The sequence below is a fragment of the Mesorhizobium sp. CO1-1-11 genome (assembly GCF_020164995.1).
GTDB lineage: Bacteria > Pseudomonadota > Alphaproteobacteria > Rhizobiales > Rhizobiaceae > Mesorhizobium > Mesorhizobium australicum.
On record NZ_JAIUHE010000001.1, the window covers coordinates 1 to 110804 of the forward strand.

118 protein-coding genes and 1 pseudogene (1 of these 119 running past the window's edge) are annotated in these 110804 nt (G+C 61.9%); 49 read left to right on the forward strand and 70 right to left on the reverse strand.

The genetic code is table 11. The features are described from left to right. The 3 genes from LB554_RS00005 to LB554_RS00015 all read left to right on the forward strand — a co-directional run. The coding region (locus LB554_RS00005; protein WP_224582562.1) for a beta strand repeat-containing protein at positions 1–2373 on the forward strand (2373 nt) is incomplete at its 5' end. A gap of 63 nt (positions 2374–2436) precedes the next feature. Further along, positions 2437–4131: a type I secretion system permease/ATPase gene (locus LB554_RS00010; RefSeq protein WP_140617591.1), complete on the forward strand. Its 1695-nt coding sequence runs from the start codon at positions 2437–2439 to the stop codon at positions 4129–4131. A 19-nt stretch (positions 4132–4150) separates the two neighbouring features. Next, a complete protein-coding gene (locus LB554_RS00015; protein WP_224582564.1) occupies positions 4151–5488 on the forward strand; it encodes an HlyD family type I secretion periplasmic adaptor subunit in 1338 nt (445 codons plus the stop codon). A 147-nt stretch (positions 5489–5635) separates the two neighbouring features. Here LB554_RS00015 and LB554_RS00020 read toward each other — a convergent pair whose 3' ends face one another. The 7 genes and pseudogenes from LB554_RS00020 to LB554_RS00050 all read right to left on the reverse strand — a co-directional run bounded on the left by LB554_RS00020 (position 5636) and on the right by LB554_RS00050 (position 10547). Further along, complete coding sequence (locus LB554_RS00020; protein ID WP_224582565.1) at positions 5636–6103, reverse strand: metallophosphoesterase family protein; 468 nt, start codon at positions 6101–6103, stop codon at positions 5636–5638. A 10-nt stretch (positions 6104–6113) separates the two neighbouring features. After that, positions 6114–7022: an MBL fold metallo-hydrolase gene (locus tag LB554_RS00025; protein WP_224582566.1), complete on the reverse strand. Its 909-nt coding sequence runs from the start codon at positions 7020–7022 to the stop codon at positions 6114–6116. A gap of 306 nt (positions 7023–7328) precedes the next feature. Then, the gene (locus LB554_RS00030; protein WP_224582567.1) at positions 7329–7961 is read right to left on the reverse strand and encodes a class I SAM-dependent methyltransferase; all 633 of its coding nucleotides are present in this window, start codon (positions 7959–7961) and stop codon (positions 7329–7331) included. Positions 7962–8065: 104 nt separating this feature from the next. Further along, positions 8066–8254: pseudogene (locus tag LB554_RS00035) on the reverse strand (nuclear transport factor 2 family protein); the annotation flags it as partial. A 125-nt stretch (positions 8255–8379) separates the two neighbouring features. Next, entirely contained in the window at positions 8380–8979 is a 600-nt protein-coding gene (locus LB554_RS00040) for an NADPH-dependent F420 reductase (RefSeq protein WP_224523976.1), read from the reverse strand. Positions 8980–9010: 31 nt separating this feature from the next. Then, the gene (locus tag LB554_RS00045; RefSeq protein WP_224582568.1) at positions 9011–9763 is read right to left on the reverse strand and encodes an SDR family NAD(P)-dependent oxidoreductase; all 753 of its coding nucleotides are present in this window, start codon (positions 9761–9763) and stop codon (positions 9011–9013) included. 49 nt (positions 9764–9812) lie between these two features. Beyond that, positions 9813–10547, reverse strand: coding sequence for an SDR family NAD(P)-dependent oxidoreductase (locus tag LB554_RS00050; RefSeq protein ID WP_140823524.1), 735 nt, complete (start codon positions 10545–10547; stop codon positions 9813–9815). A gap of 228 nt (positions 10548–10775) precedes the next feature. Between LB554_RS00050 and LB554_RS00055 the strand changes: the two genes are divergently transcribed. Continuing rightward, positions 10776–11672 carry a LysR family transcriptional regulator gene (locus LB554_RS00055; protein WP_140790620.1) on the forward strand — a complete coding sequence of 299 codons (897 nt, stop codon included), beginning with the start codon at positions 10776–10778 and terminating at the stop codon, positions 11670–11672. Between the two features lie 63 nt (positions 11673–11735). On the opposite strand, the gene LB554_RS00060 is transcribed toward LB554_RS00055, so the two are convergent. The 6 genes from LB554_RS00060 to LB554_RS00085 all read right to left on the reverse strand — a co-directional run bounded on the left by LB554_RS00060 (position 11736) and on the right by LB554_RS00085 (position 18203). Then, positions 11736–12476, reverse strand: coding sequence for a ribonuclease activity regulator RraA (locus tag LB554_RS00060; protein WP_224582569.1), 741 nt, complete (start codon positions 12474–12476; stop codon positions 11736–11738). A 23-nt stretch (positions 12477–12499) separates the two neighbouring features. Beyond that, positions 12500–13663 carry a mandelate racemase/muconate lactonizing enzyme family protein gene (locus LB554_RS00065; RefSeq protein ID WP_224582570.1) on the reverse strand — a complete coding sequence of 388 codons (1164 nt, stop codon included), beginning with the start codon at positions 13661–13663 and terminating at the stop codon, positions 12500–12502. A 33-nt stretch (positions 13664–13696) separates the two neighbouring features. Further along, entirely contained in the window at positions 13697–14794 is a 1098-nt protein-coding gene (locus LB554_RS00070; RefSeq protein WP_224582572.1) for an ABC transporter ATP-binding protein, read from the reverse strand. 10 nt (positions 14795–14804) lie between these two features. Continuing rightward, entirely contained in the window at positions 14805–15695 is an 891-nt protein-coding gene (locus LB554_RS00075) for a carbohydrate ABC transporter permease (RefSeq protein WP_015319199.1), read from the reverse strand. After that, positions 15692–16651, reverse strand: coding sequence for a carbohydrate ABC transporter permease (locus LB554_RS00080; protein ID WP_015319198.1), 960 nt, complete (start codon positions 16649–16651; stop codon positions 15692–15694). Before LB554_RS00080 ends, LB554_RS00075 begins: the two co-directional genes overlap by 4 nt. A gap of 73 nt (positions 16652–16724) precedes the next feature. Next, positions 16725–18203 (reverse strand): ABC transporter substrate-binding protein, encoded by a 1479-nt coding sequence (locus LB554_RS00085; RefSeq protein ID WP_224582574.1) that lies wholly within the window; start codon positions 18201–18203, stop codon positions 16725–16727. A 184-nt stretch (positions 18204–18387) separates the two neighbouring features. Here LB554_RS00085 and LB554_RS00090 point away from each other — a divergent pair, with 184 nt between their 5' ends. The 5 genes from LB554_RS00090 (at position 18388) to LB554_RS00110 (ending at position 23373) form a co-directional block, all read left to right on the forward strand. Beyond that, positions 18388–19098 carry a GntR family transcriptional regulator gene (locus tag LB554_RS00090; protein ID WP_224582576.1) on the forward strand — a complete coding sequence of 237 codons (711 nt, stop codon included), beginning with the start codon at positions 18388–18390 and terminating at the stop codon, positions 19096–19098. A 56-nt stretch (positions 19099–19154) separates the two neighbouring features. Beyond that, positions 19155–20321: a mandelate racemase/muconate lactonizing enzyme family protein gene (locus LB554_RS00095; RefSeq protein WP_015319195.1), complete on the forward strand. Its 1167-nt coding sequence runs from the start codon at positions 19155–19157 to the stop codon at positions 20319–20321. A 55-nt stretch (positions 20322–20376) separates the two neighbouring features. After that, positions 20377–21735, forward strand: a complete 1359-nt coding sequence (locus LB554_RS00100) for a mandelate racemase/muconate lactonizing enzyme family protein (RefSeq protein WP_140665613.1) — start codon at positions 20377–20379, stop codon at positions 21733–21735. A gap of 102 nt (positions 21736–21837) precedes the next feature. Then, complete coding sequence (locus tag LB554_RS00105; RefSeq protein ID WP_015319193.1) at positions 21838–22164, forward strand: NIPSNAP family protein; 327 nt, start codon at positions 21838–21840, stop codon at positions 22162–22164. 9 nt (positions 22165–22173) lie between these two features. Further along, entirely contained in the window at positions 22174–23373 is a 1200-nt protein-coding gene (locus tag LB554_RS00110) for a mandelate racemase/muconate lactonizing enzyme family protein (protein ID WP_224582578.1), read from the forward strand. 111 nt (positions 23374–23484) lie between these two features. Here the strand turns inward: LB554_RS00110 and LB554_RS00115 are convergent, their stop codons facing one another. The 5 genes from LB554_RS00115 to LB554_RS00135 form a co-directional block, all read right to left on the reverse strand. Continuing rightward, positions 23485–24078, reverse strand: a complete 594-nt coding sequence (locus LB554_RS00115; RefSeq protein WP_140665619.1) for a DJ-1/PfpI family protein — start codon at positions 24076–24078, stop codon at positions 23485–23487. A gap of 67 nt (positions 24079–24145) precedes the next feature. Further along, complete coding sequence (locus LB554_RS00120) at positions 24146–25096, reverse strand: substrate-binding domain-containing protein (protein ID WP_224582580.1); 951 nt, start codon at positions 25094–25096, stop codon at positions 24146–24148. 55 nt (positions 25097–25151) lie between these two features. Then, positions 25152–26150 carry an ABC transporter permease gene (locus LB554_RS00125; RefSeq protein WP_411962607.1) on the reverse strand — a complete coding sequence of 333 codons (999 nt, stop codon included), beginning with the start codon at positions 26148–26150 and terminating at the stop codon, positions 25152–25154. Further along, positions 26138–27730: a sugar ABC transporter ATP-binding protein gene (locus LB554_RS00130; RefSeq protein ID WP_224582582.1), complete on the reverse strand. Its 1593-nt coding sequence runs from the start codon at positions 27728–27730 to the stop codon at positions 26138–26140. Before LB554_RS00130 ends, LB554_RS00125 begins: the two co-directional genes overlap by 13 nt. Positions 27731–27741: 11 nt before the next feature. Continuing rightward, positions 27742–28443, reverse strand: coding sequence for a GntR family transcriptional regulator (locus LB554_RS00135; protein ID WP_141906507.1), 702 nt, complete (start codon positions 28441–28443; stop codon positions 27742–27744). Between the two features lie 154 nt (positions 28444–28597). Between LB554_RS00135 and LB554_RS00140 the strand changes: the two genes are divergently transcribed. From LB554_RS00140 to LB554_RS00155, 4 genes are read left to right on the forward strand one after another with little or no spacing between them, the layout of a single operon-like run. Next, positions 28598–29824: an iron-containing alcohol dehydrogenase gene (locus LB554_RS00140; RefSeq protein WP_224582584.1), complete on the forward strand. Its 1227-nt coding sequence runs from the start codon at positions 28598–28600 to the stop codon at positions 29822–29824. Positions 29825–29841: 17 nt separating this feature from the next. Continuing rightward, a complete protein-coding gene (locus LB554_RS00145) occupies positions 29842–31329 on the forward strand; it encodes an NAD-dependent succinate-semialdehyde dehydrogenase (protein ID WP_140877778.1) in 1488 nt (495 codons plus the stop codon). A 9-nt stretch (positions 31330–31338) separates the two neighbouring features. After that, a complete protein-coding gene (locus LB554_RS00150) occupies positions 31339–32154 on the forward strand; it encodes an alpha/beta hydrolase (RefSeq protein ID WP_224582586.1) in 816 nt (271 codons plus the stop codon). 48 nt (positions 32155–32202) lie between these two features. Beyond that, entirely contained in the window at positions 32203–32775 is a 573-nt protein-coding gene (locus LB554_RS00155; RefSeq protein WP_224582588.1) for a hypothetical protein, read from the forward strand. 38 nt (positions 32776–32813) lie between these two features. Here the strand turns inward: LB554_RS00155 and LB554_RS00160 are convergent, their stop codons facing one another. The 11 genes from LB554_RS00160 to LB554_RS00210 all read right to left on the reverse strand — a co-directional run bounded on the left by LB554_RS00160 (position 32814) and on the right by LB554_RS00210 (position 41434). Further along, on the reverse strand, positions 32814–33377 hold the full coding sequence (locus LB554_RS00160; protein WP_224582589.1) for a hypothetical protein: 564 nt from the start codon (positions 33375–33377) through the stop codon (positions 32814–32816). Further along, the gene (locus tag LB554_RS00165; RefSeq protein WP_224582591.1) at positions 33374–33946 is read right to left on the reverse strand and encodes a L,D-transpeptidase; all 573 of its coding nucleotides are present in this window, start codon (positions 33944–33946) and stop codon (positions 33374–33376) included. The genes LB554_RS00160 and LB554_RS00165 overlap by 4 nt, the downstream gene beginning before the upstream one ends. After that, positions 33933–35096, reverse strand: a complete 1164-nt coding sequence (locus LB554_RS00170) for a CpaE family protein (protein WP_015319180.1) — start codon at positions 35094–35096, stop codon at positions 33933–33935. The genes LB554_RS00165 and LB554_RS00170 overlap by 14 nt, the downstream gene beginning before the upstream one ends. Beyond that, entirely contained in the window at positions 35093–35728 is a 636-nt protein-coding gene (locus LB554_RS00175; protein WP_140823510.1) for a TadE/TadG family type IV pilus assembly protein, read from the reverse strand. The genes LB554_RS00170 and LB554_RS00175 overlap by 4 nt, the downstream gene beginning before the upstream one ends. Positions 35729–35730: 2 nt before the next feature. Then, positions 35731–36252 (reverse strand): TadE/TadG family type IV pilus assembly protein, encoded by a 522-nt coding sequence (locus LB554_RS00180; protein ID WP_224582593.1) that lies wholly within the window; start codon positions 36250–36252, stop codon positions 35731–35733. Positions 36253–36257: 5 nt separating this feature from the next. Beyond that, positions 36258–37784 carry a TadE/TadG family type IV pilus assembly protein gene (locus tag LB554_RS00185; protein WP_140665654.1) on the reverse strand — a complete coding sequence of 509 codons (1527 nt, stop codon included), beginning with the start codon at positions 37782–37784 and terminating at the stop codon, positions 36258–36260. Positions 37785–37861: 77 nt separating this feature from the next. Further along, a complete protein-coding gene (locus LB554_RS00190; protein WP_140665656.1) occupies positions 37862–38161 on the reverse strand; it encodes a hypothetical protein in 300 nt (99 codons plus the stop codon). Continuing rightward, the gene (locus tag LB554_RS00195; protein WP_140823509.1) at positions 38148–39587 is read right to left on the reverse strand and encodes a type II and III secretion system protein family protein; all 1440 of its coding nucleotides are present in this window, start codon (positions 39585–39587) and stop codon (positions 38148–38150) included. The genes LB554_RS00190 and LB554_RS00195 overlap by 14 nt, the downstream gene beginning before the upstream one ends. A gap of 52 nt (positions 39588–39639) precedes the next feature. Then, positions 39640–40731, reverse strand: a complete 1092-nt coding sequence (gene cpaB / locus LB554_RS00200) for a Flp pilus assembly protein CpaB (RefSeq protein WP_224582597.1) — start codon at positions 40729–40731, stop codon at positions 39640–39642. 101 nt (positions 40732–40832) lie between these two features. Then, complete coding sequence (locus LB554_RS00205; RefSeq protein ID WP_224582599.1) at positions 40833–41015, reverse strand: Flp family type IVb pilin; 183 nt, start codon at positions 41013–41015, stop codon at positions 40833–40835. 239 nt (positions 41016–41254) lie between these two features. After that, positions 41255–41434, reverse strand: coding sequence for a Flp family type IVb pilin (locus tag LB554_RS00210; RefSeq protein ID WP_140665668.1), 180 nt, complete (start codon positions 41432–41434; stop codon positions 41255–41257). 531 nt (positions 41435–41965) lie between these two features. On the opposite strand from LB554_RS00210, the gene LB554_RS00215 reads away from it, so the two are divergent. Genes LB554_RS00215 through LB554_RS00235 form a run of 5 tightly spaced genes read left to right on the forward strand, consistent with a single transcriptional unit; the run spans position 41966 to position 46428 of the window. Continuing rightward, positions 41966–43354: a CpaF family protein gene (locus tag LB554_RS00215; RefSeq protein ID WP_224582601.1), complete on the forward strand. Its 1389-nt coding sequence runs from the start codon at positions 41966–41968 to the stop codon at positions 43352–43354. After that, entirely contained in the window at positions 43354–44325 is a 972-nt protein-coding gene (locus LB554_RS00220; RefSeq protein ID WP_224582602.1) for a type II secretion system F family protein, read from the forward strand. Before LB554_RS00215 ends, LB554_RS00220 begins: the two co-directional genes overlap by 1 nt. A gap of 7 nt (positions 44326–44332) precedes the next feature. Then, positions 44333–45289, forward strand: a complete 957-nt coding sequence (locus tag LB554_RS00225) for a type II secretion system F family protein (RefSeq protein WP_181177949.1) — start codon at positions 44333–44335, stop codon at positions 45287–45289. 55 nt (positions 45290–45344) lie between these two features. Continuing rightward, positions 45345–45902, forward strand: a complete 558-nt coding sequence (locus LB554_RS00230) for a tetratricopeptide repeat protein (RefSeq protein WP_224582603.1) — start codon at positions 45345–45347, stop codon at positions 45900–45902. A gap of 1 nt (position 45903) precedes the next feature. After that, on the forward strand, positions 45904–46428 hold the full coding sequence (locus LB554_RS00235) for a prepilin peptidase (protein ID WP_140665678.1): 525 nt from the start codon (positions 45904–45906) through the stop codon (positions 46426–46428). 42 nt (positions 46429–46470) lie between these two features. Here LB554_RS00235 and LB554_RS00240 read toward each other — a convergent pair whose 3' ends face one another. Further along, entirely contained in the window at positions 46471–47295 is an 825-nt protein-coding gene (locus LB554_RS00240) for a sterol desaturase family protein (RefSeq protein ID WP_140665680.1), read from the reverse strand. A gap of 233 nt (positions 47296–47528) precedes the next feature. Here LB554_RS00240 and LB554_RS00245 point away from each other — a divergent pair, with 233 nt between their 5' ends. From LB554_RS00245 to LB554_RS00255, 3 genes are all read left to right on the forward strand, one after another. Continuing rightward, the gene (locus LB554_RS00245; protein WP_140665683.1) at positions 47529–48191 is read left to right on the forward strand and encodes a methyltransferase family protein; all 663 of its coding nucleotides are present in this window, start codon (positions 47529–47531) and stop codon (positions 48189–48191) included. 236 nt (positions 48192–48427) lie between these two features. Continuing rightward, positions 48428–48742: a hypothetical protein gene (locus LB554_RS00250; protein WP_224582604.1), complete on the forward strand. Its 315-nt coding sequence runs from the start codon at positions 48428–48430 to the stop codon at positions 48740–48742. A gap of 367 nt (positions 48743–49109) precedes the next feature. Then, the gene (locus tag LB554_RS00255; protein ID WP_224582605.1) at positions 49110–49604 is read left to right on the forward strand and encodes a hypothetical protein; all 495 of its coding nucleotides are present in this window, start codon (positions 49110–49112) and stop codon (positions 49602–49604) included. A gap of 66 nt (positions 49605–49670) precedes the next feature. Here the strand turns inward: LB554_RS00255 and LB554_RS00260 are convergent, their stop codons facing one another. Next, positions 49671–51782, reverse strand: a complete 2112-nt coding sequence (locus LB554_RS00260) for a catalase (RefSeq protein ID WP_224582606.1) — start codon at positions 51780–51782, stop codon at positions 49671–49673. Between the two features lie 290 nt (positions 51783–52072). Here LB554_RS00260 and LB554_RS00265 point away from each other — a divergent pair, with 290 nt between their 5' ends. Beyond that, positions 52073–52636 (forward strand): sigma-70 family RNA polymerase sigma factor, encoded by a 564-nt coding sequence (locus LB554_RS00265; RefSeq protein ID WP_015319164.1) that lies wholly within the window; start codon positions 52073–52075, stop codon positions 52634–52636. On the opposite strand, the gene LB554_RS00270 is transcribed toward LB554_RS00265, so the two are convergent. The 10 genes from LB554_RS00270 to LB554_RS00315 all read right to left on the reverse strand — a co-directional run bounded on the left by LB554_RS00270 (position 52637) and on the right by LB554_RS00315 (position 61580). After that, on the reverse strand, positions 52637–52813 hold the full coding sequence (locus LB554_RS00270) for a hypothetical protein (RefSeq protein ID WP_224582607.1): 177 nt from the start codon (positions 52811–52813) through the stop codon (positions 52637–52639). A 124-nt stretch (positions 52814–52937) separates the two neighbouring features. Continuing rightward, entirely contained in the window at positions 52938–54023 is a 1086-nt protein-coding gene (locus tag LB554_RS00275) for a class I SAM-dependent methyltransferase (RefSeq protein ID WP_224582608.1), read from the reverse strand. A gap of 70 nt (positions 54024–54093) precedes the next feature. Beyond that, positions 54094–55086: a GNAT family N-acetyltransferase gene (locus LB554_RS00280; RefSeq protein WP_224582609.1), complete on the reverse strand. Its 993-nt coding sequence runs from the start codon at positions 55084–55086 to the stop codon at positions 54094–54096. Then, a complete protein-coding gene (locus LB554_RS00285) occupies positions 55083–56147 on the reverse strand; it encodes a glycosyltransferase (protein ID WP_224582610.1) in 1065 nt (354 codons plus the stop codon). Before LB554_RS00285 ends, LB554_RS00280 begins: the two co-directional genes overlap by 4 nt. A 129-nt stretch (positions 56148–56276) precedes the next feature. Continuing rightward, a complete protein-coding gene (locus LB554_RS00290) occupies positions 56277–57209 on the reverse strand; it encodes a beta-xylosidase (protein ID WP_224582613.1) in 933 nt (310 codons plus the stop codon). Beyond that, positions 57202–57963: a TIGR04290 family methyltransferase gene (locus LB554_RS00295; RefSeq protein WP_224582614.1), complete on the reverse strand. Its 762-nt coding sequence runs from the start codon at positions 57961–57963 to the stop codon at positions 57202–57204. The genes LB554_RS00290 and LB554_RS00295 overlap by 8 nt, the downstream gene beginning before the upstream one ends. Positions 57964–57965: 2 nt before the next feature. Then, positions 57966–58769: a sugar phosphate nucleotidyltransferase gene (locus tag LB554_RS00300; protein ID WP_224582617.1), complete on the reverse strand. Its 804-nt coding sequence runs from the start codon at positions 58767–58769 to the stop codon at positions 57966–57968. Next, positions 58769–59869: a glycosyltransferase gene (locus LB554_RS00305; protein WP_224582619.1), complete on the reverse strand. Its 1101-nt coding sequence runs from the start codon at positions 59867–59869 to the stop codon at positions 58769–58771. Before LB554_RS00305 ends, LB554_RS00300 begins: the two co-directional genes overlap by 1 nt. Before the next feature lie 14 nt (positions 59870–59883). Beyond that, positions 59884–60480, reverse strand: a complete 597-nt coding sequence (locus LB554_RS00310; RefSeq protein WP_224582621.1) for a histidine phosphatase family protein — start codon at positions 60478–60480, stop codon at positions 59884–59886. Then, the gene (locus LB554_RS00315) at positions 60477–61580 is read right to left on the reverse strand and encodes an inositol-3-phosphate synthase (protein WP_224582905.1); all 1104 of its coding nucleotides are present in this window, start codon (positions 61578–61580) and stop codon (positions 60477–60479) included. Before LB554_RS00315 ends, LB554_RS00310 begins: the two co-directional genes overlap by 4 nt. Positions 61581–61735: 155 nt before the next feature. On the opposite strand from LB554_RS00315, the gene LB554_RS00320 reads away from it, so the two are divergent. Then, positions 61736–63481: a hypothetical protein gene (locus LB554_RS00320; RefSeq protein ID WP_224582622.1), complete on the forward strand. Its 1746-nt coding sequence runs from the start codon at positions 61736–61738 to the stop codon at positions 63479–63481. A gap of 6 nt (positions 63482–63487) precedes the next feature. Here LB554_RS00320 and LB554_RS00325 read toward each other — a convergent pair whose 3' ends face one another. The 9 genes from LB554_RS00325 to LB554_RS00365 all read right to left on the reverse strand — a co-directional run bounded on the left by LB554_RS00325 (position 63488) and on the right by LB554_RS00365 (position 72719). After that, on the reverse strand, positions 63488–63688 hold the full coding sequence (locus LB554_RS00325) for a hypothetical protein (protein WP_224582624.1): 201 nt from the start codon (positions 63686–63688) through the stop codon (positions 63488–63490). Positions 63689–63768: 80 nt separating this feature from the next. Further along, positions 63769–64815 (reverse strand): UDP-glucuronic acid decarboxylase family protein, encoded by a 1047-nt coding sequence (locus LB554_RS00330; protein WP_140617540.1) that lies wholly within the window; start codon positions 64813–64815, stop codon positions 63769–63771. Positions 64816–64838: 23 nt separating this feature from the next. Continuing rightward, positions 64839–65942 (reverse strand): glycosyltransferase, encoded by a 1104-nt coding sequence (locus LB554_RS00335; RefSeq protein ID WP_224582626.1) that lies wholly within the window; start codon positions 65940–65942, stop codon positions 64839–64841. Further along, on the reverse strand, positions 65939–67033 hold the full coding sequence (locus LB554_RS00340) for a glycosyltransferase (RefSeq protein WP_015319149.1): 1095 nt from the start codon (positions 67031–67033) through the stop codon (positions 65939–65941). The genes LB554_RS00335 and LB554_RS00340 overlap by 4 nt, the downstream gene beginning before the upstream one ends. Next, positions 67030–68160 carry a glycosyltransferase gene (locus LB554_RS00345; protein ID WP_140724272.1) on the reverse strand — a complete coding sequence of 377 codons (1131 nt, stop codon included), beginning with the start codon at positions 68158–68160 and terminating at the stop codon, positions 67030–67032. The genes LB554_RS00340 and LB554_RS00345 overlap by 4 nt, the downstream gene beginning before the upstream one ends. 2 nt (positions 68161–68162) lie before the next feature. Beyond that, complete coding sequence (locus LB554_RS00350) at positions 68163–69263, reverse strand: glycosyltransferase family 4 protein (protein WP_140617537.1); 1101 nt, start codon at positions 69261–69263, stop codon at positions 68163–68165. Continuing rightward, a complete protein-coding gene (locus LB554_RS00355; protein WP_140617536.1) occupies positions 69248–70540 on the reverse strand; it encodes a TIGR04295 family B12-binding domain-containing radical SAM protein in 1293 nt (430 codons plus the stop codon). Before LB554_RS00355 ends, LB554_RS00350 begins: the two co-directional genes overlap by 16 nt. Beyond that, entirely contained in the window at positions 70537–71616 is a 1080-nt protein-coding gene (locus LB554_RS00360; RefSeq protein ID WP_140617535.1) for an NAD-dependent epimerase/dehydratase family protein, read from the reverse strand. The genes LB554_RS00355 and LB554_RS00360 overlap by 4 nt, the downstream gene beginning before the upstream one ends. Next, positions 71613–72719 carry an NAD-dependent epimerase/dehydratase family protein gene (locus LB554_RS00365; protein WP_015319144.1) on the reverse strand — a complete coding sequence of 369 codons (1107 nt, stop codon included), beginning with the start codon at positions 72717–72719 and terminating at the stop codon, positions 71613–71615. Before LB554_RS00365 ends, LB554_RS00360 begins: the two co-directional genes overlap by 4 nt. A 215-nt stretch (positions 72720–72934) precedes the next feature. On the opposite strand from LB554_RS00365, the gene LB554_RS00370 reads away from it, so the two are divergent. Then, positions 72935–73207 (forward strand): hypothetical protein, encoded by a 273-nt coding sequence (locus tag LB554_RS00370; protein ID WP_015319143.1) that lies wholly within the window; start codon positions 72935–72937, stop codon positions 73205–73207. A gap of 144 nt (positions 73208–73351) precedes the next feature. On the opposite strand, the gene LB554_RS00375 is transcribed toward LB554_RS00370, so the two are convergent. Together LB554_RS00375 and LB554_RS00380 are read right to left on the reverse strand one after the other, a co-directional pair. Further along, positions 73352–73948, reverse strand: a complete 597-nt coding sequence (locus tag LB554_RS00375; protein ID WP_224582628.1) for a response regulator — start codon at positions 73946–73948, stop codon at positions 73352–73354. A gap of 4 nt (positions 73949–73952) precedes the next feature. Continuing rightward, complete coding sequence (locus tag LB554_RS00380) at positions 73953–74195, reverse strand: hypothetical protein (RefSeq protein ID WP_140617534.1); 243 nt, start codon at positions 74193–74195, stop codon at positions 73953–73955. 83 nt (positions 74196–74278) lie between these two features. Here LB554_RS00380 and LB554_RS00385 point away from each other — a divergent pair, with 83 nt between their 5' ends. Then, positions 74279–77389 (forward strand): CheR family methyltransferase, encoded by a 3111-nt coding sequence (locus LB554_RS00385; protein ID WP_140617533.1) that lies wholly within the window; start codon positions 74279–74281, stop codon positions 77387–77389. Then, the gene (locus tag LB554_RS00390; protein WP_015319140.1) at positions 77386–77757 is read left to right on the forward strand and encodes a response regulator; all 372 of its coding nucleotides are present in this window, start codon (positions 77386–77388) and stop codon (positions 77755–77757) included. Before LB554_RS00385 ends, LB554_RS00390 begins: the two co-directional genes overlap by 4 nt. 23 nt (positions 77758–77780) lie before the next feature. Here LB554_RS00390 and LB554_RS00395 read toward each other — a convergent pair whose 3' ends face one another. From LB554_RS00395 to LB554_RS00405, 3 genes are all read right to left on the reverse strand, one after another. Next, positions 77781–78020 carry a hypothetical protein gene (locus LB554_RS00395; RefSeq protein WP_015319139.1) on the reverse strand — a complete coding sequence of 80 codons (240 nt, stop codon included), beginning with the start codon at positions 78018–78020 and terminating at the stop codon, positions 77781–77783. A gap of 126 nt (positions 78021–78146) precedes the next feature. Beyond that, on the reverse strand, positions 78147–79325 hold the full coding sequence (locus LB554_RS00400; RefSeq protein ID WP_015319138.1) for a zinc-dependent alcohol dehydrogenase: 1179 nt from the start codon (positions 79323–79325) through the stop codon (positions 78147–78149). A 126-nt stretch (positions 79326–79451) separates the two neighbouring features. Beyond that, complete coding sequence (locus LB554_RS00405; protein WP_140715363.1) at positions 79452–80237, reverse strand: SDR family NAD(P)-dependent oxidoreductase; 786 nt, start codon at positions 80235–80237, stop codon at positions 79452–79454. A 355-nt stretch (positions 80238–80592) separates the two neighbouring features. On the opposite strand from LB554_RS00405, the gene LB554_RS00410 reads away from it, so the two are divergent. The 8 genes from LB554_RS00410 to LB554_RS00445 all read left to right on the forward strand — a co-directional run bounded on the left by LB554_RS00410 (position 80593) and on the right by LB554_RS00445 (position 84787). Beyond that, on the forward strand, positions 80593–80859 hold the full coding sequence (locus tag LB554_RS00410; RefSeq protein WP_015319136.1) for a hypothetical protein: 267 nt from the start codon (positions 80593–80595) through the stop codon (positions 80857–80859). Beyond that, positions 80856–81080 (forward strand): hypothetical protein, encoded by a 225-nt coding sequence (locus LB554_RS00415; RefSeq protein WP_015319135.1) that lies wholly within the window; start codon positions 80856–80858, stop codon positions 81078–81080. Before LB554_RS00410 ends, LB554_RS00415 begins: the two co-directional genes overlap by 4 nt. Before the next feature lie 253 nt (positions 81081–81333). Further along, a complete protein-coding gene (locus LB554_RS00420; protein ID WP_015319134.1) occupies positions 81334–81552 on the forward strand; it encodes a hypothetical protein in 219 nt (72 codons plus the stop codon). A 246-nt stretch (positions 81553–81798) separates the two neighbouring features. After that, positions 81799–82026, forward strand: coding sequence for a hypothetical protein (locus tag LB554_RS00425; protein ID WP_015319133.1), 228 nt, complete (start codon positions 81799–81801; stop codon positions 82024–82026). A 445-nt stretch (positions 82027–82471) separates the two neighbouring features. After that, entirely contained in the window at positions 82472–82876 is a 405-nt protein-coding gene (locus tag LB554_RS00430; protein ID WP_140617528.1) for a hypothetical protein, read from the forward strand. Beyond that, positions 82873–84093, forward strand: a complete 1221-nt coding sequence (locus LB554_RS00435; protein ID WP_140823491.1) for an NRAMP family divalent metal transporter — start codon at positions 82873–82875, stop codon at positions 84091–84093. The genes LB554_RS00430 and LB554_RS00435 overlap by 4 nt, the downstream gene beginning before the upstream one ends. Then, complete coding sequence (locus tag LB554_RS00440; protein WP_015319130.1) at positions 84093–84452, forward strand: hypothetical protein; 360 nt, start codon at positions 84093–84095, stop codon at positions 84450–84452. The genes LB554_RS00435 and LB554_RS00440 overlap by 1 nt, the downstream gene beginning before the upstream one ends. Before the next feature lie 2 nt (positions 84453–84454). Then, a complete protein-coding gene (locus LB554_RS00445) occupies positions 84455–84787 on the forward strand; it encodes a hypothetical protein (protein WP_015319129.1) in 333 nt (110 codons plus the stop codon). Between the two features lie 28 nt (positions 84788–84815). Here the strand turns inward: LB554_RS00445 and LB554_RS00450 are convergent, their stop codons facing one another. Next, positions 84816–85133 carry a hypothetical protein gene (locus LB554_RS00450; protein WP_224582907.1) on the reverse strand — a complete coding sequence of 106 codons (318 nt, stop codon included), beginning with the start codon at positions 85131–85133 and terminating at the stop codon, positions 84816–84818. A gap of 72 nt (positions 85134–85205) precedes the next feature. Continuing rightward, positions 85206–85493 carry a DUF982 domain-containing protein gene (locus LB554_RS00455; RefSeq protein WP_224582629.1) on the reverse strand — a complete coding sequence of 96 codons (288 nt, stop codon included), beginning with the start codon at positions 85491–85493 and terminating at the stop codon, positions 85206–85208. Positions 85494–85711: 218 nt separating this feature from the next. On the opposite strand from LB554_RS00455, the gene LB554_RS00460 reads away from it, so the two are divergent. The 5 genes from LB554_RS00460 (at position 85712) to LB554_RS00480 (ending at position 89561) form a co-directional block, all read left to right on the forward strand. Further along, on the forward strand, positions 85712–86455 hold the full coding sequence (locus LB554_RS00460; RefSeq protein WP_224582631.1) for a DUF4142 domain-containing protein: 744 nt from the start codon (positions 85712–85714) through the stop codon (positions 86453–86455). A 21-nt stretch (positions 86456–86476) separates the two neighbouring features. Then, complete coding sequence (locus LB554_RS00465; RefSeq protein WP_015319125.1) at positions 86477–87079, forward strand: general stress protein; 603 nt, start codon at positions 86477–86479, stop codon at positions 87077–87079. 286 nt (positions 87080–87365) lie between these two features. Further along, positions 87366–88175, forward strand: coding sequence for a hypothetical protein (locus LB554_RS00470; RefSeq protein WP_015319124.1), 810 nt, complete (start codon positions 87366–87368; stop codon positions 88173–88175). Continuing rightward, positions 88168–88917, forward strand: coding sequence for a metallophosphoesterase (locus LB554_RS00475; RefSeq protein ID WP_140724293.1), 750 nt, complete (start codon positions 88168–88170; stop codon positions 88915–88917). Before LB554_RS00470 ends, LB554_RS00475 begins: the two co-directional genes overlap by 8 nt. Before the next feature lie 212 nt (positions 88918–89129). Then, on the forward strand, positions 89130–89561 hold the full coding sequence (locus LB554_RS00480) for a hypothetical protein (RefSeq protein WP_023771244.1): 432 nt from the start codon (positions 89130–89132) through the stop codon (positions 89559–89561). Between the two features lie 57 nt (positions 89562–89618). On the opposite strand, the gene LB554_RS00485 is transcribed toward LB554_RS00480, so the two are convergent. The 4 genes from LB554_RS00485 to LB554_RS00500 form a co-directional block, all read right to left on the reverse strand. Next, positions 89619–89783 carry a hypothetical protein gene (locus LB554_RS00485; protein WP_015319121.1) on the reverse strand — a complete coding sequence of 55 codons (165 nt, stop codon included), beginning with the start codon at positions 89781–89783 and terminating at the stop codon, positions 89619–89621. Between the two features lie 91 nt (positions 89784–89874). Beyond that, the gene (locus LB554_RS00490; protein WP_224582633.1) at positions 89875–91500 is read right to left on the reverse strand and encodes a DHA2 family efflux MFS transporter permease subunit; all 1626 of its coding nucleotides are present in this window, start codon (positions 91498–91500) and stop codon (positions 89875–89877) included. After that, complete coding sequence (locus LB554_RS00495) at positions 91497–92549, reverse strand: HlyD family secretion protein (protein ID WP_140617523.1); 1053 nt, start codon at positions 92547–92549, stop codon at positions 91497–91499. Before LB554_RS00495 ends, LB554_RS00490 begins: the two co-directional genes overlap by 4 nt. Before the next feature lie 424 nt (positions 92550–92973). After that, positions 92974–94044 carry a YihY/virulence factor BrkB family protein gene (locus tag LB554_RS00500; protein WP_140617522.1) on the reverse strand — a complete coding sequence of 357 codons (1071 nt, stop codon included), beginning with the start codon at positions 94042–94044 and terminating at the stop codon, positions 92974–92976. Positions 94045–94193: 149 nt separating this feature from the next. On the opposite strand from LB554_RS00500, the gene LB554_RS00505 reads away from it, so the two are divergent. The 7 genes from LB554_RS00505 (at position 94194) to LB554_RS00535 (ending at position 99884) form a co-directional block, all read left to right on the forward strand. Next, a complete protein-coding gene (locus LB554_RS00505; protein ID WP_224582636.1) occupies positions 94194–94553 on the forward strand; it encodes a hypothetical protein in 360 nt (119 codons plus the stop codon). After that, a complete protein-coding gene (locus tag LB554_RS00510; protein WP_015319116.1) occupies positions 94550–94732 on the forward strand; it encodes a hypothetical protein in 183 nt (60 codons plus the stop codon). The genes LB554_RS00505 and LB554_RS00510 overlap by 4 nt, the downstream gene beginning before the upstream one ends. Before the next feature lie 213 nt (positions 94733–94945). Next, on the forward strand, positions 94946–95356 hold the full coding sequence (locus LB554_RS00515) for a DUF427 domain-containing protein (RefSeq protein ID WP_023771238.1): 411 nt from the start codon (positions 94946–94948) through the stop codon (positions 95354–95356). 278 nt (positions 95357–95634) lie between these two features. Further along, entirely contained in the window at positions 95635–96255 is a 621-nt protein-coding gene (locus LB554_RS00520) for a (2Fe-2S)-binding protein (RefSeq protein ID WP_224582637.1), read from the forward strand. Position 96256: 1 nt separating this feature from the next. Next, the gene (locus LB554_RS00525; protein ID WP_224582639.1) at positions 96257–97279 is read left to right on the forward strand and encodes an FAD binding domain-containing protein; all 1023 of its coding nucleotides are present in this window, start codon (positions 96257–96259) and stop codon (positions 97277–97279) included. Positions 97280–97281: 2 nt separating this feature from the next. Continuing rightward, positions 97282–99561, forward strand: coding sequence for a xanthine dehydrogenase family protein molybdopterin-binding subunit (locus LB554_RS00530; RefSeq protein ID WP_224582641.1), 2280 nt, complete (start codon positions 97282–97284; stop codon positions 99559–99561). A 119-nt stretch (positions 99562–99680) separates the two neighbouring features. Next, the gene (locus LB554_RS00535) at positions 99681–99884 is read left to right on the forward strand and encodes a hypothetical protein (protein ID WP_140661611.1); all 204 of its coding nucleotides are present in this window, start codon (positions 99681–99683) and stop codon (positions 99882–99884) included. 291 nt (positions 99885–100175) lie between these two features. Here the strand turns inward: LB554_RS00535 and LB554_RS00540 are convergent, their stop codons facing one another. From LB554_RS00540 to LB554_RS00575, 8 genes are all read right to left on the reverse strand, one after another. After that, the gene (locus LB554_RS00540) at positions 100176–100451 is read right to left on the reverse strand and encodes a hypothetical protein (protein ID WP_015319109.1); all 276 of its coding nucleotides are present in this window, start codon (positions 100449–100451) and stop codon (positions 100176–100178) included. A 68-nt stretch (positions 100452–100519) separates the two neighbouring features. After that, positions 100520–101038, reverse strand: a complete 519-nt coding sequence (locus tag LB554_RS00545) for a ferritin-like domain-containing protein (RefSeq protein WP_015319108.1) — start codon at positions 101036–101038, stop codon at positions 100520–100522. Positions 101039–101195: 157 nt separating this feature from the next. After that, entirely contained in the window at positions 101196–102197 is a 1002-nt protein-coding gene (locus LB554_RS00550; RefSeq protein ID WP_224582643.1) for an ATP-dependent DNA ligase, read from the reverse strand. Between the two features lie 66 nt (positions 102198–102263). Beyond that, the gene (locus LB554_RS00555) at positions 102264–102707 is read right to left on the reverse strand and encodes a PPC domain-containing DNA-binding protein (RefSeq protein ID WP_224582645.1); all 444 of its coding nucleotides are present in this window, start codon (positions 102705–102707) and stop codon (positions 102264–102266) included. A gap of 26 nt (positions 102708–102733) precedes the next feature. After that, on the reverse strand, positions 102734–103051 hold the full coding sequence (locus tag LB554_RS00560; protein ID WP_015319105.1) for a hypothetical protein: 318 nt from the start codon (positions 103049–103051) through the stop codon (positions 102734–102736). Between the two features lie 111 nt (positions 103052–103162). Beyond that, on the reverse strand, positions 103163–103348 hold the full coding sequence (locus LB554_RS00565) for a hypothetical protein (protein WP_224582647.1): 186 nt from the start codon (positions 103346–103348) through the stop codon (positions 103163–103165). 20 nt (positions 103349–103368) lie between these two features. Beyond that, positions 103369–105081: an HAD-IIB family hydrolase gene (locus LB554_RS00570; RefSeq protein ID WP_140661608.1), complete on the reverse strand. Its 1713-nt coding sequence runs from the start codon at positions 105079–105081 to the stop codon at positions 103369–103371. A 10-nt stretch (positions 105082–105091) separates the two neighbouring features. Continuing rightward, positions 105092–106063, reverse strand: coding sequence for an SDR family oxidoreductase (locus LB554_RS00575; RefSeq protein ID WP_140661607.1), 972 nt, complete (start codon positions 106061–106063; stop codon positions 105092–105094). A gap of 707 nt (positions 106064–106770) precedes the next feature. On the opposite strand from LB554_RS00575, the gene msuE reads away from it, so the two are divergent. Beyond that, positions 106771–107331, forward strand: coding sequence for an FMN reductase (gene msuE, locus LB554_RS00580; protein ID WP_140617612.1), 561 nt, complete (start codon positions 106771–106773; stop codon positions 107329–107331). Between the two features lie 201 nt (positions 107332–107532). On the opposite strand, the gene LB554_RS00585 is transcribed toward msuE, so the two are convergent. Continuing rightward, on the reverse strand, positions 107533–108816 hold the full coding sequence (locus tag LB554_RS00585; protein ID WP_224582650.1) for an NAD(P)/FAD-dependent oxidoreductase: 1284 nt from the start codon (positions 108814–108816) through the stop codon (positions 107533–107535). A 304-nt stretch (positions 108817–109120) separates the two neighbouring features. On the opposite strand from LB554_RS00585, the gene LB554_RS00590 reads away from it, so the two are divergent. Then, the gene (locus tag LB554_RS00590; RefSeq protein WP_224582652.1) at positions 109121–109894 is read left to right on the forward strand and encodes an SDR family NAD(P)-dependent oxidoreductase; all 774 of its coding nucleotides are present in this window, start codon (positions 109121–109123) and stop codon (positions 109892–109894) included. Between the two features lie 79 nt (positions 109895–109973). Beyond that, a protein-coding gene (gene hisD, locus LB554_RS00595) for a histidinol dehydrogenase (RefSeq protein ID WP_224582655.1) crosses the window boundary here: on the forward strand, positions 109974–110804 show its 5' portion. 492 nt of this gene lie beyond the right edge of the window; only the first 831 of its 1323 coding nucleotides appear in the window; the start codon lies at positions 109974–109976; its stop codon lies off the right edge, out of view.

Consider the following 110804-nt stretch of genomic DNA (forward strand, 5'->3'; position numbering starts at 1 on the left):
GACACCCACAACCTCGGCTGGACCTTCAATTCCGGCACGCAGGCCTTCGACTACCTTGCCGTCGGCCAGTCGCTGACGCTTACCTACACGGTCCAGAGCACCGACAACAATGCAGCCTCGGACACCCAGACCGTGACGGTGACCGTGAATGGCACCAACGATGCGCCGGATATTCATCTTGTGGGAACGGGGACGCCGGACACTGCATCGGCGACCCTGACGGAAACCAACGCCGGCCTCTCGACCACGGGCACGCTGACGGTGACCGATGCCGATCTCTCCGACACGGTGAGTTCTTCGGTCACGACTGTCGTGGCATCTGGAACGACGGCCGGCCTTACGTCGAACGCTGCCCAGTTGCTTGCCATGCTGGCTGTTTCGCCAACATCGGGCCTTGCCGCCAATCCGACAGACACCCACAACCTCGGCTGGACCTTCAATTCCGGCACGCAGGCCTTCGACTACCTTGCCGTCGGCCAGTCGCTGACGCTCACCTACACGGTCCAGAGCACCGACAACAATGCAGCCTCGGACACCCAGACCGTGACGGTGACCGTGAACGGCACCAACGACGTCAGCCCGACTCTGATTTCCTCGGTGGTGGATGGCAAACAGGGGAGCAACGCCGAGCCAAGCACCGTAACCATTACGTTCAGCACGGCAGTGAACACAAATTTCGCCAATCTGACGGACGTGATGCATGTCTCCGGCCTGCCGAATGTAAGTGTGATCAGCGGGTCGGGAAGCTTCAATGCAACCCACACCCAATACACCTTCCAGGTCGACAAAGGCGCGGGAAGCAGCAACGGATCCTCCTACACTCTTACGATCGACAGTGGAGCATTCTTGGATGCAGGTGGGCAAACCAATGCCGCGAAAATTACAACCGGTCTCAAGCCCGCCGGCACCTCCGGCGAGCCAATCAACCTTGCCCTCACCGACCCATCACATGAGGGCGCGCTCATCACCGTCACGGTGAAGGATGTGCCTTCGGGCTGGACCATCGACGGCGCGATCCACAACGCCGACGGAAGCTGGACGATCCAGACCAACGACCTGCACGGGCTGACCGTTACCACGCCGGCCAGTTTCACCGGGGCAGCCGTGCTCGATGTCGAGATGACCTGGATCAATGCCGACGGCACCACGGGCACCGCATCGATCGCCGATAATGTCGAGGCCTACGCACCGGGTTCGCCGATCTTTGCCTGGTCCGGCGACGACGTGCTGACCGGCTCGCACGGCAACGATCTCTTCGTCTTCTCGCAACCGATTGGCGCCGACACGGTGCACAATTTCGATGCGGCCGCCGACCAGATCGATCTCATCGGCTATAACGGATTGGCGGACTTCGCGGACCTCCAGACGCATATCGCCGATGATGCCAACGGCAATGCGGTGATCGCGCTCGGCGACGGACAGTCGATCACGCTGGACGGCGTGCATTCGGGCGCACTCACAGCCAGCAATTTCGTGTTCGACCAGACGCCGGTGGTCAACAATTCAGGCACCATGACGATCGGCGACGGCGCGTTGCTGCCGCTCAGCGGCATTATCAACAACAGCGGCCTCATCTCGCTCGACTCGACCGGCGGCGATACGCTGCTGCAGGTCATCCAGCACGGCGTGACCTTGCAGGGGGGCGGGCAGATCCTGCTGTCCGACAGCGCCGCCAACATGATTTCCGGCACAGGGCCGGACGTCACTCTGGTCAACGTCGACAACACGATCTCGGGCGCCGGCCAGCTGGGCGGCGGCATGCTCAGCCTCGATAACCAGGGCACCATTATCGCCACCGGCTCGCACGCGCTGGTCATCGATACCGGTGGCAGCGTCGTCACCAACTCCGGAACGCTCGAGGCAACGGGTTCGGGCGGCTTGACGGTCGCCGGCGGCCTGGCGAATTCAGGCATGCTCTGGGCCAATGGCGGCGACATCGTGATCCACGGCCAGGTTACCGGCGACGGCGATGCCACCATCGGCAATTTGTCGAAGCTGGAATTCGGCGGCGCCTCGTCGACGGACGTCACCTTCGGACACGACGCTGCCGGCACGCTGCAACTCGACGATTCCTTCGACTACAGCGGACGGATCGGGGGCATCACCAATGATGACAGGCTGGACCTCGGCGATATCCTGTTCGGTGCGGGAACGACGGCCGTCTATCAGGCAAACCAGGATGGCAGCGGCGGAACGCTGACCGTTTCGGACGGCACCCACGGCGCCGCGCTGCATCTGGTCGGCAATTATGATGCGAACGCCTTCAAGCTTGCCGATGACGGCCAGGGTCATACCGTCGTTTCGTACAATCCGGCGGAATTCACGCTGACCGGCATCGGCAATGGAGCGATTTCAAGCGACTTCGTGGTGTGAGCGAAAAGGGCCGCCGGCTACGGCGGCTCCCTGACCTGACGAGTATCGAGTGGGGTTCTGGAAGTGGATAGCAAGTCTCGAATTGTGAAGGATGCGCTTCGGGCATGCCGCCGCTATTTCCTGCTTGCGGCGGCGTTCAGCCTGGCGATCAACCTGCTCTACCTCGCTTCCCCCCTCTACATGCTGCAGATCTACGACCGGGTTGTCACCAGCGGCAGCGAAACCACGCTGGTGATGCTGACCCTGGTGTTGCTGGCAGCCTTCCTTTCGCTGGCGGGTCTCGACCTGGTCCGCGCCTGGATCCTGACGCGTGCCAGCGCCCGGCTCGACCGTCTGCTTTCGGCAAAGATCCTCGCCGCGTCCGTCGAGGCCCCATCGCCCGGTTCCTCGCCGAGCCAGCCGATCCGCGACTTCGATACGTTCAGGCAGGTCATCACCGGCAGCGGCATCCACGCTTTGTTCGATCTGCCATGGTCGCCCATCTACATCGGCATCATCTTCCTGCTGCATCCGTGGCTCGGCTTCTTCGCACTGGGCTGCTCGCTGCTCCTGATCGGCATGGCCGTGCTCAACGAGTATCTCGTGCGCTCGCCGCTGAAGCAGGCCAACGAGCTGGCGACGAACAACTATAACTTCACCGAGATGAGCCTCAGGAACTCCGAAGTCGTTCGCGCCATGGGGATGATCGACGGTCTCATCCGCCGCTGGGGGCGCGACCGCAACCTCGCGCTGCGGCGCCAGGCGGAGGCAAGCGACCGTGCCGCCTTGATGTCGGGCCTCATCCGGTTCCTGCGGCTCACCATGCAATCGCTGATCCTCGGCCTCGGCGCCTATCTGGTCATCGAACGGCAGATTACCGGCGGCACCATGTTCGCGGCGAGCCTCCTGCTGGGCAGGGGGTTGCAGCCTGTCGAGCAGATCGTCGGCCTCTGGCGCAGCCTGATCCTGGCGCGGGCAGCGTTGGCAAGGGTCGAGAGGCTGGTCGACGGGGGCGCGCGCAACGAAAGAGCGTTCAACCTGCCGAAGCCCAGCGGCATGATTTCCGTCGAGCAGGTAAGCTTTGCAATTCAAAGCCAGCAGAAAGTGCTTCTGCGCGACGTGTCGTTTCGGTTGGAAGCAGGCGAGGCGCTCGGAATCGTTGGCCCCTCCGGTGCCGGCAAGTCGACCCTGGCGCGCCACCTTGCCGGCGTCATGCAACCCAGTCGCGGCACAGTCAGGCTGGACGGCGCCGACCTGTCGCAATGGGGGCACGACGCATTAGGTGATCACATCGGCTACCTGCCGCAAGATATCGAACTCTTCTCCGATACCGTCGCCGCCAACATTGGGCGCTTCAAGACCAATGTCGACCAGGAGGTGATCGAGGCCGCGCGGCTCGCCGGCGTACACGAGATGATCATCCGCCTGCCGCAAGGCTATGAGACGCAGATCGGAGAGGGCGGCGCCGTGCTGTCGGGAGGATATCGGCAACGGATTGCTCTTGCCCGGGCGGTGTTTGGAACGCCGAAACTGATCATTCTCGACGAGCCGAGTTCCAATCTCGACGCCGATGGCGATCGCGCGCTGAGCGACTGCGCGATCGAGCTCAAGCGCCGCGGCAGCACTGTTATCATCGTCTCGCACCGGCCCTCGACCTTGGCGAATGTCGACAAGATCCTGCTGTTGCGCGATGGCGCCGTCGAGGCGTTCGGCATGAGAAACGAGATCGTGGCGCTGCTCAACCAGCGCGCGGCTCCAATGGCGGTGGCGACCCAATGAGCTGTGGTCGGAGAGATCGATGAGCGACAGTGCCCTCACTTACCATAGCCTGCCTCGCGAGTCGGGCATCCTGGCTCCGGATTCTATCCGGGTGCCGGCATATATCGGCCTGCTGATCATAATGGCCTTTTTCGGCATTTTCGGCGGCTGGGCAGCCTTTGCCCCTCTGAACGGTGCCGTGCTCGCCGATGCCATCGTCAAGGTGGAAGGCAATCGCAAGAGCGTCCAGCACTTCGACGGCGGTACGGTGAAGGAGATCCGCGTTAAGGATGGCGACGTCGTCAGGAAGGGCGACATAATGCTGAAGCTGGACGACACCAGGATTCGGTCCGAGTTCAATCTCTATGCCCAGCAATATGCACTGTTGCGCGCCACCGATGCCAGGATCCGCGCCGAATTGGACGGCAGCCAGGCGGTTGCCTTTCCCAAGGACATACTCAAGGAGCACCAGGACTACCTCAAGGACGCAATGGCAAACCAGATCGCCGACCTGGAAAGCCAACGCGCCTCGATGGCCGGCGCAAGGCAGATCCTCGAACGGCGCATTGCCGAGCTCGAGGAGCAGATACGGGGCAAGCAGTCTCGGGTCGAATCCTACCGGGCCCAGCTCAAATCGACGATCGGCGAGAAGGCCAGCCTGTCGAAGCTGCTCAAGGCCGGTTTGACGACCCGCCCACGCGTCCTGGAACTGGAAAGGTCGGCCTCGGATTTGCAGGGCTTGATCGACGATAATCTCGGCGCCATCGGCGGCACCCTACAGAGCAAAGCCGAACTCGAGAGCCAGATCGCACAATTGACGAATGAGCGCCGGACCAAGTTGTCGGCCATGCTGATCGATACCCAATCGAACCTGTCCGATCTAATACCCAAGATGTTCGCCGCCCAAGCCGCCATGGACCGGGCCGAAGTGCGTGCGCCCTATGATGGCCAAGTGATGGATCTCAGCGTTTTCTCGATCGGTGCGATCGTGGCGCCGGGCCAGACCATCCTTGACATCGTGCCGACCGAGAATTCACTGATCGTCCAGGCACAGGTTCGCGTCGAGGATATATCGAACCTGCGTCCCGACATGGCCGCCGAAGTTCGTTTCACATCATACAAGCAGCGTTCGATACCCATAATTCATGGACGCGTCGCCCGCATTTCGGCGGATCGCATTACCGACACCAAGACCGGCTTTCCCTATTATCTCGCGGACGTAGCGGTCGATCCGGTGGAATTGGCCGCAGCCCCACAGATCGCGCTTTATCCGGGCATGCCGGCGTCAGTCATGATCGTTACCGAGCAACGCACGGCGCTCGACTACATTCTAGGCCCGCTGGTTGTGTCGTTCCACTCAGCGTTTCGCCAGAAATGACGGATCAGTCCATCACCGCACGCGGCAAGAACTCCCGTTAACAAATCGCGAAGAATACGTGTCTCCGCGTTGCGGCGCGCCTGCCATCTTGTGAAAAATCGAGGAGACAGTCGGATATAAGTGCGGCGTAGTGCGCGCTGAATTGGCTCAGCCGCTTGCCAAGCTCAATATCGAAGGCCCTATGCTGTCTCGAGTGATGTCGACCGTCGCAAGGGTGACAGGCAGCTTAAACCGTCGCGGGCCAGCACTGCCCGGATTCAAATAAAGCACGCCATCCACTGTCTCCATCCCCGGCACATGCGAGTGACCGGACACGATCAAGTCGATGCCCTGGGCAACCGGGTCGATCTGCAGCGTCTTGAGATCATGAAGCACGTAGATTGCTCGCCCGGCAAGGCGTACGAGCTCGGTTTCCGCGTATGGCAGCGCCCAGCCACCGGTGTCTACGTTTCCTCTGATCGCGGTAACCGGCGCGATACAGCGAAGCGCCGTAATGATATCAGGGCGACCGATGTCTCCTCCATGAATGATGTGGTCGACCCCGGCCAGGCAACGCGCCGCCTCTGGCCTCAGCAAGCCGTGCGTGTCTGAGATGACGCCAATTCTGAATGTCATGGCCCTGCCACTAAACGGTGAGGGTGGTGAAATCCGTTGCGATAAGGCTGTTCGCAAACGCCTGAACGGCTTCCGCGAGAATTTCTTCGTCGCAATAGCGGCCGGAGATGTGCGTAAGAACGAGCTGCTTTACATCGCTGGTCGCTGCCAGCGATGCTGCCTCCGCGGCTGTCAGATGTCCGTAGTCGCGCGCCATCGCTGCATCTCGTTGCAGGAATGTGGCTTCGATGACAAGCAGGTCCGCGCCGCTCACCTTGTCGGCCAATCCATCAGTGGTTTCGGTGTCGCCTACAATGACCAGCTTCTTGCCAGCCTCGGGTGGTCCGAGGACTGCTTCGGGAGCAATCGCTCGGCCGTCGGGAAGAGAAATTGAGCGGCCTTCGGCCAAATCTTTCCGGATCGGACCGTCTGGCACACCGAGAGCTACCAAGCGGTCCGAACGGAGGTGACGACGCGCCGGCGTCTCGAAGACGAAGCCATAGCTGTCGGTGTCGCGATGGCGAACTTGAAAGCAATCGACGGTGAACTCATCCACCTCGAACACGCGTCCGGGGGCAAGCGGCACGAGTTGCAGCGGGATCGGCGCGCGTCCCTTACCCCAAAGGCCAGCGAGCATGCGGGCGACGACGTCAAGAGTGTCTGCGCTGCCATGAATGGTCACATGGTTGTTGCTCTGCCGGAGCCGAAGCGTCGAGAACAAGCCTGGAATCCCGAGCACGTGGTCGAAGTGCGCGTGCGTGAGGAGCAGGCGATCAAGTCGCCTGAATCCGGCGCCGCTGCGCAGAAGCTGACGCTGGGTGCCTTCCCCGCAATCGACCAGCACCCGTTGACTGCCGGCTTCAACGAGCAGCGCCGGGTGATTGCGCCCGGCCGAGGGCACGCTGGCCGAGGTCCCGAGGAAGATAAGCCTGAAGGTCATGCGAGCAGTCTACCTCGCGGGCAACGAGACCTCAAAGCGGGCGAAGGAGCGGTCCTAGATAGACTTCGCGTAACCGGCTTGGAGCGACAAAAGAGTGAGCGTGAGCGCATTCGGCATCGCGTGTCGCGTATCGCGCCAGATTATAGGCAGTGAGATAGCTCACAATCTTCTCCGATCCCTCTTCAAGAGGGCTGCGTTACACCAGCACCTTTGCTCAAGAGAACGGACAGCCAAGGCCCTCGTGTGGAAAGGGCAACGCTTTCACGCTTGCGGGAGCTGAGCCACTGTGGGGCGGATGACTCACTGTCAGGGCCTCAGGAACCGAAAGGCGAAGCGATCGGTCTTGCCCTTGATCGAAGGATCGAACACCTTGCTCGAGTGCGGATCGTCCTTGTTCGCCAGCATGGTGCTTTCCGCGTCCAGGACGAAACCGGCCGCCTCCACCTCCTCGCGAACGGATGCAGGCTCGATCCGATGTAGCGACTGTGCCTCGCTCGTGCCGGCCCCAACGGCGGCGGCGTGGTCCACGATAACGTAGGAGCCACCGGGCTTCAGCCGCTCGTAGACGGCTTGATTGAAGTCGGCCGCCGTCGCGCCCCCGGCTTGAATCAGAGCGGTGTGGAGATCGTGATAGAACAGATGCAGCCATATAACATCCGCTGGCTGCGTGACCTCCGGCATCGCCACAAGGTCCGCCGAGACGGCTTCGACGTTCTCTCGGCCCGGCTCCTTCGCGAGCGTCCGCATGCGGCCGACCGGATCGTCCTTGAAGTGGGCCACTTCGGCCGGCACGAAGCTGTAGACACGTCCTTGGGGTCCCACGATGTCTGAGAAGACGCGGGTCCAGTCGCCGTTGCCCGGGTAGACGTCGATGACGGTGAAGCCCGCATCTGCGCGTGCGAACCGGATCAACTCGGATAGCTTGGATTGGTTGTACATCGAGATCTCCTTTCGATTGAGCATTCGACGAGCGCCAGCGTGCGAGGGGGCGATCCACGGCTGATCCGCCGTCTACCCCATTCGATGGCCGCAGACGGCAAGCGCTACGCCGATCCGGACGCGTCCATCTGCGAGGCGCGTGCCAGTGCTTGTGTGTCGACGTATTCCCGGATGTTGGTCAATCTGCCGTCCCGGACCGTGATGGCGAAGATCCAGTCGTCCTCGAACGTCTTGTTCGTGGCTTTGATTCTTCCCCTCCCGGAGCCGACGACCAAAACCCGGCCGATCGCGGCGAAGAAGTCCCTCACGGTCTGGATGGTCTTCTCGACAGTCATGGGAATTTCCTATTTCGCACGGACCGGATCACGCTCGGTCCGATCCGTGCATCGTGACCCTGCCGGTGGGCACGTCGTGTTCATCAGTCGAACTTGACCAGGTCCTTAAAGATCAGATGACCCCAGCTATTTCCGCGCGCCTGGACCAGCCGCCCACCTTCCGAAAGCCCGCCAAGTTTGATCGGCGAGAAGCCGAGATTTTCCGCGAGCGTACCAATCTCCGCTGCGGCAGCGTCATCGTCGCTCGCCAGGAACACGACTCTCTTGCCACCATGCACTGCTGGATCTTGGTCAAGGGTGGCAGCGCCCAAATGGTTGAAACCCTTGACCAGTCGTCCACCGGGAAAAGCCTGCGCGATGAACTTGGAAGAAGGTTGTCCTCCCAGATCCTCAGGAGGCACGCCGTAGGCATTGGTCACATCGACGATGGTCTTCCCCTTCCAGGTGGACAGCGCCTTCGCGACATCGGGATGCGACTCGAAGCGGACTGCCAAAAAGATGATGTCCGCCCTGAGCGCGTCCGCCAGCTTTTTGGGGATGATCGTAGGCCCGATCGCGGCCGCGTCCGCGGCAAAGCTTTCCGGGTCGCGCGTGGTTGCGACGGATACCTCGATGCCCTTGCGAGCAAATGCCTTGGCGAGGGCTCGGCCGATATTGCCGAAGCCGATAATTGCGTAGCTCATGATGTTTCTCCGATCTTGTGTGATGCCGAGGTCAGACCTGGGCCATGCCTCCATCGACGGCGAAATCTACGCCGGTGATGTAAGAGCTTTCGTCAGAAGCAAGGAACGTGACGGCAGCCGCGATTTCCTCTGGCTTGCCCCTGCGACCCATTGGGATCTGTGAAGCAAACTGGGCGGCCGCTTGCTCGGCTTGCTCGGGGGTAAGACCCGTCGTTGTCGCCAATGCCGGGGTCTCGATTGGTCCGGGACTCATTGAATTCACGCGAATTTTGCGATCTTTCAGCTCCAGTGTCCAAGCGCGCGCGAAGTTTCGCACCGCCGCTTTACTCGCTGCGTAGGCGCTGAACCCTGGCAGCCCCAACACGTTGGAGACCGAAGAGGTCAGGATGATCGAACCGCCGTCACTGAATAGTGGAAGCGCCTTCTGTACCGTGAAAAACAACCCCTTCACATTCACATCGAAGGTTTGGTCAAAATGGGCCTCAGTCGCTGCCGCGAGCGGTGCGATTGTCCCCGCGCCTGCGTTCGCGAAGAGAATGTCGATGTGGCCGTGTTTCTCTTTCACGACGGCATAGACCCGGTCCAGATCCTCCAAGCGCGACACGTCGCCTGCGACCGTCGTAACGTTTCTCTCGATGAAGGCCGCGGCCTCCTTCAGCTCTTCCTCTCGTCGCCCGGTGATCACGACGTGCGCGCCTTCTTCAACGAAGCGCTTGGCTGTCGCCAACCCGATCCCGCTGCTTCCGCCGGTGATGACAGCGATCTTACCTTGTAGCTTTTCCATGATCTTCTATCCTTCGTTGTGCGGGGCCAGGTGCGGGAACGCGCCGGCGTCAGAGTTGCGCCAGGCCGCCATCGACGGCGACCTCGCTGGCAGTCATGAAGCTGCTGTCCGACGACGCGAGAAAGGCAGCCACCGCCCCAATTTCCGCCGGATCGGCCATGCGCTGGAGCGGAGTCATCGAGGCGAAGACCTTCTGTCCTTCCTCGCCCAGCGCTTCCTTCGCGAGTTCGGTCGCCGTCGCCCCGGGCGACAGCACGTTTACGCGGATGCCGGTCCCCTTCAGGTCCTCCGCCCAGGTCCGCGCGAGGTTGCGCACTGCCGCCTTGCTCGCGCTGTAGGCAGTGAACCCCGGGGCGCCCGTGGTGCCGGCGCTCGATCCGGTCACGATGATCGAACCGCCCGGGCCCATCAGCGGCAGCGCCTTTTGGACCGTGAAGATCGTACCCTTCACATTGGTGTCGAAGGCTTCGTCAATGTGCTCGGCGGTGATCTGGCCGAGCGGAAGCGGGCCTCCAGCCCCGGCATTGGCGAAGACGATGTCGAGGCTTCCGCGTTCGGCCTTCACCGCTGCGTAGAGCCGGTCGAGGTCGGCCTCATCCGAGACCGAGCCTTTCACCGCGCGGGCATTGGGCCCGAGGTCCGCCACAGCGGCGTCGAGCGCTTGCTGCCGGCGGCCGAAGATGAAGACGAAGGCGCCTTCCTCGATGAAGCGCTTTGCAGCGGCGCGGCCGATGCCGGTAGCGCCGCCGGTGATCACGGCGGTCTTTCCATTCAGTCTGTTCATGTCGTGCGTCCTTCGTTTCGCCATCTCGGGTCTTTGGCTGTACGGTGGGTCAACCCGAGAGCCTGAACATGGGATCGCCGAAGTCGGGCGGTGAGTGCGGAATCGTGCACATCGGTGGTGCGAAAACGATCCAGTCAGACGATTGAACGCCGCAACAGTCGCGCACATTACAGCTCGGCTTGCTAGAATGGGCTTCGGAAGGCGCAGCTGGCGGCGCGGGAATGCACCATGATTGACTGGGATGACGTTCGCTACTTTCTTGCCGCCGCGCGCGGCGGCTCGGTGCGGGCTGCCGCCGAGCGCCTCGGCGTGTATCACTCGACCGTGCTGCGACGCATCGCTCAACTCGAGGAACGCCTCGGGACGCGGATGTTCGAAAAGCTGCCTTCGGGCTACCGCCTGACGGCTGCGGGCGAGGAGGTCCTCGAGCTCGCGAACCAGATGGAAGCGTCGTCGCACCAGCTGGAGACGCGCGTCTTCGGTCGCGACCAGAGCGCGCGCGGGCTTTTGCGGGTGACAGTTCCACCGTTCCTCGCCACACACCTGCTCATGCCGGATCTCGCCGACTTCGCGCGTATGCATCCGGACATCGAGATGGAAATCTTGACCACTGGCGAGGTGGCGAATCTGACTAACCGAGAGGCCGACGTCGCGATCCGCATTGTCGCCGACCGCAAGACCCTGCCGCTCAATCTTCACGGCCTGAAGGGACCGGAGGTGTTCAGCGGCGTCTACATGTCTCGCGATCGACTACCCGCGTTGCGTGCGGGCACGCCTGATCCCCTCCGGTGGATCGCAATAGACAATCATGGAATTCCGGACTGGGCGCGCGAGGGAGAAGTTCACATCACGGGAGCTCCGTTCAGGACTCCGGATGCCGAGACGCAGATCATCGCGGCGCAGCAAGGGATCGGGATGACGAAACTGCCGTGCTTTGTCGGAGATGCCGACCCCCTGCTCGTGAGGGTGCCGGGCACCAACCCGCCCATGCATGGGACACTCTGGATTCTCACGCAGGGGGAGACACGCAAGACGAAGCGCGTTCGGCTTTTCACGGAGTTCGTATCCCGCAGGCTCGCCGCGTACGCTCCGCTTATCGCGGGACTGTCCGTAACGCGTGACTAACGCCCGTCTGGGACTTGGCGGTCGCCTGCCCTTCATGAGACATTTCGGGATCTCGATCGTCCATCAAAATTTTGGGTTGGTTGCCCGCCAAGCCTCGTACTCTTCGGTCGCACTTGGGTGCAGCGGATAATAGCGTTGCAACGACCCGCCCTCCATGAGCTTCATGCGTGAGAACTCCTCCCAGTCGTGATGTTTCTGGGATTCTTCGATCACCTTCGCGGCCATCGCAACGGGTAGCACCACCACCCCGTCATCGTCGGCGACGATGATGTCGCCGGGGATCACGGTGACACCGCCGCAGGCAATCGGAACGTTGACGGCATTGGGATAAATGCTGGTTTGCACATGGTAGTTGGGCGTCCAGCCGCGCAGCCATAGGGCCAGATCGAGCTTTTCGACATTGGGCCGGTCGCGCATGCAGCCGTCGATGACGATGCCCGCGCCGCCTCTGCCCTTGAAATACGTCGACATCATATCGCCGAAGACGCCCGAACTCATGTCGCCGCGCGCATCGACCACGACCACATCCCCTTCCTGTGCGTGGTACAGCACATGCCGGTGCAGCTGTGTTTCCGGATCGGCATATTCTCCCTCGTTGAAAAGATCGGGCCGCTGCGGCAGGAACTGCAGCGTCAGCGCCGGCCCGACGATCGATCTCCCGTGGTTCTGCGCCGCCGGGCCGACCATATGCGGATTGCGGAAGCCCATATGGCCAAGCGTGCCGGCAACCGTCGCGGCGCCGATCTCCTTTAGCGCGTCGATCAGATCCTTCGGCGGCCGCGTGATGTCGGAAGTATGCGTCATTGTGGACTCCGATTGAAAGGGAACTACCAGTTCGTGACAGAACCATCGCGGCGCTTGAGGTGGGGCGCTTCCCAGAAACGGAAGCTCTGCGCCTGGACGGCCTCTTCGTTGACCTCGACGCCGAGCCCCGGCAGATCGCCCACCGGGTAGCCGGGGCCGTCGAGCCGTGGTTGCACCGGGAAAAATTCGGAATTGTCGAAGCCGAGCCTTGCTTCGGGGGCCCTGGTTTCGAGCCACGCGAAGTTGGGGACCGCGGCGGCCAGATGCACGGTCGCGGCCGTGCACACTGGACCAAGCGGATTGTGCGGCATCAGGTCCACATAGTGTGCCTCGCTCCAGCCGGCGATTTTCATTGCCTCGGTGAACCCGCCGGCATTGCAGATATCGAGCCGGTTGAACTGGTGGATGCCGCGCTCGATATAGGGCAGGAACTGCCACTTGCTGGCAAATTCCTCGCCAATGGCGAAGGGGATGTCGGTCATCGTGCGCAGGGATTCGTACGCTTCTGGCGTCTCGTCGCGTATCGGCTCCTCGAGAAAATCGAGCACGCCGCGGTCGAGCTTGTTGCAGAAGCTCGCCGCCTCCGCCACCGACAGCCGATGATGATAGTCGATGCCGAGGACGACATCGTTACCCAGCGCCCGGCGCGCCTTGTTCAGCATGGTCGCGGTAGCGCCGATCGACTCGCGTGGCTCGAAAACATCCCTGCTGTTTTGCCCGACGGGAAAGAAGCGGATCGCCTGCCAGCCTTGTGCGCGCAGTTCGCGGGCCCGCTCGATGGCAACATCGCCCTCGGCTTCGTCTCCGGTCGAGGCGAAGGTGGGGATCCGGTCGCGCTGCTTGCCGCCCAGCAGCTCGTAGACCGGCACCCCCAGCGCCTTGCCCTTGATATCGTGGAGGGCGATATCGATGGCCGAAATAGCCGCCTGCAGAACCCGCCCGCCTTCGAAATACTGGCTGCGATAAACCTCCTGCCAGACCCGCCCGATCTGCATGGGATCGCGGCCGATGAGAAACTCGCGATAGTGCTCGATCGCGCCGGCCACGGCCTTCTCGCGGCCGCTCAGGCCGCTCTCGCCCCAGCCGAAGATGCCCTGGTCGGTCTCGACCTTGACCAGCATCTGATTGCGCGTTCCCACCCATGCCGGATAGGGTTTGATCGCCGTGATCTTAAGTTTCGTAGTCATTCACGCCCATGTCCCACACGCATCCGCCCTGTCTCAGTTGGCCTCGAGAGCCATCTCGGTCTCACCGTCGAACAGATGCATCCGCTCCTGGTCGAACTCGAGCCAGATCCGCTCGTCGGGCGCGACGGCAATGTTGGGCGGCACGCTGACGTTGACGATGGCACCGGACAGGAACGCCTGCACGAAGGTGACGTCTCCGGTTGGTTCCACCGTGTAGACCTTGGCCGGGATGCCGCCTTGCACGGCGCTCTTGTGCAGCTTGATCGTCGAGTGGCGTGCGCCGAGCACGATTTTCCTGGTCGTTGCCCCCGTGACCTTCTGGACGTTGCGCGGCGAGAGCCCGAGGCTCCAGCCCTCCGCGCTGGTCAGCACGGTGTTGCCGTTCGCCGTCGATGTCTCCAGCGGAATGAGGCTCATTGCCGGGCTGCCGATGAAGCTGGCGACGAACATGTTCACCGGATGGGCAAAGACCTGCGCCGGTGAATCGTATTGCTGCAGGAAGCCGCCGTTCATCACCGCCATCTTGTCGGCCATGGTGACGGCTTCGAGCTGGTCGTGCGTCACATAGATGATCGTCGCCTTGAGGTCCTGGTGGAAGCGCTTGATCTCCGACCGCATCTGTACGCGCAGTTTCGCGTCGAGGTTGGAGAGCGGCTCGTCCATGAGAAACACCGCGGGATCGCGCACGAGAGCACGGCCCAGCGCCACACGCTGCTGCTGCCCGCCCGAAAGTTCGCGCGGCTTGCGCTCGAGCAGGTGCGTCATGTCGAGCACGCGCGCCGCTTCCTTGACCTTCTTGTCGATCTCGTCACTGGGCAGTTTGCGCATCTGTAGCGGGAACGCGAGGTTCATGTAGACCGACTTTTGCGGATAGAGCGCGTAGTTCTGGAACACCATTGCGATGTCCCGGTCCTTGGGGTCGAGACCGTTGACCACCTGGTCGCCAATGAGGATGTCGCCCGATGTGATCGGGGTCAGCCCGGCAACGAGATTGAGCGTGGTCGTCTTTCCGCAGCCTGAAGGGCCGACAAGCGCAACGAACTCGCCGTCGTTGACCGTCAGTGAAACGTCGTTGACGGCCTTGAAGCCGCCATAGGTCTTGACGAGATCTTTGAGGACCACGTGGGCCATCGGCAACTCCCTAATGCTTGACCGCGCCTTCTGTCAGGGCGCGTACGAAGTATCGCTGCAGGACGAGGAACAGCACCACGACAGGCACGCTCATCATGAAGCTCGCCGCCATCAGTCCCGGAAAGTCCGTCGTGTTTTCCGAGAAGAAGCGCTGGATGCCGACCGGCAGGGTCAACTGTTCATTTTTGGAGAGGAACGTGTAGGCGTAGATGTACTCGTTCCACGCGCCGATGAAGGAATAGATCGCGGTGGCGATGATCCCCGGCGTCGAGAGCGGCATCACGATCATGATGAAGGCCTGGAACCGTGTTGCCCCATCGATACGCGCCGCCTGCTCGAGCTGCACCGGGATGTTGTCGTAAAAACCCTTGAGCAGCCAGATCGCCAGGGGCAGGCCGAAGGTGAGATAGGTCAGGATCAGCGAGCCATGCGTGTTCACCAGCCCGATCGCACGCATCAGGATAAAGAGCGGCACGAGAAAGATCACCGCTGGGAACATGTTGCGCAGCAGCACGGCGAAGAACAGGAAGTTCCGGCCGGGGAAGGTGAAGCGCGAAAACGCGTAGGCCGCGGGGACGGCAACGATCACCGAAAGGATTGTCGTGACGGTCGACACGAACAGGCTGTTCCAGAAGAAGCGCAGGAAGTCCTGGCCGACGCTGTTCTGCGGATCGAGCAGCTTCTTGTAGCTGGCAAGCGTAGGCTCGTTTGGCCACCATTGCGGCGGGAATTGCGTCGCCGCGAAGCCGGACTTGATCGAGGTGATCAGCATCCAGATCATCGGCACCGCGGTGTAAATCAGCATGAACAAGAGGAAGATGCGCCCGGCCCAGCGCCATCCGTCGACGCGCATGCGGCGATGGGGCCGGCCTCGGGAGGCTGTCTCTGCAAGCGTGCTCATGTGCTCCCCTCTTTCCGCTCATTGCCGCTCAGCGCCCGGACGTAGAAATAGCCCAGCGTCATCAGGATGAGGAACAGGAGCACCGAATAAGCCGATGCCACGCCCCAGCGCTGGCGGCCGAAGGCGAGCTCATAGATGTGGGTTATCCAGATATGCGATGCGTTCGACGGCCCGCCTGCGGTCATGATCCAGGGGATGATGAAGGAATTGAAGTTGGCCACCGCGAGCAGCAGGATCGTCACCACCGAGACGTTGCGCAAGTGCGGGAAAGTGACGTGCCAGAAGCGCTGCCATGCATTGGCCCCGTCGACCTTGGCGGCCCGCAACAATTGCTCGGGGACTGTCTGCAGGCCGGCCATCATCATGATCATGGCAAACGGAAACTCGCGCCAGATATTGACGACGATCAGGGAGGGCAGCACCGTGCTGACGTTGTCGATGAAATTGGGTGGCCGGTCAGTCAATCCGAGGCCGACCAGCACCGCGCCGATGATGCCGAAATCCGAATGGTAGATCCACTTCCAGATATAGGAGGCGGCAACGGCGCTGATCACCCAGGGAATGATCAGGATGGCGCGCAGGACGCCGCGGCCGACAAAGTCTCGGTGCAGCGCCAGCGCCGTGGCAAATCCCAGGACAAAGGAGATGAAAGTGGATCCGAATGTCCAGATCAGGGTGTTCCAGGTTACTTTCCAGAACACATCGCTGGTGAGGATGGTGGTGTAATTGTCGAAGCCGATGAAGGTCTTGTCGCGGAGCTGCAGACCGGGCGGCGTCTTATAGAACGACAGCTCGATCGTGTAGTAGATCGGATAGGCGATGACGACGAGCATCACGGCGATCGCCGGGAGCACGTATGCGTAGTCGGCGCGATGGGCCCAGATGTTCCGCAATGCGCCTGACCCGCCGGGTTGCGATTTTCGGCGAGCCTCGGCCTTGCCGGTCACGATCGTCACTGTGGCGTGCCCTTGTTTTTCGGAAAGAACCGGCTGCGCTCTTGGCGCAGCCGGTTCGCAGGTCAGGTTGGGACTAGAGCCCGCCCATCAGGTCTTTCACCTTCTTGGCCGCATCGTCCGCTGCCTGATCGACGGTCATCGCGCCGGTCAGCGCATTCTGCAGCATGTCCGGGACGATGATGTTCATGATCTCGGGGGATTCCGGCAGCGCCGGGAAGGGGATGCCATAGGGCAGCATCGAAGTCGTGACATCGAGGAACTTGATATGGTCCAGACGTTCCTTCATCCATTTGGTCTTGAAGCCGTTAAGATTGCCCGGGTTCGAGCCGGCATAGGCCATCTTCAGCGACCATTCGGGGCTCGCCCACATGCAGATCATCGCCTTCGCGGCCGGCTCGTCCACCTTGCCACCCTCTACATATTCGGGCTTCAGGATGTGAATGTTCGAGCCGCCGAACACGACGGCGCGCTTGCCGTCAGGACCGGTCGGGATCAGGCCGTAGCGCATATTGTCGATGACGGTCTGCGCCTTGTCCTTGTCGGTCCCGGTCGCCTTGGCCTGCAGGTCGAGCATGACGTTGTAGTCGGACGGGTGGGAAACCATCATGCCCAACTGGCCGGCGACGAACAGAGGCTGGTTGTCGGCCTGCTGGTTGGTGAGCGCCGAGACCGGAACCGACTTGTCGCGGACATACATGTCGTATGAGGCTTGCAGCGCCGCCTTGCTCTGCGGGCTGTCGAGTTCCACCTCCTTGTAAGTCGGGTTCGCGGTGGCTTCGTCGAAGACGCCGCCGCCATAGGCCCACAGCTGTGGCATGAAGCGATAGGGCGTATTGCCGGCATTCTTGCGAGCCACGAGGCCGTAACCGGCAATGCCGAGCTTGTCGTGGATCTGCTTGGAATATTTGACGACGTCGTCCCAGGTTGCGGGAGCCTTGTCCGGATCGAGACCCGCACGCTTGAAGATGTCGGCATTCCAGATGAACGCCATCGTCTCGTTGTTCGTTGGAACGCCGTATGTGACCCCATCCCAGGTCACGGCCTTCATGGCGCCGGGCCAGAAATCCTCGGTCGAATAGCCCACATCCTCCGGCTTGAGCGGCTGTAGATAGCCTTTCGAGGCGAATTCGGTACCGCCCAGGATTTGCAGGCGCACCGCCATCGGCGCGGCATTGCCCAGGAGCGCGGTGCGGAACTTGTCGAGAAGGTCGTTATAGGTGAGGGCCTGTTCCTCGAGCTTGATGTTCGGATAGGTCTTGCGGAAAGTCTCGAAGAAATCCTTGTAGTACTGGCGCAGCAGGTCGGGATCGCCCTCGAACACGCCCTGATACCAGAAAGCCAGTCGCCCCTTGTAATCCAGCGGCGTGACCTTGGCGCAATCGCCGGCCGTGTCGAAATCCTGTGTTCCCGCGATGGAGCGCACATATTCGGGCGACCATTTGCTGAGGTCGACCGGTGGCGCACCCAACGCCGATGTGGACATAAGTGATGCCGTCAAAATACCGACGACAGTGCCGCGCAGGACCGCACTGCCGAGCATGATCCTCGTCATAGGTATCCTCCCTGGTTCTCCGCCCTGCGATCGCGAGGATGGTTATTGCAGTACGGTGTATCCTCTCGACCACTTGGTACGTTTTCAGAACATGGATTGCCTGTCAACGCACCGGATCGTACATTGTTTATGGGAACCGTGCGTGATATCGGACAGACTGTGTATTAATTTGGGGAGCCGGCCCTTGGCCGAAACAGACGATTTCAAAGCAAAGCCACCCCCGGGGATCGACGACACCGGAGCCTCCAGCGAGGGTGCCTCGCTTTACGAACTGATCAGGGAAGACATCATCGAGGGACGGCTCTCCGCCAACGAACGGCTTGTTGTGACCGATCTCGCCCGCCGCCACGGCACGTCGACCAATCCCGTGCGCGAGGCCCTGCAACTGTTGCGGGGCGAGGGGTTCGTCATCTTTTCTCCCAACCGCGGGGCGCGTGTAAGGCCCATCGATCAGGATTTCGTCCGCGATATCTACGAGATCGGAGTTCTGATCGAGCCAGCCCTGACGCGATGGTTTGTAGGTATGGCCACCGGCGAGGACATCGCCGAACTCGAACGCATCCAAGGCCTGATCGAAGAGAACAATTTCGCCGACACGTTCAGGCACAGTGAACTGGATACCGCATTTCACACGGTGATGTACCAGCGACACTATAACCGCCATGCCGCCGAGCTCTGGTGGAAGCATCGCGAAGTGCTGCGAGCGGTGAGCCGGCGTTTCAATTTCACGCTCGCGCGGCGTGCCGCGATCATTCGTGAGCATCGCGAACTCATTGCGCTCATCAAGACCGGGGAGGCCGACAAGGCAGCCGAACTCATCTCCCGCCACGTCGAGGGTTCCGGCCGGCATGTTCTCGAACAGATGCGTGCACGCAACGCCGCTCGGGCCGGATAGGACGAGGGGTCAGGTCTGGAACAGCGTGGTTGACCACTAGTGAAAAGGCAGTTGAAATGAAAATCACGAGCGTTCGGCCGTGGCTGATCAAGTCTGGTGCTTCCTATTGGGGGGAATTCCTGTTCGTCGAGGTAACGACAGACGAGGGAGTGAGCGGCTGGGGAGAGATCACCACCACCACGAAGCTCGCCAACCGCGCCCTCTGCACGATCCTTCGACAGATCGGAGCCGCCGTGACAGGCGAAGATCCGGCGCGTATCGAATGCCTCTGGCACAAGATCTTCCGCGGCTTCACCTATATGGGTAGCCGTGGCGCCGCGGTCGAATGCGTGAGCGCGATCGACATAGCCCTCTGGGACATCAGGGGCAAAGTCCTCGGCAAGCCGATCTACGAGCTGTTGGGCGGGCCGGTCCGCGATGAGATCGCGCTCTACACCCACCCCAACCAGGCCAAATTCACCAGCAAGGACGCTGTGGTGCGCGAAATCCTGGACATCGTCGAGTCCGGACATACTGCTCTCAAGTTCGACCCCTTCCCCCACCAGGGTCGCGATGCCGACGGTGTGTCGCGCGAACAGCGGGACGGCTATCTCGACGGCGGCATGACCCGCAAGGACGAGCGCGAGGCTGCCGAACTCACGGCTCTGATCCGAGAAACGGCAGGCCCCGACATCGACATCCTCATCGATGCGCACGGCCGCTTCGATGTTCCGACCGCCATTCGCCTCTGTCGCAGCCTCGAGGAAGCCGGCCAGATCGACTGGTTCGAGGAGCCATGCCCGCCCGAGAGCCTTAACGCCCTCAAGCAGGTTCGCGAGAAGGTCAGTGCCGCTATCTCTTGGGGCGAGCGTGGCCACACAAAGTGGGATTTCGTGCCGGTTCTTGAGAACAAGCTCGCCGACTACATCATGCCTGACGTCACCTGGACCGGCGGAATTACCGAACTCAAGAAGATTTCCGCCCTGTGCGAAGCCTACTACATCCCAGTCTCGCCGCATGACGCCGCGGGACCGATCAACGTGGTTGCGGGAGCGCAGGTGATGATGACCGTTCCGAACTTCTACAAGCTCGAAACGTCGGAGTGGAATTTGGGCAAGTACGATCATCTTATCGACAAGCCGCTCGATGTTTCGAACGGTAGCCTCAAGCTCTCGTTGAGGCCGGGTCTCGGCATCGAGATGAACCGCGATTACCTGCAAGCCCATGAGATCGAACTGGGCTAGCAACGCAATCGGCAGCATGCGGGCGACAACCCGCAAATCAGAACGAGGATAAGTCATGCCAAGGACCGATGGAGCCGACGAGGCCCTCAACCGGGTCAACACCGACTCGAAGCCGTCCGAGCTTCGCATCACCGACATGCGGGTGGCCGAGATCGTCGGTGCGCCGTTCACCTCGGCGCTGCTCAAGATCTATACCAACCAAGGCATCGTCGGGCTTGGCGAGGTGCGCGACGGCGCCAGCGCCACCTACGCGCTGATGCTGAAGAGCCGGCTGCTTGGCGAGAACCCCTGCGACATCGATCGCCTGTTTCGCCGCATCAAGCAATTCGGCGGGCACGGTCGGCAGGGCGGCGGCGTCTCGGCGGTCGAGATCGCGCTCTGGGATCTCGCCGGCAAGGCCTATGGCGTTCCCATCTACCAGATGCTCGGCGGCAAGTTCCGCGATCAGGTGCGCGTCTATTGCGATACCGATGCCGAGAAACCGAGCGGCACCGAAACCGGAAAGCGCCTCAAGCAGCGCATGGACCGTGGTTTCACCTTCCTCAAGATGGACCTGGGCTTGATGCAGATCGCCCATGTCCCGGGCGCCGTATCCGCGCCCGCCGGCGCGCTCGAAGGGTTTCATGCCAATCCGCGCGGCCGTGGCGGCACGCTTGAGGAGCGCAAGGCCCGCAATCTCGCCTACGACGCGCAGAACGTGCAGCACCCGTTCACCGGCCTGCATTTCACCGAGAAGGGGATCGACCTGCTCGAGCAGTACATCCACGAGGTTCGCGAGGTGATCGGATACGAGATCCCGCTCGCCATCGACCATGTCGGCCATATCTCGCTGCAGGACGGCATTCGCCTGTCGCGTCGCATCGAGAAATACGCCCCGGCCTGGCTGGAGGATGTGATCCCCTGGCAACACACCGAGCAGTACCGGCAATTGCAGGGGGCCACCACGGTGCCGATGTGCACCGGCGAAGACATCTACCTCAAGGAAGGCTTCGAGCCGCTGCTCAAGAGCGGCGGCCTCTCCGTCATCCACCCGGACCTGCTCACCAGTGGGGGTATTCTCGAGACCAAGAAGATCGGCGACATGGCGCAGGATCACGGTGTCGCCATGGCCATCCATATGGCCGAAAGCCCGATCGCCGCGATGGCCGCCGCGCATGTCGCGACCGCTACCGAAAATTTCATGGCGCTCGAATACCACTCCGCCGATGTCGACTGGTGGGACGATATCGTCACAGGCCTTCCCAAGCCGCTCGTCAAGGACGGCTTCATCACCGTGCCCGACAAGCCGGGGCTGGGCATAGATGATGTGGTCGACGAGGTGATCAGCCAGCACCTGCAGCCCGGTGTCGCCGGGATATGGCAATCCACCGAGCATTGGGACAATGAATATAGCTGGGACCGGACCTGGAGTTAGCCCAGACTCCTGCCCTCACTCTCCTTGGCTCACAGGGCCGACGACTGACCATTCGTGTCGACCTCTCCCAAGGGAGAGGCGAAGAAAGAAACGGACGAAACCATGATCTACGAACTGCGCATCTATGACTGCCTGCCGGGCAGGCTGCCGGCGTTGCTCAAGCGCTTTTCCGAGCAGACGCTGGCCATCTGGGAGAGGCATGGCATCCGCCAGGCCGGGTTTTTCACCACGGTGATCGGCGAAAACAGCAATCGCCTCACCTATTTCCTAGCCTGGGAATCACTGGCCGAGCGTGAGGCGAAATGGACGGCTTTCGTCACCGATCCGGCATGGCACAGGGCCCGGGACGAGTCCGAGCGCGACGGGCAGATCGTTGCCAATATCAGCAGCCAGCTGCTCACGCCGACAGCTTTCTCGTCCGTGAGATAGGACTGCGGCATGAAAATCACCAATCTCCGCTGTGCCGTCATCGGGCGGCACCCCATCGTTCGCGTCGTGACCGACGAGGGCCTCTATGGACTGGGAGAAGTCGAGTTCACCAAGACCTACCTCAAGCCCTTTGTGCTGCATTTCCGCGAGGCGCTGATCGGCGAGGATCCGACCGATGTCGAGCGGGTCATGTTGAAGATCCGCCAACGCGGTTCTTTCAAGCCCTACGGCGCGGCGGTCAGCGCTATCGAACATGCGCTTTGGGACATTGCCGGCAAGGCCGCGGGCGTGCCGGCCTATAAGCTGCTCGGCGGCAAGGTGCGCGACAAGGTACGCGTCTATAACGGCTCGATCCGCCAGAAGCGCACAGGTGACCGGCCGGAGGACTATGCCGCAGACGTCAAATGGATGATGGAGCAGCCGCAGAACTTCTTCATGGTTAAGCAAGGCATCTCGTTCCATTCCAACATGAAGGACACCATCGAGGACTTCCATTACGGCGTGACGCAGAAGAAGGCCGGCTATCACGGCGCCATGGATCAGGGCGTGATCAGCGAACGCGGTTTCAACCACATGCTCGACTGCGTGATCGCGATGAAGGAAGTGCTGGGCGACAAGGTCAGCCTGGCACTCGACTGCGGCCCGGGCTGGATGCTGCCCGATGCGATCAAGTTTGCCCGCGCGGTCGAGAGGTACAATTTGATGTGGCTGGAGGACATGCTGACCGGCGACTATGTGCCGTGGGTCAATCCGCAGGCCTACCGGGAACTGACCACCTCCACCTCGACGCCGATCCATACCGGCGAGCAGATTTACCTCAGGCACAATTTCAAGGAGCTGATCGAGACACAGGCGGTGCGCGTCATCGGCCCCGATCCTGCCGACATCGGCGGCATTGCCGAGCTCAAATGGGTCGCCGAGCACGCCTATATGCACTCGATTCTGATGGCGCCGCATGGCACGGCGAATGGCCTGCTGGGCCTCGGCGCGCTGATCAACGTCTGCGCCACCTTGCCCGCCAATTACGTGGCGTTCGAATACCCCAGTGCCTCGGACCCCTGGTGGAACGACATCGTCATCGGCCTGCCCAAGCAGATCGTGAGGGACAGCATGGTGGATCTGCTGGAAGCACCGGGGCTAGGCCTCGATATCGACGCCGAAAGCGCCAGGAAGTATTTGCTGGCGGAGGATGCCGGATTCTTCGATTGACCGGCGACGGTGGCCCTCGATCTCACCGACCGAGGGCCCGCTTCAAAGACACGTGGATGCACATCCCATCACAACAGAAGCCGGCGCATTGTTGACGCGCGCCGACCTTGCTTAATTATGGCGGATCTCGGTCCCGAGCACCTTCAGGCATTCGCGGATGAAGGCAGCGAGGGCTGTCCATCCCTTGGCCGACACCATGGTTCCGTCGACATACGCCTCCGTCGGCGAGAGGTCGATGTAGGTGCCGCCGGCCAGCGTCACTTCCGGTTCGCAAGCGGCGAGCGCGCCGACCTTCTTGCCGCGCACGACACCGTCCACGGCAATCAGAATCTGGACCCCATGGCAGATCGTGAAGATCGGCTTCTGGCTATCGTGGAAGTGGCGCACCATGGCTTGCACCCGTTTGTCGGTGCGGATGTATTCCGGGCCGCGGCCGCCGGCGCAATATACGGCATGGTATTGATCGAGCTGCTTTTCCGCTTCGGCAAACGTTTTGTTGATCACCTGAAAATGGCCGAGCTTTTCGGTGTAGGTCTGGTCGCCCTCGAAGTCGTGCAGGGAGGTCTTGATGAGGTCTCCTGCCTTCTTGTCCGGGCAGACCACGTGGACCGTGTGACCGACGGCTTCCATTGCTTGCTGGTAGACGAAGATCTCGTATTCCTCGGTGAACTCGCCGGTGAGCATCAATATTTTCTTGCCTGACATGATCATGTCCTCTGTCGTGTGAAAGGGGCGGGGCGAGTCATGCTGCGCCCCGCATTGATTGCGTTCTTCAGAACGGAGAGTCGGGGAAGAAGTATTCCTTGGCGTTGTCCTTGGTGATCAGCGGCGCGTCCAGCTTGACGGCGCCGCGAACCGGGGCCTGGCCAACCAAATTGGCCATGGTCATGTATATGGCCGTCTTGATCATGGACGGCGGGTAGGGAGTCTCGACGGGGGTCATGCTGTCGCCGTCGATGACCTTCTTGACGATGTCCTTCATGCCGTTGCCGCCAAGCGCCAGCTTGATATCGGTGCGGCCCGACTGCTTGACCGCCTCGAGCACCCCCAGCAGCATGTCGTCGTCGTTCGCCCACACCGCGTCGATATGCGGATATTTGGCGAGGTAGTCCTGCATCAGCTTGAAGGCTTCGTCGCTGTTCCAATGAGCGTACTGAATGTCGAGAACCTTGAGGCCGGTCCCGGCGATGGCGTCCTGGAAGCCCTTGATGCGCTCATCGTCGATCACCGTTGGGATGCCGCGCAGGACAACCAGGTCGCCCCTGCCGCCAAGCTTGTCGATCATGTATTTCGCGGTGTTGCGCCCGACGGCGATGTTGTCGCCGGCGACGTAGAGGCCCTGGATGGTCGGGTCGGTCAGGCCACGGTCGACGACCGTGATGAAGGTGCCCTTCTCCTTGATGGCCTTGACCGGCTCAGTCAATTCTTCCGAGGAGTAAGGCAGGATCACCAGCGCATCGATCTTGCGTGAGGCGGAGAGATCCTCGATCGCCGACACCTGATCGGCCGCCGACGGCGACGTCTTTACGATGACCTCGACGCCGGGGAAAGCCGCGTTGATTTCCTTGGCGGCCGTCTGCGCGTGATAGACGACGCCGGCGGTCCAGCCGTGGTCGGCGGCCGGTATCGAAACGGCGATGACTTTCTTGTCCTCGGCCATGGCATGGCCCGTGAGCAGCAGCGTGCCGAGCGCGGCCGCAGCCATCCATTTTTTACTGAACATTTTCTTCTCCCAGATTGGACCTGCAAAGACGCACCCGTGTGGTCCGGACACGGGGCTATTTCGAATTCGAGAACCTCTGAATGAGCATCGCGATGATGATGATGACGCCCTGAACCGCGGCGACCAGGTACTCGGAGACGAAGTCCGACAGCACCATGAGATTGGCGATCAGCTCCAGAATGACGGCGCCGGCGACGGTTCCCCAGATATGACCCTTGCCGCCACGCAGCGCCGTGCCGCCGATCACCACGGCGGTGATCACCTGCAGTTCCCAGAGCTGCCCGGTGGTCGGCGTTGCCGCACCCAGTCGCGGTACGTAGCAGATTGCGGCGATGGCCACGCAGACGCCTTGGACGATGTAAGCCATGGTGCGCGTCTTGATGACGGAGATGCCGGAATAGCGCGCGACGTCCTCGTTTGCGCCGACCGCCGCACATTTGCGCCCATACTTCATCTTGTAGAGGACGAACGATGCGACCGCAGCGACGGCGACCGATATCAGGATCGGGATCGGGACACCGCCGACAGTGCCGAAATAGACCGGCCGATAGGCTTCGCGCAGCGACCGGTCTATCGGTATCGTGCCGCCGTCGGTCAGATAGGTGATCAACGCGCGGAAAATGCCCATTGTGCCGAGCGTCGCAATGAACGGTTCGATCCGGCCTATGGTGACGATTAGGCCGTTGGCGAGGCCACACATAAGACCGACCAGGGTCGCCACGAGCATTCCAGCCGGTATCGCCCACAGGCCGGCGTGCGGCGCCACCGCGTTCATGAACATGATGGTGATGCCGGTGACGAAGGCGGCCATCGAGCCGACGGAAAGATCGAGCCCTCCCGACGAGATAACGAACGTCGCGCCGACAGCGATGATGGCGATGAAGGCGCTGCGGGTGATGACGTTGGCAAGGTTGGTCGCGGAGAGGAAGTCTGGATTGATGAGGAAGCCAACCACCAGCAGGGCGGCCAATGCCAGGAAGGGACCCACGTCGGTCCAGGTGATGTTCAAATCACCGACGCGATGTGTGGATGGGGATCCGGTCATGACAGCCATTCTGTTCCTCCCTCGGCCTTCGGCCTCGGTTTCGGGCCGCTTGTCGCCAGCAGCGCCACATTGCTTTCGGTCATCTCGGCGCCTTGGACCTCGCCCGTCAGGCGGCCTTCCCGCATGACGAGGATGCGGTCGCAGATGCCGATCAGCTCCTGCATTTCCGACGAGATGACGATGCAGGCTTTGCCGCTGCCGACGATGGCGTGGATGAAGGCGTAGATCTGAGCCTTGTTGGCGATGTCGATGCCACGGGTCGGTTCATCGATGACGACCACAGAGGGGTTGGTGAGCAGCACCTTGGCGAGCAGCAGCTTCTGCTGATTGCCGCCGGAAAGCTGTCCCGCCTTCACGCCAGGGCTCTTGAGCCGGATATCGTAGCTCCGGACGGCCTCTGTCAGCGCGGCCGACTCGCGGCGTCTGCTCAGAGCCAATGCGGGATGGAACCGTTCAAGTGCGGAAAGCGTGAGGTTGGGCGCCAGCCGTTCCTCGAGGAGCAGGCCCTTGCTCTTTCGGTCCTCTGTCAGGTAGCCGATGCCTGCGTCGATCGCTTCGCGTTGCGAGCGGATCCGGACGGGCCGTCCCTCGAGTTCGATCACGGCGTGGGCCGGACGCAGGCCCACCAGCCCTTCGAACAATTCCGTGCGGCCCGCGCCGATCATGCCGGCAAAGCCAAGAATTTCGCCCCTGTGAACGGTGAAAGAGACGTCTTCGGCGTAGCCCGGGACGGTGGCGCTTTTCACGCTCAGCATCGGCTCATCGGACGGTGCACTCTTCTGCGGGTAGAGCGTTGCAAGCTCGCGGCCGACCATCAGGCGTGCCATGTCCATCTGCGTCAGGGCCGTGCCCGGATAGGTGGCGATCATCCTGCCGTCGCGCAGCACGGTCACCTTGTCGGCAAGCTGCTGCACCTCATCCAGCCGATGGCTGATATAGAGGACGGCCGTGCCGTGGGCCTTTAACTGCCGGACGATTTCGAGGAGCCGATCCACTTCCTCGCCGGTCAGCACGGCGGTCGGCTCGTCGAAGATCACGACCTTGTAGTCGTCGAGCAGCGCGCGGGCGATCTGGACCAACTGGCGGTCGGCCAGCGAGATGTCGCGCACCAGCGCGGTCGGCGAGACCGCGCAGCCGATCCGTGCCAGCTTTTCGGCTGCCAGGCGCCGCATGGTGCGGTCGTCCATCACATGGCGGCGCGAAAGCTCGCGGCCGAGAAATAGATTGTCCGTCACCGTAAGCGCTTCGGCGAGCAGGATCTCCTGGTGGACGAGGGCGATACCGGCTTTCTGGGCCTGGTCGGGCTTGGCGAACGTCACCGGCCGACCGGCCATGGACAAGGTGCCGCGGGTTGGCTCGGCATAGCCGGACAGCAGCCGCATCAAAGTGGATTTTCCGGCACCGTTCTCGCCGATGATGGCGTGGATTTCGCCCGGCAGTATGTCGAGCGTGACGTCGGAGAGCACGGTCACCGGCCCATATTGCTTCGAGAGACCCTGAGAGCGCAGCACCGGCTCCACGGCCCCAGGCGCATTGCCGCCGGGCAGCGCACTTCCTCCCTCTCCGGCAATATTGGCGGTAACGGACATTCGTTCAGGCCTCAATCGAAGGCCGGCAGCAGGCGATCGCGCGAGTGCTCGATGTGGGCGCGCATTGCTTTCGCGGCGGCATCCGGATCGGCAGAGCCGAACGCGGCGAGGATCGCCTCATGCTCGTCCAGCGCCTCCTCGGTCACGCGGGAATGGTACATCAGGCGGAAAATGTGGAAGTGGGTGTGTTGATAACCCAGCGTCTCGCGGATGAGCTCGTTTTCAGCGTATTCCATGATCTTGTCGTGGAAGATCGCGTCCTGCCTGGCGAAGTTCGAATAGCGCAGGCGCTCGTCCTTGCCCTCGCGGCGCGACATCACGCCTGCGGCCTCCAGCAGCGTGCCGAGTTTGGCCTCGTCCATCGTGGCAGCGGCTTTCGCCGCGCCGTGCGGTTCGAGCAGGAGACGCATTTCGTACAATTCGTCGAAACGACGCCGCGTGATCTGCGGCGCGGCGCGATATCCGATCAGGTGCGTCTTCAGAACCAGTCCTTCGCCTTCGAGACGCCCCAGCGCCTCGCGGATCGGCGTATGGGAAACGTCGAATTCCTTGACCAGATTGTCGACGGTGATGCGCGAACCGGGCGCGATCTTCAGCGACATCAACTGCGCGAAGATGGCCTCGTAGACGTCCTCGGCCAGGCTGCCGGCCCGCTGAATGCGGCCCGCTCCCGTGGGCGTTTCACCACTATTGCTCAAACTGACAGGTTGCATTTTTCGCCTCTCGACAGGGCAGACTGCTAACACGAGGGTTTGACCGATGCAATACTATATCCTATACGATTTTGTCGGCGCCGCTCGATTGAGGATTTTCGGTGCGGATTTTTGCAATGCGTTTCTCCGAAACTCCCCAAGGATGCAGCCTGTCATGAGCCTTCTCACAGCCCTCCGGCTCCCACGCGAAATTCTGTTCGGGAAGGGACAGCGTCATGCGCTGCCGACCGTGGCCGGCCGCCACGGCCGCCGCGCCCTGGTCTGCACCGACGAACGTTTCGCCGGCACCGGCGTGTTCGCCGAAATGATGGAATCCCTGCGGTCGGCGTCGATCGACGTGCTGGTTCACGACGGTGTCCTTCCGGACGTGCCGCGCGATTCGGTGGCGGTCTGCGTCGAGGAAGCGAGGGGCTTCCGGCCAGATATGGTGATCGGCATCGGCGGCGGCAGCTGTCTCGATTTCGCCAAATGTGCCGCCTTGCTGATCAGCCATGGCGGCGAGCTGCGGGACTACTACGGCGAGTTCAAGGTCCCGGGGCCGATGCTGCCGCTGATCGCCGTGCCGACCACGGCTGGCACAGGATCGGAGGTGACGCCCGTTGCAGTGATATCGGATCCGGACCGGACGCTCAAAGTCGGCATATCGAGCCCCTATCTCATTGCTGCCGTTGCCGTCTGCGACCCCGAACTGACAATGACTTGTCCGCCGGGCCTGACCGCGGTTGCCGGTGCCGACGCGCTCACGCATGCGATCGAGGCCTTTACGGCCATGCGCCGGGACGGGGACTTCAGCCTGCCGCAGCGCCACGTGTTCATCGGCAAGACGCCGCTGACCGACCATTTCGCGCTGCTGGCCGTCAAACTTCTCGGCCGCAGCCTGGAGAAGGCGTGCATTGACGGCGGCGACGCCGAGGCGCGCTCCGACGTGATGATGGGAGCGCTGGCTGCGGGTTGCGCGTTCGGCACCGCCGGCACGGCGGCAGCGCACGCGGTGCAATACCCGGCCGGCGCGCTCACACATACGCCGCATGGGCTGGGAGTGGCGACAATGATGCCTTACGTCATGAGCTACAACAGCCGCGTGGCTGCGGCTGAGATCGCCGAGATAGGGATTGCTCTTGGCCTCGAGCCGAACGGTCGTGGTATCGACGAAATGGCGGACGCGACCATCGAGGAGATCAGGCGCTTGTTTGCGGCGATCGGCATCACCCCGACGCTGGCCGGTTTGGGGCTCCCGGCCGACAAGCTCGACTGGACCGCCGAGCAGGCGCTCGGCATCGATCGCCTGATCAAGAACAACCCGCGCCCATTCGACCTTGCCGCCATGCGCCGCCTTGTCCAGGCGGCCTATGACGGCGATCTCACCGCCTGCGCCATGTGAACGTCAGGAACAAGACGATGAACCTTCCCTACAATGCCTTCCCCCTCGATCAGGATCCATACGACGTTCGGGGCTTTCCGCACCGGCTCTATATTGGCGGACAATGGCTGCCGTCGTCCGACGGCGGGCTCATCGAGGTCACCGATCCATCCTCCGGCGCGGTGATCGCGGCAGTCCCCGATGCGACCCTGGAGGATGCCGCCGCCGCGGTCGAGGCAGCGGCCAAGGCCGCCAAGGGGTGGCGCGAGACAGCGCCGCGCAAGCGCTCGGAGATTCTCAGGCGCTGTTTCGAGCTGATGGTCGAGCGGTCGGAGACGCTTGCCATGCTGATCTCGCTGGAGAACGGCAAGGCCCTGCGCGACGCGCGCGGCGAGGTCGCCTATGCAGCTGAATTCTTCCGCTGGAACGCCGAGGAAGCGGTTCGTATCACCGGCGAGTTCGGCACCGCTCCATCCGGGACCAACCGCATCGTCGTCGACTACCAGCCGATCGGCATCTGCGTCCTCATCACGCCGTGGAATTTCCCCGCCGCGATGGCGACGCGCAAGATCGCACCGGCACTGGCGGCAGGCTGCACGGTCATTCTGAAACCGGCCAGCGAGACGCCGCTGACCGCCTATGCGCTGGCCGCGCTCTACAGCGAAGCCGGCGTACCGGACGGTGTCGTGAACGTGCTGACGACGTCGACACCCGGCCCCCTGACGTCGGCCATGCTGGCCGATCCGCGCGTCAGGAAGCTCTCCTTCACCGGTTCGACCGGGATCGGCCGGGCCTTGCTCGCCGAGGCCGCCAAGCATGTGATTTCCTGTTCCATGGAGCTTGGCGGCAATGCACCCTTCATCGTCTTCGACGATGCCGATCTCGACGCGGCCCTCGACGGCGCCATGATCGCCAAAATGCGCAATGCCGGCGAAGCCTGTACGGCTGCCAATCGCATCTACGTCCAGTCCGGCATCCACGATGCGTTCGCCGACGGTCTTGCGCGGCGCATGGCTGCGCTCAAGATCGGCGCCGGCACCAAGGCGGACACCGAATGTGGACCCATGATCACCAAGAAGGCGGTCGACAAGATCGACCGGCTGGTCAAGGACGCGGTCAGCCGGGGGGCCAAGGTACTGTGCGGCGGCTCGGTGCCTGAAGGGGATGGCTTTTTCTATCCGCCGACCGTCTTGTCCGAAGTCTCGCCGGACGCCGACATGGCGCATGAGGAGATCTTCGGCCCGGTAGCGCCCATCACCCGCTTCGAGAGCGAGGCGCAGGCCATCCTCCACGCCAACAACACCGAATACGGCCTCGCCGCCTATCTCTACACCCGCGATGTGGCACGCGGCATGCGGGTGGCCGCCGAGATCGAGGCCGGCATGATCGGCCTCAACCGCGGCCTGATGTCGGATCCCGCCGCGCCCTTCGGCGGAGTCAAGCAGAGCGGCCTCGGGCGGGAAGGGGGCCAGCATCACGGCATCGCCGAGTTCATGGAGGCCAAATACATCGCTGTAACCTTCTGAGCGGACACCATGTCGAAGGACCCTTTTCGCACCCGTGACCACGTTGCCGATTTCGATGACATCGTGGCCGACATCGTCGCCCGCAGCACCGCGACGCGGGCTTCGCTGCCGATGCTGGCGGACATCGCCTATGGCCCGCACGAGGCCGAACGCCTCGACCTGTTCTTTCCGAAGGGACCGCGCAGGAACCTCCCGGTGCACATCTTCATCCATGGCGGTTATTGGCGCATGTTCGCCAAGAGCGACTATTCCTACATCGCCGAAACGGTGACGAGCGCCAGGGCAATCGCGGTCGTGATCGACTATGCGCTGATGCCCGCCGTCAGGATGGCGGCAATCGTCGACCAGGTCCGGCGCGCGAGGCAATGGGTGCTGGATAATATCGCCAGCCATGGTGGCGATGCCGGTCGCCTAAGTGTCAGTGGTCATTCCGCCGGGGCGCATCTGGCGACCTTTTTGTTCGACGAGGGATCGGCACATCCGCCCTCGGCGGCACTCCTGCTCGGCGGGCTCTACGATTTGAAGCCCCTCCAGAAATCCTTCCTGGAGCCCTTGATAGGCCTGACCGACACGGAAGTCGGGGCGTATTCGCCGATGGGCAAATCCCACTCGTCGCGGACAAAGGTCACGCTGCTGGTCGGCGCGCGGGAAACGGAACCGTTTCACCTGCAGGCCAAATTGTTTGCCGATCGCCTGACGGAGCAGCGCCTGACGGCCTCGATCGGCATCGTCGAGGGGCGCAATCACATGGACAGCGTCCGGGATTTGGGTGTCAGGCATACAAAAGCGGGCACTTGGCTGTACGACCTGATCCGAGCCGCTTGATCGATCCTGTCTCAGCCGAAACCTTCCCCGTTAAGCCTTGCGCAACTCATGGCGCGTAATCTGCCTGCCAGATTGCGAGGCACCATGAAGCGCCAACCACTATTGCTTTTCGCCTTTCCTGCCTGTGTCCTGCTGATCCTCGCGGCGGAGCGAATGGCCACGCTCCTGCTCGGAACTTACCCCGCAAGCCCCGACATGTGGAAGATCTGGCTCGCCTTGCATCCCTCGTCGGGCATGGTCTGGCAGCAGGTCGATGTCTATCTGGGAGGGTCGATGGTCCTGGATTTCGCTCTGCTGGGCGCGGCCCTGGTGGTCTGCTGGATGGCAAGCCGGGCCAGAAGGTCGGCCGCATTCTTTCTTGCCAACCACGGCATCTTGGTCCTCGCGGCGTCGATGATTTTCATCGGTGGCCGTTCGCAGACCGCCAGCACCATTGCCGCGTTCACGGCGCCGAGTGGCTTTCGGTTCTCGCTGATGATGGACTTCACCTGGCTGAATTGCCTGCTGGCGGTCATCGGGGTCACCGCCTGCGCCTATTGTCACCTTGCCTATGTCCGTGAACTCGGCATGCGCGTTGAATCGCGGCGCGTCCGGATCATGGCACTGCAGCGGGATTTCTAGACCAGCGCAGCGCTACGCGGCCACGCCCAAGGCCCGACCTAGTTTATCTTGTGATAGGTGACCTTGCCTTCCGGCGATACGCTCCGCTGGTAGTTGGAGCTCGGCGCGGGAGGCGCTGCCGGTGCCGACCGCCTTCGCGTTACCCGCGGCATATCCCCGATGGCAGGCTCCGCGTCGGCGGCGCTGGCGACCGCCGCCATGTCTTCGGCGGGCGAGGGGAGTTCGACGACGCGCGGCTCGTCGCCACCGTGATTTCCCGACATCGCCGGTGGCTGCCGGGCGATGTTGGCGTTGACTTCGCCGAAGCTCGCCCGCAGCCGGTCGTCCAGCGCCTCGAACCGGCTTTGAAATCCATTGTTGACGGTGTCGAGCCGAGCGCTCATGCGCTGCTCGAACTGGCCGAGGTCCTCCAGCCGCGCCTCGATTGCGCGCAGATCGTTGATGCCGCGGTAGAGATAGACGGCCGTGGTGGCGTTCAGCAGGGCAAACAGCGCCAGGCCGACAGAGACGGCAATGGCGAGCCTGGACCGGCTCTTCTCCCTGTCGAGCAACAGCGGTTCGACCGCTAGCACAAGGTCGTCGGGATCGCTGATCGTCGTCATTGGACCACCACCTTGGTGCCGACAGGCACGCGCCTGAAAAGATCGATGACATCGGTATTGGTCAGGCGAAAACAGCCCGACGTGCCGTCGAAACCCACGCCCGAAGGGTCGTTGGTGCCATGGATGCGATAGAGCGTGTCGCGGCCATCCCGAAGCAGATAGAGCGCCCTTGCGCCGAGTGGATTGTACGGCCCCGAGGGCACCATGTCAGGCAATTCCGGCCGGCGGGCGCGCATTTCCCTGGGCGGCCGCCACGCCGGCCACTCGGTCTTGGCTCCCACCTGGACCGTACCCGTCCAGCCGAAGCCGTCGCGTCCGACACTGATCCGGTAGCGCAGGGCCTCGCCCTTGCCGGTCACCAGATAGAGCGCTTTTTCCTGCTTGCGGATGATGATGGTCCCGGTCTTCTCCTGGGTGGAAAACGCCACCGTCTTGCGCAGGCTGGGACCCATGGCCGGCAGAGGCGGGCGGCTGTCCGCCAACGCGATCTGTCCGGCCGCTGGCGCCAGCGCCAGGCCGAGCAGGCAGGCGGCTGTCAGCCGCAAGCGATGGCCGCTAGCGGGCCGCATCGTCGAGCCGCTCGCGGAACATCTTCTTCAGGTCCTTGTTGAAGCGCGCCCGCCCATCCACTTCGGACGGCAGCATGGCGCGGTTCAGCGCGTCGGCCAGCAGGGCGTTGTCGAGGCCGACCGACTTGATGTGCGGCGCCTTGAAGATCTTCTCCAGCTCGCTGCGCGAGAAGTGGTTGCCGAACCATTTGCGCTTGTGCTTGTTGGCCACCAGCGTGATTGAGACGGCATTGCCGCGCAGCTCGCGGATCTTCTTGTAGAGCCGTTTGCCTTGCCGCAGCGAAGCGACATTGAGCTCGAAGACGATGAAGATCTCGTCGCTCGTCGACAGCACGGAATTGTGCCAGGGCGTTTCGATGTTCGGCAGGTCGATGACGATGTCGTCGAAACGGTAGGCGACGAGGTCGAGCAGCCGGAAGACGAAATCGGCGCCCTGCGGCTCGAACGGCAGCTGCGGCCGCTCGAAGGCATAGAGCGTCAGGCCGGAAGGCCGCGACAGCTTGATGACATCCATCAATTCGACGTCGAGCCGTTCCGGCTGGCCGATAATGCCGGCAAGGTCGAACTGGTTGAACAGGTTGAGATAGGCGCCGCAATTGGCGCTCTGGAAGTCGAGGTCGACCAGGCAGGTCGAGGCCGCGCGCTCGGTCGATTTCGAAGCCAGGAACTCGGCCGCCGACAGCGCCAGCGTCGTGGCGCCGGCGCCGCCGCTGGCGCTGATGAAGGTGATGATGCGGCTCTTGGCGCCCTGGTTGCCGCTGTCGTGGAAGGTGACGGCGTTGAGCAGTTCCTTGCCGTCGAGCGGCTTGTGCAGCCAGTCCGAGGCATTCATGCGCACCAGGACGCGTGTCTGCTCCGAAGTCAATTCGTCGGAAACCGCGATCAGCGGCACACCAGCCCACAGCGCGCGCGCCTCGACGATGCCTGGATTGCCAAGCAATTCGCCATTGCCGAGATCGAGGATGACGATGCCCGGGCGCGTGTCGGCCGGCGGCCCCTTGAGGAAGTCGCCCGTCTCGGCAACCCGCACATCATAGATCGCCAGCGCATCGAGCCGCGTCGCCACATCGCGCTTGAAATTCGGATCCGAGGAAAACAGCGCAACCTGCTTTCGCTTGGTGGGGGTAACCTTAGTGCTGATGGCATTCATGGCCAGGTGCTCTTGATGTCTTCGCCCGTAACCGTGCTCAGCATGGAGGGCATGTTGATGTTGGCGAAACCCATCAGTCCTTGGAGGAAGAAGAACTGGAAAGTCCTGTTTTGCAGGCTGACGGCGATTGTCGGCACCGGCCCTCCAAGCCGGGTCTGATATCCAAGGCCGCTGGCCCTGTAGGTGATGACGACGTTGCTGCGCAGCAGGCCCGGGAAGAAGTGGCACATTCCAGCCCGCTGGTTTGCAGCCAGATCGGGGCAGGCGTCGTCATTGGTGTTTGCGGTGTCGCCACGAAAGATGCGGCTGAAATTGGCGGCGCTGAAGCCGCCGCTATTGCTGCAGGCGCCCGTGCCGGCGGTGTAGGTGCAGACGAAAGGTCCATAGGCGTCGGCGATAATCGGGGCGCCGGGAGACGAGATCGGGCCCGCGGTCGCGAGGTTGGTTGCCACCGCATCCGATATCGAAGCCAGCCGGGCGCCGACCTGAACGGCCTTGGTTGCTGCGTTCCATTGGTAGAACGCGTAGCCGAAATCGACGAAGCCCAGGACAAGTGAGAACAGCAGCGTCGATACAATGGTCATTTCCACCATCGCCGCGCCGTCTTCTGACTTTGTGAAACTCTGGATCATGGTCAAAACCGGATCAACCGCTCGTCATGGGAGCCTTGCAGCGTTATCGGACCGACACCGATGAATGCCAGCATCCCGACACCGGTGTATGGGTAGGTGCCGGACGCGCGCACGGTGCAGACTTGTGCCGTGGTGGAGCGATATTGGGTAACGCCGGCCACCACGGTGTCCTGGCACCCATAGTTCGTGGTCACGGTGACATTCGAGGTCTGCCAGCCGGCGACACGTGCGGGCGCCGTCCCTGTCGGGTTGCCGAACACCGCTATATTCGCGGCAATCGTCGCACAGTTGATGGCTGCCAGCCCGGAGTCGGTATACAATTGACTGTTGCAACGCGCGGCATAGCGGGCGGCGTCGGTAAGGCCGGCCTCCATTAGCAACTTGTCATGGATCAGATTGCCGAACTCGAACACCCCGGCCGACAAGATCAGCATCAGTGGCGTGATCAGTGTCATCTCAACAAGCACCGCGCCACGTTGGTCGTGCCTAAATCGATCGAGATATCGAGACAGCATCGCGAACATGGTGGTCACCGGTAGAGCTGCGCTTCATCGCGCAGGTAGTTGTCGAGCGTGCCATTGCCGCCTTTTCCGGTGATGTCGACCAACTCAACGTAAATATTCTTACCGTCCTTGATCGGTTCGGTGATGAAGAAGCTGCCGAATCTCCTCACCGGAATACCCGTCTGGCGGCCGCTGAAATTCGTACCCGAAGCCTGCAACGCATTGCAGTCCAGGATTGCGCCGTAAAGCAGCCGGCGGTCGGGCGTAGAGATAGGGGTGCGGGCTTCTGCGGGCGGTGTGCCTCTTTCACCTCCAACCGCGGCATCGCCGGCAATACTGTCATCGGTGAGAGGGTTGCCGTCGGGATCGTTCTCATAACGATAGACCTCATACCGCGTCGGCAGGTTGGCACCGGTTCCCGACAGAGCAGCAGGCACAGCACGTGTGGGATGATTGGCGGCCCAGTAACGCGCGAAATTCCAATCTCCGGCGCCCATGCGACCGCCCATCAAGGTGCAGTTGCCGGCGATCTGGCACGAGTCACGTTCAAGGCCGACCCCCTTTGTCGGGTCCGTTTCATAGGTGACCTTGTTGCTCTTGACGTACTGGTCCCAGTTTGTGGCACCCTTGCGCACATTGGTCGCAGGACCATCCGAGTAGCTTGACGAATCGATGCCGAAACGCGAGTTGATACCGTTCTCGACAGGGCCAGCGTTCTGTCCCGGCTCCGTATCGACGCCGTCGCGCGAATAACAATTCTGCGGCTTGGAATCGGCGAGCATCTTTTCGAGCTGATTGGCGCCGTTGCCAAATGGCGAAGCCAGGAAAGCGAAGTTGCCGGGAAAATAGGATCCGTCTCCGCGCAGCATGATTTGGCGGCGACGATATTGCCTGGTTTGTGCCGCCTGCTCAAGCGTGACGCCGCCGGTGATGGTTGTGTCCTCATACGGGTTGCACATGAAAACGGGCGTGTAATCGCAGACGCCCGACGTGAACCCTGCCGTCGCACGGGCAGCAACGTTGAAGCTGTTGCTGGCCGAATTGCTCGTCAGAAACGACGCCGGGAATATTGCCGCGAAGCCGGTCGGAGCCACCCTCACTTCGATGAATGCGGTTTCATCTTCGCCGATGGATTGCGTTGCATTGGCATAGTTCGCGCTGGTGACCGGCGCTCCGTCAGACGCGGGCAAGGTTTTGAGGAAACACCACGAAATGTTGGCGGCGCTGTTGCATTGTGCGGTGCCGCCCGGCTCCCCGGACTTCAAGGTGAACCGGCCGGTAGCGCCAACGGTCGAGAAAGTAGCATCGTTGGCGACCAGTTTCGCCATGGCGCGTTCGGCTCTGGCCCATGAACCGGGCAAGCCATCAAGCTCGGCGGCGCCAGCCAACGCAAATGCGTCCGCTGCCTTCTGCAGATCGTTGTGCAGATTGTTGACCCGGCTCATATCGATTGCCAGCAGCGAAAATCCGATGATCGCCGGCAGCGTAACGCTGACGAGGATCAGCGCTATTCCCCTCTGATCGTGCCAGAAGGCGCGAATGGTCCGCAACATGGCCTTACTCTTTGCTCCCCTGACGCCAGGTTTCCTCGTACAGCCTGGCGCACTGAAACCGCATCCTTCTATTCAGTTCACTGCGTCGTAGTCGTCACACCCGACCCGCCGACATTGACTGTGATGGCCGGCGGCGGCGGCGGCGGCGGCGGATATTTGTAGTTGTTGGCGAGAGCTGCAGCGCGCGTGCCGTCGCCTTCGATATGCGTATTCCGCGAGGCTGGATTGAGCGGATCGACCGTCTGCAGCATCGAGTTGTATTTCTGCGTGTCGCCGGCGGCCAGCGTCACCGAATCATAGTGATTCAGATAGTCCGCGGCGCAGCCCGTCAGCAGGCCGGTGCACAGAGTGAGGACCAAAGCGCTATTTCTTGACATAGAGCATCTTGTCCTTCGATTTAAAGTTGAGCATGTGGCCATAGGGGCCGGTGACGCCGTCGCCCGTTTCATATTTCCGGATCATGTCCTTGTTCACTTCGAGCTGGCCGAGCACGAAGAATTCCGGATCGTTGGCGGGCCGTGTCTTGTCAAACGGCGTCTCGAGCTGCTCACCCGGCTTCACCGGCCGCACGATGTGCGGCGTGACGATGACCACCAGCTCGGTCTCTTCCTTCTGGTTGCTCGAATTGCGAAACAGCGTTCCGATCACCGGCACCTGGCCAAGCCATGGCACCTGATTCTGCAGCTTGGTGGTCTTGGTGGACAGAAGTCCGCCGACCGCGAAACTCTGGCCGTCGCGCAACTCGACGACGGTCGACAGTTTGCGGTTGGTGAAGATCGGGTCGCCGGCGGTAGTGAAGCCGGTCAGGTCGCTGACCTCCGGCGCCAGGTTCATGTGGATCTTGCCCTCGTCGAGTACGACCGGCGTGAACACCAGATTGACGCCGAACTGCTTGTACACGATGCTAATTTCGTCATTTTTGTCGAGCGTGCGAATAGGGACTTCGCCACCGGCGTTGAAGCTGGCTTGCTCGCCGGAAAGCGTGGTGAGATTGGGGTTGGCGAGCATGCGCACCGCGCCCTTGGCTTCAAGCGCCTCGATGTACAAATCGACTTTGATGTTGCTGTCGACAACGCGAGTGAGCAGTGCTCCGAAGGGCGTGGAGGTGGACAACAGGTCGCTGAGAAAACCTCCGGTGCCGAGCACCACCTTATCTTTGTCGACGGCGGTAATCCCGGTTCCAACTAGAGTTGTGCCGTCGCCGTTGGAGCTCCTGATCGAGACGCCAAGATCCCGGCCCGCGTTGCGCTTGGCTTCCAGCACGCGTACTTCAAGATTGACCTGCTGGCTGTCATCAACCGACACGGAATTGATGATATCGTCGGGACCATATTGCTTTGCAACTTCCAGGATGGCCGCCAGCGTCGCGCCGTCCTTGACATGACCGCCAAGCCTGACTCGACCGTTGACCGATCCGACTTCGATGCGCGACCTTGGCGCCACCTGACGGATCGCTTGCGCCATGTCGCTGACGTCGACGCCGACCTCGATCTGGATGACGCCGAGCGAACGTTTGTCGGTGGAGAACAGATTGACCGTGGTGGTGCCTGCGCTCTTGCCGATGACATAGAGCGTGCGGTCGGTCATCGGCTGGGCATCGGCGATCTTTTGGTCGCCGACGACGATATCGCCGAGGGTGGCATTCACCTGGATTGTCACCGATTGCGATGCCGGCAGGAAAACACGGTGGACACTCGGATTGGACACGTCGATAAAGCGGTCCGCCGCCTGCGTTGCGGATGCCGCGAGCACGCCCAATATGACCAGTAGGGCGCCCGCCAATCTCTCCAACATTCCAACCATTCCCTCACCTCGTTGCCCGCATCGGGCAGTCCCCACCTGGTCGAGCCGATTGTTATTGCTGTCTCGGCACGTCATATGATTCGAGCACCACACCCCGATACACGCCGACCGTGGCGCGCACCGGTGGTGGTGGCCGCTCCGCCGCTACATATTTAACCACTTCCTTCACGACCTCGCGCGCCGCCGGTGCTGGGGCCGATACCACGACGGGAGCCGGCTTCACCTTGCTCAACTGATCGAGTTGGCTTCCCACTCGGTCCACGGCCTCGGCCAACCCTGTGATCTTGGCGTCCGCGCGTTTGCGCTCATCCTCCGCGCGCTGACGTTCGGCCGCGGCGGCAGCGTCGGCTGCAGCTTGCCTGGCCAGTTCAGCCTGCTTTTTGGCAACGTCAGCCGGCATTTCACCGGTCAGGTCGGAAAGCGTTACCCGCTCGGTTGCCTCGCCCTTGCTGGCGGCCGCCTGGCGAAGGGCCAGAGACAACTGACCGGCGCCGGCTGCTAGAGTGAGTTTTTGTGCATCTTTCGTGCTGGCTTCCAGCGTTACCGATTTGACGACCGTCGGGCTATCCTTGCTTTCGTCGGCCACCTGGTCGACCGCGAGCACCTTCATGCCCTGCAGCAGCACATCGACAAAACTCTGGTCCGCGCCCTCTTCGCTGCGCACCGTTCGCGTCAACAACACATCGACCCTGTCGCCAGGGAAGACGAAGCCGGCGACGCCAAGCACGTCGTTGACCCTTATCGACACGGCTTTCATGCCCTCGCCGAGCACAGCCGAAAGCGTGGCGCGCTGGCCTGGGCCGGTAATTTTGCTTGCAAGGACGGGTTCGTTGACACCGATCGCCTGCAACGCCTGCTTGGGGCCTCCGCCAGTGGGAACGTCTTTGGTCAGGAGCTCTTCCGTCGTCTTGAATGCGCCTACCGGAACCGCTCCCGCTGGCCATGCGACTTCGCGCAATTTGTCGGCGGACAGCGTGTCGCCGAACTTCAGCGCCACCGCGGCCACCACCACCGTATCGCGCTGGACATTATTCGTCTGCGCGATCGCGCTGCGCTGATTGGCCAGCCAGATGTTGGCGAGCACCACTGCAAGCACGCCGAACACGCCGGCAAGGACAATCATGATGACAGTATTTGCACGCATGACCCCAACCCACCCTTTCGACTACGTGCCCCAAGGGGTCGCCTGTCTGTGGTTAAAAAGAGGCAGGCCATGCATTTGCGCCCAAGCCTGCCAGAGTATCACTAAGCAGCGCCAGCAAGTGCCGTGTTAAGTGTTGTCCACTGGGTGCCAACCCATGCGCCGACCGTAATCACGGTGCCGATGACCGCTACCGTGATGATACCGAGCAAGATTGTATATTCGACCATGGCAGCGCCGTTCTCATCGTCGCGGAACTGCCGGGTCATCGTGATGAACTTCCTCACGCCATTTTCTCCCTTTGGAGGTTGAACCCGACGAGACGAGCTGAGGATGAAATTCATACTCAAGCATCATCCGTCATCCTCAAGTCGACGGCCAACACGCCAAACAAACATCGAGAGCGATTACTATGCCGATATTTGAGCGTATGCTGCCTGTCAACCGACTGCGATTGCACCGGAGGCCGATCGACTTCTGGTGAGAGCGACTGGCCCAAACCTTTCGGCTCGGGCCAGTCAGAGAATTACGCCGCCGGAAGTGCACCAGCGAGCGCGGTCCATCTGCCGCCGACCCACGTGCCGACCGTAATGACGGTGCCGATGACCGCTATCGTAATAATGCCGAGCAAGATGGTGTATTCGACCATAGCAGCGCCGTTTTCGTCGTCGCGGAACTGCCGGGTCATCGTCATGAGCTTCTTCATGTCAATTTCTCCCTTTGGAGGTTGAACCCGACGAGACAGAGCCAAGGATGAACTCCATACCCAAGCATCCCCCGTCATCTCGATCCTAGGTCCCAAGAAATTGCGGAGTCAAACGGGATTAACGGTTCCTTAACTTTCCAATACATGATCTTTCGGGTTCTGAGCGCCCTTAAATTTCAGCAAGAGCTTGATTCGTTTAATTTTTCAAGCGCTCTTAACCATTCGTTCACAATTATGCCTATCTTCTAATGAAGTGAAAGCTACTTTAGTCATACCGCATATCCCTTTATATCTAGGGGGTTATAGCCAAATATGGAGGGGATTCCGATGTCGCAGCACGCAAGGGCACAGACGCCTCCAAAGTTACTCATGTTTGGCAGCGTAAGAATCGAAAATAAAAACGATATTTTTCAGGCGGGCTCCTTAACTATGTTGAAAGTATTGGCCGCAAGTGAGGCGCCCCGGCGCTTGTGCGTCGCGTGGTTAACGTTTAGTTTCCGCTAATATGCGCTGGAAGGGGTATAAGGGATTATGCTGGGACGGTTTATCAAGGGAGCAAGCGAGCAGCAGGCGGCGACAAAGGCCGAGCCGCTGACTGTACTGCCCATCGTTCCGGCGGTTTCTCCAGTTGCTGATATTGAACCCCACGGCGAGGACTTCCTCACGCTGAAAGTCGAACTGCATCGTCATTTGATAGACAGGTTCAATCTCTCCGCGCTCGAAACCGCGTCCAAGGATGAGATACTGAACGAGATCCGCCCCATCGTGCGCGAGTTCGTGCGCAGCCACAGCGTGCCGCTGAATGCGCGCGAACTCGATCAGTTGACCAGCGACACTGCCGACGAAATGCTCGGCCTGGGACCGATCGAGCCATTGCTGAAAGACGATTCGATCGCCGACATTCTGATCAACACCCACAAGCGCGTCTTCATCGAGCGATATGGCGTGATCGAGGAAACCGCGATCCGCTTCCGCGACGAGGCGCATCTCTTACGCGTCATCAACAAAATCGTCTCGGCCATAGGTCGGCGTGTCGACGAATCGGCGCCGATGGTCGATGCCCGGCTGGCAGACGGGTCACGCGTTAACATCGCGGTGCGGCCGATTTCGGTGGACGGGCCGCTGGTCTCGATCCGCAAGTTCTCCAAGAACCCTTATTCTCTCGAACGTCTGATGGCGTTCAACTCGATCCGACAGCCGATGGTCGATCTGCTGCGCATCGCCGTGCAGGCGCGCAAGTCGATCCTGGTCTCCGGCGGTACAGGCAGTGGCAAGACGACGTTGCTCAATGCCTTGTCGAGCTACATACCCTCGAAGGAACGACTGATCACCATCGAGGATGCGGCCGAACTGCAATTGCAGCAGCCGCATGTCGGCCGGCTGGAGACGCGGCCACCCAACGTCGAGGGGAGGGGCGAGGTGCGCCAGCGCGAATTGCTGAAGAACGCGTTGCGCATGCGGCCGGACCGCATCATCGTCGGCGAGGTTCGCGGCGAGGAAGCTTTCGACATGCTGCAGGCGATGAACACCGGCCATGAAGGCTCGATGACCACAATCCACGCCAACACGCCGCGCGACGCGATCTCGCGGCTCGAGCAGATGGTCGGTATGGCCGGCATGCCGATGACCAACGATTCCATTCGCGCGCAAATCGCCTCGGCCATCGATATCATCGTACAGACACAACGGCTCTCGGACGGCGGCAGGCGTGTCACCTCCATATCGGAACTGACCGGCATGGAAGGCAATGTCGTCCAGCTTCAGGAAATCTATCAATTCGTTCGTCGCGATGTCCGCGCTGACGGTGCGATTGTCGGTGAATTTCGCGCCACCGGTGTGCGGCCGCGTTTTGCCACCGAAGCTGCGGCAATGGGGTATCATTTCGCAAAAGATGCGTTCAATCCGCAGGTTCCACTCTGATGCCGACCGGTCAGACCCTCCTTTACTTCATCTATGTGCTGGCGGCGGCGTCGGTCATTCTCGCCGCTGAATCCTTCTTTGTTTCGATCGCCGGGCGGCGAGCACGCGCAGGCATCATAAATCGACGCTTGCAGCGACTGGGGAAAGAAAAGCCGGCCGAGCAGAGTTTGCAGGGACTGCTGCAGGAACGCGGGCTGACCGCATCGGGGGACTTCATTTTCGGCGCAATCGCGCTCAACCGGCTCTATACGCAATCCGGCATCACCGGCAATCCACTAACTTTCCTGGCAGTTTTCCTGCTCGCCGGCTTCGTGCTGGCACTTCTTTTGCCGTTGCTTCTGCACTTATCCGTCATTGTCGCCGTCGTCGTCTTCCTGATGGTCGGATTTGCCCTGCCGATTCTCGTTTTGCGAAGAGCCAGGAACAAGCGCATCAATAAATTTGCACTCCAGCTTCCAGATGCACTCGATATGATCGTGCGTTCTTTGCGCGCCGGTCACCCAACCACCGTCGCGATAGGACTTGTCGCGCGTGAAATGCCCGATCCGCTCGGCACAGAATTTGGCATCGTTTCCGACGAAATCAGTTTTGGCCTCAGTCTGGAGCAGGCGGTTCGAAAATTGTCGGAGCGGGTCGGTTTTGAGGGCCTGCATCTGCTTTCGGTTTCGCTTTCCATTCAGGCCAAGACCGGCGGCAATCTCACTGAAATACTGTCGAATCTGTCGACAGTATTGCGTGAGAGGAGGAAATTGCGCATGAAGATCAGGGCTCTTTCCGCCGAAGGCCGCATGTCCGCCTGGATAATATCGCTATTCCCACTTATAATGCTTGGGGTGCTGTCAGTTCTCGCTCCGAGCTTTTACGGCGATGTCTGGGGTAGCCCAATTATCATGCCGGTGTTCGTGATCTTTGGTGCGTGGGCATTGTTGGGCGATTTTGTAATGTACCGAATGGTCAATTTCGATTTCTAGTGTGGGCATGGACGTGTTTACCAACATAGGGAATTCGGCTGCGCTGCTCTCTCTCGCCATCTTCCTGGCGGCAGGGGCATTTTTCTTGCTAGGCGCCTTTATCCTCATCCCGGTGTTCCAGACAAGGAAGCTCGTCACTCAAACCCTTTTAGCCGAGGGAATCACCAGTCGCCGCTCGCTCCATGCCCAGCAGGAGCTCAACAGGATTTCCGCGCAGCGGCCGGTCGATGCCTATTTCCGCGGCCTGGAAAAGGAACGTGGCGAGCCGAATGCCCTGGAAGCGAAATTGTTCCGGGCGGGGTTCTATCAATCAAGCGCACCGGCAATTTACACGATCACTCGCCTCGGCGCGGTCTGTGTTGGTTTCCTGGCCTGTTACGCCGTTCTATCGCGTATTTTGCCGACGCAATTGCCTGGTTTCCTGGCATTTGCGGGTTCAGCCTTGATCGGGCTTGGCTGCCTGGTCATTCCCAGCATTGCTCTCGACCGCTTCGAGAGCGGGCAAAAACAGGTTTATCGGCGCGGCTTTCCCGACTTCATGGACATGATGATCACCTGTGCTGACGCTGGGATGAGCCTCGAAGCGGCCGTGGAGCGTGTTGGCGCTGAATTGGCTGGCACCCACAAATGGCTGGGCATTCAACTCTCGATCGTGACCCTGCAGTTGCGTGCGGGCAAACCGTTGCGCGAGGCACTGCGAGAACTCGCGGACCGCATCGGGCTGGAAGAGGCGCGCGCCTTGGCCGTCCTGTTTCGCCAATCGGAAGAACTGGGCACCAGTCTCACAGACGCCTTGCGCATTTATAGCGACGAGATGCGCACCCAGAGAATTATGAACGCCGAGGAGCGTGCCAACGCCTTGCCGGTCAAGATGATGATCCCGTTAGGGCTCTGCATCTTTCCAGTCGTGATGATGGTCGTCATGTTGCCCGTACTCATTCGCATGAAGGGCATTTTCTTCTGAGTAGGTATATGCTTTGGTTCTAAAAAACAGAGTCGGAGGACTCTTGGGGGATAAAATGAAAAGGCCAATGTGCCTCGCAGCCGTAGCCGCAGCCAGTCTTTTGATGGCGCTTGCCGGTTGCCAAACCAATAGTGCGGACACCACCGGGGGGGTCGTCCGCACCAACGAGCCGTCGAAGGGCGACGTGACGTCCTTTGGCGATGCCTTTGACGGGCTGAAGACGGTCAGCGATGTCGAATATTACGCCTCGGACCAGGCAGTAGGAGAAGCCACGAACCAGTTCCGCGCCGAAAATTACGGCAATGCCGGCGCCTTGTTCTTCAAGGCGACGCAACTGGCCCCTAACGATGGTGGCGCCTGGATGGGGCTGGCCGCCTCCTGCGACCGCATCCGCCGTTTCGACCTTGCTGACCGTGCCTATGCCAGGGCATTCAGGCTAGTTGGCGCGTCGCCCGAATATTACAACAATGTCGGCTATTCCTACCTGCTGCGTGGCAAGCTCCAGGACGCGCGAACGAGTTTCCTCAAAGCCTATGAACTAGCGCCAAAAGACCCGACCGTGGCCAACAATCTGAAGCTGCTGTCGTCGAGCGTGCAGAACGTCGAGCGCTAGCATGCTGCTTGTTGAGGTGCTGCTGCTGAAGGCGCTCGCGATACCCTTGCTCGCAAGGGTTGCCTGGCTGGACTTCACGACACAGAAGATAGCCAATCGCGACGCGCTGCTGCTGCTCTGCCTGGGGGCGGGGTCGCTGCTGCTGTTGTCGCTGCAGTCCGGATCGTGGTGGAACATGGGGCTGAGCGCCATCGCCGCGCTTGTGTTGTTCGTGGCGCTCTTTCCATTTTGGGTGCTGCGAAAGGTCGGCGCGGGGGACGTCAAGCTGATGGGGGTGGTGCCGTTTCTAGTCGGCGGCAATGATCTCGCCGGGTTTTCCATCTTGCTGCTGCTTTTCGCCCTCGCCACGGCCATGGTCGTGAAAAATCCGTTCTTGCTGCCGCAAGGTGCGTTCCGCCTCTACGTTGAACACCTGGATCGCAAAGGTGTCGTTCCGTTCGGCGTCCCGATCTCGGTGGCGTCGATTTGCATGATCGCCTTGCAAGTCGGATACGGCTTTTTGGTTCCTGGCTCTCTGGTGATGTGACAGCGACGGACGCTGGGCGGCCGATGCGCTGCTTCGTCTGGCTTATGTTTCGGCCGCCGGCTTTGCGATGGCATCCGCTGAATTTCGGCGTTGTTGGCCCCCACGCACGAACGGATAGCCGTGCTGGCCGATATAGTCCGCCGGGATCGGCTCATCGACCCCATATTTTTCCGGCATTTTCGAGCCCGGAACATGGAACGTTCCAAACAGCGCATCAATGACGGCAAGATGACTGGCGAAGTTCTTGTCATAGGCGTCGCGTTGATCCGCATGATGCCAGTGATGAAATTGCGGCGTTGCGATCAGCCATTTGAGCGGCCCGAATTTCATCCTGACGTTGGCGTGCAGCAGTAGCGCATGCCCGGTAGCAATAATGAAGTACACTGCGATTGCCTTTGACGAAAATCCCAGAAAGAACACCGGCAGAAGCGAGACGGCCTTGGTGACGATTTGGTCTACTGGATGGGCCCGGAAAGCAACCATCCAGTCCAACTCCTCGACCCCATGATGAATTGCGTGGAATCGCCACAGCGCCGGGATTGCATGGAACGCTCGATGTGAGGCGTAGACGCCGATATCGGCCAAGACAATGATCTCCATGACCTGGAGCCATGTCGCCTGACTGCTCACCGTCACCGTTATCCTCTGCGGAACCAATATCGCCGAGGCGCTCATTGCCGCTGCCGCGATTAGGACGAGGCAGATCTTGAGGAACGCGCCGTTCACCACCGCGTAGATCACATCGGTGCCGAGACCCTTTCGGAGTATCTTTTGCTGCGTCCGGAGCGCGAGGATGTGTTCAAGCGGCACGAAGATCAGAGCACAAATAAGCAGCGCTTGCAGACCAAAGAGGTCCATCGGCTCCATCTCTCTGTTATCCACGACATCGTCCTGGAGAGGAGTGAACCACTTCGTGATCCGGCACACAAGGCAATGGTGTCCAAACAGTTAACTGGCGCGCCATGACCTTTAGCCCGGAGGCTTTGGCGGCTTCGAAGTACATTTCGACTAAGGGTCAATTTGCCGTTAACGCTCAGGAAACCATTTGCTTGTCGCCGCGCGCAAGTAGTGCTTCAGTGCCGCTTTGAGGGGAGGGCGAAATGTTGAATGAGGATTTTCTCGGCCGTATCGCGATCGTCTGTATCATGACGGTCCTGGCGGTTCTCAGCGCGATTCCTCTGTTTGCCTATTTCCATCAGAACGTATCGGCAAATGCGCTTGCAGTCCTGAATCAAATTCTGGCGACCGTGTTGTCTGCCTTGCAGGTCTTCCTGACTATCAGCCGACTCCCGCCAAAAGGAACCGCTCAGGGAATCGAACCGAGGATCACAGCGATGGCCGGGACGTTCATGGTCGTCGTTGCAATGTTTCTGACACCGGCATTGGAAAGCGACGCCGTGCAAATGGTGGCGCTCGGCTTGATTTTCATCGGGATGGTCAGCTCGGTGTTTTGCCTCTATTGGCTGGGCCGCTCCTTCTCGATCATGGCTACGGCCCGACAGCTGGTCACCTCCGGTCCGTACTCGGTTGTTCGCCATCCGCTATACGTTAGTGAGTTGGCATTCGTTCTCGGGATGATCCTCTCGCATTTTTCAGCGCTGATGGTGGTCCTCGGTGCGCTTCAGTTTCTTCTGCAGTACCGGCGCGCCCGCAACGAGGAAGGTATCCTTCGACAGACCTTCCCTGAATATGAGGCATATGCCCAACGCGTCCCAATGCTGCTCCCGCGTTTCCGTCGAGCGGCGCCTGCGCCCGGCCACTGATGTTCGGTCCTCCTGAACGGAGCCGCATAGCGCATTAAGGCGCGATCGCGCGCTTGATCTGCGTGGCGATCCAGCGCCCGTCGCCGACCCCTGGACGCAAACCCAGGCGCGCCGAAAGCGTTCGCATCGGCACAAGAACCCATCCATGAGAATTTGGCTGAAGAGCGTTTCACTCGGAACATATCCGGGAAAGACAGGTTTGGTGGAAGCAGTACACAACCAAAGGAGATGCTCCGATGATCACCAAACTTCTCTCCGCCACCGTGCTTACGGTCGCTCTGGCCACGTCGGCAATGGCACAGTCGAACGGCACCGGATCCGGCAATGGTTCAGGCTCGACGTCCGGCGCCACCAGTGGCGGCACCACGACCGGCACTGGCGTCGGCACAGGCTCCGGTGCGACGACCACGCCCGCCGACCCGAGCACGACAAATTCGACAACCAAGTCGAACGGCATGACCGACCGTTGCAAGGATGCCGCGGGCAACGACATCGACAACAACACCGCCAGCGGCAACACCACGTCGAACATGCAGAACTGCAACAAATGAGCCAGTGGCTCGGCGCGCCGCCCGAAGTCGCTCTTCTCCCTGGGGCGACTGATCGGGCGGCGTTCTTGCTGCCAGGTCGCCGATGAGCCGCGATGGCGTCGGGCAACGCCGTCCGCTCGATCGGTTGGCAGGCGCGTGCCGGACCTGCATTCCTTCATCACAAGAAATTCGTGACATGCTGGAAAACGGCCGCCGGGCGCCTTGTGGGAGAACCGGCTCATCATGACCAGTCACGCAAGATCATGGACGGTTCCGGAGGCCGGCAAGCTGGTTCCGGTAGGTCGCTGGACATCAGGTATGTTCAGGCGTGGTGGAACATCGGCGATCAACTGTCGTTGACACGCTCGTGAGAGAAAGGACACCTTCCATGTCAAAATTCCAGGCTGCCACTCCGGATCGTCTGCGGCAACTCAGGCTTGAAGCGTCGGCTTACTTCACCCCGATGATGCTGCACGAGGCATTGCTGCGCCTTTCCCACGCCTGCGGCGGTGAAAGCCTTGGGCGGTTCGAGAAGGCCATGGTCGATCAGATAGAGGCGACGAAGGACGATCGGCCCGATTTCGAAACGATCAAGGAATTCGCGATCGAGCAGCTTTATGCCTTGATCCGCGAAGCCAATGAGTCACCAAAGAAGAAACAGTCGCTGGAGAAGATGGATACACGCAGGACGCCCGGCCGCTCCGAAGAACCGCAGACGCTCGAGGATCAACTGCAGGCAGGGTTGGAGGATTCTTTTCCGGCAAGCGACCCACCCGCGGTGGTGTCCACAGCAATTCCAGGCGGAGCAAAGAAGGTGGTCGGGACGGACGAGGTCCTGAAACAGCAGCGAGAACAGGCCGCCAGAGAGGCCCACCAACCATAGGGCCTAGGCATGGCTGCATACCGGCCTTGCAGCCATGCGCCGGTGTGACAGCGCTTGCTCTCCACATCAAAGCTTGACGGCGGTCTCCCGTGCCCACAGCCGCAGTTTGCGGCACGCCTCTATAAACGTCTTCACGGAACCTGCGGTATCAAGCCCGATCAGCCCCTCATCGGCATCGGGCGCCACGCCCGCCTTGGCCAGGAGAGGTTGGGCCGCCGCTGTGAAGCCGATGAATTTGCAATGCGCGAAGGCATCTGACACGAAGTCCCTCGCGGCCGCCTCGTCGAGCAGCATCTCGGCACCCTCCTTGGAGAGGAGCAGCACCACGGCGTCGAACAACACAGACGGGCCGCCGTCGATCATGTGCCTGGCCTCGATGTGAGTGCCGTCAGCCGCGTCGACGCCGCCCACCTTGGGCGCGATCACCTCCATCACGGCCCCTTCCGTTTCGATGGCGGAACGGAGCTCTTCGAACAGCGCGGTGTCGGTTCCATTGCTAAGCAGGACGCCGACCTTGCGGCCCTTGAAACTGTCAGGCCCGTTCTCGATGATGCTGAGCGCCGGCGAAGGCGGCAGGTCGTCGCGCGTCGGAACGGCTGCCTCCGCGGGGTCGGGCATATTCCGAATGCCAAGCTTGTCGGCGACGGTGGTCGCCAGGGTTTCGTCGATGTTCAGCAGATGCGAAACCATGCGTTCGCGGATCGCAGGTGCCTGGACCTTGCTCAATTCGAAGGTCAGCGCCATGGCGATGTGGCGCTGCTCCGGCGGTGTCTGGCTGTTGAAGAATTGCCGGGCCTGGCTGTAGTGATCGGCGAAGCTTTCCGCGCGCAGACGCACCTTCTGCCCTTCCTCGGCATCGGCGAAGGAACGGAAGCCGCGTTGCGGATCCTCGCGCGGTCCCAGCCCCCATGAATTCGGTTCATAGTTGGCCCGACCGACCGGATTGCGCATAGCCATGTGTCCGTCCTGTTGGAAATGGGCGAACGGGCACTTCGGCGCATTGATCGGAAGATGGGTAAAGTTCGGGCTGCCCAGCCGTTTCAACTGGGTATCGAGATAGGAGAAGTTGCGGCCCTGCAGAAGCGGATCGTTGGAGAAGTCAATTCCGGGCGGCACATTCTGCGTCATGAAGGCAACCTGCTCGGTCTCCGCGAAGAAATTATCCGGCATCCGGTCAAGCACCAGCCGCCCGACCGGGATCGGTTCGAGCACCTCTTCAGGAATGATCTTGGTTGCGTCCAGAATGTCGAAGTCGAAGCTGTCGGCAAACGCCTGATCGAACAATTGCACCGTCAACTCCCATTCCGGGAAATTGCCGGACTGGATGGCGTCCCATAGATCGCGACGGTGAAAGTCTGGATCGGCGCCATTGATCTTGACCGCCTCATTCCAGACCACCGATTGCATGCCGAGCTTTGGCTTCCAGATGAATTTGACGAAGGTGGATTCGTCTTTCGCGTTGACCAGGCGGAACGTGTGGACGCCAAAGCCCTGCATGAAGCGGAAGGAGCGCGGGATCGCGCGATCCGACATGATCCACATCACCATGTGCATCGATTCCGGCATCAGGCTGATGAAGTCCCAGAAATTATCGTGAGCGGTCTGGGCTTGAGGAAAGGCCCGGTCCGGCTCCTGTTTGGCGGCATGGATCAGGTCGGGAAACTTGATCGCGTCCTGGATGAAGAAAACCGGGATATTGTTGCCGACCAGATCCCAATTGCCTTCCCTGGTGTAGAGCTTGACCGCGAAGCCGCGGACGTCGCGGGCGAGATCGAACGAGCCCTTGTTGCCGGCAACCGTCGAGAAGCGCACGAAGGCCGGTGTCTTTTCGCCGGCCCTCTGGAAAATATCGGCACGCGTGTATTTGGCCAGAGACTCGTAGGTTTCGAAGTAACCATGCGCGCCGTAGCCGCGGGCATGGACGACCCTTTCGGGAATGCGTTCGTGGTCGAAGTGGAAAATCTTCTCGCGAAAATGAGAGTCCTCGATCAGCGCTGGTCCGCGTTCGCCGATCCGCAATGTGTTTTGATCGTCGGAGACCGGTGTTCCGAGCGCCGTGGTCAGAGTGGGCGTCTCACCCCCGGCGATCTGGTGCAATTCCCCGCCGTTTCCGCGCGCGCTATCCGGTTCCTGACCACTTGCCGATTGGCGAGCGGAGCGACGGGCGGATTTGGCCATGACATATCCTCGTTTTGATGCCGGAGGGGGGTGGAAGTACTCAGGACGTCAAACTGCCGGTGCGCGGCTTTGTTCCCGTGAAAGAACCGCTGCGCGCGTGCATCGCCCAAGGCGCCATCCCTATCGCGGCGACGGCATGGGCCGATTGGGTAAGATGCCCCCGCTGCGCGGAATTTCTGAAGAGTTGTCTTCAGCGCGAGGAACGAACCAAACTTCCATGCATTTAGCAGGGGCTGCGTTCATACACTCTTCTTCTGGGAGCTGGACCATTGTCATCCGGAGGCTACATTTTGGCCGACCAAGAAACCAATGAAGTTTCCATCGTTGAGCTCATACCCGCCATGCGGGCTTTCGCGCGTACCTTCTGCCGCGTCCCCGACGATGCCGACGATCTGGTACAGGAGACACTGACCAAGGGTCTCGCCAACATCGACAAGTTCGAACCCGGCACACGCATGAAGTCGTGGCTCTTCACCATCATGCGCAACACGTACTACACCCGGGTCAAGATCGCTGCCCGGGAAGCGCCAGGCCTGCTCGACTGCGCGTCGTCCCGACCGATTTCGGAAGCCACCCAGGAATGGAGCGTTCAAAGCAAGGAAGTCCACGCCGCCATACAAAAGTTACCGGAACACCAACGCGAGGTTCTGATGCTGATTGGCGTTCTGGGGGTGAGTTATGAAGAAACGGCCGAGATATGCGGCTGCGCGGTGGGGACGGTAAAAAGTCGGCTGAACCGTGCCCGCGCCAATATTCTCGAGTTGCTTGGGGAGAGTTCGTTGCAGACACTAATCGAAAGACGAAATCATCTATCGGATGGTCAACTCGATATGGAGGGTGACAGCCGCAGATAATCAGTTCTGCACGTCACGTCGACGTTTCTCAACCAGCGCGTTTTGCAACTCCATGGCCAGCCTGGTTAGCCGGTCTGGAATTTTTTCCTGCTCTATGGCGTCCAGGAGAGAAGTGATCTTCTGATCCATGGCCAGACCGAATTGCGGGTCCGCGGTATCGTCGCTCGAGTGAGACATCCATATTCTCTTGATAACCAGCAGTCCCTGACTTTAGTGTGGTGACAAACGCCGGACATTACAAGGCGATGTCCGCCCCCGGCAGGGTTGCCGCCAATCCTTGCACAGCTTTATTTCCTTGGCCTTACGCTGCAGGCAAAGGACATGGGGTGACGGCGTTCTTCGGCGCCTGGTCGGCGGCATGATCCTGATATTGATCGGACTTGACGAGATTGCGGTCCAGCCCACGCTCATCGCCGTGCTGCTTCCCGCAGCCGATCTTTCTTGCCGCGGGTGCCATGATTTCCTCCTTCGGGTCGGTGCCGATCTTCGGCGCCTCTGGTTCGACGTCCGAACTGGCGGCGCGCAGTAATGTTCCGCCGCCACGAGCAAGTAGGAAAGCCTCGCCATCCCATGACCGAAACGGCTTCTCGCCATTGATGACGACCCGCATTTGGTGAGCTTCCGCCAGGCGGCCGATGTCGGCGCGGTCCCACGAAAGCGATCCGCGATAGGAATAGTTCAGCAAGGCGAGCCAGCCAGGCCGTTTCAGAACGCGTGCGATCTCATCGAAATGCCGCTCGGCCATGCCCGCCAGAACCAGATAAGGAAAGCTGTCAACCGCCAGCACGCAATCGAAACTGCCGTCGTCGAATTCGCTCAAATCGAGACCGGAGGTTTGCCGCAACTCGACATTGCCCAGCGCGGCGCACCGCTCGGAGGCGATGGAGATCATCCGCGAGGATATGTCGATGCCGATCATGCGGTTGAAGGAGTTGGAAAGCGCATGCTCGAAACGGCCGATGCCACAACCAATGTCCAGAATATCCCGGCGGGTTCCGGAGAAGTCCTGCTGCTTGAGCCAGGCGACGACTTCGTCGGTCGTGGCTGAGAGCCTTTCCTCATCCCCTAGGGATGCGAGCTGGACACTTGCTGTCTCCGAAATCGCTGCCGCCGCATCGAAGCTCGAGGCCAGCCGCGTGACGACGGCGGCACCGGTCTCCCCGTCGTCGCGTGTGTGCCGAACGGCCGCTCCCGTCGCTCGCAACGTTGCAAAAACATCTGGCTTGCGGCGAAGCAACCCGGCTATCTCTTGCAGCCTTTCCGCGTCTCGCGCATTCGACGGAACGATATCCAGCACGATCTTTGCCAGTTCCGCCGCCCTGATCCCCGTCTGCAGGTGAAGCGCCAGCCTGGCGACGACTGCTTCGGCGCAGACACTATCCGCCATGCAGTCTTCAACAGCCGATCTGATCGTAGTGCGGCGCGGAGCGGATTTTGGCTTGGTTGCAGGCATGGTATCAACTCCGCGTCCAGACCCGGCGCATCGTCCACCTGTCGATGGCGCCCCAGCCGTATTTGTAGGCTTCCTGGCCGCGCAGGAAATCGAACTCGCGCGCACCTTCGCGGATCGATTCCGCGATCGCGTGGCCGATCAGGATCGCCCCTGGGCTCTCTTCGGCATAGGCGGGGTCGAAGCCCCCGAGATAGGCATAGGCACGACCGCGATGGTGGAAGCCGTAATAGGCCCCGACCGTCCTGCCATCGATTGCCAAAAGCCAGCATCGGACCAGGCCGCGAGTGTCGAGCAAGGGAAGTGAGCGCCTGTGGAATTCCTTTGCAGCCGCGTCGGCCAACACGCCACCTCCGTGTCCGGCCCAGCGCGCGTCGTGCAGGCGGATCAACTGATCGAGGAAGGTTTGGGGATCGCCCCGTGCCGACGACAACGCGATCCGGCCGCGTCTGGATGCGGCCTGCCGCGCCCGTCGCAACTGGCGCCGGCGCCGGGAGGGTACACAGCCTGCAAGGGTATCGTCTCCGGCGATGGCGAGCACGGGGCAAGCACCATGAGCGGCTGGCCGCCCCGCCTTCAGATCGGGATGCGCAATCGCAAGACCGGCGCCGCCTTCCGGCAAATCCGACAGGATCCACTGCGACCAGCCGACCGAGAGGATCTTTTCGGCAACAATGGCCGCGACCTGGTCTTCGGTGCCGGGAACACACAGGATATCCAGATAGTCGCTGAGCGAAATGCCGACCGGAAGCAGTTTCGAGCCGGCGGTTCGGTGCTCTAGATAAAGCGGCGCTAGCCCTATCAGGTCGCTTCCGCGCCAGACCGCGACCGTCGCCAGGTCGCCGGGCCCGAATGTGCGCCACCATGGCACCAGCCACGCAGGAGATTGAAACGGCGTCGCCGAGGAACTCTGCTCCCACAGTCCCCACCAATCCGCCGCAAGCGTATCGAATTGCGCCGGATCATCGATGATCTCGCCGCGCAACACAGGCTTGCTCACGGTGTGACGGCGAGGCGCCCGGCATCGGTGCCAAGTCGTGCCAATGCTTGATAGGCATCCATGTAAGACGAGATCATTCGCTCCAGCGAGAACCGCCGTCGCGCCTCGGCGCGGCATGTCTCGGCGTCCAGGCTTGACGCCGCAACGATGGCTTGTGCCATCTCGTCGACCGTATTGACGAGAAAACCGGTCTTGCCGTGCTCGATCACGTCGGGAAGCGCACCATTCGGAAAGGCGATCACCGGTGTGCCGCAGGCCAGCGCCTCCATGGCGACGAGGGAGCTGGTCTCGGCGGCAAGGCTCGGGATGACCAGACAGCGTGCTGCGTTGAGAAAGCGCCGCTTGGCGGTGAAACCGAGCGGACCAAGAAAGCGGCGGCGGCCGTCGAGGCGAGGTTGGACCTCGTCGCGAAAGTAACGCGTGTGCGTTTCATAGGGATAGACCTGGCCGCCGACCACCAGCGGCACCCCTGCCTGCTTGGCCGCGTCCAGCGCCAGGTGGATGCCCTTTTCCGGGCAGATACGGCTCAGGGCCAGTGCGAAGTCGCGCTTCGGCTGCAGCAGGCTGAGCGCCTCTATGTCTACTCCATTCGGAATTGGCGGCGCCAGTTTGGCGCCGGGTGGCGCGGTTTTCTGCTGGGCGGCCGAGACTGCGTGAAGCCACAGGTCGTCGCGCGTCGGCCGCAGTGCCCCGGCCGGATACCAGTCCAGCGGCAGGTGAAGGGTCACCAAGGTCGGGCCATCGTCGGGCAGATAGGCATCGAAATCGATGCCATGCAGATGAACCACATCGATCGGCCACCTGGCGCGGGCAGCGGCGATCGCGGTTCGATGAGCCTGTTGCGCGCGGCTCTTCGCCACCTCGTCGAGCACGCCGCCTTCCGCTGGCGTTTCCACAAGCGTGCCGCTCGCGCTGGAGCCCCGGCAGCCGACGACGATAGACCGATGACCCGCGCCAACCAGCGCCCGATCGAGCATCGACAGGACCTGTTCGGCACCCCCGACCGCATCCGGTCCGACAGGCGCGAGGGGATAGGCGACATTGAGGACGGTGAGCGTCATGGCCGGCCGAGCCATGGTGCGGGATGGACGAGGGCGGTTGCGCACGACCTGGCGCCGATCTCGAAGGGGCCGAGAGCCTTGACTTCGGTCAGTGCATCCAATGATCGCGGACCGGGTCGCATGAGAGCCTCACGCAGCCGAGGCCCGCTGCGTCGGGAGCGAGGCGGACATCATGCCGGGCGCGTAGCGGCGGATCATCGTTGCACAGAACTCGGCGAATTCCTCGGGCACCAGCGGAGGGCTGGTGTGGTGAGGCATCATTCCGCGATGCTCGGGCGTGAAGCAGAAGGTGACCGTGACGTCGAAAGCGGCGAGTGCTTCCATCTGTCGGTCGAACCAGTCCAACGCATTCGGCCTGAAGCTGTCGGCCCAGGAAAGCCCCGTGCGCATATTGGTCACGCCGAGCCGCTTCATCCAGGCGACGGCATCGTCCAGCCGCGGGTCCTCGAAATGAAACCACTGCACCAGGCCCATTGCGGGTGTGTAGCGTAGGAATTCTTCCAGCGCCGGTTTTGGCGTACCGTCCTGGCGCAGCAGCCCCATGTGGAAATGGCGGTAATAGGAAGATCCCTCCGCCTCGCGATGCCGCGTCGTTGCTTCCCATTCGCGCGGAAGGTCATAGAGGCTGTACCACTGGATTCGCGGTGCGTTGCCGAGCAGCAATTCGGCGGTGCGCTTGAGCCCCCAGACCTGTATTTCCTCGGCCCCGAAGGTCGATACGCCGACCTCGCTGACCCAGATGGGGAGGTCGGTGACGGTCGCGATCTCACCGATCTTCTGCGGCCATTCCTGAATTTGCCACAGGTTCCAGTCGAGGGGAAAGCCGTGAACAGCGACGGCGTCAACATGGTCCAGCACGCCGAATTCCTTCATGCGCGTGATAAAGCCGGGGTCTATCGGCGAGATGCCGCCAAGCACTTTTGTCAGAGCCGGGTTCTCGGATGCGATCGCGTCCGCCGACAGGATTGCCATCCTGGCAAAGCGGCTCCAATCGGGGTCGAGCTCGGGGTCCCAATGCGATTTGTTGTTGGGCTCGTTCCAGATCATCGCGGCTTCAATCATGGAGCTTTCCTTTCGACGGATATATCGCGCCACCGCCGGCCGGATCGCCGGCAGCGCGGCAGAAATAGACCTCCTGCTCGGGATGCAGAACGATCTCGAAACCGGCGCTGCGCAGCATCGCTTCGGTGCAGGCCCGGTTCGGTATCCACCAGTTGGTCGGATCGTCGGCATAGCGGTGTTCGATGAAATGCAGCTTGGGAAATTCCGGCTGGTCGAACAGATCATGCGTCCAGAAATGATAGTTTTCTTCCAACGCGGGCAGGTCCTTGCTGCCGCGCTGCATGGACTGAAAGATCAACAGGTCGCCGGCGACGTGCTCACGGATCAGGTCGAGTGCGAGCAAGGGGTGGCGCAGATGGTAAAGCACCCCCATGAACAGCACGACATCGAATGTCTCGCGCAGGGCACCGACGTCGTAGACCGACAGCTTCTGGAATTCGATATCACAGTCCGCTATCTCGGCGGCAAAGCGGGCCTGCGCCAGATAGGCCTCGTCGAAATCGATCCCGAGGACACGGGCGGCGCCCCGCCGTTTCATCTCGATCGAGTAGAAGCCGGCATTGCAGCCAATATCCAGCACGGTCTTGCCGGTCAGATCAGCGGGTATGGCATCGGCGAATTTGCGCCATTTGATCAGCGGGTAGTTGCCGAGAAAGTGGTCGGGCGCGGTTTCGACGCCGGCCAGGTCCATATTGTGGAACCACGGGCCGAGCGCGTCGATGCGCTGGCGGATTTCGGCATGGGAATGCAACATGGTCAGGCTCCTTCACCCGGAACGACAGGCACATGCGAATGCGCGCCGGGCATGATCGTTGCGGGCTGCTGATGAGCTGACGGGACGCCGTTTTCAAGCAACCGCAGAGCTGTGCGATACCCATTGAAAGTACCGACATCGACATAAGCGGACCCTGCCTTGACACCATAGGCCACCCCCCCGCCCGCAAGGTAGGCGTTGATCAGCGTGCCGATATATTCGTCACGACCATCCCGCTCGCGCCAGAGTGCAGCAAGCCGATGCAGGATATGGCCGGGCATCTTGAACGCGCCCCAAACCCAGTTCGTGGCGGCGTCCTGCCGCTTGACCTGGATTTCGATCACCCGCTCGTCATCATCGGTAACGACGGCGTCGAAGAATTCCGGGCTATCCACCGGGAAGAGCAGAAATGAAAGCTGATCGTCAGGCAAGTGACAGAAACCGTCCTCGGGAAACCAGATCGTGTCTGGAAGGCCGACGAGGACGACCTCGTCGGGCGCGACGAGGGGCGCTGCCCGGAAAATCGCATCGCAGAGACCTACGGGTTGGGGCTGCACCACGAAGAGCGCTGCCGCCTCACCATAGCCGGCGGCATAATATTCGAGGATGTCGGATTTGCCCGACCCGATGATGAAGCAAATCTTGTCGACGCCGGCCTGGACCATACGCCGTACCAGATACTCGCTCACGGCGCAGGGACGTTCGGTCTGTCCGTCGATCCGGCTGCCGACCGGCAGCAGCTCCTTCGAGAAGCCGAGCGGTTGAATGCGGCTGCCGCGTCCGGCAGCGGGCACGATGCCCAACATCAGACTGCTTCCTTCATCGGTTCGCCGACTGGGTTTCGCAAGGCATCGGCCAGGATTTTGTCCAGTTCCGCTGCGCGCTTGGCGGAAGTGTGCTCGCCCAAGACCCGTTCGCGAGCTCGCCTTCGGATGCCGTCCAGTTCGAACTCCGGCAATTGCAGTGCCGCGACCACATCATCCGTGTCGCGCGCCAACAGCACTTCGCGGCCGGGTTCGAAGAATTCCGCGAGGCCTGGCCATGCGTCGGTGACGATGGCAGCCCCACACGCGGCCGCCTCGAAGAGCCGTCCCGAGGGGCACCAGCCCTTTTGCGCCATCGCTTCGCGGGTGACGTTCAGTGTCAGTCGCGACGAGGAGAAGAACGCCGGATGGTCGGCGGGCGGCAGATGCCTGACGAAGAAGATGTTGTCGCTCCATGGGAATTCCTGCGGATATTGTGCGCCGCCGATGATGAAGCGCTGGTCGGGCAGGCGCGCGGCCGGGCGAACCAGAAGCTCTTCGACGCCGGCCTGGCGATCCGCCGCGTAGGTCCCGAGATAAGACAGATCACCGGCGAATTCGGCCCGCTTCTCTGCCGGCCGGTGCTGGTCCGGATCGACATGCCCGTAGAGCGGCATCACCTGGCGCGCGCCCAGCACCGTCTTCAGCGCCTCGATCGCCGGGCCGCCGGTGTAGCTCAGGACGAGGTCGTAGTCGGCAAGGCCTTCAGGTCCGAAATAGGGCGGCCGCTCACCTTGTTCGACGCGGGCAAGCGTGACTGGAGTATCGAGATCGTAAAAGACACGCAGTCCGCGGCATGCCTGCTGCGCGAGGCGCGAAGCCTCGACGGCGTCGGGACAATAAGAGGTGACGACCACGACATCCGCTTGCTTCATCGCCCGTTCCGCGACGCGGCGGATGTCCTCCCAGTCCGGATAGATGACGACGTTGCCTCCATCGAGCTGATCCAGATCGCGGGTCCCGGCATAATAGGGGGTGTCGCGTTCGAAAAAGGTGATCGACCAGCCCAGCCGGGCGAGGGCGCGGATCAGCCCACGCCACAGCGTGGCATGGCCGTTTCCCCATGAAGACGTGACGGTAAGACCGAAAATGACCATCCGCATGGGGAATTTCCTCGTCAGGCAGCTTCGTTCAATCGCAGGAGCTTCGAGCCCCAGTCGCCCGATACGATCGTCGTGATCGAGGCGGGATCGATGTCGAAGCGAAAGCAGTCGCCTACCGGCAAGCCAAGCACCTTGCAGACGGCGGCCTTGATCACATCGGCGTGGCTGATCAGGGCGACACATTGGTTCTGATGCAGCTCGCGGATGCCGTTCATCAGCGAGACGATGCGCTCCTGGACATCCAGCATGGTCTCGCCGCTCGGTGTCCGGGCCTCCTGCCGCTGATCGTTCCACGCGCGCCAACTGGCATCGCCGTTCAATTCGTCGAAAGTCTTCCCCGACCAGTCGCCGAAGTCGATCTCGTCGAGTTCGGCGCGGATCGCGATTTCGCCGACACCGCAAGCGAGAGCGATCGGAACCGCCGTCTCCTGCGTGCGCTCGCGCGGGCTGCATAGAATGGCTGCAATCGTCTCACGGGCCATGCGGCCGCCAAGCTGCTCGGCTTGAGCCTTGCCGGCCTCGCCGAGACATACACCGGCCATGCGGCCCGCAAGGTACGAGCCGACATTGTCGTGCGCCGCATGGCGGATCAAAAAGAACGTCGTCGTCATTCCGCGGCATCCAGCAATGGCTCGTCCTTGCCGGCGATGAAAGCGAGCGTGCGCTGGCGCGCTTCGGCGTCGGTGAACTGTTCGGGTGGCGATTTCATGAAATAGCTGCAAGGACCCGTCAGCGCCCCGGCAATGCCGCGGTCGAGCGCGAGCTTGGCGCAGCGCACCGCATCGATCACCACGCCGGCTGAATTGGGCGAATCCCACACTTCCAGCTTGAGCTCGGCATTCAGCGGCACGCCGCCGAAGGTCGTGCCTTCGACGCGGATGTAGGCCCATTTGCGGTCGGTGAGCCAAGGCACGTGGTCGCTGGGTCCGACATGGATGTTGCCCGGCTCCAGGGGAACATCGAGCTGGCTGGTTACCGATTGCGTCTTGGAGATCTTCTTCGATTCCAGCCGCTCGCGTTCGAGCATGTTGAGAAAATCGGTGTTGCCGCCGAAATTCAGCTGATAGGTGCGATCGATGCGCACGCCGCGCTCGCGAAAGAGATTGGCCAGCAACCGGTGCACGATGGTGGCGCCGACCTGGCTCTTGATATCGTCGCCGACCAGCGGCAGCCCACGTTGCTCGAAGCGCCGGCGCCATTCCGGACGCGAGGCGATGAAAACCGGTATGCAATTGACGAAGGCACAGCCGGCCTCGAGCGCGCATTCAGCGTAGAAGTGCGTAGCCTCTTCCGAACCCACCGGCAGGTAGGAGACCAACACATCGGCTCCGCTGTCGCGCAGGATCTCGCTGACATTGGCAACCGGTCCGGGCGCTTCTTCGATTTCGTCGCGCAGATATTTGCCGATCCCGTCAAGCGTCGGCCCGCGTTCGACTAGAACGCCGGTCGTCGGCGCGTCGGCAAAGCGGAACGTGTTGTTGGGGGGAGCGTAGATCGCATCCGCGACGTCACGGCCGACCTTGCTTCTGGCGACATCGAACGCACAGACAATTTCGATGTCGTCGACGTGATAGCCACCGAGATCGGCATGCATCAGCCCCGGGATTGGTTCGTTGCTTTTGGCATGGCGATAATAGGAGAGGCCCTGCACCAGGGAGGATGCGCAATTGCCCACTCCAACGATACCAACACGAACTTTTTTCGATCCCACGAAACTGCCGCCTATGCTGTTCAAAGGTAAGTTCCTTGCGCCGAACCGCCACCGTGCCGGAATGTTCCTTGGCTTGGTCAAAAATTGCGCGAAGCAGCATGGATCGAAGCTGCGCGCGCCGCGTTGCCCGCACGGCAAGCATCGGAAATCGACCAATGATCGTCTACGGCGACCACAAGCGGACCGAGAACGCACGACAGCTTCAGAAGGCGGCGATCGAAATGGCCCAAGGCCTCGATCGCATGCTTTGCGGCATCCGGCGCCATGCCGCATTGGTCGGGCTGTTCGTCAGCGTGTCGGAACTGGTCCAGGGGCTCGCGGATGTCGACTTCAAGGCCCGGGGCGTCGACACCAATTCGCCTTCGCAGCAGCAAGGCGCCAGGCTGCTGGTCGGGCTTGCGGCAGAGGTGGCGAGGTCGTGGCGAAACGGGTTCGCTGTAGACGGTGGCATCGACCCGCGACTTCTCCAAATGCTGGCCGGGCTCGATTGCAAGGCAGAGGTTTTGACCGGCTCGGCCGAGGGCTACGCGCACTATGCGCTTTATCCAGAGAGTTATCTCGGCGCGGCGCGGATATCAGGTCTCGATGCGAACACATGCGTGATCGGCATCCGCAGCATCGGCCTGGGGCTCGCGGCCATGGTGGCGGCCGCGATCGGTGCGCCGGCGCCCATCAGCGTGCGCCCGATCGGGCATCCTTTCGATCGGCGCCTCAATGCCGATCCGGGTTTGGCGGCGGCCTGGAGGAACGAGCCGTCGGCCCGTTTCGCGGTCGTCGACGAAGGTCCCGGCCTGTCGGGAAGTTCGGTCCATGCCGTCGTCGCGTGGCTGAGAAAACAGGGCATCGATACGGACCGCATTCACCTGTTCCCCAGCCATTCGGGCGATCCGGGCGCCGAAGCCTCGCCGGATGTTCGGGAGACATGGGTGCGCTGCCGCAGGCATGTGGCGATGACGTTCGAACGCACCTTCCCCGAAAGCTCGCAAAGTCCAACGCTGCGCGATTGGGTAGCCGAGGCGGTTGGCAGTCCGAAATTGCGCTTGACCGAAATATCCGGGGGCGCGTGGCGCTCCCTTCACTACGCCGACGAAAAGCGCTGGCCACCGAGCACACGCGGCACCGAACGGCGAAAGTTCCTGGCCTCCGCGGGTCAAGGTCGCTGGCTTGTCAAATTTGTCGGCCTCGGCGAAACCGGGCTGCGCAAGATGCAAGCCGCCAGGATGTTGCATCAAGCCGGATTCGGACCGCAAGTCATCGGGGTCTGCCACGGTTTTCTGGTCGAACGGTGGACCGATGGAACCACGATGGATCAGCTGCCGCTGTCCAGGCAGAGACTTGTCGCGGCGTTCACACGCTATCTGGCCTGGCGTGCGACCAATCTGCGGACCTGCGAAGCCGGCGCATCATTGCTCGCCCTCGCGGAGATGGCGGTTCACAATGCTTCCGAAGCTTTGGGCGAAAGCCAGGCGGCTAGACTGCGGACCTGGTTCTCGAAGCAGACGCCCGCAAAGGTGTTGGAACGGGTCGAGATCGACGGCAGGCTTCACCCCTGGGAGTTTCTGGTCGGTTCCGATGGTACGCTGATCAAGACGGATGCAGTCGACCATTGCCGAGGACACGATCTGATCGGCTGCCAGCCGATAGAATGGGATATTGCCGGCGCCTGCGTAGAATATGACTTGTCCGAAGCCGAGGCGGCGACGTTGATCGGCGGCATGGATAGCAACATCGACACCAGGCTCATCGATTATTTCAAACCTTGCTATTTGACGTTCCAGCTCGGTCTGTGGAGCATGGCCGCCCAATCCGAGAATGGCCGGGAAAGAGCAAGGCTGGAGGAGACGGCAAACCGATATGAGGCAGGACTGACACGGTTCCTGGGCCAGGCCAGGGCCGATTAGTCTGCGTCAATCCAGCCTGCGCAGCATGTCTGCTTCCTGCTCGAGAATACTGGCCACCTCCTCCCGCTGCAGATGCGTCATCATCAGGCTGACACAGCACTCCAGATAGGTGATTGAGGCTCGCCGCAAATACGCAGCCGTCTCTCGTTCCGCCATCCTGTCGATATCGGTCCGAGATCGCTTGGGGTGCATGAGGAGGTCCTCCATATGTGGTCCTCCCGTCAAACCAAAAGCTTGCCTGGATGTTCCCGCGGGAATCGATGCGAAGATGTGACCGCGGTCCGGCATCAGGCAGGGAGGTTCTGCAGCCCGCCTGACGTGGGTCTCGCCCTTGTGGAGCGTCCTGCCATTTGATCGCCGATCGAGCCGCCTTCAAGCGTGGCGAAATAGCTGATCGTCCGCGCGAGCCCCTCGGTGAGAGGCACTCTTGGCGTCCAGCCGAGCAGCGTTTTTGCGCGCGAGATGTCGGGCTGCCGGCGTCGAGGATCATCCTGCGGCAGCGGCAGGAACGTCATGTCCGATTTGGTGCCGGTCATAGCCTTCACCAATGCCGCCAGTCGCACAATGGTGAATTCGCCGGGGTTGCCCAGATTGACGGGCTTGCCCGGATTGGGATTGATATCCATAAGGCCCATCAACCCATCGATCAGATCGGAGACGTAGCAGAAGGATCGCGTCTGCATGCCGTCGCCGAAAATCGTCAGCGGGCGCTTCTCCAGGGCCTGCATGATCAGGTTCGAGACGATGCGGCCGTCCGCCGGATCCATTCTCGGCCCGTAGGTGTTGAATATACGCGCGACACGAACGTCGGCCTTGCCGGCTCGCAGATAGTCGAAGCAAAGTGTTTCGGCGGTGCGTTTGCCTTCGTCGTAGCAGGCGCGTGGGCCGGTGCAGTTCACATGGCCGACATAATCTTCCCTCTGCGGATGTTGCTCCGGATCGCCATACACTTCACTCGTGGAGGCCTGCAGCAATCGCGCGTCGTTGCGGGCGGCGAGTTCGAGCAGGTTCAACGTTCCGATGACGCAGGTTCGCGTGGTGTGGATCGGATCGGCCTGGTAACGCGGCGGCGAGGCGGCGCAGGCCATGTTGAAAATGCGATCCACCGGCTCGCCCAGGTCCAATGGCCGGCAGATATCCTGCTCGATCAGCCGGAAACCCGGCTGGTCCATGATCGCGTTGATGTTCTCCATGCGACCGGTAAGAAAATTGTCGGCGCAGATCACACGCCAGCCATCGCGTAACAATGCTTCGCAAAGATGCGAACCGAGGAAGCCCGCGCCACCGGCGACGAGCACCGTCTTTGCCCTTTGCGCTTTTTTTGTTTGTCGCATCGCGATTTTCTCCTGTCTGCCAGTCATGCTGCACTTCCGATATCGAGATCGACGACCACCGCCCCCTTTTGCGTAAGCGCCGTGATGAATTCGCGAGCCCTGGCCGCACCGGTGTGGGAGGCAAGGACGAGTTCGCGTGCCCGGTCGGCCATGGCGAGACGTGTACGAGCCGATTCCCGGGACAGGATCGCGACGACCTCGTCCGCCATCCTGGCCGTGTGGATCGTCGATGCGGGAAAGAAGCTGTCGAGGCCTGGCCAGCGGTCGCTGATGATCGGCGTGCCGCAAGCCGCGGCTTCGAAAAGGCGCACGCTGGGCGACCATCCCGCGGCAATCATGGAACTGCGTGTGACGTTCAGGGTGTAGCGCTGACGGCTATAGAATGCGGCATGATCGGCCGGCGGCAAGTGTTCGATGCGCTCGACATTGTCGGGCCAGTCGATGTCGGACGGATATTGCGAGCCGGCCACGACGAAACGCCGATCCGGCATGCGCCGTGCAGGCTCGAGCAGGAGCGCGTTGAGCGTGGCTTGCCGGTCGGCGCTGTAGGTGCCGAGATAACCGAGATCCCAGCCGATCGGATCGGCGGTGCGGTGATGCCGTTCCGGATCGACCGAACAGTAGAGCGGCTCGGCGCGGCGTGCGCCGAAGGTCTGCGTCAGATCGGCAAGCATCGGGCCGCCGGCAAAAGAGAAATAGATGTCGAAGTAGGGGATTTGGCGCCAGCTCAGATAGTCGCAATCGTCCGCCGACAGCTTCGCCAGGGTCACCGGCGTGTCGATGTCGTAAAAGCAGAGTTGTCCTTTGCAAAGTGAAGCGACGGTATCGATCACCGCGCGCCCTTCCGGTACGAAGGAGCCGATCACCACGACATCGGCCTGTTGCAGACACCGCGCGTAGTCGCGTTGCAGTTCCTGCACGGTTTCGTAGTAGCGCAAGGCGCAGAAATCCGGGTCACGCAAATCGCGGTGATTGGCGTACCACGGCACATCGTGCTCCAGAAAAGTTACGCGATGGCCGAGTTGGTGGAGGCCTTTCAACAGACCTCGAAAAGTGGTGGCATGGCCGTTTCCCCAGGACGAGGAAAGCGACAGGCCGAGAAAGACGATGTCCAACTGCCTGGTCATTCGGCTGCCTCCACGGTCCCGTGCGTCAAATGCCGTTTGAAGACCGCATCAGCCACGGCCGCCCGCAATGCGTAGGTATGATCGGCGAGAACGCGTCGAAGTGCGGCCTGGCCGATCGCCTTTGCCCGAACTGGGGTCAGCGCCTGCATGATTTCGGCGACATCGCCGCCGTCGCGCGCCACAAGGATCTCCTCGTCGGGCTTCAGGAACAGCTCGACGCCGAGCCAGGCATCGGTGATCAGGCAAGCGCCGGCGCCGGCCGCCTCGAAGACACGCGTGGCGGGTGAAAAACCGTTCGCGGCCATGCTGTCGCGGCTGATGTTCAGCACCGCCTTTGGCGTGACATTGAAGGCGTTGTGATCGCGGGTGCCGACATGGCCGAGCCAGCCGACATTGGCGGGGAGCGGCTTGTCGCCCCACCCAGATCCGCCGAGCAGAAAACGTTGTTCCGGCAGCTGGGCCGCGGGATCGAGGAAGAACGATCCCACCCGCGCTTCACGATCCGGCAGCCTGTTTCCGAGGAACGCCAGATCGCAGGCAAAACGCGCATTGCTGGCGACCGGGTGGTGCGTTTCGGGATCGAGCGCATTGTAGATTGGCACGCACTCGTTCGCGCCCATGGCACGATAGGCCCAGACTACGGGATCGCCGCCACCATAGGTCAGCACAAGGTCGATTTCTTGCAGCGCACGATGCAGCGGGTGGTCCGGCTCGTCGCGCAGCTGGGCGAGTGTGGCCGGCGCGTCGACGTCCCAGAATACAATGAGCGCATCGCTGCGGGCGTGGTCGAGCACGGCGCGAAGCAGCGCCTCGTCCTCGAAGCCGACGCCACTCGCCTTGACGACGATATCGGCTTCGGCGGCACGCGCCGCCACCTGCATCAGGGCATGGTGGGTTGCCTCGTAGACGACGACAGAGCACCAGTCCGGCGCCTCGATGTCGCGGTTCTTCTGCCGGTCATAGACGTCAGGCTCATAGAAGGTGATTTCGTAGCCCAGTTGCGAAAGCGCCTTCAGCAATCCTCGGTAATAGGTCGCGGCGCCGTTCCAGTAGGACGACAAAAGGCTCGATCCATAGAATGCGATCTTCATGCTGCGGCTTCCTTTGCGGCGGTCAGCTCGGCGGTGTGCAGGGTCGTGCATTGCCAGAGCACGTCGAACAACTCGTCGACGCGGTGACGACAGGTGTGCCGCGAGCGGATGGTCTCAAGACCCGAGGTCACCAGGGAGGCCGCAAAATCGGGATCGGCCAACACCGCCTGGAGGTGTTGCCGCATTTGCGATCCATCCTCGGCAAACAGGAAGTCGATGCCGGGCCTGAAAAGCTGCTCGACGTCGGACCAAGGCGCTGAAATCAGCGGGATGCCGCAGGCAAGTGCCTCGAACATGCGGATCGTCGGAATTCCGGGCAAGCCTTCACGATAAGGACGCCGCGGGATGTGCACGGTGACACGATGCGCGGCGAACGCCTTCGGCACGTCGGCATTGGCGATCCACCCTTCGTAGCGCAGACCCGCGGCGGCCAGTTCAGCAAGTGCCGGCTGGGGATAGCGGACACCGTGAACAGTGGCCTGAAGACTGAGATCGCGCACGGGTTCGATCAGGAACTCCTGGATTTCGGCCGTCCGCTCGTCGTCGCCCCAGTTTCCGATCCAGACCAGGTCGGACGTCGCGTGGATTTCCGGGTGCGGTTTGAACAGCCGATCGTCCGCCGCTTCATGCCAGGTGAAGACACGCTTGCCCCACCCGGCGCGCAGATAGCTCTCGCGCAGCGCTTCGCCAAAGGCGAGAACGCCATCATAATGTTCCAGGCGGAGCGCCGAGATTGCCTCGGTGGCCGACACGGCGCGGTGATGGGTGTCGTGAAACAGCAAGGTGAATTTGCCGCCATCGGCCCGGGCACGGCCGATGCGAGCGACAAGCTCCGGGTCGGTCCATTCGTGGACGATCACCACGTCGGCCTCGGCGATCCAGGCTTCATGGTCGAACCCGGCATCGTAGGTCACCGGCATCAATTCGGGGAAATCCTTGCGAAAACGTTCGATCGCGAAGGATCCCCTCTCGGCCAGTAGGTTCGATCGGCTCCAGCCGTCCGCCGGCTCCAGAGCGATGGCCTGATGCCGGCGCGCCACCAGTTCGCGCATGACGCCGCGAAGGAAATGGGCATTGCCGTGGTTCCAGTCGGAGACGAGCGAGTGGGTGTAGAACAAGAAGCGCATGATCAGCGCTCCGCCACGGCCAGCGCCGCCTTTTCGTAGACATCGCGCATGGCCGCTGCCTGTCTCGCCAGAGTGAACCTGCGGCTTCGGCGGAGGGCGGCGTGGCCGAGCTCCCGCCTATGCCCCGCATCGCTGGAAAGACGATTGATGCAGGCAGCGAGATCATGCGGGTCGCGCCCGTCAAAGAACATCGCGGCCCCGTCCCATAACTCGCGATAGGTCGGGATGTCCGAGAGCACCAGGGGCGTTGCCGACATGGCCGCTTCCAGAGCCGCCAGACCGAACGGTTCGTAGAGCGACGGAGACACGAAAATACCGGCGCGGGCCATCAGCGAGCGCACCTCGCCATGCGGCAGTGCTCCGAGAGGAACGGCATGGTTGACGATGGCGCGCTCGCCGTTAGGGCCGTGAAGCGAACCGGCTGTAAAGAGAGGCCATTGCGTCAACGAGGCGGCCTGGTCGACCACCACCACATTCTTTCCCTCGTCCCACCAGCGGGCGGCGGCGAAGACGAGCGGCTGGCGGGTTTCTGCTGTCGGGACGGGGCGTGCGGCATTTCCGACGACGTGAAGGCGTGCGATCGGGCCATAGCAGGTCTCGAGCATCTCGGCATGGCTGCGGCTTGGAGCGATGACTGCGTCGGCCCTGTCGAAGCCGCGCCTGTTGCGCTCTTTCTGCCAGCTCCATGCGCTATCCAACGCCTGTCCCTTGACGGAATGGAACCATGTCGTCACGCATGAATGCGAGACGGCTATGACTGGGCAAGGCGCGTCCAACCCCACGGCCTGCGTCGGTCCGTTGAGATGGACAAGGTCGATGGCGTAGTCGCGTATCGGCGCACGCAATTCCAGCGGCAGACGGTCGAGCTCGCCGGCGCTGCGGGTCATCCAATCCAGTGGCGTATTCAGCCAGATGAGCGTCGCGAAGGACCGTGCCTCTTCGGCCTGTTGCCTGGATGGGTGCGGCCCCAGGCCGGCGAACACAACGCTGTCGCCGCCATTGACCAGTTCCCGGCCGAGATCAAGCGCATAGCGCCATACTCCGCCCATGGCGTCGACGGTCATCAGGATGCGGCGCTTGCGTGGCGTCAGTGTCCGCAACATGCCGCCTCCAGTTCCGCCAGCGGGCGCGGGCGCTTTTCCTGGATGTCGCTGAACTTCTGGAACGATGCGAGGTAATGATCATGAGCGCGCTCCCAGGCGAGGTCGTCGGGTTCGCCCCAAAGCTCGCGATAGCTGGGCGAACTCGGATATGGATACAGCGGCACGGGTTCATTGGCCCACACGCCATTGTCGATCAGGTGGGCTCGCCAGTGATCGACAAGGGCAGGATCGTCCTCGACGACGCCGATCAGATTGGCCTGGACGAAGGGAACGTGGCGTCTGGCCTTGACCAGCAGCGCGGCAAGCTCCTCGGTGCCCAGCCGGCAGCGCTTCGCCAGCATGGCCCGCCCTTCCACCGTCAGGCTTTCGAGGCCGGCTTCGATGGACACGCAGCCTGCCGCGCCCAGCAGTTCCAGCAGCTCGGGTTTCCACAGATCGATGCGGGTCTGGACGCCGAATTTCACATCGCGGCCGACCAACGCCTCCAGCAACGCTTTTTGGGGCAGGAAGATTTCGTCGATGAAGTAGATGTAGCCGACACCCTGGGCGATCAGCCTATCGATTTCAGTCACCACCGCTTCGTGGTTGCGGCGGCGATAGGCATCGCGGAAATCGATCTTGGCGCAGAAGCTGCAATTGTAGGGACAGCCGCGCGACGCCTCGACCTCGGCGCCGAATCCAAGCTGTTGGTCATCGAACCGGTGATGGTGGTGTGAATGGGCGGCAATCCAGTCGGACGGCCATTCCAGCGGCGGGTGATCGACAAACGAACTGGAATGGACGCCGCCGTTCGAAACCAGCTTGGCATCCCGCAGATAGGCGGTTGAGGGTACCGCGCTCCAATCGTCGCGTCGTGCAAGTTCCGCGACGACTTCCTCGCATTCGCCGCGCACGACAATGTCGACGCCCAGCTTGCGCAAGGTCGGCGCCGGTGTCGCCGAACCATGTGGCCCGACCGCGACCGTGCGTCCGCCACGCCCGGCCAGGCGATTGAGGAAATCGGCCGGCACCCGCAATTCCGGCGGTGCGCAGCGCCAGAACAGATAGGTCGGCGCGGTGCTGACGACCGTCATTGCCGGCGCGAAATCAACCACGCGTTCGCAGAGTCCGGAATTGTCGAGCTTCTGCAATTGCCCGTCCAGCATCAGCACCTCATGGCCGGCCGCCTCGAGCAGGGCTTTCGAATAGCCGAGTTCCAGCGGCAGATGCGGTTGGCGGCAGCCGAAATAGATGCTGTCGTCATATGTCCAGGACGGGTTGACCAGCGCTATTCTCATGCGACGTACCTCACGGCTTCGGGGCGGGGCTCGAGCCGGTGGCGCTGCAGCCAGTCGGCGAGATCGCGAATGCCCTCACGCCACGCAACCTGCGCCTTCCAGCCAAGCGCGGTTTCGATCTTGCGGGTATCGGCGACGAAGAAGGGCTGGTCGCCGGTCCGTTCCCCATCATGGCGGACCGAGAGCTCGCGACCGGTCAGGCCGCCGATCTCGCTCAACAGCATACGCAGGCTGAGCGCGTTTTCAGGTCCGCCGCCAAGATTGAATGCCTGGCCCTTGGTGAGCTCGATATGGTCCAGCACGGCCCTGTAGGCGGCGACCGCATCGGAAACGTGCAGGATGTCGCGCACCTGCCTGCCGTCGCCATAGATGGTGATTTCCCGTCCCGTCAGGGCGCTGAGCAGGAAGTGCGCTACCCAACCCTGGTCCTCGGTTCCAAACTGGCGCGGTCCGTAGATGCAGCTCATCCGCAGCACCGCCGTCGGCATGCCGTAGGACTTGGCATAATCGAGCACATATTGGTCCGCCGCGCCCTTGGAGCAGCCATAGGGTGTGCAGAAATCGAGGCCGCGAGCCTCGTCGATCCCGCCGGCCTGGATCGCGCTATCGCAAGGTATGTAGCGGTCGTCGTCCGCGCGAACCGCGACGTCGGGGAGGCTGCCGTAAACCTTGTTGGTACTGGCGAAAATCACTGGGATGCGCTCGCCGCTCAGCCGCGCCGCTTCCAGCACGTTGAACGTGCCGCGAAGATTGATGTCGAAATCCTCGTCCGGCCGGACCAGGCTCGTGGTGACGGCCGTCTGCGCGGCGAGATGGAAAATCGCCTTGCATCTCATCAGGGCCGGCGCCAAGGCATTGGCGTCCCGCACATCGATGGTCTCGACCGTTAGGCGGCCACCGTGTTTCTGGGCAAGCCATTGCAGGTTCTGTTCGACGCCGGGACGGCTGAGATTGTCGACCACCAGCACTGGCTCGCCATCCGACAACAGGCTGTCGGCCAGGTTTGATCCTATGAAGCCGCTGCCGCCGACGATGGCGACCGGCGCTTCGCGTCGGTTGCGTGCGCCCGGGCTCATGACACCAACCCGCGCTCTTCGAGTTCGCGCTTCATTTCGGCGCCGCGATCGACGGCGGCCGTGTTGCGCACCCAGGAAACGAAATCCCCGAGAGAGTTCTCCAATTGCAGGGCGGGTTCGAAACCGAGCAGCTCACGAGCCTTGGAGATATCGGCGAAGCAGTTGCGAATGTCGCCGGAGCGCGCCTTGCCGAGCAGCTCGGGCGAACGGTTCGGGGTTCCCATGGCTTCGGCCAGCAATCGCGCGACTTCGCTGATCGCATAGGCGCGGCCGCTGCCGATGTTGATGACGTGGCCCTTTGCCTGACGTTGCTGCAGCGCAAGGCGAAAGGCGCGGGCGACGTCATGCACATGAACGAAATCGCGCTTCTGTTCGCCATCCTCGAAGATCATCGGCCGTTGGCCATTGGCGAGACGTGAAGCGAAATTGGCCAGCACGCCGGTATAGGGATTTGATAGCGCCTGGCCGGCACCGAAGACATTGAACAGGCGCAACGCGACCGCATCGATGTTGTACGCTTCGCCAAAGATCAGCACGGCGCGTTCCTGGGCGTATTTCGTCAGCGCGTAGATCGAGGCGAGGTCGACCGGCTTTTCTTCATCCGTCGGCAGCGGCGAAAGGGGTTCGCCTTCCGGCGACAGCGGATTCCACTGTCCGCTTTTGATGTCGCTTGACTTGCGCCTTGCATTGTCGATGCGCCGGCCGTCGGGCGTGGCATAGAGGCCCTCGCCATAGACGCTCATCGAGGAGGCGACGACGATCCGTTCGACCGGATGCTTGATCAGCGCTTCAAGCAATGTCGCCGTGCCGAGATCGTTGGTGCCGACATAGCGCGCGATCTCGTACATTGATTGTCCGACGCCGACTTCCGACGCCAGATGAATGACGGCGTCGACGCCTTCCAGCGCCTCGGCAACGGCTTCGCGGTCGCGAATGTCGCCCTTGATCAGTTCGGCACCTGCGGGAAGCGCGACCGCTTCACCCGCATGCACCTGCTCCAGCAGGGCGTCGAGAATGCGAACTGAATAATCCTGAGCGATGAGTTCTTGTGTGACGTGGCGGCCGATGAAGCCGCAGCCTCCTGTAACCAATATGCGTTTCACGACGACTCCTCGGACAAGTGACCTCGGCGCCCCGAACTTTTCGGCAAAAGGTTTGTTCCCTGTGCTTCAACAAAGTTCCCTTCGCGGGCTTCGCCTGAAAGCAAGCGCAACACCATCGGCCCGCGATGCGGGAACATTGCCGCCGGTATGCTGTTAGGGCGCTCGACAGCCGCCGTGACGCCGAAAGGCGAAGCCGATGATCAAGGGAGATTTCAATGTCGCAGTCCCAGACGACCACCAATCACGACGAAATTCGCAAATGGGCCGAGGAGCGGCAGGGCCGGCCGGCGGTGGTCCGCACCAAGGGCGAGGGCGGCATCCTGCGGATCGACTTTGGCGAGCCCGAGGAAGCATTCGACCCCATCGATTGGGACGAGTTCTTCCGGATATTCGACGAGAACGATCTGGCCTTCCTTTATCAGGCCAAGACCAGCGACGGAAAATCCAGCCGTTTCAACAAATTCGTCGAGCGCGATCGCAAAGGTTAAGAAGGCCTGGCGGCCGATGCAGCGGGCCCCAGAAAATCTCGAAAGTCGCTGGAACAATCGACTGCCCTATTGCTTCGGGCGCTGATCCAGAAAGGTGATCCAGCAGCCCCCAAGGGAAGCGCCTTGGCCTCGGCCCAGGAGAATTCAATGCATCAGCTTTGCGCCGCGGGCTTTGGCCACTTCTCGCATGACGTCGTTGAGCCAGTTTTCGGTGGACTGGCCAAGCTGCCGGTGGTCGACGTCCCGGATCGCTTGCTCGAGTGTCCTCTCGACCAGCCGGTCCGATGCGTTGACGTCTCCCAGCAGAAGACGCGCCGCGAGGCGCAGTTTGGGCAAAAGGGTGAAAACGTCGTCTGGCGGGGAGGGCACGGAGATGTCCGCTTGTTCGGACGCCTGCGGCGGAAAAAGGGCATTGAACACAGCCTTGCTGCCCGAGGATTTCCGCAAATTGCTGGCGTAACGGAGATGCTCGGGGATGGCGATCTCGTTGTCGCCGCTGAAGAATACGAAGGGGATACCGCGGCGCATCAACTTGTCGGCGATCGGAAACACACGTCGGCCGTTGAGATTGACGTCCAGGATTGCAGCTTCGGCTTGATCGGTATGTTCAGACGCCTGCTCGACGGTAGCGGCGGGCCCGAGAATGATAGCACCCATGTTGCTGAAAAACCTCGCAAGATCTCCAGCCATCGACCATTCGTCTTCGACAATCAGAAGATGCAACCCCCGCAGATCGCGCACGTCGTCATCCTTTCTTCGAACGGAGTTTAGGATGCAAAGAAGGCACTTCCACTTTCCTGTCATCCAGCGCCGCTTGCAACCGTTTCGCAAGCACCAGCATGCGATCCGGGATGGGCCCATCGAGACCTTCGATTAATTCAGGCGCCCCCGGCACCATTGGCGCCAGGAGTTTCAGGCCAGCAGAGCGTTTTGTCATTGAACCACCATGGATATCGGGTTCAACGTCATCCTTGCTGACTTGTTCCATCCTCCCTGCGCGCTATATGGTTGTGTCCTGTCCGATCCGACGTTGAGAGGCTTCATGTCGGTCGGGCGAAAGGGGGACAAGCCGTGACAGCCCGATCAATCAAGTTCCCCATCGTCGGCATCGGTGCGTCCGCTGGTGGCATTCCCGCAATGGAAGGGCTTTTCAAGGGCATCACCGACCGGCCCGGCATGGCGTTCGTGATCATCACGCACCTCAGTCCCAAGCGCAACAGCCTGCTGCACGAGGTCATCGACCGCTACACCGCCATGCCTGTCGTGGTGGTCGAGGACGGCGTGGCCGTCGAACCCGACCACGTCTATGTGATGCCGGAAAACGTCACTCTGGTCATCGAGAATGGCGTGCTGCACCTGCGGCGCCCCAATGGGCTTACCCAGGAGCGCAAACCTGTCGATATCTTCTTCAGCGCACTGGCCGACGACCAGGGCGAATACTCGGTCGGCGTGATTCTGTCGGGCGGTGATTCCGATGGCACCCTGGGCGTGAAGGCGATCAAGGAGCGGGGCGGGCTCACCGTCGCGCAAGCGCCGGACGGCTACGGTCCGCGCAACCCCGACATGCCGCAGAGCGCCATTGCCAGCGGGCTCATCGATGTTGCCGTGCCCGCCGAGGAGATTGGGGCGAAGCTCGAGGCTTACGCCAGGGGCTTCGACACGCTGGACGGGCTGAAGAACGAAGAGGACGACCATGCGGCCGACATAGATAAGGTCCGCGAACAGATATACGGCATTTTGCGCAGCCACTCCGGCCACGACTTTTCAGGCTATAAAACCAAGACATTCCTGCGCCGCATCAAGCGGCGCATGCAGATCGCCCAGATACAGTCCATCAATGGCTATATCGACTGGCTGAAGAAGGACCCTCGCGAGGTGATGAACCTGTTTCGCGATCTGCTGATCAATGTCACCAACTTCTTCCGCGATCCCGATGCCTTCGAATTGCTGGAGCAAAAGATCATCCCGCGGCTGTTCGAGGGCAAGACCGCGACCGATACGGTCAGGGTCTGGGTTCCCGGCTGCGCCACCGGCGAGGAGGTGTTCTCCATCGGCATCCTGCTGCGTGAACACATGGAAACGCTTTCAGCCGTTCCGCGCGTCCAGATATTCGCCACCGACATAGACGAGCCGGCCCTGGCCGTGGCGCGCGCCGCACGCTATCCCGAGGCCTTGATGCAGGGTCTTTCCCCGGAGCGCAAACAGCGGTTTTTCAACGGCGATGGCGAAAGCTACGTCATCAGCAACGAGATCCGGGAACTGTGCATCTTCTCGCCGCACAGCGTCATCCGCGATCCGCCCTTCTCGCGCATGGATCTGGTTTCGTGCCGCAATCTGCTGATCTATTTCGGCCCAGCCATTCAAAGCCGCGTTCTTCCTGTCTTCCACTATTCGCTGAAGCCGGGTGGCTATCTTTTCCTCGGCACGTCCGAAAGCGTCGGGCAGCACGAAAATCTGTTCGCCACCGTCGACAAGAAACATCGCCTCTTCCAAGCACGGGAGCATGCCTCGCCACATATCAGGCTGCCGGCGCTGATCGGGGATGTCCATTCCGGCGTCTTTCCCGCCGAAACCGCCGGCTTGAAGAAGGGCACGGTCGGCTATCCGCTGCGCCAGGCTGTCGAGGCGCAGGTGCTGGAGCGGTTCGCGCCGCCGCATGTCCTCGTCAACGCCGAAGGCGACGTCGTCTACTATTCGGCGAGGACCGGAAGATACCTCGAAGCGCCGCAAGGCATCCCCAGCCGGCAGTTGCTGACGATGGCGCGCCGCGGGCTTCGCCTGGACCTGCGCGCCGCATTGAGGGAGGCGACGACGACACGCCGCACTGTTGTGCGGGACAATCTCGCCGTCGAGGAAGACGACGAACGCGTCCAACCGATCAGGCTGACCATCGAACCCCTGGCCGAGAGGGGCAATGGTGAGCCGCTTTACCTTGTCCTCTTCGAGCCGTCGGGCCCGACCCAGGCCCGATCCGATGAGGACGGTGGCGGCCGTGACAGCGACAGCACCGCCGATCTTGAGCGGGAACTGCGCGACACAAGAGAGCGCCTTCAATCCACCATAGAGGAATACGAGACGGCCCTCGAAGAGGTGAAATCGTCGAACGAGGAACTCGTCTCCGTCAACGAAGAGGCGCAATCCACCAACGAGGAACTTGAAGCGTCCAAGGAAGAGATGCAGTCGCTCAACGAAGAGCTCAACACGATCAACGCGGAGTTGACCAGCAAGATAGAAGAGCTCGATCACGCCAACAGCGATCTGCGCAATCTGTTCGAAAGCACCGACATCGCGACCATTTTTCTCGACCGCAGTCTTGTGGTGCGGACCTTCACGCCGGCGGCCTCATCCTTCTTCAGTCTGCGCCCCTCCGACGTCGGCCGACCGCTGACGGATCTGTCGAGCCAACTCGATTATCCCGAGTTGAAGCAGCACATCGACAAGGTGTTCGAGACAGGCGAGACCCTGAACCACCATCTTGCGCGCGATTCCAGGGGCCTGTTTCACATGGTCCGCATCAATCCCTATCGGGACAAGGGCAACAGGATACAGGGCGTCGTGGTGACACTGGTCGACGTCACCACCCTGGCGCGGGCGGAAGAGCATCAGCAGGTGCTCATCTCGGAGCTCAACCATCGCGTCAAGAACATGCTGGCGGTGATCGCCAGCATCGCCAACCGGACGCGGGACAGTTCGGATACGAAAGAAGAGTTCGCGGAGGCCTTGATCGGCCGGCTGCATGCCATGTCCCGGGCCTACGGACTGCTGACCCGCGAGAGGTGGAAAGAAGCTTCGGTCAAGGAACTGCTCCACCAGGAACTCGAGCCGTTCGGCATCGAACGGATCGAACTCGATGGCGACGACGTTAGACTCGGCCCGCAACAGGGGCTTTCCCTCAGTATGGCCATCCATGAACTGGCAACCAACGCGGCCAAGTATGGCGCCCTGTCCAAGCCTCGAGGCAGGATTGGTGTCAGATGGGCGATGGACGGCGATAATTTCACGCTTGGCTGGCGCGAAAAGGACGGCCCTCCGGTCAAGGAGCCGTTGAACAACGGCTTTGGCCTGAACCTGTTGAAGGGGGAAATCGGCTACAGGCTCGGGGGCCAGGTCGACACCTCCTTCCACAAGGAAGGTCTTGAGGTCCAGATCGCTTTTTCGGCAAACCACAAGGACGCGCCGTGAGCGACAGACCGCGCGTTCTGGTGGTTGAGGACGAGTGGCTGATCGCGGAGGACGTCGCGTCTGATCTGCGTGCGGCGGGCTATCCCGTGGTCGGGCCTGTTTCGTCCGTTGCCGCAGCACTTCGGCTGGTCGAGGCCGATAAGGTCGACATGGCGTTGCTGGACGTTCAACTGAACGCCGAAACGAGCCTGCCGATCGCGGAGATATTGCTGACTCGCGGCACTCCTTTCGCGTTCGTAACGGGATATGGGCGGGGCGATCTTCCCGCCCGGTTCCGAAACTGCAAATTCGTGGCAAAACCCGCAAGCGAAGCGGCCATCCTCACTGCCGTGGCCGACCTGGCATCGCTTCGCGCCAAGAAACCGTGATCCAAAGAGCTAGCCTGTCGCGATCAATCCAGCGGCTTGTCGGTGGGCCGGGGCGTGGTGCTCGCCTGGCGTGGCCGACCGGCATTTCGGTTGGCGACCGGATTGTCCAATGGAACGCTTGACGGGCGCGACGCGCCCGCGGTCTTTGGCGTCAGCGGTTTTGCACCGGCATCCGTGTCGCTGGCATCCCTCCTTGGGTGCGGCAGGCCCTCGGCGTTGGGTGACCGGACGGCGGGTTTCGAGGCAGAATCTTCCTTGGCCATGATGGTTCCTTTCCTTGCACGAAACGATTTCAATCATCGGCACGATTGAAAGTTCCGCGACCGCGACGGCGCCATGAAGGGGAAGGCACGAGCGAAGACGAAACGGTTCTCGTGCCGATGAACGGCTCACCCATGCGGCCGCATGACCACCTTGATGCAGCCGTCCTGCTTGTCGCGAAACGTCTTGTAGAGATCGGGCCCGGCTTCAAGGCCGGCCCTGTGCGTGATCACGAAGGACGGGTCGATCTCGCCGGTCTGGACCTTGGCCAAAAGCGGTTCGAGATACCGCTGCGTGTGGGTCTGGCCCATACGGAACGTCAGGCCCTTGTTCATCGCGGCGCCAAAGGGGATATGATCGACGAGGCCGATATACACGCCGGGGATCGAAATGGTGCCGCCCTTGCGGCAACAGTAGATTGCTTCGCGCAGCACATGTGGCCTGTCGGTGCCGAGGAAGGCAGCCGCCTTGACCTTGTCGAGCATGGAGTCTGCACTGGCGCCGGCATCGGCTTCGGTACCCACGCAATCGATGCAGCGATCCGGCCCTCGGCCATCGGTCATCGCCATCAGGGCGTCGTAGATCTTTGAATTGCTGAAATCGAGTGTCTCGGCCTTGCCATGTTCGCGAGCCATGGCCAGTCGTTCCGGAACCTTGTCGATCGCGATGACGCGACCGGCGCCGAGCATCCATGCGCTCTGGATGGCGAACTGGCCGACCGGACCGCAGCCCCAGATCGCGACCGTGTCGCCGGGCTCGATGCCGGCGTTTTCCGCTGCCATGTAGCCGGTCGGAAAGATGTCGGAAAGAAACAGCACCTGCTCGTCATCCATGCCTTCCGGCACCTTGATCGGGCCGACATCGGCGAATGGTACGCGCAGATATTCGGCCTGGCCGCCCCAATAGCCGCCAACCAGATGCGAATAGCCGAACAGGCCGGCCGGCGATTGTCCCATCACCTCGGCCGCTTGCTTGGCATTGGGATTGGACCGGTCGCAAAGCGAGAACAGCCCCTTCTGGCAAAACCAGCATTCGCCGCATGAAATGTTGAACGGCACCACGATGCGGTCGCCCTTCTTGAACTTGGAATGACCGCGGCCGACCTCCACGACCTCTCCCATGGTCTCGTGTCCAAGCACGTCGCCCGATTCCATGGTCGGCATGTAGCCGTCCATCAGATGCAGGTCCGAGCCGCAAATGGCGCAGCAGGTGACCTTGATGATGACGTCACGGTCATCCTCGATGGCCGGATCCTGCACCTGATCGCAGCGTATATCGCCTTTGCCGTGCCATGTGAGGGCTTTCATCCTGTTGCTCCTGAGTTGACTATTTTGAGGTATCGGCAAATGCAGCTTTCATTCAGCCGAAGTGGGCGCCACCGACGATTACCTTGCGATACTCGCAAAGGGTCTGCGTCCGCAGACAGGAAGAGATCAGTCCCTGGACGCTGAACCCGGCTCGGCCATTTTGCGGTGCTGTTCGGCCAGCGTACCTGCCGGAGTGATATGCGCGGCGGCGACCTGCAGCTTGTTCTTCCAGCCGCTGATCACTTGTTCCTCTCCCGCCATCATCGCCTCATAACCGGTTCTGGCGACATCTGCCGGATCGTCCTTCTCGTCGGTGCCGACCTTGGTATCCATCATTTCGGCGCGTTCGAAGAACCGCGTCTGCGTCGCCCCGGGCATCAGCACCGTGACTGTGACGCCGGTGTCCCGCATCTCATGGCGCAGCGCGATCGAGAAGGAATCGATGAACGCCTTGGTGCCGTTGTAGACGGCCTGGAAAGTGCCGGGCATGAAGCCGGCAATCGATCCGGTGAACAGAATTCGGCCACGGCCGCGGCGTGCCATCCTGGCGCCGAGCTCATGCGCAAGGTAGACCGTGCCGGTGATGTTGGTGTCGATGACCCGGCGAACCTTCTGCCAGTCCTGGTCGAGAAAGCCGTCGCCGAGGCCGCGTCCGGCGTTCAGGAACAGAAGGTCGATGTCGCGATCGCCGACCCGCGCAATGAGTTGATCGACGCCTTCGACGGATGCCAGATCTGCCTCGACGGCTTCAACGGTCACATCATGCGAAGCCAGAGCCTCGGCCGCCTGTTGGACCGCGGGCTCGTCGGCGGCTATGACCAGGTTATAGCCGTCCTTGGCGCATAGTTTGGCAAGTTCCCTCCCGATGCCGCTCGATGCGCCCGTCACCACGGCCAGCTTTGCGTTGGTCATCATGTCCTCCGAAGTTCGTTCCGGCCGAACCAGCGGGGTCCCTGATTGTTCCGCGTGGACCGGATCGAATGCCGGGCTGCCGAAGGGCCATGCCAGTCGAAACCCTGGGCGCGTTCAAGCGCAAACAACGCGAAGATGACGACGTGGAACAACTGAGGCCGATCCAGGTTCGGTGTCGTGCGGCGTCGTCGCTCCCCTTGTTTGGCGCCGCGCGATCGGGTTCCCCTCAGCCTGATCAGCCCGCGCGCTCCCCGGCCGGGAGGCGCGGGCTTTCTCATGAGCTTGGCGATCGTGTTTCGAGTTCAGCTGGGAACAACCCACACACTCGGCAGTTCGGCGCGCAGGAGAAACGAAAATGCAATATGCCGATGAAATCGCGCTCAGGCGCGTGAAGATGCTGGTCGAACAATATGTATCCGCCAGAAGCAGGAGATATGACTTCGTCTCGACCGAGTTGGCGTGCAAGGCCATTCGTCAGCTGGTTCGCAGCCCCATCGACGATAGCGAGCTGGATCATTTGCTGGCTAAAAGTGCCGTCAAACAAGGGCTTTCCATCCGGTTCGATCGAATAGGTCCCTTGCAGGTTGCTTCACCCGAACTCATCCAGGAAAAGTCAGTATGAAAGCGATGTGGTTGATTTGGTCGGCATCGGCGTTGCTCGCCCTGGCGGCGTGCAACAACAATGCCGACCCCGTCAAATCCAAGACGGATACGATGAACAGCCAGCCGGTGAACAAGAATCCAACGACGGATACCAATCCGACACCGCAGTCCAGCACCGGCGGGGACCAGCAAGGCACGCAGCCGACACAGCCGGCATCACCGAAGCCATCTGGTGGTTAGGGTTTTGCCGTTGCTTGCCCGGGTAGTGACGCCGGCGAGAATCGTGAGACGCGCATGAGTTGCAAAGTGACGCCGCGTCTGGTTTCGATATGATCGCAACAGCAAGGGCGCACGTCGCTGGCGCGACCCGGCCGAGCTCGATCCCGTTGCGTTGCTTCGCGGCTGCGGTGACGGCCGGCGCCCGGCCTCGGTGCCACCTGGCTGTGGAACTATTTTCGTCAGTGGCTGTTCGGCAGGCGAAGGGAGCCGCAGGATGGAACGACGCAACGCACTACTCTCGCTGGTGATAGCCGCTGTCATCATCGTCGGTTTCCTGATCGGCTTTCTCTACGTCGATGTGGGGTGGCGCACCTCGCCCCTGAAACGAGCGCCTGAGCAGAACCAGGGCGGCAACGCTCCGGCGGACACCTCACCGGCTGCAGGGGTCAAGAAAGATCCCAAGGAGAATACCGAGATGCCGGGGCAGCAGTGATTCACGGCTAGCCAACAGCCGCAACTTGGGCACCGACGGCGCCGTCTTTCATATCATTTCAGCTCAACGCGTTGTCTGTCATCCCACCGTACTGTTTCTGATGTTCCTTCTGCTCCTGGTCTGGTTGGTTGCTGGTTTTCCCGGTCTGGCTCTGCCATCGCGCTTCGCATAGCTTGCGTGCTTCTCGGAACATCTCCGCAGGACTGACCATTATCGGCATGGAGAGCAAAGCTATGGAGCTTGGTGATGGGTATCCTTTCCGATCTGGACAAGAAGCTAACGGACAACATGTATGAACATGGCAGTGAGCTCACCGACGCGGTAGCGGACCTGCCGCGGCCGGTCGTTGAAACCGTCGACCGGCTGATGCTTTTCATTCAGCCCGAAGCGCGCGAGACAGTGAGAAATCAGGTTCTCGGCCTGGTCCACGAATACAGGATCGAGAACCCTGCAGATCCAACAGAGCAGGAGTGAATTAGCCGTTCTGGTCGATCGCGTGGGGCGCGGGCTGGCTGCCGCTATCGTTGCTCGTTCTATGGCTGCCGAGCCACAACCAAGCCGCAATGATGACGGCTGCCACGATGGCTATCCAGACTATGAGACGAGGCATTGCCGAATCCTGTGTGCAGCAGTCCATCACGTCGATGATCAGGACGGGTCGCCACCTTCCCGTGTTCCAATCCCACAATCGATGCTTTGTTCCGCTTGAATTGGGTCTCGTGGCCGGCGGGCCTCTGTCGCTGGTCCTTATGTCTCGCGGTCGGCGCCTGTCCGAGCGGTGGCGTTTGATTGACGGGCACACCGGGCGCTCTAGATCAATTCACGCCGACCGTGACTTCCATCGGCTCGGGAGACCATTCTCGTGGCGCACCAAACGCCGGCTTTGACCTTTAGTGGCCCTTATCCGAGGCTGAGTTGTATGCGCGTGCTGTTGCTCACGGGCGTCTTGGCGGGATGCTCGTCCTCCGACCAGATCGAGCAGCAATCAAAAACGGCGGCCTCCGCGGCACAGACCGTATCGGTAATGCTCGATGCCTGGATGGATGGGGCGGCGCCGTTCGCATACACAGCCGGCACGCTGCGGTCGACCGGCAAGACTCTGGCCGACGCCGAGGCACAAATCCGATCGGCCGGAACGGCTGAACCCGCCGAGCAATCTGCTTTGGCGGCAGCGATCAAGGATCTGTCAGCCGCGGTGGCTCGCGCCGAAGCGGGATTGCAGGCGGACAATCGAGCGGAGGTCCAAAACGCAAAGCAGGATCTTCGACGGGGCTCGCGCACGCTGGCCACCGCCTATGCCAGATATTTCGCGCCGAAGCCATGAAGAAGCTCGTGGAGATATCGCTTGGCGTGGTTACCAGCGTTGGCGGCTTCCTTGAAGTCGGATCGATGGCAACGGCGGCCCAAGCGGGCGCAACCTTCGGCTTCCAGTTGATCTGGGCCGTGGTCCTCGGCACCATCTGCATCATCTTTCTGGTGGAAATGGCCGGCCGGTTCGCCGCGGTGAGCCATCACACGATCTGCGACGGCATCCGCGAGAGATTTGGTTTCAACGTCTTTGTGTGGCCGTTGCTTGCCACCTTGCTGCTCAGTCTCATGGTGCTCTCCGCCGAGATCGGCGGCGTTGCCATCGCACTCGAACTTGCCACGGGCATAGGCTTCCAGTGGTGGGCTCTGCCGGTGGCTTTTCTGGCATGGCTGCTGCTCTGGAAAGGCACGTTCGGTTTCATCGAGAAAGGTGTGTCGATGCTCGGCTTGGTGACGTTGTGTTTCGTCGTCGCGGCCGTGATGCTGAAACCCGATTGGACGGCGGTCGCGGCTGGCGCGGTGCCTTCGCTGCCAGCCCACGATACCGCCAATTACTGGTTCATGGCGGTCAGCATTCTCGGCGCCTCGATATCGCCCTACCTGTTCATGTTCTATTCCTCGGGGGCTATCGAGGACCAGTGGGACAAGAGCTACCTCGGCGCCAACCGGGCCATAGCGGGACTGGGGATGACCTTCGGCGGCACTATTTCGATCGGCGTGTTGATCGTGGCCGCTCTCGTGCTGGCCACGCACGGCATCAACCAGGTCGACGACTATCACCAAATGCCATTGATGCTGATCCCGGTATTCGGCTTATGGGGTTTCATCCTGTTCGTAGCCTCTCTCGCCATTGCCTGCTTCGGCGCTGCACTCGAAGTCGCGCTGCAACAGGCTTACCTCGTGGCGCAAGGTTTCGGCTGGACCTGGGGCGAGGACCGCAAGCCGCGCGACAATCCAGGCTTCAGCGCCGTGTATACGATATCGTTGTTGCTTGCGGCCATCCCGATCATGCTTGGTGTCGATCCGTTGAGGCTCACCATATTTTCCATGGCGCTGACGGCGGCCAGCCTGCCGTTGACGGTGGTTCCATTCCTTTTTCTGCTGAACGACGAACGCTACGTCGGCGAGCATCGCAACGGCATTCTCTCGAATGCCGCGGTCATCTTCATCATCGCGCTCGGCTTTGTGCTGGCCGTGGTGACGATCCCGCTGCAGATATTCGGAGGCACATGATGGAGTTGCTGCGTGATCTCCTGGACAAGCAGGTGGTCGACCGCCGCCAGGTCAAAATCGGCAAGGTCGATGGGCTGGTGGCCGAATTGCGGCAGGGCAAGCCCCCAAGGATCGTCGCGATCGAACTCGGCTCCATCACTTTGGCGCGTCGCCTTGGCACGTGGCCGGGGCGATGGATGGCGCAACTCGCGGCAAAGCTGGGTGGCAAGCGCCACGGCGAGCCGCATCGGATCGCCTGGCACAAGGTGAAGGATATCGGCGTCGACATCGAGTTCGATATCGATGTGCGTCGCACGACGATCTTCGCCTGGCAGGACTGGTTGCGCGATCATGTCATCGGACGCATTCCGGGAGCTTGATGATGACCATCGTCAATCTTGAACATCTGGCTGGGCGACGCGTGCTTTCGCAGCGGGGCAAGAGCATCGGCTACATCGAGGAAATCCGCGCCGAACCGGATGGCGACGATTTTGTCGTTACCGAATTCCATGTCGGCGTCTACGCCGCTTTCGAGCGTCTTTCGACCTCGGCCATAGGCGTGGCCGTGCTCGATCTCTTTCGGCTGCGCCGCCGCGATGGCCTATACCGCATCCCTTGGGACAAGCTCGACATTTCTAACCCGGCGCGGCCGCGGCTGCTGTGTCCGATGACCGAACTTTCCGGCATGAAGAGCGCACCCGATCTTCGCGAATAGGCCGTCGCCGCGCTTTCTCGCAGACGTTTCACCGAAGCATGCTCGCCGCCAGAAAAACCGCGGCCGCTACCAAAACGACGGCTGCAACGACCAACAGCGGCCAGTTGCTGCGAGGTCGTAGTTCCGGCTCGCCTTCGACCGGCCGCATCGCATTGGCGAAGCTGGCGTCATTTTCGAATTTCGGCCGGCGGGAAGGTGGCGGCTCCGTAGGGATCGGATTTTGTGTGTCCGCCGCCTCGGCATCGGTCTCCATCGGAGCAACGGCAGGATCGAAGCCCGGCGTTTTGTCCTGCGTCTCTCCCCCCTGGATCTCGCCTCTGGCAGAGGCCGGTGTAGGAATTGACATCTTGGCACTCACCTCTCTCGTTCGAACCAGGCTCTGCCAAATCCGCAGCGGTGGTGCGCATAGCGCCAACGACTAGATTTGATCGCCGAGCAGAATCCTGGCGTCCTTGGCCGCAACAATGAACGCCCGTCGTGCAACCCTTGGAGGCTTTTCGCCACGCATCACCGCAAGGCAGGCCCTGATCGCGGCAAGACGCCTTTCCGACGTCGGCTTTGGCCAGTCCCGCAGCAGCACTTCGGCGGCATCGCACACAGAGACCACAACTCTGTCGCGGTCTATGCGGCCAGGTTGAATAACGATCGGTTTTCTGAAATGGCCTGTACGCACCCGCCCCTCCAAGACCTTCGCCTGTTGCTCCACGGAGCCTTCCGCGGACGGCCTCTAACGCCGCGACAGTCGATTTGTTCCAGTGCACCTGGCGTTTGGAATTTGGAATAACGACGCCTGAGCCGCTCGTCTCCACCCATGGTTTTCTGGCGCTGCCGGGTCTAGCGGCATGGGGCCTGGAGAGCGGAACAAAGCGCATCTTGGCTTGTTAGGACGCAGCGCAAATTCGCTCACCGACAAGGACAAAGCCGATGAAAACACGACACCTTCTCGCATCCCTCGCGGTTGCTTCCACGGTTCTCGCAATGCCTGCCTTCGCGGCCGACAGCGCCCAGGATTTTGTCGACAAGGCTGCCGTCGGCGGCAAGTTCGAAGTGGACTCGAGTCAGATTGCCTTGGGCAAGTCCCAGGACCAGCGCATCAAGGATTTTGCCCAGATGATGATCCGGGACCACGGCGCCGCCAACACCAAGCTGCAAGCGGTCGCCGGCGAACAAAAACTGAAGGTGCCCTCAGCGCTCGACGCTCAGCATCAGGGCGATCTGGATAAGCTCAAGAACGCGCAGGGGCCGATTGATCCGGCCTATGTCGACGCGCAGCGCAAGGCGCATGACGAAGCCGTCAAGCTGTTCGAGGATTATGCCAGCGGGGGTGACAACGCCGCGCTCAAGACTTTTGCCCAGCAAACGGTCGGCACGCTGAAGATGCACCAGCAGGCGATCGAAAAGATCGCCGCCGGGCAAGATTCCGTTACGGGAGCGACAACGCCGGCGGTGAAGACCGACAATACTCCCAACGCCGCCGCCCTCGTTCCTGGTGCAAACAGCTTCACTGAAGCCCAGGCCAAGAGCCGTATCGAGAACGCCGGATATTCGAACGTGTCGAAGCTGACCAAGGACGATCAGGGCATCTGGCGCGGCCAGGCGGCCAAGGGAGGCGAAAACCTCAACGTTGGCGTCGACTACCAGGGCAACGTGGTTGCCGCAAGCAAGTGAGCGTGGATCAGGAGAAATCACATGAAAACCGTAACTGGACTGTTCGACAATTATGACGACGCGGCCGATGCGGTCGGCGAGCTTGAGGCGACGGGAGTCCCGCATTCCAACATCAGCATCGTCGCCAACAACTCGGATGACTGGTACGACGCAAATCGTTCCGAGGCCGCTGAAGACGCTGGCAGCGGTGCCGGAATCGGAGCCGTGATCGGCGGCGCCGGGGGGTTGCTCACGGGACTTGGCGTCATGGCCATCCCGGGTGTTGGCCCGGTGGTCGCGGCCGGATGGCTCGCCGCCACCGCCGCCGGTGCGGTTGCCGGTGCCGTGGCCGGTGGAGCGGCCGGCGGCATCATTGGCGCTCTGACGGAATCGGGCGTGCCCGAGCGCGATGCGCACGTCTATGCGGAAGGTGTACGCCGCGGCGGTACCTTGGTGACGGCCAAGGTGGAGGACGAACTCGTGCCGAATGCCGAGCAGATTTTGGGGCAATCCCGATCGGTGGACCTGGCCGAACGCCGCAGATCGTACGAGGCCGACGGCTGGACCGGCTTCGATGCCAATGCAGGCGAATACGTGCCGGGCGAGATCGATCGCGACGGCGGACGTGCAATCAATCGACCCTGAAAGCGGCTCACGTTCCTCTGACTGGCACGCAGCGACGAGGTCGCGGAAATCGATCTTGCCGCGCATGCAGGGGCGCTTTGCGGCGTTTAAGCACCATCGAACCCATCTCGAGGATATCGGGCTGGGTTCGATCTCGTTTGAAGCCATGTTGCCTGCGGAATCTCCGCCGCTCGGAACGGATCGCTCCATGACGAAACCGACCCCGCCCGCAAGGCGGAACCATGGAGGGGTCGACGTTGTTGTCCCAGCGGCCGACTTGTCGGTTGGCGGCTAGGAGCCATCATTGATGACCACCGATCGATCACGCGAAGACGTCCTGGTTTCGCTCCCGTTGATCAATGCAAAGGCGGCGCCGACGCTTAAGCACGCCGGGGCGGAGGTGTTCTACATGGAAGCCGTCCGCGAGCTCACCGCCACGGACATTCCCTTTCTGGTCGCTGGAACCTATGCGGTAAGCGCCTATACCGGCGTCACTCGCCAGACTAAGGATCTCGATATCTTCTGCAAGGCCGGTGACTACGCGCGGATCCTCGCCCATTTCAAGGAGCTTGGATATGCCGTCGAAATCGTGGACGACCGGTGGCTTGGCAAGGTGTTCAAGGGCAGGCATTTCTTCGACGTCATCTTCGGATCGGCCAACGGCATGATGCCTGTTGGCGATCGATGGCTGGAGCACGCCAGACAGACCGAGTTGCTGGGCAGCCGTGTACGGATCATCGGCCCGACCGAACTCATCTGGTCCAAATGCTTCATCCAAGACAGGGGCCGGCACGACGGCGCCGATATCGCCCACACGATCCTCAAGGCACACGACCAGATAGATTGGCACCGGCTGCTTTCCTATCTGGAGGTTCATTGGGAGGTCCTGCTGATGCAGCTCATCAACTTCAGATGGATTTACCCAAGCGAGCGCGATCACATCCCGGCATGGCTCCTCGATGAACTCCTCGACCGCCTCGCCAAGCAACGGCAATTGCCGTCCCCCAGGATGAAGATCTGCCGCGGGCGGCTGCTGTCGCAAACCGACTACGAGATCGATGTCAAGGAATGGGGCTTCGCCGGCGTCGGCGGCGTGGGAGATTTTCGTGATGCCTGACCGCCTGGAGAACGCCGCGCCGAAGGATAACGCAGGGACGCTCAGAGTTGCTGCCATGGGGGATTTGCATGTCAGGGAAGATCCCCGAACCTCGTATCGCGATCTCTTCGGCGAGATATCGAGGGAAGCCGAGATTCTCGTCCTGACGGGAGATCTCACCAATCTCGGCAAGCCTCGTGAGGCGGAGATGCTCGCCGAGGACCTGCGCAACTGCTCGATCCCCGTGGTGGCGGTGCTCGGCAACCACGACTACGAATCCGGCGCGGTGGACGACGTCGCAAACATCCTGCGCCAGGCGCATGTTCACCTTCTCGATGGCCATGCGGTCGAAATCGAGGAGGTCGGCTTCGTCGGCGTGAAAGGGTTCGTCGGTGGCTTCGGATCGCGCATGCTCGGCTCCTTCGGCGAACCCGCGATCAAGGCGATGGTCTCGGAAAGTGTCAACGAGGCAATGCGCCTCGAAAACGCGATGCGCCAGGTACGGGCGAAGCGGACGCTCGTGGTCCTCCACTACGCGCCGATCGCTGAGACCGTCGAGGGAGAACCGCTGGAGATATTTCCGTTTCTTGGCTCTTCACGCCTTGCCGAGACGATCGATCGGTTCAGGGTCAGCGCCGTTGTGCACGGTCACGCGCATCGCGGCTCCTATGAAGGCCAAACGCCCGGCGGCGCCAAGGTTTACAACGTCGCCATGCACGTGGCCAAACCGAACGGCCGCCCCTATGCCCTGCTGGAACTCTGACGCCACGGCATCGTGCGAGCATTCAGTTGGAAGGCTCTGCCAGGAAGTGGCGGCGCGATAGTGCGAGCTGATCACGGTTGTTGGCCCGCGATATTATTTTGGAGTTCGTCGCCAGCGGCGAATTCGTCAAACCTCCGTCTTGTCGAAGCCCTGCCGGGCGATAATTTCTTCAGAAGGCGTGGGTGCTTCTCCCTCTCAGACAGGAGCCGACCATGAAACATCAGACACTCGACCAGCTCCAAACCGTCGCCAGGATTGAGCCGCTGGCGCCGTTTTCGGTAATGACACGTAATGAACGCATCGCGCGTTGGGCTGAACTTCTCGAGCAAAATCCCGAACGATGCCTCGGTGCGCTAACCGGCACGGAACATTTGCGTCCTGAAGCACGGGCCATCGCACGTGGGGAAGGATCGGCACTCGCGGTTGCCTTCGAAGACCCGATCTTGCGTGCATCGGGGCTGGGGGACGACACATACGGCGAGGCAAAGCGCTTCTTCGAATTGAGCGACTGGCAACTCCACGACATTGTCTGTGATTGCCACGTCGGTGCCACCATGAAAGCCCGATGGGCCGCGGCTCGGGTCCGTGCAACGATCAGCGGGAACAGGCTCTTTGCGTTCCTGAGGCGGTGCTTGATGCGGTGAGACCAAGGGGAGGTCGTTGCATGTCCGCGACGACCTCCTACACCGCCAATGCGCAAGCTATCGCCGATCGTCCTCGCGATAGAGCTGATCGGTAGCGCGGTCGCTTTCCCTGCGTTCAACCGGACCACGGTTACGGCGGGTTACCAGGACATAGGCAATCAGTATGACCAGCAACGCTGGCCCGCCGGCGACGACGATTAGCCACATGATACCGTCTGACATGGGAAATCTCCTTTCCTTCACAACCGGCAAGAAGACGATCCGTTCCGCTTGGAGCGGTTCGCGGTGCGGACCGGCCGGCGATCGGTTCCTGTCATCCAGGAGGTCCAGACGCCTCCCCGCTATTGCCGGTCGGGTTTCCTTGCGAAGACCGCAGCAGAAGGGCGAGAGGAACCAGCAGCGCCGTTGCCACCGCGCAGTAACGAAAGACGTCGATATAGGCGAGCAGTGAAGCCTGGCGGGCGATCAACTGCCCGATCCAGCCAATGGCCTGCTGCTTGGCCTGGAGCATCGAGGAACCCTCGGCGACGAAGTGCTCGGTCGCCTGCCGTACCACCTGCTGGTAGGCGGGCGACGATTGCGCGGTGTGGCCGACAAGGTTCGCCTGATGGAGTTGTGCGTTCTGGGCGATCACAGTGTTGGAGAGCGACACGCCGATGCTGCCGCCGATATTGCGGGCAACATTGATCAAGGCCGAGGCCTGGTTGGTCTTTTGCGGCGCCAGACCGACATATGCCGCGGTCGAAATCGGGATAAACAGGAACGGCAATCCGATCATCAGGAAGATGCGGGCAAAGGCAAAGAAGCTGAAGCTGGCGTCGGGCGTAAGCGAAGTCATATGCCACAGGCCGATCGCCACCACCGCCATGCCCGCCATGATCAGGTATTTTGGCTGGACGATGCCGGCGGCAAATCCCGAAATCGGCATGAGCATCAGCATGGCGATGCCGCCCGGCATCATCGACAGGCCCGATAGCGTCGCCGTGTAGTCGAAGGCGGTCTGCTGCAGCTGGGGCATCAGCTGCGTGGTGCTGAACAGCACCGCACCGACCGCCATCATCACCAGGAAGGATGTACCGAACTGGCGGGTGAACAGCAGGCGCATGTCGACGATCGGATCGCGGTGGCGGAATTCCCATGGGATCAGCAGGGCGAAGGAGATCGCCGAGATAATGGCGAAAGTCGTGATGAAGCTCGACGCGAACCAGTCGTTGCGCTGGCCCTCGTCGAGAAAGATTTCGAGGCAGCCGAGCGCGGTCGCCACCAGGATGAATCCGACCCAGTCGATCCTGGGACCTCCTTTCAGCCGCTGCTGGCGTTCGCGTTCGAGTACCTCCGGTTCGACCAGCAGCCACTGCACCAACGCCAGTGACATGATGCCGAACGGCACGTTGATGAAGAAGATCCAGTGCCACGAAAAATTGTCGGTCAGCCAGCCGCCGATGGTCGGCCCGACCGTCGGCGCGACGATGACGGCGATGCCGTAGAGGGCAAATGCCTGCGAGCGCTTTTCAGGCGGAAAGGTGTCGGCCAGGATGGATTGCTCGCTTGGCGCCATGCCGCCGCCGCCGAGGCCCTGCAGGATCCTGAAGACGATGAGCATCTCGAGATTGGGCGCCAGCCCGCACAGCAGCGATGCCAGGGTAAACGTCGCGACGCAAAGCATGTAGTAGCGCTTGCGGCCGATCACGCTGGCCAGCCACCCACTGATTGGAATGATCACGGAGTTGGCGACCAGATAGGTGGTGATGACCCAGGTACTTTCATCCATGCCGGCAGCCAGGCTGCCGGCGATGTTGCGCAGCGCCACATTGGCGATCGAGGTGTCGAGCACCAGCATGAAGGTGGCAATGGAGACAATGATGGCGATGAGCCAGGGATTGCGCTCACCGGCCGCGGATCGGCTTTCGCCCTGGTCGCTGGCGTTGTCGCGGCTCATCGCACCTTGACCGTCGGCACCACCGACAGGCCTGGGCCGAGCAGCACATCGGGCGGGTTGTCGAAGACGATCTTGACCGGCACACGCTGCACCACCTTGACGAAATTGCCGGTGGCATTTTCGGCGGGCAGCAGGCTGAAGGCGGTGCCGCTGCCGGCCTGCAGGCTGTCGACATGGCCATGAAAGGTCTTGTCCGGATAGGCGTCGATATCGATGTCGACCGGCTGTCCGGTTCGCATCCTGTCGAGTTGGGTTTCCTTGAAGTTCGCCTTTACCCAGACTTCGTTGGGAACGAACATCATGAGCACCTGACCCGGCTGGGTGTAGGTGCCGATGGCGGCCGAAATGCTTGTCGCGCGGCCGGCGACAGGGGCTGTAATAGTGGTACGGGTCAGTGCCGTGCGGGCTTGATCCCGGCTGGCCTGTGCCTGGTGAAGCTTGGCTTCGCCGCTTTTGGTCTGTGCCTGCAGCACTGTCACCTGGCTCTTCGCCGCGGCCACGTCCGCCTCGGCGCTGTCCAGGGTTGCCTGGTCCTGTCGAAGGGTCGATGCAGCCTGCTGCGCCTGCTGCTGCGTCACCGTGCCCTTCGTCAGCAATTCGCGATTGCGCTGGTCTTCGGCCTTGGCGAAGTCGAGCGCTGCCTGGGCCAGCGCCACCTGCTTCTGGGCGGCGTCGATCTTGGCATTTTGCGCCTCGATCTGGGCCGCCACATTGGTGATGTCGGCCTGAGCGGCGGCTACGCCGGCATCCGCTTGGCTGAGCGATGCCCGGTAGTCGCTGTCGTCGATGCGCAAGAGAACGTCACCCTTGCGCACCGGCTGGTTGTCGGTGACGGCCACATCGGTGATACGCCCGGCAATCTCGGCGCTCACCGTTACCGTGCGGGCATCGATGAAGGCATCATCGGTGGATTCATACTGACGCGTATTCAGCCACCAGATCGCTACACCCATCGCAACAAGCAGAAGCAGGAGGACAATTGCCGCTGTCCAATAGGGATGGCGCCTGGGAAAGCCCAGCAGGTTCGATTTCTGCGGCCTGTCGTCCATTTGCCGATCGTCCGATTTGTCGTGCCGCGAACTTGGCTGGCTGGCGAGACGCTTGCTTTGTCCAGCCCTGTCGTCGGACGGGTCCGGCTCGCTTTTCTGAGGCTTCGTATCCACGGAACTAGCTTTCAGCAGACTGAAGGGTGATGTCCGCGATGGCGAACGCGGTTTCAACGGCAAAGCCTTGGCAAAGGTTCCTGTTTTGACTTCCCGCCAGCGCCATGGGCAGCGACGCCCTTCAGCAAGTCGGTGTGTGGCTGCTCATCCTCTTTGGCCTGCCCGATTGGGCAATAGGACCCCCCTCCCATCAACCTGGGGCGCTGAGTACCAGCATTCCCGTTTTATAGACGATAGCCGCACTTGGTGAGAGTGGCTCGAACCTTGTCGCTCGTGCAGGTGACGATGGGACATCTACCTGAAAGTTTCATCAGTCCGCAGTCTTGCCCAATGTGTCGGCGACGACCGCGCCGCGCTCACCCATGGGAACCGCCGGGCCTGTGGTCGAGTCACAGGCTGTCTGATGTTCCATTTCCGCGTTGATGGCGGCGCCGGCGATCAGGATGATGACTGAAATCCATGTCCACATCATCAGGCCGACCACGGCACCGAGCGAGCCGTATGTCGCGTTATAGTTGGCAAAATGCTGGAGGTAGAACGAGAACAGCCACGACGCGATAATCCATGCCGCGGTTGCCGCAAGCGCTCCCCAACTCAACCATCGCCATTTCGCATGTTCCCGGCTCGGCCCGAAGCGGTAGAGCAAGGAAATGCCGGTTAGGATCGACACCACCAGGATGGGCCATCGAGATACCGCAACCACGGTTTCTGTCCAGGCATCAAGGTAGAAAAAGCGCAACAGCGCCGGGACAACACCCACCGTAAGCAGCAGCACAATGCCGATGAGCAGGGCTCCGACCGTGAACAGGATCGACATCAGATTGAGGGTAATGAACGAGCGTTTCTCACGCTCTTCGTAGGCGATGTTCATCGCGTCGAAGAGCGCCTTCATGCCGCTGTTGGCGCTCCAGAGGGCGATTGTCAGGCCTATGAAAAAGCCTGTGCCGAGAGCGCCTGCTTTCTGGCGGGCCAAGGCCTGCAACTGATCGCGGATAAGATCGAGCCCGCCCTGCGGTAGCAATCCCTGGAGGTAAGCGACATGGTCGGCGACCGTGACCGGGTCCGCGACGAAGCCATAGATCGAGATGAAGGCTGCCAGGGCGGGAAACAAGGCGAGCAGGAGATAGAAGGTTGCGCCGGCAGCCACCAGCAGAACCCGGTCCTTGTTGAACTCTTCCCAAAGTCGCCAGAAGATGTCCTTCCACCCCAGCCCAGTGATTTGAGATGGCCACGTGGCGTCGCGCCCACGGCTTCCTGGCTCCCGCCCTGCCGCGGCGTTGCTGTCCTTCGTTGTCGAGGCCGCGCGGCCGGCTGCTTCCTCATCGATCAGCGAGGGCTGCTTGTCGTTCGGCGGAGAGCCTCGTTGTGGTTTCAAAGCCATTACCGGGTTCGCTGATGTCCAAAGCGTGGCTGACAACGCGGGATGAAGACACCCGTTCCCGATGCGCGGCCGATCACGATTTTCCTCCTTCCCTGCATCTTTTGCGGCCCATCGGCGTTTGAAATTGGTCAAGTGAACGGGTGTGTCCGATGAGAACGACAACCAGGGATAAGCTCAGGGGCGAAGCGGAGTTGTCCGAGGACGCCGACCTGATCGTCAATCGAACAGCCCACTTCATTTCGGATTGGATCGAAGAACACGTCGTTGACGAGCCTACCCCTATGTCCGGCATCGATGCCGCGGAGGAACTCGCAAATCAGTGCGTGGCGGATGCGCAAGATGAGGGGATCGCGGCGCAGGACATCCAGGATGAGGTGGGCGATCTTACTGAATACATCGCGGAAACGATCGATGAAGGGAACGGCTCCCCCTTGGAAGGGGTGGCCACGGCGGCAACCAAAATCGCGGAACCTCGTTTGTCGAGTGTCAACCCGAGGAGATGGCGATGACGAGGTTCCTATCCTTTCTGATCCTGGCAACGGGTCTTGCGCTCACCGCATGTGACAACAACACCGAGCCGACGAAGGCCAACACCGACACCGTCACCAAGAACCCACCAGTCGACCAGGACGCCAGACCGAAGTCGACGACCGGTGGCGATCAGCCAACTGCCCCGGCGACCAAATGAACGTGATTTCCTATTGCTATACGCCGCTGCCGCTTGCGTGGCTGGCCTGACGGATGAGGCTCCGGTCATTCCCCTGGCGCGGCTAGGCTGATGACTGCGGACGCCAGGATTTCCGGAGGGACCGGAACCTCAATCCACTGCCGCGCATTTCGACTTCACGCGTGGAAGACAAATGTCATCCAACCATCAAGACGCTGGCCAAGGAGAATTCAGATGCAAGGTTCAGAAGCGATTTCCAGGCGCCCTATCGGCGGCATGAGCATAGAACCATTCCTCGGCACGGTGACGGTCCGGTTCTCCGACGCGATAGTCGCTGCAAGCGACCGTGCGAAAATTCTTCGGGAGGAGGGCCATGAGCCGGTCTTCTATATCCCCTTCGAGGATATCTATTTCGACCTGTTCGAGAAGACCAACACCACCAGCGAGTGCCCGTTGAAGGGAACAGCGAGCTATTGGCGTGTTCATGCTGTCGGCGGCTCGGCCGATGACTTCATGTGGGCGTATGAGACGCCGGATACCGCGGCCCTGGCCATCGCGCGTCATGGCGCCTTCGATCCGAAAAAGGCACGTATTGACGTCGATCCGAAGGAGGATAAGCGGCACACTCCACATGTCATGGAGTAGGATGCCGCCTCGACCGTCGTTCTTCTTGCTTGCCGGCATGCCGGCAAGTGGCCGCCGCCAGGGTCAGCGGCACCGGTGCGAGTCCGAGCCTTCCCCTCATCGATCCACCCCTCCACCAAGAAGCCTCGTTGCGGCCGCTTCGATCGGGTTTAGCCGCGCCTCACCGCCATGCCGGAGCAAAATCACTCTTTCGCGATCAGGCAGGGTTTTGTCGCACTGCATTCGGAACAATGCCCGGAGTGAAAGGTTAGCGGCGAAAGCCAGCCCAGGAGCGAGCCATGTCCGAAACCCTCGTCCCAAAGCCAATTAGCCTCAGCCGGAGACTTTTCATGACGGGCACGGTTTCGGCCGCTGCGGTCGCACCGCTCCTGCCTCCCAAGGCCGAGGCGGAGGAAGTGGCCGCTTCCCGTTCCAAGCTGCGGGAGCCGGTCGTCACCTCGCTTCGTATCAACAGGCAGGCTTACGAGCTCTCGCTCGACACCAGGACCAGCCTGCTCGACGCCTTGCGTGACCACGTTGGGCTGACCGGGACGAAAAAAGGCTGCGACCATGGGCAATGCGGTGCATGCACCGTGCTCGTCGACGGAAAACGGGTCCTCTCCTGCCTGAGCTTCGCGGTGATGATGCAGGGCAAGGACGTGACGACCGTGGAGGGGCTCGCCTCGCGCGACGGCGCCCTGCATCCGATGCAGCAGGCCTTTATCGACCATGACGCCTTCCAGTGCGGCTATTGCACGCCGGGCCAGATTCTGTCGGCCATCGGCTGCGTCAACGAAGGCCACGCCGGTTCCGAAGCCGATATCCGGGAATATATGAGCGGCAACATCTGCCGGTGCGCCGCATACCCCAACATCGTGGCCGCGATCGTGCAGGCCCGCGACGAAACCGGGAGAGCCTGACATGCGTCCTTTCGTTCTCGAGCAACCGGCCAACATCCCGGCGGCTATCGCCCTCGCTTCGAACTTTGCCGCGCCGGATCGGCCGCCGACCCAGTCAGACATGCAATTCATCGCTGGCGGCACCAATCTGGCCGACTACATGAAGCTCGACGTTGCCCGGCCGAACCGCCTGCTCGATCTCAATCGTCTCTCCGAGCCGGCGCTTCGGCAAATCCGCGTCACCACCGAAGGGGTTCGTTTCGGCGCGCTGGTGCGGATGGGCGAGGCGGCTGACGATAACGACGTCAAGCTCCACTATCCGGTCATTGCCGACAGCCTCAGGCTGGCAGCCAGCGGCCAACTCCGCAACATGGCCAGCCTTGCCGGCAACGTGCTGCAACGGACGCGGTGCGAGTATTTCAGGGAGACCTCATGGGCCTGCAACAAGCGCCAGCCGGGTTCGGGCTGCGCGGCAATGGACGGTTTCAATAGGCAACACGCAGTGCTGGGCGTCAGTGATGCCTGCATCGCCACCTATCATGGTGATTTCGCCCAGGCACTGATTGCCCTTGACGCCAACCTCTATGTCGAGGGTTCTGGCGGCGCGCGCGAAATCCGGTTCGCCAACCTGCATCGCCTGCCCGGCGATACGCCGCATGTCGAGACCGGCCTCGCCGCTGACGAGATCATCACCGCCATCGACGTGCCCGCGGGTCCTTGGACCCGCCGTTCCCGCTACCTTAAGGTTCGTGACCGCGAATCCTATGCCTTCGCCCTGGCTTCCGCGGCGGTCGCTCTCGACCTCGACGGCAACAACGTCCGCGAGGCACGCATAGCCCTTGGCGGCGTCGCCACGGTGCCGTGGCGGGCGAGGGAAGCGGAAGCGGTCCTGCACGGCAAGATGCTGGACGAGGCAATGGCGCGGGCGGCCGCGGAGACGGCTTTCGCCGATGCCAGGCCGCGCGGCCACAATGCGTTCAAGATCGAGCTTGGCAAACGGACGCTGGTGCGGGCGCTCCTCGAAACCCGTGACATGAAGGTGTGATCATGAACGCAGCCGCTCCGCAGCCCAAGGAGAACATGGGTGCCCCGCTGCCGCGCATAGACGGGCGGCTGAAGGTGACCGGCCAGGCGAGTTATCCGGCGGACCTCGCGGCGGCCAATGTCGCCTATGGCGTGCTGGCCACCAGCAGTATCGCCAGGGGCACGGTGACGGCACTTCACCTGGACAATGCCCGAGCGGTGCCGGGCGTGCTCGACATCGTGACCTATGGCGACATGGACGCGGTGGACAAGCCGAAATTCGGCAATACCGCCGCCGCCTCGATCGCGCCGCTGCATGACCGGAAGGTCTTTCACGATGGGCAGATCATTGCCTTGGTGGTCGCCGAGACCTTCGAGGCGGCGGAGGAGGCTGCGCTGCTGATCCGTGCCGACTACGCCGAGGAGAAACCGAGTGCGGGCTTCGACAGCCCTGGAGCAACGACCATTGCCGCCGCGGGCAAAAGCCCGATGTTCAAGGAAGACGTCAAGGTCGGCGATTTCGATGTTGCCTATGCCGCTGCTCCGGTCAGGATCGATGCACGCTATTCGACACCAACGCAGCACCACAATCCGATCGAACTGTTTTCGACGACGGCAATGTGGCAGGGCGATCAACTCACCATTCATGAGCCGTCCCAGAACGTCACCGGCTGGAAGGCCGAACTTGCCAGGCAGTTGAAGATCGATCCGGCGAAGGTTCGCATTGTCAGCCCATACGTCGGCGGCGCATTCGGCTCGAAGGGACCGATGACGGCCCGCACGGCGATCGTCGCGGTTGCGGCAAGGCGTCTCGGCCGGCCGGTGCGTTGCGTGGTCAGCCGCATGCAGGCGTTTGGTACACAGACCTATCGCGCCGAGACCAGGCACCGGATCCGCATGGGCGCCGACAAGGACGGCCGCATAACCGCTTTCGCGCATGAGGGCTGGGAGGTGACATCGCGCCCCGATCCCTACGTGGTCGGGGGAACGTCGGCGACCGGCCGCATGTATGATTACGGCGCGGTGCTTACGCACGTGTCGCTGGTCCAGGCGGACCGCAACACGCCCGGCTACATGCGTTCGCCTCCCGAGACGCCTTACGTCTATGCGCTGGAGAACGCCATGGACGAGATGGCGGTGGCCCTGGCCATGGACCCGGTGGAGTTCCGGAGGGTGAACGAGCCAAAAGCCGAGCCGATCGGGAGAAAGCCGTTCTCGAGCCGCTCGCTGATGCAATGCTACGATCAGGCGGCGGACGCGTTCGGCTGGACGAAACGGGACGCCAAGGTCGGATCGATGCACGACGGCGACTGGTTGATCGGCATGGGTTGCGCGACGGCAGTCTATCCGACCTCGTCGGCTCCCTGCGCTGCGCGCGTATGGCTGACCGTCGACGGCGATGTGCGCGTCCAGAGCGGCTCGCATGAAATCGGCACCGGCGTGCGCACGGTCGCCGGCCAGATGGCAGCAGAGCGCCTCGGTGTCGCCATGGACAGGGTGAGCGTCGAGATGGGCGACAGCACCTTGCCCCCGGCGCCCGTGTCGGGAGGGTCTATCTCCACGGCAAGCGTCTGTTCGGCGGTGCTCAAGGCCTGCAACGCGATCAGGACGAAGCTGTTTGCCGCGGCGAGCGGCGAAGGTGGTGCGCTTGCCGGCGCCCACAATGAGGAACTGGATATCCTCGATGGCAAAATCATTGCCAAGGGCGGCGCTTCGGCAAAAGTCGGGGACGTCTTGAAAGCCATGCGGGTGGGGGCGATCGAGGAGTATGCCGAGTATGCGCCCAAGGGGGCGAGCCCCGAAGCGCTCAAGAAGCTCTATGCCGGCCAGCCGGAGTTTCACGGCGGCGAGCAGGACGAGGATTCGGTGAAATATGCATTCGGCGCGGAATTCGTCGAAGTTCGCATCAATCGCCTTACCAGGGAAATCCGCGTGCCGCGCATTGTCGGGGCCTTTGCCGCCGGCCGCATCATGAACACGCGCACGGCGCGCAGCCAGCTGATGGGCGGAATGATCTGGGGCATCGGCCAGGCGCTGCATGAGGCGACCGAGGTCGACAGCCGCTATGCCCGCTACGTCAATCGAGATCTGCAGGACTACCTCGTGCCGGTCAATGCCGACATCAAGGATCTCCAGGTGGTTCTGGTTCCGGAGATTGACCACGAGGTCAATCCGGCCGGCGTCAAAGGCCTCGGAGAACTGGGCAATGTCGGCACGGCGGCCGCCGTTGCCAGCGCGGTCTACCATGCGACTGGCAAACGCATCCGCGATCTTCCGATCAGGATCGAGCAGCTTATCGTCTGATCCGGCCTACCCCATAGGCGGTCCGATTCACGAAATATTACGTGAGGGAACGTCCGGGCCGCCAGCGTCTTTGACCCTTGAGGCGGTTGATCGCCTCGCATAACTCAAAGGAGAAGAAGATGCCCAATCAAGGTGGTAGCCATGAGCAACATGTGAAAGCAGGCCAGCAGAGCCACAAGAACATGGACGATAAGAACCGCCGTCAGCAGCAGGCGGCCGGTGACAACCATCGCCAACAAGGCGGCGACAGCGCCGGCACGACGCGTGGCGGAACCCATGAACAGCATGTGAGAGCTGGCGAGCAAAGCCACAAGAATCGCTAGCAAACCTGTGTGGCTCCGTGCCCGTCCCGAGCGCTCGGGACGGGCTCTGCATGCGACCGTGCTGGGCAGAGCCGACCCGCACAGCCGAAAGAGAGACAGATTTGATGCCCGATCCGAGAGAACCCGACCCCAACCGCGACGTACCCATGCCGGCTCCCAATTGGAAGCCCAAGCCGATCGGCGAACCGGAGCCGGAAGGATTGCCCGATGAGGCGCCGTTACCCAATCCTGACGAGAACGAAGAGCCCCCAATGCACGCGGTCGGCTGAGCGGAATCCGCCCGTAGTTTGGTCACTCCTCGTCGAAGCGGCCGCCTTCCCTTGAAGGATCGCGTGACAGGACCGCTTCCTCGACATCGTCGGGCAATGCCTCGTCGCTTTCCTGGTAGGCGTTGTCGTCATCTTCCTCGGGCAATTCGCCGTCGGCCTCGTCTTCCACCTCGACGTCATCCGGAAGGATTTTCGCGCCTGCTAGCGCGTCCCAGTCCTGCTGCTCTACCGTGGGACCTTCAGTCTCCGTCGGGTCTTCCGTCTGAACTGCGGGTTGCTCTCTTTTGCGGGGGTCCATTGTCGTCCTCCGAAATCCGGGGAGTTTGCCCCGGATCGCCTGAAGCGCCCGGGGCAACAACTCGCCAGCTAGGCGGCCTGTTCCAGGGCACGCTCGTTGACGCCACCCTCGCCAAGGCTGGAAAGTGCCTCGTCGGTCGCCGTCTCCTCCTCGAGGGTCTCGTTCAGGAGTTTGACCACGTCGCTCTTGCCTAGCTGTTCAGCCCAGGCGATCAGCGTCCCGTAGCGCGCGATCTCGTAGTGTTCGACGGCCTGCGCCGCCCCGACCAGCCCAGCATCCAGCGCGGGGTCGCCCTTGTATTCCTGGAGGATTTCCGAACCCTCCTCGATGATGCCGTCGATGGCCGGACAGGTCTTGCCCCGGGCCGGCTTGTCGAGGAGTTCGAAGATCTGTTCGAGGCGGTCGACCTGGCCCTCAGTCTCCTGCAGGTGTTTCTCGAATGCTGCCGAAACATCTTCGGATTCGGCGCCTTTTGCCATTTTCGGCAGCGCCTTCAGGATTTTCTTCTCGGCGTAGTAGATGTCCTTCAGCCCGTCGAGGAACAGGGCTTCAAGCCCTTTCGTTGCCGCTTTCTTCGCAGTCGCCATGATTGTCATCTCCAATTGTCGTGAAGCCCACCAGCGGTGTAGCTGGAGCACAACTTGCCGTGAGGACGGTTGTTCCAGCCATCTCGCAAAGAGGCGACCGCTGCGTAGGCTCTCATCGCGACCGGGCTTCGCAAGCGCGTCCGCGGCACGAACTCCATCACTGGATCTGTTGCATGGTGCATTGACGCGGCGCCTTGTCCGGCCGCCAGCGCAACAGTTTGGTGCCATGCCGGAACCTGTCGCCGGTGACATGGTCGAAGCGGACCTCGACCACCAGTTCCGGCCGCAGGGGCTCCCATTCGCCGCTGCGCTGCGTGCTCCAGCGGCTAGGCCCGCCCGGCGCCTTGCCGGTGAAGCCGGGTCCGCCACGCAGCTTTTCCAGCTTTCGGGTGACGCCAGCCCGGTCATCCCTGCCGATGGTCGAGGTAAAGCCGACATGGTCGAGCTTGCCCCTATCATCGTAAAGGCCGAGCAGGAGCGAGCCGACCTCCTTGCTGCCGGTCAGATAGCGGAATCCTCCAACCACGCAGTCGGCCGTACGCAACCGTTTGACCTTGACCATCGCGCGTTCCCCTGGACGGTAGGGGTCGGCCAGCAATTTGGCGACCACGCCGTCGGTGGAACCATGACCGGCTTCCTCAAGCCAGCGTCTGGCGGCCGCCGGATCGGTCGTGCTGGGCGAGAGCCGCAAGCCAGGCTCGGCGTAGTCCTGAACGAAGCCCTCGACCGCCCGGCGTCGTTGCGACAACGGCTCGCCGAGCAGGATCGTGCCGCCCGGCGCGACCGGCATGTCGAACAGGATCAGCCGGGCAGGCGTTTGCGCGCTCAGCTTGCGGATGCGGCTTTCGGCTGGGTGAAGCCGCATCTGCAGCGCGTCGAAAGAAAGCTGGCCTTCGATCTCTATGACGATCTCGCCATCGACCACGAAATTGCGGGCCTCGACTTGCCGCAGCATGGCGACGAGCTCCGGGAAGTAACGACCGAGCGGTTTGCCGGATTTGGCGCGCAAGTCGACATCCGTGTCGCCTTTGAAGGCGAGGCAGCGAAACCCGTCCCATTTGGGCTCGTATTGCCAAAAGCCCTCCCCATCCGGCAGGGCGTCGGCTGCCTTGGCCTCCATGGGGGGCGTGTCCGGAGGTAGGGCAAAGCTGTCCGTCATTGCCTTACGTCGCTTTCTGGGGCACGCGCCGGCGGCGAAGCCCGCCAACCGACACCCGCGGCAGCTTCAGGCCCCGAGATCGATCAAAGCCACGCCGAATTCGGCTCTCTTGCGGCGGCGCAGGTGACCCGGCGCTTCCACCACGGTGATTTCCAATGTCGGCCGAACGGTGCCTTCGAGCAGATGGCCGCCTTTGGTCGTGCCGTCGCTCAAGCCAAGCACCGCGTGGACATGAAGGCTTGGCTTGCCATCATCGTCCGTCGCGACATCACCGATCGCGCTCAGGACCTCGCATTGTTCGTCGATCGGGATTTTTCGATAGCTCTTCGCCTCCAGGTCGAACCAACCGACGGTGGTCCGTTGGAACGCGCCGATCGCCGTCAGGGAGGCGCTGCCGATCTTCTGCTCGACCGCGAAGCTGGTCAGTGCCGCGAACGCTTCCTCGCCCGGGTCGAGCACCACGACAAATGTCCGTTGGCCATTGGCCTCGTTGACGAGTCGCGATTTCATGCCGGCGTTCCAATCCTCGCGGTCGGTCAGTGGGCGTGGTGTTCGGCGTTCCTCTTGCGGGTCGCCGCCGCCTTCTTTGCCGATTCGGACCGGCTGGCGGCCGATCGGGAAGCGGACGCCTTTCCGCCGCTTTTGCCGCCCTTGTGCGCCGCTGGGTGACCTGTGTGCTTGCCACGCCCGGAGCCGCCTTCCTTCTTGCCGCCACCATCGTCCTTGTTGACCGTCGCCCATGCGCGCCGCTCGGCTTCCTTGTCGGAGACGCCACGCTTCTCGTAGCCTTCGGCAATATGGTCGGCCTTGCGTTCCTGCTTGTCGGTGTATTTGGATTTATCGCCTCGGGGCATGATCGTTTCTCCTTCTCGATGGAGGTTGAACGCCAAGTCGGCGCCCGGGTTCCAATCGCGGTCAGCCTTGCCCGACACACCCTGTCGCGGGGCTGTTGCAACAAGGCAGGTTCAACCGATCGCGAACCTGACCACCGCCGCCAGGATCAGGATGCCGACCAGTCCTGCCACGAAGATGATCCGGCGCGTGCGGGTTCGCAGGATGATCTCGCCTTGCGAAGCCTGGCGCGCAAAGAAGACAGGTCCATTTTCGCCGCGTCCGTCTTTGTCGTCTTTGCCATGCCGGTCGTCGCTCATGACCGCCTCCTGTCGGGCTGTTACGCCTCTGGCGCCGTCGCGGGTGCCGTGTAGCGCCGCCGAACGGCATCGAGCACCCGTTTGCGGCTCTCGTCCGCCGAAAGCTTGCTGTCCTTTTCCGCCTCGGCGGTTTCGCGGGCGAGGTCCTTGTCCCTGATCTGGTGGCGGAACCATTTCGAATAGTCGCCCGCGCGCAAATGGAACTCCCAGGTCTTGTCGTCTATGCCTTCGGCCATCTGAGCAAAGATCATCAGATTATGGGCCCTGAGGTTCATCGCGTCGTCGGGACCGCGGAAATAGAAGCTGCCGGTCTCATCGAGTTGACCCTCGGCATATTTACGGCTGTGGCGCTTGAGCGACTGGCGAGGTTCTATGACCTTGACCGTCGTGAGTTTTTTGCGCGCCCCCGGCCGCCAGAACAGAACCCGATCGCCCTTGGGCGTGGGAATGTCCTTCGGCGGCTCGATGCCGGTCTCATGGCAGAAGGTCTTCACCACGTCCTTCGCCTTCGGGCCAAGGGCGATGACGGCCGTCATCAGGCGCAGGGCGTCGGTCGAAATCGCCTCGGGATGGACGGTGATCAGGATCGTGCCCGGCAGTTCCAGGGAGAGCACGGCGCGGGTGTCGTCGCGCCGCTTCGGAAGAAGATGGTGCGCTTCGTCGATGACCAGCCAATGCGGCCTTGCGGTGCGGCGGCGGAAACTGCCAAGGCCAGGCAGCAGGTCGGCAAAGAAGTCTGGCCGTTCGTTGACACGCAGCGCCAGCCCATTGACGACAACATTGCTGTCGGCCTTGGCGATCAGGTCGAGCACCTGCGCCTTTGTCGGCGCGCTCGATGCATCCCCCAGCCGAACGGCGCCCTCGAGGCCGTCATAGTCACCCTCCGGGTCGAAGACGCAAAACTGAAATTGGCTGTCGACGAAGCGTTCCGTCAGTGCGGTGGCCAAAGTGGATTTGCCGATGCCCGAACTGCCGGCGATGAGCACGCTTTCGGTCGGCGACAGATAGATGTCATCGCCACCGGACGATCCCAGAACAATCCCGCCATGACGCTTCGGCACGATCCCGTGGTCGCTTTTTATCAGCTTCGCGATCAGTTCCTCGACGCCTTTGCCGCGTGCGCCGCGCGTGACCAGGTCCGCGGTGCTTTTGACTGCGGGAATGGCATTGTCGACCGCAACGCTGCAGCCGCAGGCCTTCAAGAAGGCGTGATCGTTCTCGGCGTCGCCGATACCCACAACATTGTGCGGCGACAGGTGAAGGTCCTCGAGCGCGGCCGCCAGACCGGTGGCCTTGTTGACGCCGCTCGGCAGGATCATCACCGCGCCCTTGTTGAAGATGATTTCGAGTTCGAGCCCCATCTTCTTGATGACCTCGAGCACGGTCGCCTGATGCGGTTCCCAGGTGGCGACGATCGACCGCCCCACGGAAAGTGGCTTCACCCCCTGCTTTTTTAGCCTGGCGACGAATTCGGGCTCCGGCGATGGTGAGATCGCCCGCTCTTCCTCGCTAGCCGGTGTGTAGATCAAGGCGCCGTTTTCGGCGACGACCTTGTCGAACAGGCCGACATCGGGAAACACGCGCTTGAGGTCGGGCAACTCGCGGCCAGTGACCAGAAGCAGTTTGCGGCCACTTTTCTTGAACCGCTCCAGTGCCGCGAGCGTCTTGTTGGAGACCGTCCCGTCATGTGCGAGCGTCCCGTCATAGTCGGTCGCCAAGGCAATGAAATACATTGCGCTGACCTCAGTAGCCGCCGACGATCGGCAGGATCTCGCCGGTGATGTAACTCGAGCAGTGCGGGGAGGCGAGGAAGACATAGGCGGGAGCCAGTTCCTCCGGTTGGGCCGGCCGTTTCATCGGCGTGTCGGCGCCAAATTTCGAGACGTCGTCGGCTTCCTTGTCGGACGGATTGAGCGGCGTCCACACCGGGCCAGGCGCGACCGCGTTCACCCTGATGCCCTTGGCGATGAGGTTGCCCGAAAGCGCGCGCGTGAAGGCATGGATGCCGCCCTTGGTCATCGAATAGTCGACCAGCTGCTTCGAGCCTTCTATGCCGGTAACCGAACCCGTGTTGACGATCGCCGAGCCCGGCTTCATGTGCGGCACGGCTTCCTGCGCCATATGGAAATAGCCATAGAGATTGGTCTTCAGCGTCGTGTCGAAATGTTCTTCGGTCAGGTCGCCGAAGTCGCTGGAATGGATCTGGAAGGCGGCGTTGTTGACCAGCACGTCGATGCGGCCGAATGTTTCGACCGTGGTCGCCACGGCATCGTGGCAGTCCTGGCGTTCACTGACGTCGGCCTTCAACAGGATGCAGCGTCGGCCTTCTTTTTCGACAGCGGATTTTGTCTCCTCGGCATCCCTGTCCTCGGCCAGGTAGACGACTGCGATGTCGGCGCCTTCGCGAGCGAACAAAACCGCGACCGCGCGGCCGATACCCGAATCGCCACCAGTGATGAGAGCCACCTTCCCTTCGAGTTTCTTTGATCCGACATAGTAGGGTGCATCGTAGAGCGGAGCAGGCTCGATCGCCGCTTCATGCCCGGGTTTCGCCTGATGTTGCTTGGGGAAGGGCGGCTCGGGATAGGGGCGCGCGCCTGCCTGCATGGCGTGCTCCGCCTTTCCGTTGCGCTTCGATTTGTCCTTGGCATCGATGCCGCGCTGGATATGGCGCTGCTTGGCGACTTCACCGGCCGTTTGTGACTTCGTCTGCATGGTCGTCTCCTCGGCTGAAGAAAGTTCAACGCGCGGCAGACCGGCGGTCTGCGCGGCGCATGGCTTGTCAGAAGGTATCGCCCCCGTCCGCGTCAGTCCTTGACATAGGCGCCGGGTTGGCGGCCCGACCTTGGAGCCTTCGCGTCCTTCGAGTGCTCGGAGATCGCCGGGCCCGCGCCCGATGTCTTCTCCGTTGCGGGGCTGGGCGTCGCCTTGCGAGGCGGGTTCTGTCCTTCTGACTGGTGTGTCTCTTCATTTGTCTGATCCGCCGGTCGCGTAAGCCCCATTCCGCCTGCCGGCGGCTTGTTGCCCGCTGCGTCAACCGAGAAATCATCGTTCGGATCCGGGCCGGTCCTGGCGGGATACTTCCGTGCGCCCGTTTCATATTCGGTTCTGTCGCGTGCCATGGCTTCCTCCGTATTTGGCTGAACGGAAAACAGCCGCCGGGCGATCAGGTTCCGAACAAACGGTGATGGTCCCCCTTTTCGCCACCGGTCGCATCGCCCTTCGCGTGCGACGGCTGCCAAGTGCATCTGGATCGGGTGACGTCATCATCCGGCATGCAGGCGGGCGATCTGGCTCCCCAGGAGAAAAATCTTTTCCGATTTCGTCCCACGGCGACCGTGAATTCCTTTTGTTCGGCGGCAATGTCTATAAAAACTATGGACATTGGCAAACTGGTTCGAAAAGATCACAGGGCATCCATCATGACCAATCCGGCCATTGTCGGCTTCTCCGGCAATTTCACGCGGCCCTCCAAGACCCGTGGCTTCGTGGACCATATCGTGACGGAGATCGCCGGACGATACGGCCTCGCCGCCAGCACCCATGACATCGTCGATCTCGGTCCCAGCCTTGGCAATGCCAAAGCCACTCGGGACCTGGACGAGCAGGCCCGCGCCGTCCTCGAGCGGATCCTGACCGCCGATGTCCTGGTGGTCGGCTCGCCCACCTACAAAGGCAGCTATACCGGGCTGTTCAAGCATTTCTTCGATCTCGTCGATCCGGCGGCCCTCAGGGGCAAGCCGGTGCTGCTGGCGGCGACCGGCGGCGGCGATCGCCATGCATTGATCGTCGAGCATCAGCTGCGGCCGCTGTTCGGCTTTTTCGAAGCCTTTGCGCTGCCGACGGCCATATACGCCTCGGAGAAAGATTTCGCTGATGGCGTGCTGGCATCCGAAGCGATCCAGGCCCGCATTGGCCTCGCCGTGGACGATGTCGGTCTGGCGCTCTTCGGCCGGCAGCACGCCAGGATAGCCGCCGAGTAGCGTGCTCGGAACATATCCCGCTCCGACCGCCGGCGCGCTGAGGCGCTTGGCTGAAGCCGGCCGTTGAACGCGCCTGCGCGCCGCAGGGCGACTTGCAGTGCACGGTCGCAAATCAGCGGGCGCTGATGCTCCGCATGCATGGACGACCACGCCCGAAGATTGTCCGCTGCCAAGACCGGAGCATAGCGGCGTGCTTTTCCGTTACCGGCCGAACCAGTCCTTCACCCGGCCGGAAAGGATCGCCGCTCTGACGCCAAGCGGCCAGAAGCGGTGGAGCCGGATCGGCTTCAGCCCCGATATCGGCATCGGGAAGGGAATGGTCTCGTCGCCGCGAAGGCGGTTTGCCAGCGCATTGCCCATCGCCGAGGCCATGGCAACACCGCGGCCATTGTAGCCAAGGCAGATCAGCACGCCGTCTTCCGGCTCGTGAACGTGTAGAAGATGGTCCTTGGTGACCGCGACCCGGCCGTTCCAGCCATGTGTCCACCCCGTTCCAGCAAGCGCCGGCCAGAGCCGTAGCGCATAGTCGGTGAGATAGCGGATGGCCGAAGCATCGCCGATGGGCCTCATCGGTCCCCGTCCGCCCATTAGGAGCCGGTTCTGGACGTCGATGCGGTAATAGACGGTGATGTTGCCGGCTTCGTAGACGACCGGCCTTTCGGGAAGAATTGCGGCCGCGACCGTGGGCGACAGCGGTTCGGTCGCCGCGATGGCGCTGAACACCGGAACCAGCGACTGCTCCAGGCCAGGCCACAAGTTTCCCGTGTAGCCGTTTGTCGCCACAAGGACCTTCTCGGCGCTGACGGATCCGTTTGCGGTCTCGAGGAGCCAGCGCCCGGCCTGCCTGCTGAGCGAGAGAACCTCGCTGCCGCCAAATATCCGCGCGCCGGCCTTCCGCGCGGCGGCCGCCAGGCCAAGCGCGTATTTCAAGGGATGGAGGTCGCCGCCGCGAGCATCGAACATGCCGAACATGTATCTGTCCGTGCCGGTTCGCGCCGCCATCGCTTTTGCGTCAAGCAAGCCGACCGGCATCCCCCGCCGCTCGCATTGGTTGGCCGTGGCGCGCACCGCGGCTGCCGGCTGCGGCCGGATGGCCGCGCGTATGGTGCCGTTCTGCCGGACCTCGCAATCGATCGACAGGCGCTTGATGAGGCTGAAGGTGAAATCCGGAGCACCGTAGGAGAAGTCGATCATCCGCGACCCCAGCTCGGGGCCGAACATGGCTTCGATCGTGTCGGGATCGTATTTGAGGCCGGGATTGACCTGGCCGCCATTCCTGCCCGAGGCTCCCCATCCCGGCTGATAGGCCTCGAGCACGCAGACGTCGTCGCCGGCTTCCGCCAGATGCAAGGCAGTCGACAGGCCGGTCAAGCCAGCGCCGACAATGGCGACCCTTGCCCGCTGCGCGCCGGCAAGGGAGGGGTAGTTGCCGGTGCCGCCAGCCGTATCGCGATAGAGGCTCCGGGGCGGGCTGCTTTCGTTCATGGACGAGGCTCTCACGACAAGGCGGCCGGCTCGAGGGGCACGATAGCTTTCAATGGCCGATATCCCGCACGCGCGGCAGACCCAGACTTTCGTGTCGGGTACGCCAGGCAATTCTGCTTGCTTTCGGGAGGTTACGACATTTGCGACAGGGCTGCCGCCCGTGGCATCTCGTATGAAGAGCCAACTACGCGATCCCGGTGCGGCGGCTGACCTCTCGTTATCGCAATCAGCTCTGTTTGTATATGCTTGTATATGTAAGTCGATCTGGTAGTCTCTGGGCTATGGAGCGGCCAAGGAGGATCACATGCGCGACGCTTCTCTTTTCGACCTCTCCGGCAGGAAGGCGCTTGTCACCGGCGCCAGCCGTGGCATTGGCCGCAGCATCGCCGAGGCGCTGAGCGCGGCCGGCGCCGACGTCGCGGTCACGGCGCGTAGCCTGGACTCGCTTGACGAGACGACGGCGGCCATCCGCGCGGCCGGCGGGGTTGCGCACGCCATTGCGCTTGACGTGACCGATGTCGACCAGTGCCGCACGGTCATCGCCGAGGCAGCCCGCCTGCTTGGCGGCTTCGACATTCTCGTCAACAATGCCGGAGTGGAAGAGGTCCGGCCCTCGCTCGACGTTGACGAGCCGCTGTGGGACCGGATCGTCGATACCAATCTCAAAGGGGCGTTCTTCTGCGCCCAGGCGGCGGCACGGCAGATGCGGGACGCCGGGCGGCCCGGCGCCATCATCAACCTCTGCTCGTTGACTTCAGAAGTCGGCATTCCGACGGCGGTGCCATACGGCTCGTCCAAGTCGGGCCTGCTCGGCATGACCCGGGCGCTGGCAGCGGAATGGGCGCAGCTTGGCATCAGGGTCAACGCCATCGCCCCGGGCTATTTCAGGACGGCGATGACGGAGGTGTTCTACGCCGACGAAGCGTGGCGGCAATCCATGCTCGCCAAAATCCCGCAGCATCGTTTCGGCGATCTGCGCGACTTGCACGGCGTCGCCGTGTTCCTTGCTTCGGATGCCTCAGCCTACATTACCGGCCAGTCCATTCCGGTGGATGGCGGTTTCCTCGCATCGATCTGAGGCGGCTCGCCCAGGTTAGAGAACAAAGTCTTCCGCAATGTGACCGGCCGGCGCATTGCTCTGAACAGAAGGAGCACCCATGTCCGACATCAGCTTCCACGATCTGTCATCCCTCAATACCACGCAACGGGCCGGTCTGCTGAAACGCGCCGAAGGCGATCTGTCGGCCTTCGTCGAAAAGGTCCGCCCGATCATCCAGGCCGTCAGGGAAGAGGGTGACGCCGCCCTGATCCGTTTCGCCAGGGAGTTCGACAAGGCCAATGTGAGGGAAGGCGGACTGAAAGTGTCGGAAGCGGAGTTCGATGCGGCCTTCGACAAGGTCGAGAAGGAAGTCGTGGAGAGCATCAGGTTCGGCATCGAGAATATCAGGCATTTTCATGAGGAGCAGAAGCCGGAGACCATGTGGCTCAAGGAGATCCGGCCGGGCGCCTATGCCGGCGACCGGTATACGCCCATCGCATCGGTCGCGCTCTACGTGCCGCGCGGCAAGGGCGCCTTTCCATCGGTGACGATGATGACGTCGGTTCCGGCTGTGATTGCCGGCGTGCCGCGGATCGCGATCGTGACGCCGCCAACTTCGGATGGTTCGGTGGACGCGGCCACGCTGGTCGCCGCTCGCCTTGCCGGCGTCGAAACCGTCTATAAATGCGGCGGCGCGCAAGCCGTTGCCGCCGTCGCCTACGGCACCGAGACGGTTAAGCCGGCGCTCAAGATCGTCGGCCCGGGCAGCCCCTGGGTGGTGGCGGCCAAGAGCGTGCTGTCCTCAATGATCAATACGGGCCTGCCGGCCGGACCGTCGGAGGCCATCATCTTTGCCGACGACAGCGTCGACGGAGGCCTTGCCGCGCTCGACCTGCTGATCGAAGCCGAGCACGGGCCGGATTCTTCAGCCTATCTGGTGACGCACAGC

Excerpts from the sequence above, each read along its gene's own strand:
- LB554_RS00015 (WP_224582564.1), top strand. The coding sequence starts at position 4,151 with ATGAGCGACAGTGCCCTCACTTACCATAGCCTGCCTCGCGAGTCGGGC.
- LB554_RS00020 (WP_224582565.1), bottom strand. The coding sequence starts at position 6,103 with ATGACATTCAGAATTGGCGTCATCTCAGACACGCACGGCTTGCTGAGG.
- LB554_RS00025 (WP_224582566.1), bottom strand. The coding sequence starts at position 7,022 with ATGACCTTCAGGCTTATCTTCCTCGGGACCTCGGCCAGCGTGCCCTCG.
- LB554_RS00030 (WP_224582567.1), bottom strand. The coding sequence starts at position 7,961 with ATGTACAACCAATCCAAGCTATCCGAGTTGATCCGGTTCGCACGCGCA.
- LB554_RS00040 (WP_224523976.1), bottom strand. The coding sequence starts at position 8,979 with ATGAGCTACGCAATTATCGGCTTCGGCAATATCGGCCGAGCCCTCGCC.
- LB554_RS00045 (WP_224582568.1), bottom strand. The coding sequence starts at position 9,763 with ATGGAAAAGCTACAAGGTAAGATCGCTGTCATCACCGGCGGAAGCAGC.
- LB554_RS00050 (WP_140823524.1), bottom strand. The coding sequence starts at position 10,547 with ATGAACAGACTGAATGGAAAGACCGCCGTGATCACCGGCGGCGCTACC.
- LB554_RS00055 (WP_140790620.1), top strand. The coding sequence starts at position 10,776 with ATGATTGACTGGGATGACGTTCGCTACTTTCTTGCCGCCGCGCGCGGC.
- LB554_RS00060 (WP_224582569.1), bottom strand. The coding sequence starts at position 12,476 with ATGACGCATACTTCCGACATCACGCGGCCGCCGAAGGATCTGATCGAC.
- LB554_RS00065 (WP_224582570.1), bottom strand. The coding sequence starts at position 13,663 with ATGACTACGAAACTTAAGATCACGGCGATCAAACCCTATCCGGCATGG.
- LB554_RS00070 (WP_224582572.1), bottom strand. The coding sequence starts at position 14,794 with ATGGCCCACGTGGTCCTCAAAGATCTCGTCAAGACCTATGGCGGCTTC.
- LB554_RS00075 (WP_015319199.1), bottom strand. The coding sequence starts at position 15,695 with ATGAGCACGCTTGCAGAGACAGCCTCCCGAGGCCGGCCCCATCGCCGC.
- LB554_RS00085 (WP_224582574.1), bottom strand. The coding sequence starts at position 18,203 with ATGACGAGGATCATGCTCGGCAGTGCGGTCCTGCGCGGCACTGTCGTC.
- LB554_RS00095 (WP_015319195.1), top strand. The coding sequence starts at position 19,155 with ATGAAAATCACGAGCGTTCGGCCGTGGCTGATCAAGTCTGGTGCTTCC.
- LB554_RS00100 (WP_140665613.1), top strand. The coding sequence starts at position 20,377 with ATGCCAAGGACCGATGGAGCCGACGAGGCCCTCAACCGGGTCAACACC.
- LB554_RS00105 (WP_015319193.1), top strand. The coding sequence starts at position 21,838 with ATGATCTACGAACTGCGCATCTATGACTGCCTGCCGGGCAGGCTGCCG.
- LB554_RS00110 (WP_224582578.1), top strand. The coding sequence starts at position 22,174 with ATGAAAATCACCAATCTCCGCTGTGCCGTCATCGGGCGGCACCCCATC.
- LB554_RS00115 (WP_140665619.1), bottom strand. The coding sequence starts at position 24,078 with ATGTCAGGCAAGAAAATATTGATGCTCACCGGCGAGTTCACCGAGGAA.
- LB554_RS00120 (WP_224582580.1), bottom strand. The coding sequence starts at position 25,096 with ATGTTCAGTAAAAAATGGATGGCTGCGGCCGCGCTCGGCACGCTGCTG.
- LB554_RS00125 (WP_411962607.1), bottom strand. The coding sequence starts at position 26,150 with ATGGCTGTCATGACCGGATCCCCATCCACACATCGCGTCGGTGATTTG.
- LB554_RS00130 (WP_224582582.1), bottom strand. The coding sequence starts at position 27,730 with ATGTCCGTTACCGCCAATATTGCCGGAGAGGGAGGAAGTGCGCTGCCC.
- LB554_RS00135 (WP_141906507.1), bottom strand. The coding sequence starts at position 28,443 with ATGCAACCTGTCAGTTTGAGCAATAGTGGTGAAACGCCCACGGGAGCG.
- LB554_RS00140 (WP_224582584.1), top strand. The coding sequence starts at position 28,598 with ATGAGCCTTCTCACAGCCCTCCGGCTCCCACGCGAAATTCTGTTCGGG.
- LB554_RS00145 (WP_140877778.1), top strand. The coding sequence starts at position 29,842 with ATGAACCTTCCCTACAATGCCTTCCCCCTCGATCAGGATCCATACGAC.
- LB554_RS00150 (WP_224582586.1), top strand. The coding sequence starts at position 31,339 with ATGTCGAAGGACCCTTTTCGCACCCGTGACCACGTTGCCGATTTCGAT.
- LB554_RS00155 (WP_224582588.1), top strand. The coding sequence starts at position 32,203 with ATGGCGCGTAATCTGCCTGCCAGATTGCGAGGCACCATGAAGCGCCAA.
- LB554_RS00160 (WP_224582589.1), bottom strand. The coding sequence starts at position 33,377 with ATGACGACGATCAGCGATCCCGACGACCTTGTGCTAGCGGTCGAACCG.
- LB554_RS00165 (WP_224582591.1), bottom strand. The coding sequence starts at position 33,946 with ATGCGGCCCGCTAGCGGCCATCGCTTGCGGCTGACAGCCGCCTGCCTG.
- LB554_RS00170 (WP_015319180.1), bottom strand. The coding sequence starts at position 35,096 with ATGAATGCCATCAGCACTAAGGTTACCCCCACCAAGCGAAAGCAGGTT.
- LB554_RS00175 (WP_140823510.1), bottom strand. The coding sequence starts at position 35,728 with ATGATCCAGAGTTTCACAAAGTCAGAAGACGGCGCGGCGATGGTGGAA.
- LB554_RS00180 (WP_224582593.1), bottom strand. The coding sequence starts at position 36,252 with ATGTTCGCGATGCTGTCTCGATATCTCGATCGATTTAGGCACGACCAA.
- LB554_RS00185 (WP_140665654.1), bottom strand. The coding sequence starts at position 37,784 with ATGTTGCGGACCATTCGCGCCTTCTGGCACGATCAGAGGGGAATAGCG.
- LB554_RS00190 (WP_140665656.1), bottom strand. The coding sequence starts at position 38,161 with ATGTCAAGAAATAGCGCTTTGGTCCTCACTCTGTGCACCGGCCTGCTG.
- LB554_RS00195 (WP_140823509.1), bottom strand. The coding sequence starts at position 39,587 with ATGGTTGGAATGTTGGAGAGATTGGCGGGCGCCCTACTGGTCATATTG.
- cpaB (WP_224582597.1), bottom strand. The coding sequence starts at position 40,731 with ATGCGTGCAAATACTGTCATCATGATTGTCCTTGCCGGCGTGTTCGGC.
- LB554_RS00210 (WP_140665668.1), bottom strand. The coding sequence starts at position 41,434 with ATGAAGAAGCTCATGACGATGACCCGGCAGTTCCGCGACGACGAAAAC.
- LB554_RS00215 (WP_224582601.1), top strand. The coding sequence starts at position 41,966 with ATGCTGGGACGGTTTATCAAGGGAGCAAGCGAGCAGCAGGCGGCGACA.
- LB554_RS00220 (WP_224582602.1), top strand. The coding sequence starts at position 43,354 with ATGCCGACCGGTCAGACCCTCCTTTACTTCATCTATGTGCTGGCGGCG.
- LB554_RS00225 (WP_181177949.1), top strand. The coding sequence starts at position 44,333 with ATGGACGTGTTTACCAACATAGGGAATTCGGCTGCGCTGCTCTCTCTC.
- LB554_RS00230 (WP_224582603.1), top strand. The coding sequence starts at position 45,345 with ATGAAAAGGCCAATGTGCCTCGCAGCCGTAGCCGCAGCCAGTCTTTTG.
- LB554_RS00235 (WP_140665678.1), top strand. The coding sequence starts at position 45,904 with ATGCTGCTTGTTGAGGTGCTGCTGCTGAAGGCGCTCGCGATACCCTTG.
- LB554_RS00240 (WP_140665680.1), bottom strand. The coding sequence starts at position 47,295 with ATGGAGCCGATGGACCTCTTTGGTCTGCAAGCGCTGCTTATTTGTGCT.
- LB554_RS00245 (WP_140665683.1), top strand. The coding sequence starts at position 47,529 with ATGTTGAATGAGGATTTTCTCGGCCGTATCGCGATCGTCTGTATCATG.
- LB554_RS00250 (WP_224582604.1), top strand. The coding sequence starts at position 48,428 with ATGATCACCAAACTTCTCTCCGCCACCGTGCTTACGGTCGCTCTGGCC.
- LB554_RS00255 (WP_224582605.1), top strand. The coding sequence starts at position 49,110 with ATGTCAAAATTCCAGGCTGCCACTCCGGATCGTCTGCGGCAACTCAGG.
- LB554_RS00260 (WP_224582606.1), bottom strand. The coding sequence starts at position 51,782 with ATGGCCAAATCCGCCCGTCGCTCCGCTCGCCAATCGGCAAGTGGTCAG.
- LB554_RS00270 (WP_224582607.1), bottom strand. The coding sequence starts at position 52,813 with ATGTCTCACTCGAGCGACGATACCGCGGACCCGCAATTCGGTCTGGCC.
- LB554_RS00275 (WP_224582608.1), bottom strand. The coding sequence starts at position 54,023 with ATGGCGGATAGTGTCTGCGCCGAAGCAGTCGTCGCCAGGCTGGCGCTT.
- LB554_RS00285 (WP_224582610.1), bottom strand. The coding sequence starts at position 56,147 with ATGACGCTCACCGTCCTCAATGTCGCCTATCCCCTCGCGCCTGTCGGA.
- LB554_RS00290 (WP_224582613.1), bottom strand. The coding sequence starts at position 57,209 with ATGATTGAAGCCGCGATGATCTGGAACGAGCCCAACAACAAATCGCAT.
- LB554_RS00295 (WP_224582614.1), bottom strand. The coding sequence starts at position 57,963 with ATGTTGCATTCCCATGCCGAAATCCGCCAGCGCATCGACGCGCTCGGC.
- LB554_RS00300 (WP_224582617.1), bottom strand. The coding sequence starts at position 58,769 with ATGTTGGGCATCGTGCCCGCTGCCGGACGCGGCAGCCGCATTCAACCG.
- LB554_RS00305 (WP_224582619.1), bottom strand. The coding sequence starts at position 59,869 with ATGCGGATGGTCATTTTCGGTCTTACCGTCACGTCTTCATGGGGAAAC.
- LB554_RS00310 (WP_224582621.1), bottom strand. The coding sequence starts at position 60,480 with ATGACGACGACGTTCTTTTTGATCCGCCATGCGGCGCACGACAATGTC.
- LB554_RS00320 (WP_224582622.1), top strand. The coding sequence starts at position 61,736 with ATGATCGTCTACGGCGACCACAAGCGGACCGAGAACGCACGACAGCTT.
- LB554_RS00325 (WP_224582624.1), bottom strand. The coding sequence starts at position 63,688 with ATGGAGGACCTCCTCATGCACCCCAAGCGATCTCGGACCGATATCGAC.
- LB554_RS00330 (WP_140617540.1), bottom strand. The coding sequence starts at position 64,815 with ATGCGACAAACAAAAAAAGCGCAAAGGGCAAAGACGGTGCTCGTCGCC.
- LB554_RS00335 (WP_224582626.1), bottom strand. The coding sequence starts at position 65,942 with ATGACCAGGCAGTTGGACATCGTCTTTCTCGGCCTGTCGCTTTCCTCG.
- LB554_RS00340 (WP_015319149.1), bottom strand. The coding sequence starts at position 67,033 with ATGAAGATCGCATTCTATGGATCGAGCCTTTTGTCGTCCTACTGGAAC.
- LB554_RS00345 (WP_140724272.1), bottom strand. The coding sequence starts at position 68,160 with ATGCGCTTCTTGTTCTACACCCACTCGCTCGTCTCCGACTGGAACCAC.
- LB554_RS00350 (WP_140617537.1), bottom strand. The coding sequence starts at position 69,263 with ATGTTGCGGACACTGACGCCACGCAAGCGCCGCATCCTGATGACCGTC.
- LB554_RS00355 (WP_140617536.1), bottom strand. The coding sequence starts at position 70,540 with ATGAGAATAGCGCTGGTCAACCCGTCCTGGACATATGACGACAGCATC.
- LB554_RS00360 (WP_140617535.1), bottom strand. The coding sequence starts at position 71,616 with ATGAGCCCGGGCGCACGCAACCGACGCGAAGCGCCGGTCGCCATCGTC.
- LB554_RS00370 (WP_015319143.1), top strand. The coding sequence starts at position 72,935 with ATGTCGCAGTCCCAGACGACCACCAATCACGACGAAATTCGCAAATGG.
- LB554_RS00380 (WP_140617534.1), bottom strand. The coding sequence starts at position 74,195 with ATGGAACAAGTCAGCAAGGATGACGTTGAACCCGATATCCATGGTGGT.
- LB554_RS00395 (WP_015319139.1), bottom strand. The coding sequence starts at position 78,020 with ATGGCCAAGGAAGATTCTGCCTCGAAACCCGCCGTCCGGTCACCCAAC.
- LB554_RS00400 (WP_015319138.1), bottom strand. The coding sequence starts at position 79,325 with ATGAAAGCCCTCACATGGCACGGCAAAGGCGATATACGCTGCGATCAG.
- LB554_RS00405 (WP_140715363.1), bottom strand. The coding sequence starts at position 80,237 with ATGACCAACGCAAAGCTGGCCGTGGTGACGGGCGCATCGAGCGGCATC.
- LB554_RS00410 (WP_015319136.1), top strand. The coding sequence starts at position 80,593 with ATGCAATATGCCGATGAAATCGCGCTCAGGCGCGTGAAGATGCTGGTC.
- LB554_RS00415 (WP_015319135.1), top strand. The coding sequence starts at position 80,856 with ATGAAAGCGATGTGGTTGATTTGGTCGGCATCGGCGTTGCTCGCCCTG.
- LB554_RS00420 (WP_015319134.1), top strand. The coding sequence starts at position 81,334 with ATGGAACGACGCAACGCACTACTCTCGCTGGTGATAGCCGCTGTCATC.
- LB554_RS00425 (WP_015319133.1), top strand. The coding sequence starts at position 81,799 with ATGGGTATCCTTTCCGATCTGGACAAGAAGCTAACGGACAACATGTAT.
- LB554_RS00430 (WP_140617528.1), top strand. The coding sequence starts at position 82,472 with ATGCGCGTGCTGTTGCTCACGGGCGTCTTGGCGGGATGCTCGTCCTCC.
- LB554_RS00435 (WP_140823491.1), top strand. The coding sequence starts at position 82,873 with ATGAAGAAGCTCGTGGAGATATCGCTTGGCGTGGTTACCAGCGTTGGC.
- LB554_RS00440 (WP_015319130.1), top strand. The coding sequence starts at position 84,093 with ATGGAGTTGCTGCGTGATCTCCTGGACAAGCAGGTGGTCGACCGCCGC.
- LB554_RS00445 (WP_015319129.1), top strand. The coding sequence starts at position 84,455 with ATGACCATCGTCAATCTTGAACATCTGGCTGGGCGACGCGTGCTTTCG.
- LB554_RS00450 (WP_224582907.1), bottom strand. The coding sequence starts at position 85,133 with ATGTCAATTCCTACACCGGCCTCTGCCAGAGGCGAGATCCAGGGGGGA.
- LB554_RS00460 (WP_224582631.1), top strand. The coding sequence starts at position 85,712 with ATGAAAACACGACACCTTCTCGCATCCCTCGCGGTTGCTTCCACGGTT.
- LB554_RS00465 (WP_015319125.1), top strand. The coding sequence starts at position 86,477 with ATGAAAACCGTAACTGGACTGTTCGACAATTATGACGACGCGGCCGAT.
- LB554_RS00470 (WP_015319124.1), top strand. The coding sequence starts at position 87,366 with ATGACCACCGATCGATCACGCGAAGACGTCCTGGTTTCGCTCCCGTTG.
- LB554_RS00475 (WP_140724293.1), top strand. The coding sequence starts at position 88,168 with ATGCCTGACCGCCTGGAGAACGCCGCGCCGAAGGATAACGCAGGGACG.
- LB554_RS00480 (WP_023771244.1), top strand. The coding sequence starts at position 89,130 with ATGAAACATCAGACACTCGACCAGCTCCAAACCGTCGCCAGGATTGAG.
- LB554_RS00485 (WP_015319121.1), bottom strand. The coding sequence starts at position 89,783 with ATGTCAGACGGTATCATGTGGCTAATCGTCGTCGCCGGCGGGCCAGCG.
- LB554_RS00490 (WP_224582633.1), bottom strand. The coding sequence starts at position 91,500 with ATGAGCCGCGACAACGCCAGCGACCAGGGCGAAAGCCGATCCGCGGCC.
- LB554_RS00495 (WP_140617523.1), bottom strand. The coding sequence starts at position 92,549 with ATGGACGACAGGCCGCAGAAATCGAACCTGCTGGGCTTTCCCAGGCGC.
- LB554_RS00500 (WP_140617522.1), bottom strand. The coding sequence starts at position 94,044 with ATGGCTTTGAAACCACAACGAGGCTCTCCGCCGAACGACAAGCAGCCC.
- LB554_RS00505 (WP_224582636.1), top strand. The coding sequence starts at position 94,194 with ATGAGAACGACAACCAGGGATAAGCTCAGGGGCGAAGCGGAGTTGTCC.
- LB554_RS00510 (WP_015319116.1), top strand. The coding sequence starts at position 94,550 with ATGACGAGGTTCCTATCCTTTCTGATCCTGGCAACGGGTCTTGCGCTC.
- LB554_RS00515 (WP_023771238.1), top strand. The coding sequence starts at position 94,946 with ATGCAAGGTTCAGAAGCGATTTCCAGGCGCCCTATCGGCGGCATGAGC.
- LB554_RS00520 (WP_224582637.1), top strand. The coding sequence starts at position 95,635 with ATGTCCGAAACCCTCGTCCCAAAGCCAATTAGCCTCAGCCGGAGACTT.
- LB554_RS00525 (WP_224582639.1), top strand. The coding sequence starts at position 96,257 with ATGCGTCCTTTCGTTCTCGAGCAACCGGCCAACATCCCGGCGGCTATC.
- LB554_RS00530 (WP_224582641.1), top strand. The coding sequence starts at position 97,282 with ATGAACGCAGCCGCTCCGCAGCCCAAGGAGAACATGGGTGCCCCGCTG.
- LB554_RS00535 (WP_140661611.1), top strand. The coding sequence starts at position 99,681 with ATGCCCAATCAAGGTGGTAGCCATGAGCAACATGTGAAAGCAGGCCAG.
- LB554_RS00540 (WP_015319109.1), bottom strand. The coding sequence starts at position 100,451 with ATGGACCCCCGCAAAAGAGAGCAACCCGCAGTTCAGACGGAAGACCCG.
- LB554_RS00545 (WP_015319108.1), bottom strand. The coding sequence starts at position 101,038 with ATGGCGACTGCGAAGAAAGCGGCAACGAAAGGGCTTGAAGCCCTGTTC.
- LB554_RS00550 (WP_224582643.1), bottom strand. The coding sequence starts at position 102,197 with ATGACGGACAGCTTTGCCCTACCTCCGGACACGCCCCCCATGGAGGCC.
- LB554_RS00555 (WP_224582645.1), bottom strand. The coding sequence starts at position 102,707 with ATGAAATCGCGACTCGTCAACGAGGCCAATGGCCAACGGACATTTGTC.
- LB554_RS00560 (WP_015319105.1), bottom strand. The coding sequence starts at position 103,051 with ATGCCCCGAGGCGATAAATCCAAATACACCGACAAGCAGGAACGCAAG.
- LB554_RS00565 (WP_224582647.1), bottom strand. The coding sequence starts at position 103,348 with ATGAGCGACGACCGGCATGGCAAAGACGACAAAGACGGACGCGGCGAA.
- LB554_RS00570 (WP_140661608.1), bottom strand. The coding sequence starts at position 105,081 with ATGTATTTCATTGCCTTGGCGACCGACTATGACGGGACGCTCGCACAT.
- LB554_RS00575 (WP_140661607.1), bottom strand. The coding sequence starts at position 106,063 with ATGCAGACGAAGTCACAAACGGCCGGTGAAGTCGCCAAGCAGCGCCAT.
- msuE (WP_140617612.1), top strand. The coding sequence starts at position 106,771 with ATGACCAATCCGGCCATTGTCGGCTTCTCCGGCAATTTCACGCGGCCC.
- LB554_RS00585 (WP_224582650.1), bottom strand. The coding sequence starts at position 108,816 with ATGAACGAAAGCAGCCCGCCCCGGAGCCTCTATCGCGATACGGCTGGC.
- LB554_RS00590 (WP_224582652.1), top strand. The coding sequence starts at position 109,121 with ATGCGCGACGCTTCTCTTTTCGACCTCTCCGGCAGGAAGGCGCTTGTC.